Below are 112,268 nucleotides of genomic sequence, written 5' to 3'. Positions count from 1 at the left end.
TCGCCTCGGCCTTCTTGAGGGCACCACTTTCGGTAGGGGCGATCTCGCGGTCGCCGGGCAGCAGGCGTTTGCGCTTCACCACGAAGGTCTGCACCACGAACGTCGTCTTCAGAGCCATGGGATTGTTTTCGCCTCGCGCTGCCCGGCACGGGCTCCACGCCCTCGGTAAGGTCCTGCTAAGCCTTTTCGGCCAGCCTGTCCGCCATCCCTACAGTTTGACGGAGCGTCGCCTTGAGCCTGTTTCTCGGCTTCTTCTCTCTGACCGTCGCGACGACACTTGCCACGGGAGCGGCCGCGGTGCTGTGGGCGAAGTTCGTCGGCAAGGGCATGGATGAGCGGGATGGTGTCGAGCGGCGTTCGCAGACCGGGCTCGACATCAGAACGTGGTGAAGCTGCGGTTCGCGAACATCCGTCGCTTCAAGAGCGTTTCGCACGCAAAAAGGGGCGGCCCGACGGCCGCCCCTTCACTCGACATCATATGATGACAAATCAGTTCGGGCGCGAGGCGATCTGAGCCGTCTGCTTCGCCGCACCGGAGAAGATCTTGCCGGCTTCCTCGGCATGCTTCAGGGAGGTTTCGGCGATGCCCTTGCCGTCCTTGATGAAATGCTCGAGGCCTTCACGCACGACGTCGCTCTGGATTGCCGTGAATTCCTGAACTGTCTTGGCCTGGGCCAGCCGGTTCACGGCGGCGAGGTTGCGCTGGAACTGCTTCTGGCTGAACTCGATCCAGTGGCGCGAGGCCTCTTGGAAGCCTTGGCTCAGCACCGTGCCGCAACGGGTCACGGCATCGAGGTTCTGGCGGGACTGGTTGGCGAAGCGCTCCGCATCTTCCTTCGAGAGGTTGAAGCCGCGCGTAAGGCGCTCTGTCGCTTCGAAGACCTGACGCGACACGTTCTGGACGTTGTCCTGAACCGTGCGGACGACATCCTGGGTCTGGCCGACGGCGCGGTCGGCAGTGTTCTTCGCTTGGTTGTCTGTCTGCGTGGAGGCCATGATAGTTATCCTTCCTGGATTTGGAATATCGTCTCAACAAGTCGACATTTACCTGTGGGAATTCCACGCCAGTGACGGTGGCCGGATACGCTCTTACAGTGTGTCGTTGTGCCCTGCTGATAGGTCGACAGGTCGGATGTGGGCTTCCATTTTCAAGTCCCCGGAATTGCATTCAATCACATGAAAATTCCGTGACGATTCATTCCAATTGAGCTTTGCGGCGCAAGCCGTTGAGTGCGCTGCACAATAAGACATGATGCGGTGCGACTGGCGGCCTCGGTCGGCGCGCATTATTTTTGCGTGCATACGCAGGTGCGGGGTTCGAAACGCATAGTGTCTTGTGCGGATCCGCATTGCCCGCAGTCCCTCGGAACGGATCGAGCGCCGTCAGGGTTCGTCCGGATTGTCCGGGGTCGAGGCAGAGATCCAAGGGCAAGTCCGCAGGGCTCGATCGGGGAAGAGCCGACCTATCCATCAAGGAGACCAAAATCATGAAGTTCACCGGCTTGATCGTTGCGGCGTCCGCGATGCTGCTGGCTGGCGGCACGGCATGGGCCGTGCCCCTCGCGCAGGCACCGTTGGCGGCTGACCCCGCCGTGACGCTCGTGCGCGGCGGTTGTGGCTTCGGGGCCCATCGCGGCCCGTACGGCGGCTGCCGCCTCAACAACGGCCCGCGCGGCGACATCCGCCGCGCCCTCACCGGTGCCCCCGGCGGCTGCCCGCCCGGTCGCTATCGTATCCGGGGGATTTGCCGCTACCGCTAACGGACCAAGTCGGAATCGGCGCCCTGGACTGACGCCAGTTCCGTCGTTCACTTCGATCCCGATCGGATGCTGGTTCGCCGCCCTGGCCCTCGCCCGCGACGCGCGCGCGACGCCCAATGGCCGCCGGCTACTCGGCCGGAGTCGTTGGGACGCCGGAGCGGTTCGGTCTCACGGCGCCGGCATCCATTCGTCGGTGTAGCCGGCGAGCCGATAGGCGACGAGGCCGATCCATTCCTTCACGGCGAGGTCGAATTCCAGCAGCCCGTCGGATGCGAAGGTGTTGAAGCGGCGGGCGTCGCGCGGGCCGGCGGTGCGATAGTCGACGGGATAGGCCGTCACGGCATATCCCACCTTTCGGAAACAGCCGACGGCGCGCGGCATGTGCCAGGCCGAGGTCACGAGCAGCCAGCGCTCGTTCGGCTTTGGCGGGACGAGCTCGGCGCTGAACCGCGCGTTTTCGCGGGTGTTGCGCGAGCGCTCCTCCAGGATCAGCCGGTCGCGCGGTACGCCGAGGGTGTCGGCGAAACGGCCGATCGTGCCCGCCTCGGAAATCGTGCCGTCCTTGATGTTGCCGCTGCCCCCCGAGAACAGCAGCCGCGCCGTGGGATAGCGCCGGGCGAGGTCGGCGAGGGCGATCTGGCGCTCGCCGGCGTCGTTCAGCGTGAGCTGGTCGCGCTCGGCGGAGATCGTGGTCATGAGTCCGCCGCCGAGCACGAGGATCCCATCGATCGGGCGACCGTCATCGACGAAGGCGGGGAAGCGGTCCTCCAGCGGCATGATGGTCCAGGCCGCGAGCGGAGACAGGCCGGCGGTCAGGAGCCCGACGAATCCGGCGATCGCCAGGACGCGCCCGAATGCCCCGCCGGCCTGCGTGAACAGCAGCAGGCACCCGAGCAGCCCGATGAGGATGAGGAAGTTCGAGGGGGTGATCAGGAAGAAGACGATCTTCGAGAGCGGAAAGAACATGGCTTTTCCGGATTCTGGGCCTTTCGGCGCAGGTGAAGCGGTATCGCGCATCTGGGCCTCGTCCGGCGCCGCTGTCGGGCCAAGCAGGTTTCGGAAAAGGCGTCCCGCGGCTCACCACCGCGAGCCTGCTGAGAGCGGAGAGTCAGCTCATCGGCTCAGACACAACCACAACGGCGGCTCGACGTTGCGCGATCGTGCGGTACCATCGCGCAAGATTCGGACGTTCTTTCCTCGGAATCGGCAGGTGAAGCCAGCGATGGGCGGCACAGCCCACCGCGATGTCGGCGATGCCGAAGGTGTCGCCCGCCACGAAGGCCGTGCCGGCGAGGTGGGAGTCGAGCAGAGCCGCCGCCGCCTCGCTCCGGGCGCGCGAGGCTTCGATCGCCGGCCGGTCCCGCTGGTCCTCCGCCACCCGGATTAGCTGCCAGAAGCAGTCGCGCATGGCGGGGGTGAAGGTGGTGGTTTGCCAATCGAGCCACTGGTCGACGCGGGCGCAAGAGCGCGGCTCGTCAGGCAGGGCCAGCGACGAGCCGGGCAGGCGTGCGAGGTAGCGCAGGATCGCATTCGACTCCCACAGCACGAAGTCGTCCTCCTGCAGCGTCGGAACGAGCCCGTTCGGGTTGAGCGCGCGATAGGATTCCTCACCGACCACGCCATGGGCGCCCCCCGCATCGATCCGCTCGTAGGGCAGGCCGAGTTCCTCAAGTCCCCAGATCGCCTTCTGCACGTTGACGGAATTCGCCCGTCCCCACAGTCGTCGCATCAGGTCTCCTCATGTGGCTCGGGTGGATAGGCATGCTCGATGCCCTGCGGATCGGTGACGCGATGGCCCTCGCCGGCCTCGCGCAGATAGCCCGGCCCCACCGGTACCTTGCCGTGCCCGCCGGGAATGTCGAGGACGTAGGTCGGCTGGGCCAGCCCGGACAGTGTCGCCCGCAACGTCCGCATCAGGGACTGCCCCTCCGGAAGGCTCGTTCGAAAATGCCCGGTGCCTGGAGCGAGGTCGCCGTGGTGGAGGTAGTAGGGCTTGATCCGGTTCTCGACGAAGCTGCGCATCAGTGCGGTCAGCGTCTCGGGATCGTCGTTGATTCCGGCGAGCAGCACGCTCTGGCTCACCATCGGAATCCCCGCATCGACGAGCCGGGCGACGGCTTTTCGCGCGGCCGGCGTGAATTCCCGCGGGTGGTTGGCGTGAAGCGCCACGAAGACGGCGCCGCGAAAGCCCTTCAGGGCGGCGACGAGGGCGTCGGTGACGCTCGACGGATCGACCACCGGCACGCGGGTGTGGATCCGCAGCACGCGGACGTGCGGGATCGAATCGAGCGCCAGCGTGATCGCGCCGAGCCGTCGCGGCGAGAGCGCGAATGGATCGCCGCCGGTGAGCACGACCTCCCAGATGCCGGGGTCGGCGGCGATGTAAGCATAGGCCCCCGAGAGTTGCGCATCGCTGAGGGTACCGAGCCCCTCGGGTCCGACCACCTCGCGGCGGAAGCAGAACCGGCAATAGACCGGGCAAACATGTAACGGCTTGAGCAGCACGCGGTCGGGATAGCGATGGACCAGACCGGGCAAGGGCGCGTGGACGGTATCGCCGATCGGATCGGCCCGTTCGGTCGGATGCGTCTCCAGTTCGTCAGTGCTGGGCACGAACTGGCGCGCGATCGGGTCCGCCGGATCGGCCGGGTCGATCAGTTCGGCCATGTCGGCCGTGAGCGAAACGGCGTAGCGCGCCGCCACCGCCTCCAGACCGGACAGATCTTCGGGCCGCACCATCCCGGCGCGGGCCAGGTCGGCTGGGCTGCGTAGGTGCCGGGTCACGACGCGCTGCCTCGCGCGACCGGGGTCCAGATCACATCGTCGATGCGCGGTGCGCCGGTCGCCAGCATCACCAGCCGGTCGAAGCCCAGCGCTATGCCCGAGGCCTCCGGCATGATCGCGAGGGCGTCCAGGAAGTCCTCGTCGATCGGATAGCGCTCGCCGTAGACGCGGGCCTTCTCGTCCATCTCGGCCTCGAAGCGGCGGCGTTGCTCGGCGGGATCCGTCAACTCGCCGAAGGCGTTGGCGAGTTCGACGCCGCAGGCATAGAGTTCGAAACGCTCCGCGACGCGCGGGTCGTCCGGGCTCGGCCGGGCCAGCGCGGCCTCGCTGACCGGATATTCGCAGAGCAGGGTCGGGCGGCCATCGCCGAGATGCGGCTCGATCAGTCCGACCAGGATGCGGGAGTAGAGATCGGCCCAGGTGTCGTCGGCGGCGACGCGCAGGCCGCGCGTGGCGGTCGCCTCGGCAAGCGCCGTGCGGTCGGTGCTGCCATCGGGTGCCATCGTCGCGAGCAGATCGATGCCGGCATGGCGTTCGAAGGCCTCGGCCACGCTCAGCCGCTCGAAGGACGCGAACGGGTCGGCCTCGCGACCCCGATAGGTCAGGCGCGTTACGCCAGCCGTCTCGGCGGCGAGCGCCAGAACTTCGGCGCAGTCCTGCATCAAGGCCTCGTAGCCCTCCCCTGCGCGGTACCACTCGACCATGGTGAACTCGGGATGGTGCAACGGGCCGCGCTCGCGGTTGCGGAACACCCTGGCGATGCTGACGATCTTCGGCTCTCCGGCCGCAAGCAGCTTCTTGCAGGCGAATTCCGGCGAGGTGTGCAGGTAAAACGGATCGCGGCTACCGTCCGGCAGCAGCGCCTCGGTGGCGAAGGCCGAGAGATGCGCCTCGTTCCCGGGCGAGACCTGCAGGCAGGCGGCCTCGACCTCGACGAAGTCTCGGGACGCGAAATGCGCACGCAGGGCCGCCTGGATACGGTTGCGCGTCAGCAGCAGGGGGCGGCGGTCGGCGTGGATCCGCGGCTCCCACCAAGTGGATGGAGCGCTCACGCTTCGCCGGCTCGTCTTATGAAGGGGCTCGGGTGGCACGAAAGCGGCGGATGGGATAGGGGCTGCAAGATTGTCTCGCTCCGGCGTCGCCGCACCGGCCCGGCGCCCTCGTCAAAACAAGGTCTACGCTCGTGAAGGTGATCGCCTCGACGCTCCGCAAGGGCAATGTCGTCGACAAGGACGGCAAGCTCTACGTCATCCTGACGGCGGAGAACATCCACCCCGGCAAGGGCACGCCGGTGACGCAGCTCGACATGCGCCGGATCAGCGACGGCGTGAAGGTATCGGAGCGCTACCGCACCACCGAGCAGGTCGAGCGCGCCTTCGTCGAGGACCGCGAGCACACCTTCCTCTACAGCGACGGCGAGGGATTCCACTTCATGAATCCCGAGACCTACGAGCAGCTTGCGGTGCCCGAGGACGTCGTCGGCTCCTCCGCCCCCTACCTGCAGGAAGGCATGGCGGTGATGCTCTCGCAGCACAACGGCGTGCCGCTGACGATCGAGCTGCCCCAGCGCGTGACCCTGGAGATCGTCGAGACTGAGCCGGCCATGAAGGGCCAGACCGCCTCGTCGTCCTACAAGCCGGCGATCCTCTCGAACGGCGTGCGCACCTCGGTTCCGCCCCACGTTGCGACCGGAACCCGCGTCGTCATTTTGACCGCCGACGGCTCCTACGTCGAACGGGCCAAGGACTGATCATCTCAGTTTTTGCGCGATCTTACGGCGGAGGCGATGTGCCCTCCGCCGCCTCGTAGCATTGCCGCGAGAGCGCCTGCGCCCTCGCCCGCTCCTCGATGGTGAAGGTCACGCCGGTGGCCCAGAGGCCTTCGCGCCGGAGCCCGTCGGCGACGCAGCGGCTGGCGATCCGGCAGGCCTCCGGGCCGCCGCCGGTCCGGGTGCAGTTGCCCTGGAATTCCTTTCGAAACTCCGCGACGCCCGCGTTCGGGTGCGGTCCGGTCAGGCTGACGAGCCCGTAGACCAAGCCGAAAAGCACAGGCTGGTGAACGAGATACACCGCGAGGCTGTGACGCCCCGCGAAGGTCGCGGCCCGGCCCACCCGCTCCTCGGCCCGCCAGCGTGCGAGGCGCGAGCGCAGGAAAGCCGGCAGGCCGGCTCGCGTGAGGGCGATGCCCGCGAGCACGATCCCGAACCAGGGAAACAGTGGCACCCAGTCGTTCGTCTGGGGCAAACGGCTGCCAAGACCGAGGAAGAACAGCTCCGACGCTTCGAGCATCGGATGCCGCAGCACCGTGCCGCCGAGGACGAACACGGCACTGGCCAGAATGCTGGCCGGGATGCCGATCACGGCCGGCATGATCAGCAGCGGCAGCGCCAGGATGCTGGCGACGGCGATGCAATGCAGGATGCCGAAGAAGATGAACCCGTCCGGCATGAACCAGTAGGTCACCCCGGTGATCAGGATCGCGGCGCCCCCGATCCGCGCGAGGCGGATCAGGTAGGGCCGCCAGCGAAGTCCGTTCCGGGTGGCGAGAACGAGGCCGATCCCGACGAGCAGCAGGAAGCTCCCGGCGATGAGGTGGGCGGCGAGGCGGCCGGGCGGCGTCAGCGCGGCGTTGAGCGGCGTGACCTTCAGGAAGCCGAGATCCCAGGTGAGGTGATAGGCCGCCATCGCCAAGAGCGCCGTGCCGCGGGCGGCGTCGATGGCGTCGATGCGGAGGGGGCGAGAATCGTCCGAGGTCGTGTCGGCCTTCGAGGTCAGGCTGGTGTCGAGCATGGGATTTCGCCTAGCATCCTAACCGGGCGCGGGCGATGCCCGTGGGCGTCAGCAACAGTCTCTCGGAAACGTGATCGGTCACGCCGGCATTCGTGAATACCTCTCGGTCGCACGGAGAACTGCGTGTCGATCGAGGCGTGTCCGCGCTCATGACTGTGGCAAGACTGCCGAATCGCTGAAAAATGCAATGTTCGAGGGCATCCCTGCCGAGGGAACGGGCTTCCGCCGATTCCGGACTTTGTTAATTTACCGTGAGAATCGCGCTCCGTGATTCGGTTCGGTTCGGGTTGCTTTCATGTCGAACGATCACGGAATGAGCGAGATCGGGCTGCGCTCGGCCAGGCTGTCGGACGATGCCGCGCCGTCGGGCCGTGAGGCGGAGACCGAGCGTCCGGTCGACCTGATCGAGGTCGCCGGGCACATCAAGTGGTTCGACGTCTCCAAGGGCTTCGGGTTCATCGTGCCGGACGACGGCTCGCCGGACATCCTGCTGCACGTCACCTGTCTGCGTCGCGACGGCCACCAGGGTGCGAGCGAAGGCGCGCGCATCGTCGTCGAGGCCGTGGAACGGCCGCGCGGTTGGCAGGCCTTCCGGGTCATCTCGCTGGATCAGTCGAGCGCCACCCACCCCTCCGAACTGCCGATGCCGCGCACGCATGTCAGCGTGACGCCGACGAGCGGGCTGGAGACCGCGGTGGTGAAATGGTTCAACCGCCTGCGCGGCTTCGGCTTCCTCTCCTGCGGCGAGGGTACGCCCGACATTTTCGTGCACATGGAGACCCTGCGCCGCTACGGCATCGCTGAGCTGAAGCCGGGCGATACCGTCCTGGTGCGCTACGGCGACGGCTCGAAGGGTGCTATGGCGGCGGAAGTCCGCCTCGTCGACGGGGCGCTTCCCAGCTCCCACTGACGGTTTGCTTTCCGCGATGGTCTCCAAAAGTCTGCTTCGCCGCCGCGTCGTCCATGCGGTGGTCGCCGCTCTGCTGGCGGCCCCGATCTCCGTCGTCCCCGCTCGCGCCGAAGTGGCGGTGGACGACATGGCGGCAGCGCGCACCGAACCGCTCGGCATCGTCACCAGGAACGGCCGCCGCGCCTTCAAGGTCGAGGTGATGCGAAGCGACGCCGACCGCGCCCGCGGCCTGATGTTCCGCAAGGTGATGGCGCCCGACCGCGGCATGCTGTTCGATTTCGAGCAGGTCCAGCCGGTCAGCATGTGGATGAAGAACACCTACCTTCCCCTCGACATGGTGTTCATCCGGCCCGACGGTACGGTCGCGCGGGTCGCTGCCGACACCGAGCCGTTGTCCACCAAGGTCATCCCGTCGGGGGAGCCGGTGCTGGCCGTGCTCGAACTCAATGCCGGCACCGCAGAAAAGCTTGGGATCCGCACCGGCGACCGGGTCGAGCACGCGCTGTTCAAGGCACGTGGCGGGCGCTGAGGCACGCCCCGTAGAACCGACGCGACCGGATCAGTCCTCCGAGCATCAGGGCGCCGGCCCGAGTCGATAGATTCCGCGAAAATCGTCCGGATCGACCGGCTTGCCTTTGCGGAGAATCGCGATGCGGCCTTCCTTGGTGAGGCGCACCGCAACTCGACGCACCGGCTGCATCAGCGGCCCCCAGCCCTCGGAATGCGGGCCGCCGAGCGCGCGGGCGACCTCCGAGGGACAGCAGGTCTTGCCGACCCCGCGTTCCGCGACGAGGCGCAGCATGGTCGCTTCGATCTCGGCGTCATCGGCCATCGCGTTGATCCTCATCGGCGAGCAGGGCTGTGCGGATTTCCGAGGCGAACTGCCGCCGCCACATCACGCAGACGACGGCGCCGGTCGCGCCGATCAGGACCGCCGCGCTCACGAACCAGCCGAGATAGGCCAGCGCGAAGAAGAAGGCCCGCTGCCCCCGGTCGAAATGGTTGCCGGCCGCGATGTTCATGGCCGCGGCGCGGTGCGCAGCCCGCTGCATCGTCTCGTAGTCGGCACCGGATCCTTTCGGCGGAACCGCCCCGATCAGGATCGCTCCGTAATTGAACAGGCGATAGGCCCAGGAAAACTTGAAGAAGGCATAGACGAAGACGATCGCGAGCCCCGCGACCTTGATCTCCCAGATCGCCCGGCTTGCCGCGACACCGAAGGGCAGCGAACCGAACAGCGACAGCACGTCATCGCTCGAGCGCGACAGCGTCAGCACGGATCCCAGCGCAATCAGCGAGGTGGAGGCAAAGAAGGCGGTGCCGTTCTGGAGCGAGGCGTTGATGGTGGTGTCGACGACGCGGTTGTCCCGCCCGATCATCTGCTCCGCCCAGATGCGCCGTTGGGCATGCATGATCCGGCTGAGACTGAGATGCCCGCGCCGCCGCTGCACCGCCAGGCCGTAACCGAGCCACGCGGCGATGAAGAACGCGAGGCCGACGATGTCGAGCGGCGAGAAGACGCGGAAGTCAGGCATGGCGTCGGGCGCCTCGGAGGGACCAAGCGGAACAGGTCATGAGCGGCGGCTATAGAGCGGGGGGGCTCTCGGCAAGCCTCACACAGCCATGCATCCTCAGTCGGCGACCGCGAAGCCCCGGGTGGAGACCGGTTCGGCCGCTGTGATGTCGATTCCGTCCACCCGCGCGGCGGGCGGCCCGTCTCTGCACTCGGCGACGAGGGCATCGACCGCGTCGGCCGACCCGGAGAACACGCCCTCGACGGCCCCGTCCGCCCGGTTGCGGACCCAGCCGGCGACACCGTGGTGTCGGGCCCGCGCCTGCGTCCACTTCCGGTAGAATACGCCCTGAACGCGGCCGCGGATGACGACGTGGATGGCCTTGGTCTCGCTCAATGCGCTGCTCCGTCTGCCGTGCTCGGGCGATCGCCGGCGTGGCTCAAGCCCGCGCCCGCCGCAGCCAGCCCCGGATCTCCTGGACGTAGGGACCGGGCAACTGCGCAGCCTGCGCCGCCGCAAGCACGTCCTCCAGATAACCCGGCCGCGGGACTCCGGCTGCGGTGCTGCGCCCGAAATAGATCAGCGCCCGCCGGATTCCGACATCCGTCGTGACCGGCTGCGAGGCTTTCACGTAGAGCCCGCCGGCCACGCCCTCGTAGCGGTCGAGCGCCGGTACATCGGAAAGCGAGAGCTCCCAGAGCACGCCCCACACGGTGGAGCCGGGAGCCCGCACCACGGAGGCGTAGCCCTCCTTCATGATGATGAAGCGGTGACGGTTGAGGCGGCCACGACCGATCAGCCGCGAGCCCGGGCAGCGGATCGCCATTTCGGCCGCATCCATGTTGGCGCCGTAGGCGAAGTAGAGCGGCATGAGGTCCTTGCGGGAGTGCTGGGCTTGAGACGCGTGGCCGAGGCGATAAGCTCGGGCAAGCGGCGGACAAGGGATCGGGGACGTTTCGTGCGGCGGAATTCCACAGACGGGCGGCCCGCCTGATGGCCGGCCAAATCCATGTCGGCGTCGGCGGCTGGTCCTTCGAGGAGTGGCGCGGGGCGTTCTACCCGAAGGAAATCCGAAAGGCCGGAGAGCTCGCCTACATGGCCGAGCGGCTGACCGCCATCGAGATCAATGCCACCTTCTATGGCTCTCAGAAGCCTGAGGTGTTTCGCCGATGGGCGAGCGAGACGCCCGAGGGCTTCCGGTTCTCGCTGAAGGCGTCGCGCTACACGACGACCCGGCGGGTGCTCGCCGAGGGCGCCGAGTCGATCAAAAAGTTCTTCGAGACCGGACCGACGGCGATGGGCGACAAGCTCGGACCGATCCTCTGGCAACTGCCCGCCACCAAGAGGTTCGACCGCGACGACATCGCCGCGTTCCTCGAGCTGCTGCCAGTGGCGTGGAACGGGCGGCCGCTGCGCCATGTCGTCGAGGCCGGCCACGAGAGCTTCGCGGATCCCGCCTTCGTCGCGCTCCTGCGCGAGGCGAAGGCCGAGGTGGCGCAGGTGGTGCTCGACGATCCCGATCACCCGACCATCGCCGACGTTACGGCCGACTTCGTTTATCTCCGTCTGCAGCGGAGCCGGGCCGATGTCGAGACCGGCTATTCGGAGGCTGATCTCGACACGTGGGCGAAGCGGCTGAACACGTATGCTGCCGGCGGTGTGCCGGACGACCTGCCGACGATCGGTGGAGACACGTCCGAGAAGCGGAAGCGAGACGTTTTCGCGTTCTTCATCTCGGGGGCGAAAGTCCGCAACCCTGCTGCAGCGACGGCGCTGATCGAGAAGCTGTGAGGCTGAGCGCAGTTCGCGGCAGTCACTCGCCCGGCGGCTTGCGATCGAGCCGCCGGCCAGCGCGCTCGTGAGCGAGCACGGCGAGCTAGGCTGCCGTCAAGACGAAAGCCGGGATCACGAAGGTGGCGAAGATCTGGCCGGAATTCACGGCTTGAGACTCCGTAGAACGCGTCGTCCAAGCCAATGTCGGTCCGTCGCGGCGCAGAACCAAATGCCGGCGAAAATCGCCGTTTAGACGCTGATGGCCGGCGCGGACGGAACGCCGAAATTCACTGCGGTGACCGGCGTCACGACGCCGACCACGATGAACGCAACAGCCTCGTTGTCGAGCCCCGTGGCCGAAAGCTTCGCCCGCTCATCGTAGGCGAGGTCGGATAGTCCGGGCGGCCGTTGTCCTCGCGGCATACGCTCACGCGAATTCGAGGATCACCTCGTCCACCGCCAGGCTGTCGCCCTCCTTCGCCGCGATCGTGGATATCTTGCCGTCGCGCTCGGCGCGCAGCACGTTCTCCATCTTCATGGCCTCGACGATGGCGAGCGGCTCGCCGACCTTCACCTCCTGGCCTTCCTCGACCAGGATCTGCTTCACGAGGCCGGGCATCGGGCAGAGCAGCTGCTTGCCGGAATCGCCGGTCTCCTTGACGGGCATCAGTGCGGCGAGTTCGGCCTCGCGGCGCGTGTAGACGCGGGCGTTCGCGGCGGCGCCGGCATGCTGCAGGAAGACGCCGTTGAGCACGCTGCGGACCTGGATCGCGACCTGCTCCTCGCCGACGGTGCCGGTCCAGACCGGCTCGCCCGGACGCCAGTCGCTGAGCACGGGCGTCACCGTGCCGTCCGCGCTCGTGACGACGAGGTCGTTGCCGATGGTGGCGACGGTGACGTCGAAGGTCTGGTCGCCGAGGTGCACCACGCGCTCGCGCTCGAAATGCAGCAGTTCCGGATCGCGCATCTGGCCGGAGATCCCGCGCTTGCGCACGTTGAGCTTGTGGTCGATCGCCGCCGCCACGGCCGCGAGCCGCAGCGCGACCGCGCCTTCGGGAGCGGGCGCGACGAAGCCCTCCGGGAATTCCTCCTTGATGAAGCCCGTCGAGAGGTTGCCCTCGCGCCAGCGCGGATGCGCCATCAGCGTCGCCAGGAACGGAATGTTGTGGCGGATGCCGTCGATGGCGAAGGCGTCGAGGGCGGTGCCCTGCGCCTCGATGGCCTGCAGACGGGTCGGCGCCCAGGTCACCAGCTTGGCGATCATCGGATCGTAGTGGATGGCGATCTCGCCGCCTTCCTCCACGCCGGTATCGTTGCGCACGATCGCCTCGCCCGACGGCCCCTCGGCCGGGGGCCGGTAGGTGGTGAGGCGTCCGATGGAGGGCAGGAAGTTTCGGGTCGGGTCCTCGGCGTAGACGCGGCTCTCCACCGCCCAGCCGTTGAGCTTCACGTCGTCCTGGGCGAGCGGTAGCGTCTCGCCGGCCGCGACCCGGATCATCAGCTCGACGAGGTCGAGCCCGGTGATCATCTCGGTGACCGGGTGCTCGACCTGGAGCCGGGTGTTCATCTCGAGGAAGTAGAAGGACTTGTCCTGGCCGGCGACGAACTCGACGGTGCCGGCCGAGTCGTAGTCGACGGCCTTGGCGAGAGCGACGGCCTGCTCGCCCATCTTTCGGCGCGTCTCTTCGTCGAGGAGCGGGCTCGGGGCTTCCTCGATGACCTTCTGGTTGCGGCGCTGGATCGAGCACTCGCGCTCGCCGAGGTAGATCACGTTGCCGTGCTTGTCGCCGATCACCTGGATTTCGATGTGGCGCGGATCGGTGATGAACTTCTCGATGAAGACGCGATCGTCGCCGAAGGAGGACGAGGCCTCGGACTTGGCGCGATCGAAGCCTTCCTTCACCTCACCCGCGGATTCGGCGATGCGCATGCCCTTGCCGCCGCCGCCGGCCGAGGCCTTGATCATGACGGGATAGCCGATCTCGTCGGCGATCTTCACAGCATGCTCGGCGTCGGTGATCACCCCGAGGAAGCCGGGGACGGTCGAGACGTTGGCGGCGGCGGCGGCCTTCTTCGACTCGATCTTGTCGCCCATGGCGGCGATCGCGCCCGGGTTCGGCCCGATGAAGGTGATGCCGGCGGCCGCGAGCGCCTTCGGGAAGGATTCACGTTCGGACAGAAAGCCGTAGCCCGGATGCACGGCCTGTGCGCCGGTCTGCTTGCAGGCGTCGATGATCTTGTCGATGACGAGATAGGATTCCGCGGCCGATGCGGGACCGATATGAACCGCCTCGTCGGCCATGGCGACGTGGACGGCGTCACGGTCGGCGTCCGAATAGACCGCCACCGTCTTGATGCCCATCCGGCGGGCCGTCTTGATGATGCGGCAGGCGATCTCGCCCCGGTTGGCAATCAGGATCTTTTCGAACATCGCGGGCCGCAAGTGGGAGGAAGCGTCATCGGACGAGCGTCGGGGCCAAACCCCGGCTGCATTCCGATAAAGCACTTGCGCAGCCGGCGAAAGCTGTGCCGGGCGACCGGCGAAAGTGAATACGATCCTACCTGCAGGGATGTGCCTCGGTTCAGGCGGCGAGCGCGAAATGCTGGCGGCGCATGGCCACGGGCTGGCGCGTCCAGCGGTTGGCTTCCAGGGCGAAGGCCACGAGGGCTTCGTCGCTCCATTGGGCTTCGCGCACGACGTCCATCGCGATCCGCGAACCGGTCGGGGTCGGTCCCGAGCGCCCCGCGATCGAGGCGGCGAGCCACCCTGCGGCATCCCGATTGACGGCACCCGTCGAGCGCTCGCCCCAGACCGCGAAATCGACCACCAGGGCGATGAGCAGGTCGGCGAAGCTCGCGTCCTTGTCGGTCACGGCCCGATCGAGAGCGAGCAGCAGGTCGGCTTCGTCGCGATGCGTCAGGCCATCGGCAAGGTAGGTCTCGCTGAGGCTCCGCACGTCGTCCCGCGTGATGCGACCGGCCTCGGCAATACGGTTGCAGAAGAGTTGAAGTGAAACGTTGCTCATGTCCTGCTTCCTTCCGGCTTGTGTTGCGCCGGTCCCGTGTTTCTGTATGTCGTGACTGTACGATCCGGGATTGCTCTCAGAGGTTAACGGCCAAATCTGAACGGAATTTCAGGTTAAAGCGCCATCACGATTGGTGCTTTCGAAATGGTATCGGCAATCCGCCGCTTTTTGCCGATTTGCGCAGGAAGGCGCGAGCGCACGACGGTGCACGCCAAAACAATTCGGGGCGGCACCCTGTGCCGCCCCGTCGCTCCGCGTCTCATGTCCGGTGGGTCGATGCGCGAGCCTAGAGCACCACGACCTTCGTCCCGATCGGAACGCGGGTATAGAGGTCCATCGCATCCTCATTGAGCATCCGGATGCAGCCGGACGAGACCGATTGGCCGATCTTCTCGGGTTCGTTGGTGCCGTGGATGCGGAACAGCGTGTCCTTGCCGTTCTGAGCGAGGAACAGCGAGCGCGCGCCGATCGGGTTGAGCGGGCCGCCTTCGAGCCGTGTGGGCAGCTCGGGCTTGCGCGCGAGCATCTCCTTCGGCGGGTTCCAGTCCGGCCATTCCATCTTGCGGTCGACATTGGCCGTGCCGGACCAGGAGGCGCCTTCCTTGCCGACGGAGACCGGGTAGCGCATCGCCTGACCGCCCGGCATGACGAAGTACAGGCGCTTTTCCGCCGTCGACACGATGATCGTCCCGGGCTTCTCCTTCGTCGGATAATCGATGACGGTACGCCGGAGCTCGGGATCGTTGATCTGGGCGGACGGCGCGAGCTTCAGCCATTCACGGTCGCGCTCGGGACCCGGCGGAAAGAACGGCGGGGGAGGCGGGATTTCCATGGGCTTCACGCCTCCGGGGCCGACGGTGCCGGGAGGTGTCAGGGCAGCGAGCTGAACCGGTGGCAACGCAGCCCGTTCCGACATGCAGCCGGCGAGCGACGCGCCGAGCGGGGCGAGGGCGAGGAGTGCGAGATGGGAACGCATGACGTGGTTGCCCCGATAGGCGAAGGTCCCCGCCGGATCGCACGATGGGGTTTGCGCTATATTGCTGAGCTTCGTGGCCAGGACTGTGGCAAGCTGGTCTTGCCAAGCGGAACCGTTGCGCATTTGCTGCGCTTGTTGCCAAGATGAGACAGCGAGAGCTGCCCGCGGAAACGGCTCCGCGCCGGGAGGATGATCGTGACCACGCTGTACGTGAGCCATCCCTGCTCCCTCGACCACGTCATGCCGGAGGGGCACCCGGAGCGCCCTGCCCGCATCCGGGCGGTCGAACGTGCCTTGGAGCGCGAGAGCTTCTCCGCGCTCGTCCGCTGCCTCGCCCCGCGCGCCGAACTCGCGACGGCGGAGTTGGCGCACCCGGCCGAGTACGTCGAGATGATCGCCAGGGCCTCGCCGGATGAGGGCTTCGTCCAGATCGATTCGGACACGCTGATGTCGCCCGGCACCTTGAAGGCGGTGCTGCATGCCGTCGGCGGGGCGACGCACGCGGTCGACGCGGTGATGGCCGGAGAATGCGCCAACGCCTTCGTGGCGATGCGGCCGCCGGGCCATCACGCCGAGCGCGCCACGCCGATGGGCTTCTGCCTGTTCAACACCGCGGCGATCGCCGCGCGCCACGCCCGCAAGGCCCACGGCGCCACCCGCGTCGCGATCGTCGACTGGGACGTCCACCACGGCAACGGCACCCAGGACATCTTCTGGGACGACAGGGACGTGATGTACGCCTCGACCCACCAGATGCCGCTGTTTCCCGGCACCGGCGCGAAGGGGGAGCGGGGCGATCACGACACCATCGTCAACGTGCCGCTCAAGGCCGGAGACGACGGCGCTGTGTTTCGTGAGGCGTTCGAGGCCGGGATCGTGTCCCGGCTCGACGCCTTCGCCCCCGACCTCATCGTGATCTCGGCCGGGTTCGACGCGCATCACCTGGACCCGCTGGCGAACCTGCGGCTCGACGAATCCGATTTCGGGTGGGCGACGCGCCGGCTGATGGAAATCGCGCACAAGCACGGCGGAGGCCGCGTCGTCTCGGTGCTGGAGGGCGGCTACGACCTCGAAGGTTTGAGCCGCTCAGTCGCGGCCCATGTCGATGCACTGATGGGGCGGTAAGGATCCAGGCGCGTACCCGTCCGCTACGCGACCGACATCAAGGTAAGTCTGCCATCCGGCTCGAACAGAACGGCCAAGTTCTCGTAGTTCGCCCGCGCCGGGTGCCGCGATTCGACGACCTTCGTATGCGTGGCAGTGATGACGACGACAGCCGCGTCGGCGGCCTCCGCTGCCGCGATGCCGGCCGGCGCATCCTCGAACACGAGACACGCGTCGGCGGAAACTCCAAGTGTGTCCGCGGCGAGCCGGAAGCAGTCGGGCGCGGGCTTGCCGTGCGCGACATCCTCGGCGGCGATCATCAGCGGCGGCAGGGGCAGGCCGGCGGCTGCGAGCCTGCATTCCGCGAGCTTCCGGGGGGCCGAGGTCACGATCGCCCAGCACTCGGGCGGCAACGATGCGAGGAATCGGGCGGCTCCCGCGATGGGATCGACATCGGCGACGTCCACCATCTCGGCCTGCATGATCGCATCGGCTTCCGCTTGCGGATCGACGCCGGGCAGGCCGAGCCGGGCGATGGTCTCCACGGTGCGCACCCCGTGGATCGTCGGCAGGAAGGCCGCGACATCGAGGCCGTGACGCGCCGCCCAGCGCGACCAGACCCGCTCGGCAGAGGCGATCGAGGTCAGCACCGTGCCATCCATGTCGAAGAGGAACGCGGCGAAGCTCCGGCCCGGAAAGAGTAGACCTTCGGTCACTGTAAGCCTTCGGTGGTTCGAGATTGGCGACGCGGATCTCACCCCCGCCGAGGGGCTTGCGGGTGCACAAGTCGGCTTCGCACACGACAAGGGCTTTCAGCCAAAGCGCGTTTCCCTCCCCCTTGCGAGGAGGGGTCAGGGGGTGGGGGTGGTTCAGGACCGAGCGTCCCGGTCCCGTCTGCAGCACCCCCACCTCCTACCTCCTCTCCGCAAGGGGGAGGAGAGCGCCATGGAGCGGGCAATGCATCGTCGCCGTCGGCGATGTGTAAATCCGCAAGCTCGCGGCCGAGGGAGGGCTTGCGCTCGAAGGGGCCTTTACCCCTCCAGCGGCTCATCCCCTAAAAGCTCGATCCCAAAACCCGACAGCCCGACATAGGCGCGCGACGAGGTCGCGAGGTTGCGGATCGAGCTGACGCCGAGGTCGCGCAGGATCTGGGCGCCGAGGCCGACCTCGCGCCACTGCCGCACGCGTTGCGCCTCGGCGCCCTCCTCCGCATAGCGCGAGAGCGGGACGCCGGCGGTGCCGTCGCGCAGGTAGACGAGGATCCCCCTGCCCTCCTTCGCGAAGCGACGCATCACGCAGTCGATCTGCCGGCCGCCCTCGATCACGTCGGCAACCACGTTCGAGCGGTGCAGGCGTACCAGCACGTCGCGCCCGTCGCCGATCTCGCCGTGCACAAAGGCGAATTGCTGGATCGTCTCGAAGGGCGTGACGTAGGCGTAGCCCGTCATCGGGCCGTGCTCGGTCTTCACCGGGAAGCTGCCGACGCGCTCGACTAGCCGGTCGCGGGCCTGGCGGTAGGCGATCATGTCGGCGACGGAGACGCGCTTGAGGCCGTGCGTCTCGGCGAAGGCGTCGATCTGCGGCCCCTTCATCACGGTGCCGTCGTCGTTGGCGAGCTCGCAGATCACGCCGACGGGCGGCAGTTCGGCGAGCTTGCAGAGGTCGACGGCGGCTTCCGTATGGCCCGAGCGCATCAGCACGCCGCCGTCGCGGGCGATCAGCGGGAAGACATGGCCGGGGCGCACGAAATCCGTCGCGCCCATGTTGCCGTTGGCCAGCGCCCGCACCGTGTTGCAGCGCTGCTCGGCCGAGATGCCCGTGGTCAGCCCATGCTTCACGTCGACCGTCACCGTGAAAGCCGTGCCCAGCGGCGCGTCGTTCGAGGCGACCATTGGGGCGAGGTTCAGCCGGCGCGCCTCGTCGAGCGTCACCGGCGCGCAGACGATGCCGCACGTGTTGCGGATGATGAACGCCATCTTTTCCGGTGTGCAGAGCGAGGCGGCGACGACGAGGTCGCCCTCATTCTCGCGATCGTCGTCGTCGGTCACGACGACGATCTCGCCACGGGCGAAGGCCTCGACGGCCTCGGAGACGCGGGAATGCTGGGTCACTGTCCGTTCCGAATTCTTGTTCAGGCGCCGCGGGCCGGTTCGCCGACCTGCCCGCGATGGCGCAGATAGTGATCGGCGAGCACGCACGCCATCATGGCCTCAGCCACAGGGACGGCGCGGATGCCCACGCAGGGATCGTGGCGGCCCTTGGTGACGATCTCGACGTCGCGATTGTCTCGGGTGACGGTGCGGCGCGGCGTCAGGATCGAGGAGGTCGGCTTCACCGCGAAGCGCACCACCACCGGCTGCCCGGTGGAAATGCCGCCGAGGACGCCGCCGGCATGGTTGGCGAGGAAGGCGGGGCCATCGTTGCCGGAGCGCATCTCGTCGGCGTTGTCCTCGCCGCGGAGCGCAGCCGAGGCGAAGCCGTCGCCGATCTCGACACCCTTGACCGCGTTGATCGACATCATCGCCGCCGCGAGATCAGCATCGAGCTTGCCGTAGACCGGCGCGCCGAGGCCGACGGGCACGCCCTCGGCCACCACCTCGATCACCGCACCGATCGACGAGCCGGTTTTTCGGATCTCGTCGAGGAATTTTTCGTAGGTCGCGGCTGCGGCGGCATCCGGACAGAAGAAGGGATTGCGGCCGACCTCGTCCCAATCCCAGTTCGCGCGGTCGATGGCGTGCGGCCCCATCTGCACCAGCGCGGCGCGGATGCTGACGCCCGGCAGCACCTTGCGCGCAATGGCGCCTGCCGCGACCCGCGCCGCCGTCTCGCGGGCCGAGGAACGCCCACCGCCGCGATAGTCGCGAAACCCGTACTTGACGTCGTAAGCGTAGTCGGCGTGACCCGGGCGGTAGCTGTCTCGGATCTCGGAATAGTCCTTCGAGCGCTGGTCGGTGTTCTCGATCACCAGCGCGATCGGCGTCCCGGTGGTGAGCTGGCGTCCTCCGGTGCGGTCGTCGGCGAAGACGCCGGACAGGATCCTGACCTCGTCGGGCTCGCGGCGCTGCGTGGTGAAGCGTGACTGGCCGGGCTTCCTCCGGTCGAGCTCTGCCTGGATCTCCTCCACCTCCAGCGCGAGGCCGGGCGGGCAGCCGTCGACCACGCAGCCGAGGGCGACCCCGTGGCTCTCGCCGAAGGTGGTGACGCGGAACAGGTGGCCGAACGTGTTGTGGGACATCGTGAGGCCCGCTCTAGCGCGGGAGGCCGGGAGGCACAAACGCCCAGGCGCATGACGGCCATCGCTCAACGCGGCGGCAGCGGCACCTTCGACAGCGTGTTCAGCACGTCCATCGGCAGGTCGCAGTCATAGGTGCCCTTGGCGTAGGAGGCGATGGCATAGTGGGCGAAATAGACCGAGGCGGCCTTCTCCTTGATGGACCAGTTGCCGAGGTCCTTCACCACCTCCGCCACCTGCTTGGGCAGATCGGTCTGGTCGTCGTCGCCGGCGCCGCGCTCGATCTTCTCGGCCTTGATCTGCTTGAGGCAGCGTCTCTCGATCTCGGTGGCGGCCTTGGCGTCGAACAGGTCGGCGAAGGTGAGGATGCGGCCCCTACGCAAGTCGATGTGGATGCCCCGGCCGCCGGTACTGCCATGGGCGCCGCCGCTGTAATCGTAGCTCGCGGCCCAGACCGAGAGGAAGACGGGCGAGGCATAGGCGATCGTCCAGCTCTCCTCGCGGCTCCAGTCGCGGTCCTCCGGCTCCTCCTTCCTGAAGTCGGTCTTGGCGGCGGTTTCGTCGGTGCGGGCGTTCAGGAGCCGCTCGCCGGGAGAGGCCGGCTCGGCAAACTTGTAGAGTTGAAGGGCCACGTCGACCTTGGCGCGACTGCCGGCCTGACGGACGAAGAACGGCTGCGGCCGGCGTTCCAGGCCGGGGCCGGATTCCGGCTGGGCGGTGAGGATGCCGATGCGGGCGCGGTTCGCGTCCGCGATGCAGGATGCAGGAGTCTTGTTCCGCAGGCAGTCCGTGTTGCGCTGCTTGAGCCAGGCGCGCTGGTCGTCGAGCGCCGCCTGATTCTGCGGGCCGGCGAGGGCCGGGCGCAGGGTCTCGAAGGCGGCCTCCATGGCGTCGTCCGAGGCCTTGGCGGCGTGGTCGGCGCAGATCGCCGTCTCGATGGGGAGGCGGGCCTTGGCGCAGTCGAAGGCCGCGGCCGGCACGATGCCGGTCAGCAGGATTCCGATGGCGACGGCGCCCGTGCGAAGCTGCTGCTCCATTCCATCGTCTCCGGCTCGACCTTCGGCCAAGCCTAGCCGCCGCCGCGACCCGGTGCGAGATCGTCCGGAGCCAATGTGACGGACCTCCAGGTTCTGTCCTCAGGCGATGCCACAACTGGCACCTGCCACGCTCCTCATGCTGGGTGCCGCGGAGCGGCCTCGAAGCACGGTATCGGTTCCTCCAAGATCACGAGCCGCTGGTCGGCCTGCAGGAGCGTCGGCCGTGCTTCGAGGCCCGCTGGCGCGGGCGCCTCAGCATGAGGATCGTTGGGGGATGGCAGAACTGGTGCGGCGCAAGACCGCTCACCGCGGCCGCGACAGCACGCCCCCCGAAATCGGCCGGCTCACCCCGGTCGTACTTGGGAACGTGATCGGCAGGTCCTTCAGCGTGCGCATGGCGAGGTAGGCGAAGGCCTGCGCCTCAAGGAAGGCGGAGGACCAGCCGATGGCGTCGGCCATCAGGATCTCGGCGTCGAGCAGGGTGGTGAGCAGCCGCATCAGCTCGCCGTTCTTGGCGCCCCCGCCTGCGATCACCCAACGCGTCGGCCGCTCCGGGGCGTGGTCGAGGGCGAGCAGCACGGCCCGCGCCGTGAAGGCCGTGAGCGTGGCGGCGCCGTCCTCGGTGGAGAGCTGCCCGGCGAGCTTGTGGGAGAACCAGTTGCGGTCGAGGGACTTCGGCGGGGTCTTGGCGAAGAACGGGTGCTGCAGCAGCCAGGCGAGCAGCTGGTCGTCGGGCTTGCCGCGGGCGGCGGTGCGGCCGCCGTCGTCGAGGTTCTTGTTCTCGCGCTCCTGCATCCACTCGTCGATCAGCGCGTTGCCGGGGCCCGTGTCGAAGGCGACGACGCCGCCGCGTGAGTCGATCAGCGTCGCGTTGGCGACGCCGCCGATGTTGAGGATGCCGAAGGCGCCCTCGAAGCCCGCGGCTTCGGCGAGCGCCTTGTGAAAGATCGGCACCAGCGGCGCCCCCTGCCCGCCCGCGTCGATGTCGGCCCGGCGGAGGTCCGACACGACGGGAATGCCGACGCGGTCGGCCAGCGCCTGGCCGTCGCCGATCTGGATGCTGATGCGCGCCTGGGGCCGGTGGATCACGGTCTGGCCGTGGAAGCCGATCACTTCGATGTCGGCCGCGCTCAGGCCGTTGTCGGCGAGGAAGCGCTCGACCGCTTCCGCATGCGCCCGGGTGACGAAGACCTCGGCCTCCGGCAGGTGTCCGGGCCGGTCGCTCGGCAGGATCACGCTCTCGGCGTCGCGGGTCGCCCGGCGTAGCAGCGTGCGCTCCTCCTCCTCGTAGCCGCGGTAGCCGGTCGGCCCCAGCGGATCGAGGAAGTTGTTGCGGCCCTTGGTGATCTGCACCCGCTCGCCGTCGGTCTCGATCAGGGCGACGTCGACCCCGTCGAGAGAGGTGCCGCTCATCAGGCCGATCGCGCGCTTCATCGTCATGCCCCGACGCCCCGTCGTCTTTCCCAGGTGGCCCTGCTAAGAGCCGCCCGACCGTTCCTCGCGTTTCGGGGAGCTACCATGCCGGCCGCGGCCCTGTCGCGCCACCAACGCCCACCATCGAGACCGATCCGACATGACCGCCGCCGAGCCCTTCGCGCCGAAATCCGATTTCCTGCGGGTGCTGACCGAGCGCGGCTACATCCATCAGACCTCCGATCTCGAAGGCATCGACACGGCGGCGCTGGAGGGCCGGCTGACCACCTATGTCGGCTACGACTGCACGGCGGCCTCGCTCCATATCGGCCACCTGCTCTCGATCATGATGCTGCATTGGCTGCAGGCTACGAAAGCCGGCAAGCCGATCGCCCTGATGGGCGGCGGCACCACCCGGGTCGGCGACCCCTCGGGCCGCGACGAGACCCGAAAGATCCTGACGCTCGAGCAGATCGAGTCGAACAAGCTCGGCATCGGCAAGACCTTCGCCAAGTTCCTGACCTTCGGTGAGGGCACGACCGAGGCGCTGATGGTCGACAACGCCGAGTGGCTGACGAAGCTCAACTACATCGAGATGCTGCGCGATATCGGCCGCCACTTCTCGGTGAACCGGATGCTGTCGATGGACAGCGTGCGGATGCGGCTGGAGCGCGATCAGGAGCTCTCGTTCCTGGAGTTCAACTACATGATCCTCCAGTCCTACGACTTCGTCGAGCTGAACCGGCGCTACGGCTGCGTCGCCCAGATGGGCGGCTCGGACCAGTGGGGCAACATCGTCATGGGGCTCGATCTCGGCCGGCGCATGGGCACGCCCCAGCTCTATGGCCTGACCTGTCCCCTGCTCACCACGGCGTCCGGCGCCAAGATGGGCAAGACCGCCGCCGGCGCCGTCTGGCTCGATGCGGGCATGCTGAGCCCTTACGATTACTGGCAGTTCTGGCGGAACACCGAGGACGCCGATGTCGGCCGCTTCCTCAAGCTGTTCACCCTGCTTCCCATGGACGAGATCGCCCGGCTCGAAGCGCTCGGTGGCGCCGAGATCAACGAGGCCAAGAAGACGCTCGCCACGGAGGCGACGGCCCTCATGCATGGTCGCGAGGCGGCCGAGGCCGCCGCCGAAACCGCGCGCAAGACTTTCGTCGAGGGCACCGTCGCGGCGGATCTGCCCACCGTCATGGTCTCGGCCGACCTGCTCGATGCCGGCATCGGCGTGCTCACCGCCTTCGGACCCGAATACGCGCGGCTGCTACCCTCCACCAGCGAGGCGCGGCGGCAGGTGAAGAGCGGCGGCCTGCGCGTCAACGACGTCCAGGTCAGCGATGAGCGCTCCGTGCTGCGCAGCGGCGACATGAAGGACGGGGTGATCAAGCTGTCCTTCGGCAAGAAGAAGCACGTGCTGCTGCGCAAGGGGTGATGCGATTCCGGCATCGGCGTTGCGAGCCGTAGGCGAAGCAACCCAGGGCCGCGCTCGCAACGACGGAAATGATTCGGCACCGTTCGCGTCAGCGCTCCGGCTGACCGTTGGCGGAAGCCTCGCCGCCACCGCCACCTGCTCCGAAGAGCTGGCGCAGGAAGCCCGGCGCGACGGCCGAGAGGGGGTTCACGCTGACCGTCGGCTTGGCGATCGGACCCGACACGGCGAAGTTCACGCCGAACAGGCCCTCGTTGCGGTCTCCGCCGAGCAGTGGGCCGACCACGGGAATCTGCGCCACCACGTTGTTCAGGGCGTAGAGCGGCACGAAGGTGCCGTCGATCTGGGTGCGCTCCTTGGCGGTGTCGAGCCAGCCGCCCATGGTGAAGCCCATCGCCGCGTTCGAGATCGCCGCGTCGCGGAAGCTCACTCGGGCGCCGCTGCGCGAAAAATTCGCGCGCATGCGGTCGAAGCCGACGTCGTTGGCGGCGGCCACGCGGCGGCCGCGCGCATCGACGGCATCGCCCGCCGCCGGCCCGGAGGCCATGATCCGCGACAGGGCCGGCTCGTCGCGCAGGACGAAGTTCGTAATTTTCACGACGCCCGCCTGCGGCCCGTCGTTCAGGAACAGGTCGAGGTCGAGCTTGCCGCCATACATCCGCTTGTAGACGTCGAAGAAGCGCAGCGTCGCGCCGGAATCGTCGGAATCGAGGGCGAGCAGCGGCTGGCCGCGCTCCGGCCGGATCGTCGCGGTCAGGGGGGCGTTGCCGAAACGGCCCTTGATCTGCGCGCTGCGAACGTCGCCGTCGCGCATCGTCAACTTGAGGTTCGCGCCCGTCAGCGCCTCGCCGTTGAAGCCGGTGAGGATGTTGAGGGCGATGTCGGCCTCGACGTCCTTGCCGTCCTTGTCCTTGCCCTTCTTCGAGTCCGAGCTCGTCAGCGCCTTGAGGAAGGGGCGGGCATCGGCCACCGCGCCCTTCACCGAGACCTTGTAGAGGCCGCCGGTGCGGTCGACCGAGACGCGCATGTCGTCGCCCGGCGAGAGCTTGAGGCTGGTGATGTCGGCCCGGTCGAAGCCGCCCTCCGCGGTGATCGCGGCGCTGCCGCGCGCCAGCACCGGCGCGGCGTCGAGGGCGATTTCGCGCAGCTCCGAGCCGCCCGAGGCGGTCTCGACCAGGGTGAAGGCGAGCTTTCCCGGCTTTCCCGAGGCCTTCGACCAGCCGGGCAGCACGCCGTCGATGCCGGCCTTCGCGAGATCGGCCTCGATCCGGATCGGCGGCTTGCCGGGGCCGGGGCGGCCGATCGGCACCGTGATCCGCGCGGGAATCGACCCGGTCAGCTGCGGCGCCACGGGCAATCCCTTCTTGGCGCGAAAGCTCTCGTCGAGGACGAGGGTCACCAGCGCCTCGCCGGGTGCGCCGGGCTTCGGCTGCTTCAGGTCGATCGTGACGGGCGCGCCGAGCACCCGGCCATCGCCCTTCATGACGAAGCCACTGCGGTCGTAGTTCAGGGCGAAGTGTCCGGCCTCGAAGCGCTCTTTGCCGAAGGCCCTGTCGACGAAGAGGTCGGACAGGGCTCCGCTGAGCGTGATCGGGATCTCCGCAAGGTCCGGCACGTGCTTGAGGTTCAATGGAAAATCGATGCGCAGGTCCGCGTGGCCCTTCACCGTGGCCGGGTCGATCTCGGTGCCCGTGAGACCCTTGAACATCTTGGTCTGGAGCAGGGCCGCGACCGCGTCGGCACCCCCGCCGAGGCGTAGGCCGATCTGGGCGATGATCTTGCCCGGCTGGGGATCGCGGATCTGGAACGACCCGTCGCTGATACCGAGGGCTCGGTTGTCGGCCATGCGGATGTCGGCGGTGGCGCCTACGATCGTCGTGGTGCGGCCGGTAATGGTGCCGGTGACCTTGCCGTGGCTCAGCGGAGGCGCATCCTTCGATACGGTCAGACCCGCCTGCGACACGGCGAAGGCGATGTGCAGCGCCTGGTCGGGCATCGGGTCGCCCTTCGTCGCCGCCGCGACCTCGGCCCCGCTCATGTCGATGACGATGTCGGTGGTGTCGACCTTGCCGCCGCGCAGGTAGTCGACGAGGTAGTTGCGGACGCCCGGCGCGATGTGCTCCGGCCAGAGCCGCAGGGCGAGCCGTCCCTCCGTGTCGGCGGCCGTGATGCGCAGGGTCACGCCGTCATCGTCGGCGCTGGTGCCGATGGTGCCGGCGACGCGGCCGTTGAGCCCCTCGCCCTTCAGTGTGAAGCTGTCGATGCTGATGCCGCCGGCCCGGCCGGTGAGCTGGCCATCGATCTCGGCGATCTTCACGGGAGGATCGGCCGCAGTGGCGCCACGCATCACCGCGTCGCGGCCGCCGAAGCGGAAGGTCCAGTCGCTGCCCGAGCCCGTCGGGCTCTGGGCGAAGGCGCCCTCCAGGCGTGCGCTGTTTCCGGCCCCGTCATAGACCAGGGAATCGAGCTTGAGGGCGCGGCGTGCCTCGTCCCAGCTCACCGCAGCGTTCAGCGTCTCGATGGTGACCGGGTTGAAGTCCTTCTCCTCGATGAGGAGGTTGCCGGCGCTGGAGCGGATCCCGGCCTTCATGGTCTCGATCCGCCCCCGATCGATCGCGACGTCGGCGGAGGCCGAGAGCTTCAGGTCGGTCTCGACGGGCAGCTTCGAGAGGCCGCCGAGCAACAGCATGTCTGTGACCGGCAGGTCGTCGAGGGTGATGGTGCCGGTGCGCTTGCCGCCGCCCTCTTCATGCAGGTCACCGCCGAAGCGCCATTCGCCGTGCGGGCCGTCGATGCGCAGCTCGAAGATGCGGGCGTCGCGCACGGCGTCGCGCCGGAACAGGCCGTTGACGCGCTCGAACACCGCGCGCTCGCGGGCCGCGTCGTCGATGAGGGTCAGGCGGCCGTTGGTGATGCGAGCCCTGTCGAGGGCGCCGACGACGCCGGCCGAGTCGAGCACGACGCCGAAGATCGATGCGACGGCGGCCGAGAGCGGCGAGACGGTGCCGCGGGCGCCGTCGACGCTCGGCAGGGTATGGGGCTTGGCCGCGCCCTCCTGGGAGGGCGAGGAGGCGGCGAAGGCGATCGAGCCGTCGCCGTGGACGAGCGCCGTCATGCTGAGGTCGCGGAATTCGATGGAGCGCGGCTGCACCGAGAGGCGCAGCAGGCCCCAGGTGTCGATGCTGACGACTGCGAGCGGCGCCCGCACGACCAGCGCGCCCTCCGGGTTGAACACGTCGAGCCCGGCGACGCGCAAGGCCAGTGAGTTCTCGGAATCGAGCTCCAGCGCGCTGTCCCTGAGATCGACCCGCCAGCCGGGTCCGATGCTGCCGGCGAGGCCGGCGGCGACCCGCTCGGACATGCCGTCGATCCGCAACGGCCCCTGCGACAGGCGGTACACGGCGAGGCCGCCACCGAGCCCGAGCACGAGGACCAGTGCGAACGCGGTCCAGAAACAGGAACGGCGGACACGGCCGCGCACCCTGCGCGGCGGCTTCGACGGCTTACGCCGCGGCGCAGCCTCGCCGGTCACCGCCTCCTTGAGGAGCGAGTGGGCCGTTTCCTGGTCCATTCATCCTTCGCCGCTGGATCGGCCCACACGCCCGGGCTAATCGGGTGGCGGGCCTGGGTCTGTCGCGTCTGTCGGCGTGGCGCGCCACAACTGTGAGGCGCGGTTCCGAGGCACACCATCAATCAGCCGAAAGGAAGGCATGATGCCTCTCGAACAGGGTCAAACCGCCCCGGATTTCAGCTTAGCCGGCGCAGGAGGCGAGACGATCGCGCTCGATGGGCTCAAAGGCGGCAAGGTGGTACTGTATTTCTATCCGAAAGACGACACCAGCGGCTGCACTCTGGAGGCGCAGGGCTTCAACGCCCTCGCCGACGCCTTCGCGGCGGCGGGTGCCACGGTGGTCGGCGTCTCCCCCGATTCGGTGAAGAGCCACGACAAGTTCCGCGCGAAGTATGGGCTGACCTTCCCCCTCGCCTCGGACGAGGCCAAGGCGATGCTCGAAGCCTACGGCGTCTGGGTCGAGAAGAGCATGTACGGGCGCAAGTACATGGGCGTCGAGCGCACCACGATGCTGATCGACGGTGAGGGGAGGATCGCCCGGATCTGGCCGAAGGTGAAGGTGCCGGGCCATGCCGAGGAGGTGCTGGAGGCGGCCCGCGCGCTCGGCTGATGCGACGGGCGGGGCGGGCGCTTTTTCGCTTCGTTAACCTTGACGCTGTGTGGTGGGCGCACTCGGCTCTTCGGTTCGGCCTGAATGCGACCCATCCCACCATCGAACGTCCTGGCCGCCGACGCCGCGCCGCGCCGCCGCCGCGGGGATGACCGTCCGGTTCCCCCACGCCGGAGCAGGCTCGTGCCGGTGCTGGCCATGGCGCTCGCCGCGAGCACGCTCTGGTCGGGCGCGACCAGCTATTACATCGTGTTTCACGACGAGATGCTCGGCCGTTTCTTCGGCCAAGTACGGGCGGTGCAACTGGCCTACGAGGCGCAGGTCGGCGCGCTGCAGACCCAGGTCGAGCGCTCCGACAGCGAGAGGGTGCGGAACCGCGAGGGCTTCGAGGGCCGGCTCACAGCGCTCACCGAGCGGCAGGCGCTGATCGAGAAGCGCCAGGGACTGCTCGCCGGTCTCGGCGCCGGCGATCCCGAGACGACCGGCTCGATCCCGGCCGCCCCGCCGCGCGCTCAGCCGATCCCCGCGCAACCGCAAAAGCCCTTCCCGACACCCGGCGAACCCGCCGACTCCTTCGACCTGCGTATGCGCGGAGGCGATCGCGCCGAGGCGCCGGAGCGCCGGCTCGATCGTCACATCGCCGGTCTCGCAACCCGGCTCGACCGTTTGGCCGAGCGGCAGTCGCAGGTGCTCGGCGGCATCGCCGCGACGGCCGTGCGCAAAGCCGACCGCTTCCGTGGCGTGATCCTCCAGGCCGGCGTCGATCCGGCCCGCTTCTACAAGTTCGAGCGCGGCATCGGCGGCCCCCTGGTTCCGCTGAGCGGCGATACCTTCGATCTCGCGCTGGCCGAGGCGCAGCGTGCGGCCGCCGATGCGGAGCGTCTGAACCGAACCGTGGCCGCCCTGCCCTTCCGCAGGCCGCTCGCCGAAGACGCCGTCACCACCAGCGAGTTCGGCGCCCGTTTCGATCCGTTCACCCGCGGGCTCGCCATGCATACCGGGCTCGACATGCGGGCCGACCACGGCACCGCCGCCCGGGCGACGGCGGCCGGTCGGGTCACGGCGGCGGAATACGGCGGCGGCTACGGCAACATGGTCGAGATCGACCACGGCCAGGGCTTCGTCACGCGCTACGCGCATCTGGCGAGCTACACGGTCGCGCCGGGGCAGCGGGTCGAGGCCGGCGCCGTCGTCGGCCGCGTCGGTTCGACGGGGCGCTCCACCGGCAACCACCTGCACTACGAGGTCCGGATCGATGGGCAGCCCGTCGACCCGGAGCGGTTCCTGAGGGCCGGCGCCAGCCTCAGCGGAGAGGTTGCGGACACCTCGCCGGGCGTAGACGGCCTGGGAACGGGATCCTGGCTCGCGTGGTCGAAGGCTCAGCTGCAGAAGCTGGCCCTGCCGAGATAGGCCTTCGCCCGGTCTCGGCAGGGGCCGAGACCGATCAGTCGATGTCCTCGACGTTCTCCGTCGCCCCGTAGAGCCGCTGGGCCAGCGACGCCTCGATGAACGGGTCGATGGCGCCGTCGAGCACCTCGTCCGGGTCGGTCGACTGGGTGCCGGTGCGCAGGTCCTTCACGAGCTGATAGGGCTGCAGCACATAGGAACGGATCTGGTGCCCCCAGCCGATGTCGGTCTTGGAGGCCGCCTCCGCGTTCGCCTTCTCTTCCCGCTTCTTCAGCTCGGCTTCGTACATGCGGGCGCGCAGCATGTTCCAGGCGGTCGCCCGGTTCTTGTGCTGCGAGCGCTCCTGCTGGCACGCCACCACGATCCCGGTGGGGTTGTGGGTGATGCGCACCGCCGAGTCGGTGGTGTTGACGTGCTGGCCGCCCGCGCCCGACGACCGGTAAGTGTCGATGCGGCAATCGGATTCCTTGATCTCGATCTCGATCCGGTCGTCGATCACCGGATAGACCCAGACGCTGGCGAAGCTGGTGTGCCGGCGCGCGTTGGAATCATAGGGCGAGATGCGCACCAGCCGGTGCACGCCCGACTCCGTCTTGAGCCGGCCATAGGCGTTGTGGCCCTTGATCAGGAGCGTGGCGCCCTTGATCCCGGCCTCTTCGCCGTCGGTCATCTCGACGATGTCGACCTTGAACTTCTTGCGCTCGGCCCAGCGCCCGTACATGCGCTGCAGCATGTTGGCCCAGTCCTGGCTCTCGGTGCCCCCTGCTCCGGCATGGACCTCGAGATAGGTGTCGAAGGCGTCGGCCTCGCCCGAAAGCAGGGTCTCGACCTGCCGGCCGGCCGCCTCCTTCTCCACTGCCTTGATGGTGGCCTCGCCCTCGCGGATCGAGGCCTCGTCGCCCTCCGACTCGCCGAGCTCGATCAGCATCGCTCCGTCGTCGAGATCCTGCTCGAGCTTACGGATGGCGTTGACGGCCTCGTCGAGCTGCTGGCGCTCGCGCATGACTTTTTGCGCGGCTTCGGCGTCGTTCCACAGCTCTGGATCCTCCGAAGCGGCGTTCAGTTCCGCGAGGCGTTTGTCGACGGTGTCCCAGTCAAAGATGCCTCCTCAGCAGTCCTATAGACTGCTTGGCGGCATCCGAGGCCTGCTCGATCTCGGCGCGCATCTGGTGTGAAACTCGGGTGTGAGGTGTGGGCTCGGGTGTTAGCCGCGACCCCGGCCGCTGTAAACCGCGCCGTCCTCCCCGCACGCGCTCCGCGACGCAGGCGTCGATCGGGGAAGGTGTCGAGGCCTTCGTCGGCGAGCCGACGCCGGTGCGTCTCGAATCCGGCCACCCTGGCGCAGCGGGAGTCTGGTGAGAGACATGACGGCCGCCCGGCGTTCGGATCGACGAACGATTGGGACGGTTGTCCCGCCTGTCCCAGGGCGTCCCATGGACCGGCCCGACCACGAAACGTCGCGCTTCCGTACGCGCGTGACGACCCTTGACAGTGCGACGATACTATGCTTTTATTCCCTTCGACTGGGGAGTTGTGCCTGACGTGCGTTGCCGACCACCGGTACTCGTCGCAGCCGCCCTCTCTGGACCCGTTCCGCCTGGGCCACGTGCCCTGGTTCGATGCTTTCCCCCCGCCGCTGGCCGGGCCCGCTCCTGCGCGGACGGATCGTCTCGGCCCGGAACCTCGTGGCCTGTGCCGGCGGCATCCGCATGGCGCAGGTCTCGACCGGACCCCGCACCGGTCGGCTCGAATGCAGATCGCCTCCGCGTGGCCACGAGAGAATTCCCGAGATCGGCGCGCTTCATCGGCGGCTCGAATTCTAACGAAAACATTTTTCCGCGCGGCGATTGTTGCATACGCGCATTGATGTATTGATCATCGAACGTTCATTCGGTGTTCCTTGCCGTCGCGTGTCCTGCTCTCCGGAGCCTTCGATCCGATACGGCTTACGCTTGAAATCCGTCATGACCGATCGACTCGACAAGGTCGTGTTCGCGCGTGCTCCCTCGAACGCCGGAGGGAACGCCGACGGCGTTCTCGTCGATCTGGCGTCGACGCGGGGCGATCCGCGGGCCGCCGGCCTCGAGCGGGATCTTGCGGCGCTTCGGACGCGGCTTCAGGTCTCCGAACAGGCGCACGCCGTCCTCCTCGCCCGCTACACGCAGCAGCGCCTGATGGTGAACGAGTTGGCGCATCGCCTGAAGAACTCGCTCGCCCTGGTTCAGGCGATGGTCCGCCAGGTGCTGCGCGAGCCCGTCTGTGCGGAGGAGGCCCGCGAGAGCCTGACGGCACGCATCGTGGCTCTCGGACAGACCCAGGGTTTGCTGATCGAGGAACGCCATGCCGGTGCCGGCGTCGCCAGGATCGTCGAGACCGCCTTGACCCCGCATCTCGGCGGCGAGCCCGATCGCGTCCACCTGGCCGGACCGGCGGTCCGCCTCGGGCCGGGTCAGGCGCTCGCGCTTTCCATGGCGCTGCACGAACTCGCCACCAACGCGGTGAAGTATGGTGCCCTCTCGGTCGAACGCGGGCGCGTCGAGGTGGCGTGGCGGACCTATCGCGACCAGGGCCGGCGCCGGTTCGCCCTGCGCTGGAGCGAGCATGACGGGCCGAACGTCGCCCCTCCGACCCGCCGCGGCTTCGGCTCGCGGTTGATCGAGCGGTCGCTGGCCGATGCCTTCGGCGGCGAGGTCGAATGGCGGCCGGAGCCCGGTGGCATGGTCTGCCGGATAAACGCGCTGGTGCAGCCGATGGGCCGCGGACCTCAGGCCGCCTTGCGGGCTTCGAGGAAGGCCGCATGTTCGGCGGCGAGGTCGCCGTCGAGCGCCTTGCCGATCAATGCCCGCGTCTCCGGCACGCCATAGAGCGCGATGAACGAGCCGAAGCGCGGCCCCTGCGCCTCGCCGAACAGCACGGTGTAGATCGAGGCGAACCAGGTCTTCGCGACGCCGGGGCGCCCGTCCGGGCTCTTGGCCTTGCCGGACAGGTCGGGGAAATGCCGGCGACCGACCTCGTAGACCACCGCCTGTAGCGCCTCCGGATCGGCGGAGCCATCGTGGCCGTCGAGCGTATCCGAGAGATCGCGCAAGGCCGCGGCTTCCTCGGCGGTCGGCGCCCGGTATTGCTTCTGCGGCCGCACGAAGTCCCGATAATAGGCGAGCGCGCGGTCGACGAGCGCCGCGAGCCGGGGATGCGTCTGCGGGCCGACATCGGGCGCGTAGCGGCGGATGAAGCCCCAGAGCACGTCGGGCGTCTCGGCGTTGGCCACCGCCACGAGATTGAGCAGCATGGCGAAGCTGATCGTCGTGCCGGAGGCGTCGATCGCCTCCGGTTCCGGCGGCGCGCCGGCATGCAGGTGCCAGACCGGGTTGCCGAGGCGGAGCTTCGCGTCCTGCTTGGGATAGCGCCCGAGAAAGTTGTCGTACTCGTCGACGTTGCGCGGGATCACGTCGAAGAACAGGCGCTTGGCCTCGCGCGGCTTGGTGTACATAAACAGCGAGAGCGAATCCGGGGTGCCGTAGGCGAGCCATTCGTCGATGGTCAGGCCGTTGCCCTTCGACTTCGAGATCTTCTGGCCGTTTTCGTCGAGGAACAGCTCGTAGTTGAAGCCTTCCGGCGGCTCGGCGCCGAGCGCCTGGGCGATCCGCCCCGACAGCTTGACGGAATCGATCAGGTCCTTGCCGGCCATCTCGTAGTCGATGCCCAAAGCCACCCAGCGCATCGCCCAATCGGGCTTCCATTGCAGCTTGGCGTGGCCGCCGGTGACGGGCGTCTCGTAGCCCTCGCCGGTGGCGGGATCGCGCCAGACGATGGTGCCGGAGGCCGGCCGCACTTCGTCGATCGACACCTGCATGACGTGACCCGTCACCGGATGGATCGGCAGGAACGGCGAATAGGAGGCCGAGCGCTCGGCCCTGAGCGACGGCAGCATGATCGCCATCAGCGCGTCGTAGCGGTCGAGGACCAGACGCAGCGTGTCGTCGAAGATGCCGGCCTTGTAGCATTCGGTCGCCGAGCGGAACTCGTAGTCGAAGCCGAAGGCGTCGAGGAAGCGGCGCAGCTCGGCGTTGTTGTGCGCGCCGAAGCTGTCATGCGTGCCGAACGGGTCGGGCACCTGGGTCAGCGGAAGGTTCAGGGCGCCGGCCAGCAGGTTCTGGTTCGGCACGTTGGTCGGCACCTTCCGCAGGCCGTCCATGTCGTCCGAAAACGCGATCAGCCGCGTCGGCACGCTGTCGTTGGTCAGCACCCGGAAGGCGTGGCGCACCATCGAAGTCCGGGCGACTTCTCCGAACGTGCCGATATGCGGCAGGCCCGAGGGGCCGTAGCCGGTCTCGAACAGCACTTCGTGCTTCGGTCGGCGCTCCAGCCGCGCCACGAGCTTGCGCGCCTCCTCGAAGGGCCATGCGGCGGCCGTGGCGGCGGCGTCGAGGATGTCGGGATCGAGGGCGAGCGGGGCGGTCATGATCGGGAGCTTGGGCAAGGAAGGAGCTTGGGCAAGGAAGGGGCTTGGGCGAGGACGGGGCTTGGGCAAGGAAAACGGGAGCGCGCGGACGCATCGGTCGGCGGAGGGGCCGCACCCTATGGACCGGCTCCGGGCCGGTCAACGCGGGCGTTCAGAACGGGCTGACCGGGAAGAACCGCAGGTAGAGCTCGGCATACTTCCCGTCGTCCCAGACGCGTTGGAGCGCATCGTCGAGGGCGCGGGAAAGCGCGGCGTCCTCGGTACGGGTGACGAGTCCGATGCCTTCGCCGAAATAGCGGCTCTCCAGGTAATCGCCTCCGACGAATGCGCAGCAGCGCTCGGAATCCTGGCCGCCGATCCACAGGGCGAGGTTGAGGCCGTCGGCGAAGAGGTAATCGACCTCGCCCCGCTTCAGCGCGCCTTCGGCCGCCGAAAGATCGGGGAAGGGTGTCAGCGTCGCCGCGGGAAAGAACACCTTCACGTAAGCCGCGTGCGCGCTCCCCTCGATCGCGCCGACGCTCTTGCCGGTCAGCGCCTGGGCCGAGGGGGCCGGCAGCCCTTTGTCGCCGCGGGCGACGAAGCGCGCCGGCCAGCGGAAATACGGACGAGTCGACAGAAAGCGGGCACGCAACCCCGCCGTCAGCGGGATCGCGGCGGCGACCACGTCGCCCTGCTTCTCGTCGAGGGCGTCGAGCAGCGTATCGAAGCGGCGCGCCTGGACCGAGCAGGTGATCGCGAGCCGGTCGCAGACCGCGCGCGCCAGTTCCACCGAGAAGCCAGTCGGATTGCCGTCGGGACCGGCGAAATGCAGCGGCGGAAACTCGTCGTCGGTGAGGAAGCGGATGGCGCGCCCGAGCTGCGGTGCCTCGACCCGCTCGCCGCGGGCGCGCGGATTCCAGAAATTCGGGATCGCGACGCCGGGGACCGGTGCCGGAGCGGACACCTGCGACTGCGCTCGCTCGGCCACACCCGCGAGGAGGAGTGCGGAGGCCAGGGCGAGACCCACAGCAAGCCGTCTCCCGGGCCTTGACCCAGGGGCAACATTTCGTCGGCAGTGATCGTGTGAAGACGAGGTCTGGCTCACCCTCGCTTCCTAGCATGTCTGCGAGTTCCTGCGAGTGGCCGCTTGGCGAACCCAGCCGTTGGCGGACCCGCGAGCCGGGCGACCCTGCCGCCCGAGATCGGCTTCCTGCTGGGCGAGGGCGTCCCCCATGCCACCCTCGCCCAGGCGGCTGCCCTCGCCCGCATCTGCGGAACCGACGCCGCGACGGTCCTCGTCAACCGCGGTCTGATGGACGAGGAGCTGTTCTACCGCGCCCTCGCCCGCGCCCTCGGCACCGTATTTCTCGATCACGTCCCACTCGGCGAGAACGCGCGCTACCCGCAGATCCTCGAGGTGGGGGCGGCACCCCTCGCGGACGGGTCGGTGCGATCCGTCGTCGCGGCACCGCGCGGCGCGGCCATCGCGCGCCTGCTGGCGGGATATGCACGGATGGCGAGCCCGCCGGCCATCACCTCGCCGCGCCGGTTGCGGCTGGCGGCCTTCGCGTGCTTCGCGGATGCGATCGCCGACGGCGCCGCCAACGACTTGCCGCGGCATTATCCGGAATGGTCCTGCACGCCCGGGCCGGCCTGGCCGAGCCTGTGCCTGTTCGGGCTCGTCGTCCTGCTGTTCCTCGCGGCCGGATGGTTGCCCCAGGCGATCGGGCTCGCGCTGCTCGCAGTCGGGCAAGGCGCCGTCCTGGCCATGCTGACGCTGCGCCTTTCCGCCGTGATGGTCCCGGCACGCACCGAGCCGGAAAGCGGCGGCCGCCGGGTCCCCGAGCGCGCGCTGCCGACCTACACGATCCTGGTCGCCCTCTACCGCGAGGCGGTGATCCTGCCGCGGCTGATCCACACCCTGGGGCGGCTCGACTACCCGGTATTATGCAGCAAGCTCACCCAAAAGCGTTGAGGTGAGTGGTGAAGCGATGCCAAGTGACCTTATTAGGTTCGAACCTTCGGATGCCCGTATCTCCTAACCTCCTGTCTTCATCCCTGTCGCTATTGCGGGGTAAAGGGATATCGGCGATAAGACCGGGGTTGGAGTCGTGCGCGTGTCCGAATCATCCTCTTGGAACTTTAGCTTGACGCGCGAAGAGATCCTTCGTCGAAGGGTCGAACGCGACGAGATCGCAGCTGAGATTGGTCGGCTTCAAAGTAAGCTTGAGCAGGAAGACCGCTGGTTTGAGGCGATCTCGCTCATTTTGCCTGCACAGTTCAAAGCCACTCTGTTTTCTATAATGCCGGCCTCAGACGGAGGAGAAGCCACTCGCTCCGTTTGGCGTCGCGCGATTGAGCCTGTGATAAGCGCCGCTACCCGAGGATTGCTTCCAAAGGAGATTGCTCAAGGCATACGAGATGGCGACAACGAAGAGGTAAAAGAGCGTTTAGCTCGCAACCCTAACGGTCTTTACGCTGCTTTAGAGCGTATGGAGGATGATGGGCAAGTCGTCAGGCACGCGGACAAAGTCTATTCGGCTGCACTCTATGACGCCTTAAGTCAATCTGGCGATCTCGATGATGATGCCGACGAAAGTGGCTTGACTGGCGTCGGACTATTCATTGCCAAATTCATATTAGAGAATGGTCCGATTAGGCCCAAGACCCTAATGGAAGCTTTGCGCAACAACGATGAGTTCGTTGAACGAGTTACCAAGAACCCGCAATACGGCTACAGCGCCTTATCACGCTTAGTTAGGCAGGGTCGCCTTGTAAAGGATGGGGCTCTTTACGCAGTACCATCCCAAAAGAATGGGCCGTCCGGCGTCTCACCGCCGAACGGCCCAGATGCCGGCTCGTCCAAAGGTTTCTTTGAGTGAGCTACCTGTTCCACCCCGCGTCCTGACCGGCGCTAACCGGAGGAGAACATCATGGTCGGCTGCCATGGGCTCAGAAGAGCCTGATGGCCTGAGGTCGGTGCGCTAACACCGACCTCAGGCCGAACCCTGCAACTCAATCACCGTCCGGTTTGGACAAGCGACCAAAAAGCGAGGCCCGCAGCCGTAAAATCGCATTTTTGGGCGTTTCGTTCAAGCCGGATCCTAGAACTCGCCTGTGTGGCGACGAGGACCAGCTATGATTCCCGAGTTTCCTTGCGACCATCTCACCGCCTGCCACATCCTCCACGCCGTTTTGGTACTTGAGTGGAGTCAGTCGAAGGCTTCGCATTACTTCTGCGTTAACGGCGGCACGGTCTCCAAGATCGTGCGCGGCCTCTCGCATCACGGCGCATCTCCGCTGCCGTTCTGAGTCTCCGTGCCGGGGTTGCCAACGAAGGTGATCCCGGCCGGATCTGTCATCAGCACGATACCAGCCTCCTCCAACGCCCGTCTCAGCGCCGACAGGTTGTTGGCGATGGGGTTACGGAGGCCGCTCTCAAACTGGCGTATTGTGCTTAGGCCCACGTTCGATCGCTTGGCCAGCTCTTGCTGCGGCCAACCGAGCCAACTACGGGCAGCGCGGCATTGCTCAGGCGTCATCACGCAAATTCGGTAACATGGACGTTTTTAACGGTCAAGGGCGATTAAAAGCGTTGACCTGATATCTTATTGACAATATAACTCACCTCAACGCAAAACGTTCAGGTGACGCTGTGGCCCAGCACTTCCTTCTCTCCCGCGCCGCTCGCTCCCTCTCCCTCGCCAAAGTCGCGCGGCTGTCGGACGACGGGGCCTGGACGACGTTCAAGCTGATCCGCTGGTGCGATACGAACGGCGAACCCTTCTGCCCGCGCTGCGGCTGCCTCAAGCACTCCTTCATCGCCACCCGCAAGCTCTTCAAGTGCGCCGGCTGCCGCCATCAATACAGCGTCACGTCGGGCACCATCTTCGCTAGCCGCAAGCTGCCGATCCGCGACCACCTTCTCGCCATCGCCATCTTCGCCAACGGTGCCAAGGGTCACTCTGCCCTCCAACTCTCCCGCGACCTCGATTGCCAGTACCGGACGGCGTTTGTGATGGCGCACAAGCTCCGCGAGGCCGTCGCCGCCGAGTCCGCCGAAGCCACCGTTTCCGGCACGGTCGAAGTGGACGGAGCGTACTTTGGCGGCCACGTCCGTCCTGAGAACCGCAAGGAGGATCGCCGCGACCGTCGCCTCGCCGAGAACCAAACCGGCAAGCGTCGGGTCGTGGTCGTTATCCGCGAGCGCAAGGGCAAGGCTCTCACCTTCGCCTTCCGCGCCGAGGCCGAGTCAATTGAGACAATTAAGGCTCGTGTCGCCCCCGGCAGCGTCGTTCACGCTGACGAGGCAGCCGGTTGGAATAAACTGCACGAGACGTTCCTGACCCACCGCATCAACCATCAGCAGGCCTACAGCGACGGCGAGGCCTGCACGAACCAAGCGGAGTCGTTCTTCTCCCGCCTTCGCCGTTCTGAGATGGGCATCCATCACCACGTCGCTGGCCCCTACCTCGCCGCCTATGCCGGTGAGATGGCTTGGCGTGAGAACTACCGTCGCGTCAGCAACGGTGAGCAGTATCTGATGATGACGGGAGCCAGCCTGCGCCACGCGCCGTCTCAGGTGTGGAAGGGCTACTGGCAGCGTCACCAGAAGGCCGCCTGAGATGGCGCTTCCCCAGGTCGTCACCACGCTCCGCGCCAAGCGGGATCAGGTTGAGGCACACATTGCGGAACTACGCCGGCAGCTCGACGCGGCCGAGCGCGACCTGTCGAGCCTCACTGCCGTTCTGTCGCTCTATGACTTGTCTCCGGGCACACAGACGCGTTTCCCGGCATACGCCCATCTCAACCGGCTGTTCGCCTACGGGGAGATGTTCAAGCTCTGCAAGCGAGCCCTAGAGGAAGCGGGGAAGCCCCTCACCACGCGAGAGATTGCGCTGGCCGTCATCCGCATGAAGGGGTGGGACGACAGGGACATGATGCTGCGCAAGGCCGTAGCATATCGGCTTATTCAGAACCTCTCACGGGCTTGTCAGCAGGGACGGATTTCCGACGCTGGCTGGCGCTCGAACGTCCGGTTGTGGAAACTGCGGGATTAGCTTGGGATAGCGGTTTAGGGTCAAGAATATCAGGGGGAAGGTTTTTCAGTCTCATATAAGTAGCAATTACGTCCGCAAATATTTTTGTCTCGTCTTGACTATAGTATGGCGTTGTAATACTTAGATTTGGGCGCGGAGGATTAAAGATCCATTCCTTGAAGGACCCGTCTGCATTTTTTCTGCTACCCCGCTCAAACAGTTCTCTGTATCTGCGGGGAGATATTCCAAAAAAATGTTCAAATTCCGCAGAAGGAAAATCTTTATATTTTCCTCTATCGCTACCTTCTACCAAGATAGAGTCACTATGTAATTTTGTTACAAGACTTTTTGGATATGGCTCTAAAAATATTACCTTTTTTATACCGGCGGCTACAATATGTTTAGCACACATGTGGCAAGGGAAGGTTGTGCAATACAATGAGCTGCCTTTCGTCGGATGCCCGAGTCGAGCTGCATCAGATATTGCGGACATTTCAGCATGAACAATTCGCCCATACTCCAGAGCATCCATAAATTGTGAGTCTTGTATTTTTTGGGACGAAAGTATGTCTTCTAATTTCTGGTCAAAGATATTTGCTATTTCTGAAAGTATTTCTTTTTTTCTCTTGTCATTGGAATCCTGTTTTCTAAGATACTCGCGGTCGTCAAAATCATCGTCACACCAATATGTGCCGCCCGTTCCTTTCGGCACCTCATTGGAACCGATAGATACGATTTCGCCTTCGCAAGAAAATATGGCAGCCCCAACCTGCCTTGACAAATCAAGCGTCCTGAGAGCAGCCGCCTTTGCTATAAACATGCCGTATTCGTTTTTGTTTGGAGATATAAAATTTGCTCCAAACAGTAGTTCACAAAAGCGTTTTGCTTGAGTGTATGTGGATGGCGTTTGGACGTCGTCACTAATAATTAAATCTCCGTCACTAAAAACTTTAGATACGCGCTGACCGTGATCAGTATTTTTCTCGTCTTCATCGATCTGTATAATGCTTTCTGCTTGGGCTTTAAATTCATTTATATTCGCGGATCCCTCGTCGCTGGCAAAAATCGTTGCGAGATTGTCAACTCGTGCTCCGCGTCGAGAGTAAAGCGACACCTGATAGAATAAGCGTCCATAAACGGATCTTAGTAGGCTAATTTCTTCTTTGCGCTTAAACTGATGTATGAGATATACGGTTTTTTCAAAAGGCGTGCATTTACCGATACTGATATTTTGCTGCCGAAGTTTTATAATTTTGCCTATAGCGATAGCGGCGAGAAAGGCATTGTCTCCAAACTCGGCTCTTAGCTTGTTTCCATATTTAATATATGAATTGTATCTTTTATATTGACTCGTTTTATCGAGGGCAATGTCAGGCGTTATAATATCTTTCAAACTATCAAATACATCTGTCGCCTTGATTTCTTCAACATTATACTTGAGTTCCTCAAAGCACTTTCGGAAGTCGGCGATGCACCCTTTTACGTCCGCGCCAATTGGGGCAACAAATCCGATGAACAGCTCGGGGGTCCGGATTAACGGAATTTTTGCAACCATCGACTTCACGGTTCGTTCTTGTTTTGCTATCAAGCGATGGCCTGAGGATGGACCATGCATAGCCGCGACACGCAACACAGAGGTGCATTGGTTGCAATCGAGGAGTCAATCCGCGAAACGCTCGCAGCCCAGGATCAGCACATGGCTGCGTGGGATCTCCTTTGGAAAGAACGGGTTGCTAACAGTTTTGCCGGCGTAGACGAAGACGAGACCGAGCCCGCACTCTTCGTTCAATATGGCCCTGAACAACCGGAGGTTGTCCAGGTCTGATTGGCATTTACATCCTCCTCAACGCTTTTAGGGACGGTTCCCGAGCCGGGTAGAAGCTCGGCAGGTCCCCGCTCAACTCTCAGCCCTGCCGGCCTAGGCGCGAGGGCGCCCCGCCGCGTCCCGTATCCGCCCTACAACTTCGTCTGTGTCGGCTTGGTTCGGAAACGTCAGGCCATCTTGGGTAGGCGCGGTCGGATAGACCCGAGCGATCTCGACGCCATCGCAGGCCCAGTCTGCGCCATCGCCAAAGGCGATTGCGAGGATCTTGGCGTCGCCGAACAACCGTGTCGCGTTCGCCCGAAGCCTCTGTAGCTCGCCATTGAGAATAGCAGGCGCATCACCCATCACAACGAGAAGGGTTGAGGCGTCCAGGCCGAGAAACCGATTCGAGCGCCTGACAAACTTCGAACGATTTTCTTCGGTGCGCATATCGTGATGCGCATAGACCGGCCCAGCATTGTATCGTTGCCTGAAGACTTCGGGCGTCCAACTGTTGTCGTTCATACAGGGCAGCAAGCGGTCGAAATCTAAGAAATCAGCAAAATTGTCTTCCAAGCAGTGGTTTACGATTGGCAACGTTGTGAAGGCATCATCGAACGGATAGCGTTCTGGCGGAACGCCAACGGCATCGATCATTCGACGGGCTAGGCAGAACAGGCCAAGGCTGACGATCTTCATGGCAGACTGCTGCCACCGCACAACCCGAAGCGCAAGCGGGCGCCCCATCTCGCTCACGGGGCGACGTCGTTCGTGTTTTTCGTCATGCTTTCCAGCGCTCAGTAGCCTGATCGCTTTGGTTTAGTTGCCTCATAAGGCCAATAGCCCTAGCGTTCACGTCAACGCTTTTGGGTGAGATTGCTGCATAATACCGCGACTACCCGGAGGCCAAGCTCGACATCAAGATCCTGATCGAAGCCGACGACGACGCGACCGCCGCAGCGCTCGATGCGGCGGCGTTGCCGGCCCGCTTCGAAGTCGTCGTCGTGCCGCCGGGATCGCCGCGAACGAAGCCGCGGGCGCTCAACGTCGGCTTGCCGCTGGCGCGCGGAGACCTCCTCGTCGTCTACGACGCGGAGGATCAGGTCGATCCCGGCCAGCTCCGCGAGGCGGCGTACCGGTTTGCGCGCGAACCGGCTTCGACCGCCTGCCTGCAGGGCCGCCTCGTCATCGACAACTGCGCCGAGAGCTGGCTGACCCGGCTGTTCGCGATCGAGTATGCCGGCCTCTTCGACGTGCTGCTGCCCGCCTTGGCGGCGTGGCGGATGCCGATGCCGCTGGGCGGAACCTCGACGCATTTCCGCACGCGGGTGCTGCGGGAGCTTCACGGCTGGGATTCGTGGAACGTCACCGAGGATGCCGATCTCGGCATCCGGCTGGCGCTGGCCGGCTATCGCGTCGGCGACCTGCCGAGCCCGACCTTCGAGGCGGCTCCCAAGACCCTGCGGGCCTGGCTGCGGCAGCGGACCCGCTGGCTCAAGGGCTTCCTGCAGACGAGCTTCACCCACGGCCGACGTCCGCGCGAAGCGGTCCGGAGGCTCGGGCTCGCCGAGGCGTTGTGCGCCGTCGTCCTGTTGCCCGGCACCGTCGTCTCGGCCCTGCTCTACCCGCTCCTGACGATCTGGCTCGGAATCGCGTGGGCCTTGCCGGCCTCGAAGCCCGATGCCGGATTGATCGGGCATCTCACGAATGCCGGCGCGCTCGTCGTCCTGGCCGCGGGCTTCGCCGCCATGTGGCTTCCGGCGGCCGTCGGCTGCCTTCGGCGCGGCTGGACCGACCTCCTGGTCTTCACCGCCCTGATGCCGTTCTATTTCGCGCTCGTCAGCATCGCCGCCTGGATGGCGGTGTTCGAACTCGCCCGGCATCCCCACCGCTGGAACAAGACCGAGCACGGCCTGTCGCGCACCTCCCGCAGCGGGGCGCTGCACCTGAAGCGGCGACGGCCGCCCGACGTCAGATCCGATTAGCCAGTTCCTTGGCCGTGTCCTGCGGCGGCCGCTGCAGGTTGAGCGCGCTGACGAAGTCGTTGCGGCCGTCCACCACGTAGACCAGCGCCGTGTGCTCCATGACGTAGTCGCCGTCCTTGCCTTCGACCTTGCGGGCATAGCCGCGATAGGCCTTCACCGTCGCCGCGACCTGTTCCGGCGTGCCGGTCAGACCCGTGATGCGCGAATCGAAGCTCGACAGGTAGGTCTTGAGCACCTCCGGCGTGTCGCGCTCCGGATCGACGGTGACGAAGGCGACCTTGAGCCTGTCCGCCTTCGGGCCGAGCGCGGCGAGCACATCGGTGATCTGCTGCAGCGTCGTCGGGCAGACGTCCGGGCAATGGGTGAAGCCGAAGAAGACGAGATGCGTCGCACCGGCGAAATCGCGTTCGGTGACCGTCTTGCCGTCCTGGTTCACCAGCGTGAACGGGCCGCCGACGGCGCTCCTCACGGCCTGATCGTTCTTCGGTGCCAGATACATCATCGCCGCGGCCGAAAGCGCCACCAGGCCGGCGGCGAAGGCGAGCAGGATCAGGAAGGCGCGGGGCTTGGCGATCATGGCGGGTCCGGATGCGGGGACGCACCTCTACCCGGCGCGGCGCCGGGACGCCAAGGCCTGCCCCATGCGTCCGGTCGCCCCCTCGCCTGGACGAGCTCAGATCGCCAGCCGGTCCTGCCCGCTCTCGACGCTCACCCCGGCCTCGCGGCGCCCGAGGGCCTCGCCCACCATCAGGATCGCCGGTCCTTCGAGCCCGGCCGCCTCGATCCGTGCGGCGAGATCCGACGCCGTGCCGGTGACGGTGGCCTGTTCGGGCCGGGTCGCGTTGAACACCACGAGTGCGGGCGTCGCCGGTGCGAGCCCTTCGGCGATGGCGCGCTCCAGCAGCACGCCGAGGGTGCGCTTGGGCATATAGACCACGGTGGTGACGCTCGGATCGGCGAGCGCGCCCCAGTTCAGGTCCTCCGGCAACGCCCCGCGGCGGTCGTGGCCGGTGACGTATTGCAGGCGCCGCGCCGCGTCGCGGTGGGTCAGCGAGACGCCGAGCGAGGCGGCCGCGCCTTGCGCTGCGGTGACGCCGGGAACCACGGCGCAGGGGATCCCGGCGAGCCGGCAGGCCTCGATCTCCTCGCCGGCCCGGCCGAAGACGAGCGGGTCGCCGGATTTCAGCCGCACCACCTGCTTGCCGGACTTGGCGAGCGAGACCATCAGCGCGTTGATGTCGTCCTGGCGGCAGGACGGGCCGTGCCCGGTCTTGCCCACCAGCATGGTCCGGGCCTCGCGGCGCGCGTAGTCGAGGATCTCGGGGGCGACGAGGTCGTCGTAGAGGATGACGTCGGCGTTGCGCAGCGCCCGGAGCGCCTTGAGGGTCAGCAGCTCGGCGTCGCCCGGCCCGGCGCCGACGAGGGTCACCGCGCCGCCCTTCGGTGCCGCCTCGGCCTGTCCGAGAAGTTCTTCGAGGTCTCTCTCGGTCGGTGCCCGATCCGGCTCCGCGAAAGCACGGTCCGTAAAGCGCTCCCAGAAGCCGCGGCGCTCGGAGAAGCCGTGGAAGCGGCCGGTCACGGCCTCGCGCCAGTCGCGCGCCGCGCCGACCCAGCGGGCGAACCCGCGCGGCAGCATCGCCTCGATGCGGGCGCGCACGGTCTGGCCGAAGACGGGGGCGGCGCCCTCGGTCGAGATGCCCACCACCAGGGGCGAACGGTTGACGATGGCGCCGAACTTCACGTCGCAGAGATGCGGCCGGTCGACGGCGTTGACGATGGCCCCTGCCTTTCGCGCCTCGGAGACGAAACGGACGCAGTCGTCCTCGTCCTCCATTGCGCCGATGGCGAAGGCGGCACCCGTCAGGTCGGCCGGCGTCCATTCGCGGTGATGCAGGGTGACGGAGCCGGCGGCGATGTCGCCCGGCACGGCGAGCAGTTCCTCGCTCGGCTCGGGGGCGTAGACGTCGACGTTGGCCCCGGCGGCGGCGAGGAGCTTCACCTTCCAGGGCGCGCCGCCGTTCGAGCCGGCGAGCACCGCGCGCTTGCCCTGCAGCGGCACGAACACGGGCAGCACCGCCAGCGGCTCGAGGCCGGCGGAGCGGGTTTCGCGGGGTTGGCGGGGCGTGCTCATGGCCTGTGACACACGATCGAGTTCCGGCGGTCGAACGAATTCGGTCTATCCCCTTCTCGCCCTCACCCTGAGGTACCGGCGCGAAGCGGCGGCCTGGAAGGGCCTCCAGTTCGCGCATGGCTTCTGGAAGACCCTCCGAGGCCCGCTGGCGCGGGCACCTCAGGGTGAGGGCGAGACTTGGATAGATCTCGCGACGAAACCTGACCTCACGCGGCGTCGCGCGCAAGCGCCGGGGCGAGCAGCTTGCGGATCTCTGGGATGCACGAGCCGCAATTCGTTCCGGCCTTGCAGGCCGCGCCGACCTGTTCGACCGAGCCGGCGCCGGCGGCGATCGTCGCGGTGATGACGTCGAGGCCGACGCCGTGGCAGGCGCAGATCACGGGCCCAACCGAGGCCGTCTGGGTCCGGCCCGAGAGCAGGCTGCGCCGGTCGGCCACCTCGATCTCCGGCGCGGCGAAGACCTGCTTGGCGAGTTCCCAATCCGGGCGCCGCTCGCCGGTCTCCACGGCGAGGCAGGCCATGAGCCGGCCCTCGCGATAGGCCGCGAGCCGGTAGAGGCCCCGCGCATGGTCGGAATATTCGGCGAGTTCGTGCGCGGGAAACAGGCCGCGCAGCGCGAGCGCCACCTCTCGCGAACCGTCCTGGGTGGCGAAGATCAGCCCGGAGCCGCCCTGGACGGTCGCGCGGGTCCACCACCAGCCCGTGGGGGCCGGCAGCGCCGAGCGGGTCAGCAGGTAGCCGCGGGAGCGATAGGCGACGGGCTCGACCGCGGCCGGCGTCGCCTTCAACTCGGGTTGGCCGGAGACGGGATCCGGAACGCCGCGCACGAGGGCCACCACGCGGCCGTTCGAGGCGGTCATGTCGCTCCAGTGCATCGGCGCGAAGATGTTGCCCGGCCGCACGCCGTCGCTGACCGCGACTTCCAGGATCGCGTCGGCATGCGCCGTCGTCACCCGAGCGAACCCGCCTTCGGTCAGCCCGTAGCACGCGGCGTCGTCGGGATGGATTTCCACGAACGGCACGGCGCGGTGGGCCGAGAGGCGCTGGCTCTTTCCGGTCCGCGTCATGGTGTGCCAGTGGTCGCGCACCCGGCCGGTGTTGAGGATCAGCGGATGCTCCGCGGTCGCTGGCCGGGCCAGGGCCGGCGGCTGCACCGCGACGAAGCGGGCCCGTCTGTCGAAGGTGTAGAACCGCCCGTCCGCGAACATCCGCGCCCGGCCTTTTCGCGGATCCGGCCCGCGCTTCGTCAGCGGCCATTGCACCGGAGCCGCCGCGTCGTAGGCGCGGTCGCTGAGGTCGGCGAGGCCGCCGATGTCGAAGTCGCGGGTGCCCTCGTTCTCGAAGGCCGAGAGCGCGGCGTGCTCGCGAAAGATCTGCGCGGCGGAGGTGTAGGCGAAGGATCGGCCGTGCCCGAGGCGCTTGGCGACGTCGCTCATGATCGCCCAGTCGGCCCGGGCCTCGCCGGGGGCCTTCAGGAACCGGCGCTGGCGCGAGATGCGGCGCTCGGAATTGGTGACGGTTCCGTCCTTCTCGCCCCAGGCCAGCGCCGGCAGCAGCACGGTTTTTCTGGCCGTCGCGCGGGCGGTGTCGCTCGTGGCGAGCACCTCGGAGACGACGTAGAGGTCGAGCCCGGCGATCGCCTCGCGGATCGCGTCGGCGCGCGGCATCGACACGAGGGGGTTGGTGCCCATCACCCAGAGCGCCTTGATCTTGCCGCGGGCGATGGCCTCGAACATCGCCACCGCCTTCATGCCCTCGCCGGTGATGATGTTCGGCGCGTTCCAGAAGCGGCGGACCTTGTCGACCTCGTGGTTGTCGAAATGCATGTGCGCGGCGAGCATGTTGGCCAAGCCGCCGACCTCGCGGCCGCCCATGGCGTTGGGCTGGCCGGTGAGCGAGAACGGACCCATGCCCGGCTGCCCGATCCGCCCCGTCGCGAGGTGGCAGTTGATGATGGCGTTGCCCTTGTCGGTGCCCTGGGCCGACTGGTTCACGCCCTGGCTGAAGCAGGTCACGACCCGGCGCGTGCGGGTGAACAGCGCGAAGAACCGGCCGATATCGGCCTCGCTCAGGCCCGTCGCTGCGGCGGTGGCGGCGATGGTCGGGGCGATCGTGTGGGCGCGTTCCAGCGCGGCATCGAAGCCGGCGGTGTGCTCGGCGACGTAGGCCCGGTCGACCGCGCCCTGCCCGGCCAGATGCACGAGGAGACCGGAGAACAGGGCGGTATCGCTGCCGGGCTTCAGCCCGAGATGCAGGTCGGCCTCCTCGCCGGTCTGGGTGCGGCGGGGATCGATCGTGACGATCGTGGTGCCGCGCTTCGCCTTCGCGTCGGCCATGCGGCGGTAGAGGATCGGATGGCACCAGGCGGTGTTCGAGCCGACGAGCACCAACAGGTCGGCCTCGTCGAGATCCTCGTAGCAGCCGGGCACCGTGTCCGAGCCGAAGGCGCGGCGATGGGCGGCCACCGCGCTCGACATGCAGAGCCGCGAATTGGTGTCGACATGGGGCGTGCCCAGGAAACCCTTCGCGAGCTTGTTGGCGACGTAATAGTCTTCCGTCAGCAACTGGCCTGAGAGGTAGAACGCGACTGAATCCGGCCCATGCTGCTCCGCGATCCTCTTGAGGCCGCCGGCGACGGCGCCGAGGGCGCCTTCCCAGGTCACGCGCGCCCCGTCGACGATCGGGTGCAGCAGCCGGTCCTCGAACCCGAGCGTCTCGCCGAGCGCCGAGCCCTTGGAGCAGAGACGGCCGAAATTTGCCGGATGTTCCGTGTCGCCCGCGATCCCGGCCCCCCCCTGCCCGTCCGGGCTGGCCAGCACGCCGCAGCCCACGCCGCAATACGGGCAGGTGGTTTTTACGGTGGCGTCGGACACGGGCACGGTCATGGCGTGAGCCTCGGCGGGTTTTTTGTTTGAGGCAGCAAAAGTCGGGCCGCGCTGCCCGCGAAACCCTCTTCCCTCCGCGGGAGAGGGTGGCCCGCGAAGCGGGCCGGGAGAGGGGAGCGACAGTTCCGGAGAGGGCGCTCCCCTCTCCCGCCTGCTCCGCAGGCACCCTCCCCCGCAGAGGGGGGAGGGTTTCGCGTGTGTCAGTACACGTCCGCCTGATACCGCCCGGCCTTCTTCAGACCCGCGAGATAGGCGACCGCCTCGTCCGGCGACTTGCCGCCATGCTGGGCGGCGACGTCGATGATGGCGCGCTCGACGTCCTTGGCCATGCGCTTGGCATCGCCGCAGACGTAGAAGTGCGCGCCGCCCTCGAACCACTTCCAGAGATCGGCGCCGTTCTCGCGCATGCGGTCCTGGACGTAGGTCTTCTCGCTGCCGTCGCGCGACCAGGCGAGCGAGAGGCGGTTGAGCACCTTCTGGTCCTTCAGGGCGTTGAGCTCGTCCTTGTAGAAGAAGTCCGAGGCCTGCCGCTGGTGGCCGTAGAACAGCCAGTTGCGGCCCGGCGCCTGGGTCGCGGCGCGCTCGCGCAGGAAAGCGCGGAACGGCGCGATGCCGGTGCCCGGCCCGCACATGATCACGTCCTTCGACAAATCCTCCGGCAGCGCGAAGCCGTGCGCCTTCTGCAGGTAGATTTTCACTTTTGTCTTCTCGGGGATGCGCTCTCCGAGATGGGTGGAGGCGACGCCGAGCCGCAGGCGCGAGCGATGGTTGTAGCGGACCGCATCCACGGTCAGCGAAACCTTGCCGACATCGGCCTTCGGGCTCGACGAGATCGAATAGAGCCGCGGCTGCAGCTCATCGAGGGACTCCAGAAAGACCTCGGCGTCGGGGCGGGCGCCGGGGAACTTGTGGAGTGCGCCGAGGACGTCGAGATAGGCAGCGTCGCCGTCCGGGTCCTCGCCGGCCGAGAGCGCCTGCGCCTTTTTGCGGGCCGGTCCCGAGGTCAGCAGCGAGAGCAGCTGGTAGAGCCCGTCCGGGGCCGCGCCGAGGGAATAGTCGGTGAGCAGGCGGTCGCGCAGGGTCTTGCCGCCGATCATGCGCTCGGGCCGCGCGCCGAGTTCGGCGATGACCGCGTCGGCCAGAGCCGGGGCGTTGGCGGGAAACAGCCCGAGGCTGTCGCCGACGACGTACTCGATCGGCGTGTCCGTGAGGTCGATCTCGACGTGCCAGGTCTCCTTCTCGCCGCCCGGATCGTTGAGGCGGCGGCGGGACAGGAACAGCGCTTCGACCGGGTTCTCGCGGCAGAAGCCGAGGGGGCCGAGATCAGCCGCCGCCTTCGGCGCATCGCCGTCATCCGCCTTCGCGGGCACCGCGCTGCCCGAGGCGCCGAACTCCTCGTCGAGCTTCTTCAGCATCCGGAGCGTTTCCTTGCCGCCGGGCTGACAGAGGTTCAGGCGCTCCTCCTTCTTCAGGAAGATCGCGTTGGCATAGTCGGCGCAGTTGTAGCCGCACTGCCCGCAATCCTGCTGGGCCATGGCCGCCATGAGCTTCTGGGGCTCGGGCCGCTCCTTGGCCATGTCCATGCGGTCGGTGATCGGCATGGATGGGTCGTGCCAGGGGGCGTCGTCGTTGTCCGCCAGCCGCGGACCGGTTGCCGGCCCCTCCCCCGGCGCGAGGGCGGTGGCGCCCTCCACCGCGGGTCCGAGCAGCGCCGCGAAGTAACCCGACAGCCAGGAGCGCTGGTCCGCGTTGAACGGCGCGGTCTCGGGGATCAGGACGAGGGGCGGGGAAACGTGCTGGGTCATGCTGCGCTCCGGCCGCAGGCCGTGAAATGAGAGAGTGAATTCCTAGAGGTTACGATGCCCCCACCTCCCCCGTCATTCCGGGGCGCCGCAGGCGAACCCGGAATCCACCACTGGGCTCCGGGCTTCCGTTGGGCAGCGCGCCGCGTCGAGGATGTGCGGACGGGATGTGTCCAGTCGTGGATTCCGGGTTCCGCTGCGCGGCCCCGGAATGACGGTGGGTGTTGGACCGAAGCCATCACGCCGCGGCCTTCAGCGCAGGCTGCTCTTCGGCGGCGTCGCGCAGGGCGTCCGGCCCCTTGCGGGCCGTGAAGGCCTGGAAGCTCTCGTCCTTGCCGTCGCGGAGGGCGAGGTAGGTCTTGAGCAGGGCCTCGACGCGGCCCGGGCACTCCGCGGCCTTCACGGCCTTCCAGATCTCGGTGCCGATCTTCGGATTCTCGGCGAAGCCGCCGCCGACGACGATGTCGTAGCCCTCGACGGTGTCGCCCTCCTCGCCGACGGGGACCTTGGCCCCGATCAGGCCGATATCGCCGATGTAGTGCTGGGCGCAGGAATGGTGGCAGCCGGTGAGGTGGACGTTCACCGGCACGTCGAGGGCCGGCACGGCCTGCTCGACGTGGGCGGCGATGATCATCGCGTCGCCCTTGGTGTCGGCGGCGGCGAACTTGCAGCCGTTCATGCCCGTGCAGGCGACGAGGCCGGCGCGGATGCTGGAGGCCGCGGTGGTGAGGCCGAGCGCGACGACCCGGCTCTCGACCTCGGCGACCTTCGCGTCCGGCACCCCTGAGAAGATGAAGTTCTGCCAGACCGTCATGCGGATCTGGCCGTCGCCGCACTCGGACGAGATCTTGGCGAGCGCCCGCATCTGGTCGGTGGTCATCTTGCCGACGGGCAGGACGACGCCGATCCAGTTCAGGCCCTGTTGGACTTGGGCATGCACGCCGACATGGGCGAAGCGGTTCGTGACCTTGCGCGGCGCGACATGGGCCGGATCGACCCGGTCGAGCTTGCGCCCGAGCTTCTCCTCGACGGCGGCGAGGTACTTCTCGAAGCCCCAGGCGTCGAGGACGTACTTCATCCGGCTCTTGTTGCGGTTGGTCCGGTCGCCGTGCTCGATGAAGACGCGCAGGATCGCGTCGGCCACCGCGTTGCACTCCTCCGGCTTCAGCACCACGCCGGTGTCGCGGGCGAGGTCCTTGTGGCCGGAGATGCCGCCGAGCACGAGGCGCATCCAGACGCCGGCTGCGACGCCCGCGCCCTCGAGCACCTCGATCGCCTGGAAGCCGATGTCGTTGGTCTCCTCCAGCACCGGCATGACGCCGCCGCCATCGAAGGCGACGTTGAACTTGCGGGGCAGGCCGTAGAGCGAGCGGTCGTTCAGGATCCAGTTGTGCCAGGACTTGGCGAGCGGGCGCGTGTCCAGGATCTCCTGTGCGTCGATGCCGGCGGTGGGCGAGCCGGTGACGTTGCGGATGTTGTCGGCACCCGAGCCGCGGGCCGTCAGTCCGAGATCGGTCAACCCGTCGAGGAAGGGCTGGCCGTGCTCGGGCGCGATCTCGCGGACCTGCAGGTTCGCGCGGGTGGTGACATGGGCGTAGGGGCTTCCGTGAGCGTCGGCGAGATCGGCGATGCCGGCGAACTGCCAGTGGTGCAGGATGCCGTTCGGGATGCGCAGCCGGCACATGTAGTGGGTCTTGTTCGGCGCGAGCCAGAACAGGCCGTGGTAGCGCCAGCGGAAATTGTCCTCGGGCTTCGGCGCCTTGCCCGTCGCGGCCTCGGCGATCAGGCGGTTATGGCCCTCGAACGGGTTCTCGGCGCGCTTCCACTTCTCCTGGTCGCAGAGCTTGCCGCCGTCCTTGATCGTGCGGTCCTGCGCCTTGAGATGGATCGCGTCCGGCCCGGTCGGCTCGGCCGGGGGCCCCGAGGCCGCGCCGCCCAGAGCGAGGCCGCCGGTCATGCGGGCGGCGGCGATGCCCGAGGCGAAGCCTTCGAGGTAGCGCTTCTGCTCGGCGTCGAAGTCCAGAGCGGCGAGGTCGTCAGCCATTCCTTGCGTCCTTCACGCTGCGAGGGATGTCTTGGCGGGGGATGGAGCGGGCGTCCCGAACATCAGGTCGTCCCGGTCGTCGGCAGTGAGTGCGGCGCCGGTGCGGATGAGCTCCTTGCACCGGGCCTGCTCGGAGATGTCGCCGACGAAGACCGCGCCGGCGAGGCGGCCGTCCTGGATCGTCAGCTTGCGGTAGAGGCCGGCGGCGGCATCGTGCAGCACGATCGCCTCGGCCCCGTCCGGCGTGTCGACGATGCCGGCGGAGAACACCGGCAGGCCCGAGACCTTCAGGCTCGTCGCCAGCAAGGTGCCGGCATAGGCGGCGTCCTCGCCGAGCAGGCAGCGGCTCAGCACCTCGGCCTGCTCGTAGGCGGGCTCGACGAGGCCGTAGGCCATGCCGCGATGCTCCGCGCATTCGCCGAGCGCGAAGATGCGCGGATCGGAGGTCGTCATGCGGTCGTCGACCTTGATACCGCGGCCGATCGCCAGGCCGCAGGCCGCGGCGAGTGCGGTCGAGGGCTTGATGCCCACCGACATCACGACGAGGTCGGCGGTGAGCACGGTGCCGTCCTTGAGGCACAGGCGCTCGACGCGGGTCTCGCCCTCGATGCAGGCGGTGTCGGCCGAGAGCAGCATCCTGACGCCGCGTGCTTCCATCGCCGCCTTCACGAGGCGGGCGGCGCTGTGGTCGAGCTGACGCTCCATCACCCGGTCCATGACGTGGAGCAGGGTGGTGTCGACGCCGAGCCGGGCGAGCCCGACGGCGGCTTCGAGCCCGAGCAGGCCGCCACCGATGACGATGGCCCTGGCATGCTCGACGGCCGCCTTGCGGATGGCGGCGACGTCGGCGAAGTCGCGAAACGTGACGACGCCGGGCAGGTCGCCGCCGGGCAGCGGCAAGCGGATCGGCAGGGAGCCGACTGCCAGCACGAGGTGGTCGTAGCCGGTGACGAAGGTGTCTCCGACATGGACCGTGGCCTTGGCCCGGTCGATGGCGGTGACCGGCGCGCCGGTGATCAGGCGGATGCCGTGCTCGGCGTACCAGTCGAGCCCGCGGAAGCCGCAGGCGGCCTCGTCGACCTCGCCGCCCAGCAGCGAGGACAGCAGCACCCGGTTGTAGGCGGCCACCGGCTCGGCACCGACGACGGTGATGTCGAACCGGCCCGGCGCACGCTCCGTCAGCCGCTCCAGGAAGCGGAGCGAGGCCATGCCGTTTCCGACGACGACGAGCTTTTCTTGTGTACTCATGCCGCTTCCCGGACTCACGCGGCGAGGACGGCGGGCTGGGCGTGGCGGGCGTAGAGGAACTCCAGCACGGCGGCGCGGGCATGCACGTAGGTGGCGTCCTCGACGAGGTCGAGCCGGCGGCGCGGGCGCTTCAGAGGCACGGTCAGGATCTCGCCGATGGTGGCGGAGGGTCCGTTCGTCATCATCACGATGCGGTCGGAGAGCAGCACCGCCTCGTCCACGTCGTGGGTGATCATGATGACGGTGTTCTTCAGCCGCATCTGGATCTCCATGATCGAGTCCTGGAGATGGGCGCGGGTGAGCGCGTCGAGGGCGCCGAAGGGCTCGTCCATCAAGAGCACCTTCGGCTCCATGGCGAGCGCACGGGCGATGCCGACGCGCTGCTTCATGCCGCCGGAGATCTCCGGCGGGCGCTTGTCGGCGGCGTGCATCATGTTCACGAGGGCAAGGTTGTGCTCGATCCACTCCGTGCGCTCGGCACGGCTCTTCCGGCCGCGAAAAACCTTGTCGACGGCGAGCGCGACGTTTTCGCGGACCGTGAGCCACGGCAGCAGCGAGTGGTTCTGGAAGACCACGGCGCGGTCTGGGCCGGGGGCGTTGACCTCCTTGCCGTCGAGCAGCACGCCGCCGGTTGAGGCCTTGAGCAGGCCGGCGACGATGTTGAGCACCGTCGACTTGCCGCAGCCCGAATGGCCGATGATCGAGACGAACTCGCCCTTGGCGATGGTGAGGTCGACCTCGCGCAGCACTTCCGACGTCTTGCCGCCGCGGGTGAAGCTGATGCCGACCTGGGAGAGGGTGAGATGGGCCATGCTGATGTCCCTCAGGCTGCGCTGGTGCCGCGGGTCACGAGCGAGCCGACGCCGGCCACCAGCCGGTCGAGGACGAAGCCGATGAGCCCGACATAGACGAGGGCGACGATGATCTCGCTGATGTGCGAGGAGTTCCACGCGTCCCAGATGAAGAAGCCGATCCCGACGCCGCCGATCAGCATCTCGGCCGCGACGATGGCGAGCCAAGACAGGCCGACGCCGATGCGAAGGCCGGTGAAGATGTACGGTGCCGCCGAGGGCAGCATGATCTTCCAGAAGAACTCGATCGGGTTCAGCCGGATCACGGCCGAGACGTTGCGATAGTCCTGCGGAATGTTGCGGATGCCGACGGCGGTGTTGATGATGATCGGCCAGATCGAGGTGATGAAGATCACGAAGATGGCCGAGGGCTGGCCGTCGCGGAACGCCGCGAGGGAGAGGGGCAGCCAGGCCAAAGGCGGGATGGTCCGCAGCACCTGGAAGATCGGGTCGAGCCCGCGCATCGCCCATTCGGACTGGCCGACGAGGGTGCCGAGCATCACGCCGGCGATCACGGCCAGCGAGAAGCCCAGCGCCACGCGCTGGAGGCTCGCGGCGAGGTGCCAGAAGAGCCCTTTGTCGGTGCCGCCATTGTCGTAGAACGGGTGGGCGATGACGTCCCAGGCCTCGGTGACGACGCGCGAGGGCGGCGGCAGGCCGGCCGTCGGGGAGGAGCACAGCATCTCCCAGAGCAGCATGAAGACGGCGAGCACCACGAGCGGCGGGATCACGCGGGCGGCGACGCCCTTGATGCCCTTCATCGTGATGATCGGACCGCGCGACTTCACTGAGGCCGTGTCGCGGCCGGCAGTGCCGAGGGCGAGAGCGGAGGAGGATGCCATCACGCCACCTTCTTGATGCCGAGGCTGGCCAGGTAGGCGGCCGGATCGGCCGGGTCGAAGACCTTGCCGTCGAAGAAGGTCTCCTTGCCGCGCGACGTGGAGGTCGGGATCGCGCTGACGCCGAGCGCCTTGGCCGCCTCGCGCCAGATGTCCTCGCGGTTCACCTTGGCGATCAGCGCCTTGGTGTCGGTCTGCGCGTCGAACTTGCCCCAGCGGATGTCCTCGGTGAGGAACCAGAGGCCGTGGCTCTGGTAGGGATAGGAGGCGTCGTCGGCGAAGAACTTCATCACGAAGGGGCTGTTCTCGACGACGCGGCCGTCGCCGTAATCGATGGTGCCCTTCATCCGGCCGGCGACGTCGGCGACGGGGATGTTGATCCACTGGCGCTTGGCGACGATCGCCGCGAACTCGTCGCGGTTCTCCGGCTTGTCGCACCAGATCTGCGCTTCGAGCACGGCCATGGTCAGGGCCTTGGCGGCGTTCGGGTACTTCTCGACCCAGGAGGCCCGCATGGCGAAGGCCTTCTCCGGGTGGTCCTTCCAGATCTCGCCGGTGGTCAGCGCCGAGTAGCCGAGGCCCTGCTGCACGAGCTGTGCGTTCCACGGCTCGCCGACGCAGAAGCAGTCCATGGTGCCGACCTTCATGTTCGCCACCATCTGCGGGGGCGGGACCACGATGGTCTCGATGTCCTTGTCGGGGTCGATGCCGCCGGCGGCGAGCCAGTAGCGGATCCAGAGGTCGTGGGTGCCGCCGGGGAAGGTCATCGCCGCCTTCACCGACTTGCCGGCGGCCTTCTTCTTCTCGATCGCCGCCTTGAACACCTTGGAGTCGAGGGCGACCTTCTGGTCGAGGTACTCCTTGGCCACCGAGATGCACTGGCCGTTGGTGTTGAGCCGCGCCAGGATCTGCATCGGGACGGGGACGTTGTTCTGCGTCACCCGGCCGGCGGTGATCAGGTAGGGCATCGGCGTCAGGATGTGCGCGCCGTCGATGCCGTTGCCCTCGGAGCCGAGGACGAGGTTGTCGCGGGTGGTGCCCCAGGACGCCTGCTTCAGCACCTCGACGTCGGGCATGCCGTGCTTGGCGAAGAAGCCCTTCTCCTTGGCCACGAAGAGCGGCCCGGCATCGGTCAGCGCGATGAAGCCGAGCTTGGCTCCCTTCACCTCCGGCCCGGCCCCCTGCGCGAAGGCCCCGCCCGGGAGCGCCGCGCGGGCGGCGGCGGTCAATGCCAGCGTGGCGGCGGCTCCCTTGAGGAGCCCGCGACGCGTGTTGCCTCGATCGAAATTCATTCCGTTGCCAAGCCCCTGCCGCGTCGAGACGCGGAAAAAGAACGAAAAAAGCCGCTGGTCGAGATCGTCCGCGCGATGGTGCATCGCGGGTGGAAGATCCGGATCAGCGGCCTTGCTGACGGCGAGTACCCGTCGCCGTTGACAGGATGCGGGGTGGTTTGCACGAACCGTGCCAGCAGGCCGGAACGCCTCCAAGCCGTTGGTGCGGCGACCTGATTTCCGGATTTTCCAGGGAGCGGCCGATGCGGCCGCGCGCTCCGTTGCGCTGCACAAAAATGAGGCGTCTGGCGCATTGGTCCGCACGGCGCGGGGCAGGCGCCGCCGAATGGCTAAGCTTTGAGCAGATCCGGGCGGTAGAAGCCGCGCGCCGCAGCCGCGGCTTCGGCCGGGTTCGCGATCTGGCCCGAGGCCGCCATCTGCTCGGCGAGCCAGAGCCCGTGCTCGGGCCGCGGCCGGTGCACCTCGGCGCCGAGCCGCAGGTAGTCGGGATCGGTATGGCGCAGGCCGGCGGAATCCACGACGAGATGGCCGGTGAGGGAGCGCCGGATCAGGTCGGTGTCGGGGCCGAGGCCGCCCCTCTCCGAGAGCAGTTCGGCGAGTTCGCCGACATTGGCCGGGTCGGCGCACCAGATCCCGGCGCGATTCACCGCCTCGACCAGCGGCGCCAGCGCCTCGGCCTGCGAGGCGTGCACGGCCAGCACCTTTTCCGGGCAGTCGGGCACGATGGCGCAGCCGAGCGCGGCGATGCGGCCGAGCCCGGCGGCGACGGCGATGCTGTTCCAGGGCGCACCGACGCAGACTCCGTCGATCTCGCCGCGGCCCAGCGCCTCGACGGTCTGGGGCGGGGGCACCACGACGATGCGCACGGACTGCGCGAGGTCGAGGCCGCCGCGCGCGGCGAAGAGCCTGAGCTGGTAGCTGTGGCAGGAGAACGGATGGACCGTGGCGAGGGTCAGCGGCCGGCCCTCCCCCGCCCGGTCGCGGGCGACCCGGGCGAAGGCGGTGGCCACCGTATCGAGGTCGTCGCTCTCCGGCGCCATCGCCGCCCAGAGCGCCGGCGACAGGGTGATGGCGTTGCCGTTGAGGTTCAGCGCCATCGGCGCCACCAGATCCGCCTGCGGGCCGGACAGGCCGAGCCGCGTCGCCAGCGCCAGCGGCGCCAGCATGTGCGCCGCGTCGAGGTGCCCGAGCGCCAGCCGGTCGCGCAGCGTCGCCCAGGACGGCTCGGGCGAGAGCACGAGGTCGATCCCCTCCTCCCGCGCGAAGCCGAGCTCGGCCGCGGCGAGGACCGGGGCGGCGTCGGTCAGGGGGACGTATCCGAGATCGACCCTCATCCGAGCAGGTCCGCCGCGGTGACGATGGCCTTGGCGATGTCGATGATCTTGCGCTTCTCGTTCATCGCCTGCTTGCGCAGCAGCTTGTAGGATTCTTCCTCCGACAGCCCCTTGCGGCTCATCAGGATGCCCTTGGCGCGGTCGATGACCTTGCGGTCGGCGAGTTCGCTCTTCGCCTCCAACAACTCGCGCTGGAGCCGGGCGAAGGCGTTGAAGCGCAGGATCGCGATGTCGAGGATCGGCCGGATCCGTTCCGTGCGCAGGCCGTCGACGACGTAGGCCGAGATGCCGGCATCCACCGCCGCCTGCATCATGGTGGCGTCCGAGCGGTCGACGAACATCGCCACCGGGCGCTCCACGTGCCGGGCGATGCCCGACATTTGCTCCAGGATGTCCCGGCTCGGGCTCTCGAGATGCACCACCACCACGTCGGGCTTCAGCGCCGCGACCCGCGCCTGCAGGTCGGGGCCGTCCGCCACGACGACGACCGTGCCGACGCCGGCCGCGCGCAGTCCCTCCTCGAGGATCGCGGCGCGCACGCGGCTCGGATCGATCACGGCGACGGTGAGGCTGGTCTCGGTCATCGAGGCCGGTTGGTTCGCATGGAGGTGTTGGGAAGCGGGGCAGGCGGTAGCGTGGCGACGACCGGGTTTGCAAGCCGCATGCCCGCATGGGCCGGTCTCCGCAGCTGCTGCCCTTACGGGTCCGGCACTACGGTTCCGGAACGGTGAAGCGCGTGGCCCCTTCCCTCGGCGTCCCAACGGGGCAAATCACGACACATTGTTACGCGCCCGAGACGAAAAGGCCCAGGTTCCGCCGCAAACGAACCAGCTAATGCCCTCACGCGGCGAACCGGGAGGCTTTCAGTCGATGAGCGCAGGTGGCCCTCACGATCCCGGTATGGAGTCGCTCACGACGTCCCGCGGCTCGGCTCCGCCGTTCCTTCCGACGCTGGCGACCGCGCTCGCCGTCGGCCTTCTTTCGCTGGTCTGCCGTGGACCATCCGCGCCCGAGGCCCCCGCTGCCCCCGTCGCCATGGTCCAGGCCGCGCCCGCCGGCGCCGACGGTTTCCATGCGGCGACGAGCGCAGCCGAATCCGCTCCGACCATTCCGGCGGCCCTCGCCTTCGCGCGCCTGCATCCGCTGACGCTGCAGATCCCGCACCTCGCCGCTGCCGACGAGAGCGCCAAGGCTTCCGCTGTGCGCACCACCCGCTCGGCCGCCGCCACGCGCCGCCCCTGCCCCGCGTCGCGTTGCGGCGAGACACGCCGTGTCGACACGGCCGTCCGTGCCGCACCGGCGCCGATCAAGTCCGCCTCCGAACCGGCTGCGATCCCGGAGCCGATGCGCGGACAGGCGGATGCGGATGAGGGCCTGCTGCCCTTGGACGTTCTGCCCTTCGCCGCGACGGCCGCGTCCTGGGTCGAGAGCGCCCGCAAGCTCGGCAGGGGGGTCGGCGGCGACGCGGCCTCGCTGGGCGGCACGGTGGTCGCTCTCATCGCCTGCGCCCGCTGATTTCTCCGGATCTTCTGCCGCGAAACATACCGGCGGCCGCAACCGGCGACCCTTCGAGCGATCGGCCGCCGGCAAACGCGAAGGCGCGCCGCCGCTCATGCGGCGTCCGGCCCTGGAGGCGTCGGCCGTCATGGCCGCCGGTCGTAGATACGGCTTGGGGCGCTGGCTGAGCGCACCGCAACACAGCCCCGCTTCAGGAAGCTGCGACCGGGCTGGATCGGTTCGGGCGCGGCCCTAACTCAGATTTGACGGTCGAGGGCGCGCCGTCGTCTGAGGATTCATGGCAGGTCGGATCGAAGATTACGCGCTGATCGGCGACGGCCGGACCGCGGCGCTGGTGGGACGCGACGGCAGCATCGACTGGCTGTGCTGGCCGCGCTTCGACGCCTCGGCCCTGTTCGCCAAACTGCTCGGCACTGAGGAACACGGCTTCTGGAAGCTCGCGCCGGTGGCGGAGCACGCCCATCATTCCTGGCGCTATCGCACCGGCTCGCTGGTGCTCGACACCTATCACACGACCCACGAGGGCGAGGTCCGCGTCACCGACTACATGCCCGCCGCCGACGGCTCGCACCTGATCCGCCTCGTCGAGGGTCGCAAGGGCAAAGTCGCGATGCGCATGGATCTCGCCGTGCGCTTCGATTACGGCTCGGCGACGCCCTGGGTCTCGCGCAACGAGCTCGGGGACCTGCGGGCGATCTCAGGCCCGCACAAGGTCGTCCTGCGGACGCGGGCGCCGCTCAGGGGTTCGGGCCAGACCACCGTCTCTGAATTCACGATCCACGAGGGCGAGACGCAGTGGTTCGTGATGAGCTACGGCCCGTCGCATCTCGACGACCCGCCGCCGATCGAGCCGCGCAAGGTCTTGGCCGAGACCAACCGGTTCTGGCGCGAATGGTCGGACCATTGCGCCACGGGCACGCCCTGGGACGCGATGCTCAAGCGCTCGCTGCTGACCCTGAAGGCGCTGATCTACCGGCCGACCGGCGGGATCGTGGCCGCACCGACCACCTCCCTGCCGGAGGATCTCGGCGGGGTGCGCAACTGGGACTACCGCTTCTGCTGGCTTCGCGATTCGAGCTTCACCCTGCTCGCGCTGATGGATTCGGGCTTCATCGAGGAGGCGCGGGCCTGGCGCGACTGGCTGCTGCGGGCGGTCGCCGGCAGCCCGGAGCAGGCCCACATCCTCTACGGCATCGCCGGCGAGCGCCTGCTGCCCGAGATCGAGCTCGACTGGCTGCCCGGCTACGAGGGCTCGAAGCCGGTGCGGATCGGCAACGCGGCGATCTCGCAGTTCCAGCTCGACGTCTACGGCGAGCTCTTCGATGCGCTCTACCAGGCCCGCCAGCGCGGCATGCGCGGCGACAAGGACGGCTGGCGCGTCGGCCGCGCGATCATGAAGCACCTCGAGACGGCGTGGCGGGAGCCCGACGAGGGCATCTGGGAGGTCCGCGGCGGGCGCCGGCACTTCGTGCATTCCAAGGTGATGGCCTGGGTCGCCTTCGACCGGGCCATCCGCGGCCATAGCGAGGAGGAGACGCCGCAGGCGCCGATCGGCCTGTGGCGCCGTATCCGCGACGAGATCCACGCCGAGGTCTGCGAGAAGGGCTTCGACCCTGAGCTCAACAGCTTCGTGCAGTCCTACGGCTCGAAGGCGCTCGACGCGAGCCTGCTCCTGATCGGCCATATGGGCTTCCTGCCCCAGGACGATCCCCGCGTGGTCGGCACGGTCGAGGCGGTGGAGAAGCACCTGATGCGCGAGGGCTTCATCCTGCGCTACGAGACCGAGGGCTCCACCACCGACGGGCTGCCCGGCAACGAAGGTGCCTTCCTGCCCTGCACCTTCTGGTACGCCGACAACCTGATCGGCCTTGGCCGCTGCGAGGAGGCCCGCGCAATCATCGAGCGCCTGATCGGCGTCTGCAACGACCTCGGGCTCGTGGCCGAGGAATACGACGTGAAGCGAAAGCGACTGGTGGGCAACTTCCCGCAGGCCTTCACGCACGTTGCACTCGTGAACACGATCCTCAATTACAGCCGCGCGGTTTCGCCGAGCGCGAAGCGCGGAACGGCCCGGGCGGAAGACGACGTGAGCGAGGCGGAGGAGACTTCCGCCGTCTCGCCGGCCACCGCCCTGCCGCTCTGACGATGACGAATTTGGGAAGACACACGGTATGAGCGGAGCAGACACCGTCGCCAAGAGCGGCTTCAGCGAGAGCGAGCAGCGCGCGATCGACACGATCCGGACGCTCGCGATCGATGCGGTCCAGAAAGCGAATTCGGGACATGCCGGGGCGCCGATGGGCCTCGCGCCGGTCGCCTACACCCTGTGGAACCGCTACCTCCGCTACGACCCGGCCAACCCGCACTGGCCGAACCGCGACCGCTTCGTGCTGTCCTGCGGACATGCCTCGATGCTGCTCTACGGCCTCCTCCACCTCGCCCGGGTGGCCGAGAAGGACGGCGGCAACAGCCCGGCCGTCGGGCTCGACGACATCAAGAACTTCCGCCAGCTCGACAGCCGCACGCCGGGCCACCCGGAGTACCACTTCACCACCGGCGTCGAGACCACCACCGGCCCCCTCGGACAGGGCGTGGCCAATTCCGTCGGGATGGCGATCGGCGGCCGCTTCCTCGAGAAGCGCCTGAACAAGCCCGACCTGCCGCTCTACGATTTCGACGTCTACGCCCTATGCTCGGACGGCGACCTGATGGAGGGCGTCGCCGCAGAGGCCGCCTCGATCGCCGGCCACCTGCGCCTGTCGAACCTGTGCTGGATCTACGACGACAACACCGTCACCATCGAGGGACATACCGAGCTCGCCTTCTCCGAAGAGGTCGCCACCCGCTTCCTCGCCTACGGCTGGCAGGTCCTGCGCGTGGCCGACGCCAACGATGCCCACGCCATCGCCTCGGCCCTCGACACCTTCAAGGTCTCGCACGACCGCCCGACCCTGATCGTGGTCAAGAGCGTGATCGGCTACGGCGCGCCGACCAAGCAGAACACCTCGAAGGCCCACTCGGACGCCCTCGGCGAGGAGGAGGTCCGGGGCACCAAGCGCTTCTACGGCTGGCCCGAGGACGCGCAGTTCCTGGTGCCGGACGGCGTCTACGACACCTTCGCAGACGGCATCGGCAAGCGCGGCGCCGCGCTGTTCGCCGAATGGCAGCGCCTGCTTGCGAAGGCGAAGGCAGCCGACGCGACCCACGCCGAGGAACTCGAAGCCTTCCTCGAAGGCCGCCTGCCCGAGGGTTGGGACAAGGACATCCCGGTGTTTCCGGCCGACGCCAAGGGCCTCGCTACCCGCGAGTCGTCCGGCAAGGTGCTCAACGCCATCGCCCCGCACGTGCCGTTCATGCTCGGCGGCTCGGCCGATCTCGCGCCGTCGAACAAGACCGCCCTCACCTTCGAGGGCGCCGGCTCGCTCACCCCGCTGAACCCCGGCGGCCGCAACGTGCATTTCGGCGTGCGCGAGCACGCCATGGGTTCGATCGTGAACGGCCTCGGCCTCGTCGGTCTGCGGGCCTACGGCGCGACCTTCCTCGTCTTCGCCGACTACATGCGCCCGCCGATCCGGCTCGCCTCGCTGATGGAGCTGCCGGTCTTCCACGTCTTCACGCACGATTCGATCGGGGTCGGCGAGGACGGGCCGACCCACCAGCCGGTGGAGCAGCTCCTGTCGCTGCGCTGCATTCCCGGCCTCGTCACGCTGCGCCCGGCCGACGCGAACGAGGTCGCGGAAGCCTACCGCGTCATCTTCTCGCTCAAGAACCAGCCCGCCGTGCTCGCCCTCTCCCGCCAGCCCCTGCCGACCTTCGACCGCACGGTCTTCGCGAGCGCCTCCGGCGTCGCCAAGGGCGGCTACGTGCTCGCCGGCGGCGAGGACACGCCTGAGGTGATCCTGATCGCTTCGGGCAGCGAGGTACAGCTCTGCGTCGACGCCTACGAGGCCCTGAAAGCCGAGGGCGTGAAGGCCCGTGTCGTCTCGATGCCGTCCTGGGACCTGTTCGAGCGCCAGACGGAAGCCTACCGCCACACGGTGCTGCCGCCGGACGTGCTGGCCCGCGTCGCCGTCGAGCAGGGCTCGGTGATCGGTTGGGACCGCTACGCCGGATCCTCCGGCGCGATCATCGGCATGAGCACCTTCGGCGCCTCCGCGCCGATCAAGGACCTGCAGAAGAAGTTCGGTTTTTCCGCTGAGAAGGTGTTGGAAGCGGCGCGCGACCAGATCGAGCGGCATAAGAAGTAGAGCTCGCGGGTTCTGCCCGAGTGCCATCGAGGAACCGGATGTGGCGATCCCCTCCCCCCTGCGGGGAGGGGTCAGGGGTGGGGGTTGGTGCCGAATGAGGCAACAGAGCCTCGTCCCGACCCCCACCTCCAACTCCTCCCCGCAAGGGGTAGGAGAGCGAGTGCGCCCCGCCCTATCTCCTGGGTAGCGACCGAACGACAGTCTGAGGATCGACCGACATGAGTGCCCTGAACGCCCTCTTCACCGACTACGAACAGGCGGTCTGGCTCGACTTCGTGGCCCGCGGCTTCATCGCCAAGGGCGAGCTGGAGGCCCTGGTCGTCAAGGACGACCTGCGCGGCGTCACCTCGAACCCGTCGATCTTCGAGAAGGCGATCGGGCATTCCTCCGAATACGACGACAGCCTCAAGGCCGTGCTCGATCAGGGCGATGCCCGCGTCATCGATCTCTACGAGGGCCTCGCCATCGCCGACGTCCAGGCCGCCGCCGACGTCCTGCGGCGGGTCTACGAGACGAGCGACGGCGCCGACGGCTATGTCAGCCTCGAAGTCTCGCCCTACCTCGCCCTCGACACCGAGGAGACGCTGATCGAGGCGCGCCGCCTGCACAAGGCGGTCGCCCGCGACAACCTCATGGTGAAGGTGCCGGCGACCCCGGAGGGCTTGCCCGCGATCCGCCAGCTCACCGCCGAGGGCATCTCGGTCAACGTCACGCTGCTCTTTTCGAAATCCACGTACGAAGCCGTCGCGAAAGCCTTCATCGACGGTCTGACCGAGTTCGGGGCGAAGGGCGGCGACGTCTCGAAGGTCGCGAGCGTGGCGAGTTTCTTCATCAGCCGCATCGACGTCCTCGTCGACAAGCAACTGGACGAGAAGGGCGAGTTCGAGGACCTCAAGGGCAAGGTCGCGATCGCGAACGCGAAGCTCGCCTACCAGTCCTACAAGCGCATCTTTTCGGGACCGGCCTGGGAGGCCCTCGACGCCAAGGGTGCCAAGGCGCAGCGCCTGCTCTGGGCCTCCACCGGCACCAAGAACAAGGCCTATCCCGACACGCTCTACGTCTCCGAGCTGATCGGCCGGAACACCGTCAACACCATGCCGCCCGCCACCATGGACGCCTTTCGCGATCACGGGCAGGCGCGGGCCTCGCTGGAGGAGAACGTCGGCGAGGCCGAGGCCGTTATGGCGCGCCTCGCCAAGGCCGGCATCGACATCGAGGCGGTCGCCAAGCAACTCGTCGCGGAGGGCGTGCAGCTCTTCGTCGATGCGGCCGACGCGGTGCTCGGCGCCGTGGCCTCGAAGCGCGCGGCGCTGCTCGGCGCCCGGCTCAACGGCCATGCCTGCAAGCTCGGCGACGTCCTGCAGGGCGCCACCGACAAGACCATCGAATCCTGGCGCGCCGGCGGCGCCATCCGCCGCCTCTGGGCGCACGACAAGACGGTCTGGACTGGCACCGACGAGGACAAGTGGCTCGGCTGGCTGCGGATCGTCGAGGACGGCCTCGCGAAGGTCGGCGAGTATCAGGCCTTCGCCGAGGAGATCCGGTCCGAAGGCTTCACCGACGCCGTGGTGCTCGGCATGGGCGGTTCGAGCCTCGGCCCCGAGGTGATCGCCGCCACCTATGGCGAGCGCGAGGGCTGGCCGCGGCTGCGCATCCTCGACTCGACCGATCCGGACGAGGTGCGCACGGTCGAAGCGGCGGTGAACCTCGAAAAGACGCTCTTCATCGTCGCCTCGAAATCCGGCTCGACCCTCGAACCCAACGTGTTTCGCGACTACTTCCTCGGCCGCATGAAGGAGGTCGTCGGCGACAGGGCCGGCCGTCACTTCGTCGCCGTGACCGATCCCGGTTCGGCCATGGAGAAGGCTGCGCAGGCCGACGGTTTCCGCAAGATCTTTTACGGCGTCCCGCGGATCGGCGGCCGCTACTCCGTCCTGTCCGCATTCGGGCTTGTGCCGGCGGCGGCGGCCGGCGTCGAGATCGACGAGTTTCTGGAGAGCGCGCACATCATGGTGCGCTCCTGCGGACCCATGGTGCCGCCCGCAAACAATCCGGGCGTGCGTCTCGGCGCGGCGATCGGCTCGGCTGCGCTCGAACACGGGCGTGACAAGGTGACGATCATCTGCTCGCCCGGAGTCGGCACCTTCGGCACCTGGGCCGAGCAGCTCATCGCGGAATCCACCGGCAAGGAGGGCAAGGGCGTCATCCCGATCGAGGGTGAGCCCGTCGGCGTGCCGGCCGTCTACGGCCGCGACCGCTTCTTCATCTACCTGCGCCTCGACGGCCGCGCCGACGCGCAGCAGGACGAGGCGGTGAAGGGCCTGGAGTCCGAGGGGCACCCGCTGGTGCGCATCGATCTCGAAAAGGTCGAGCAGCTCGCCCAGGAGTTCTTCCGCTTCGAGATCGCCACCGCGGTCGCCGGCGCCGTGCTCGGCATCAACCCGTTCGACCAGCCCGACGTCGAGGCGAGCAAGATCGAGACGAAGAAGCTGTTCTCGGCCGCCGAGGAGACCGGCGCCCTCCCGGCCGAGACGCCGCTCTTCGAGGACGACACCATTGCCCTCTACGCCGACACGGCCAATGCCGAGGCGCTGGCGCAGGGCGAAGGCGGCGTCGAGGCGACCATCGCCCGGCATCTCGCCCGGGTGAAGGAGGACGATTACGTCGCGCTGCTGGGCTACATCGAGCGGAACGCGGCCCATCATGCCGCCCTGCAGGACGCGCGGCTCGCCGTCCGCGACGCCCGCAAGGTCGCGACCTGCCTGGAGTTCGGCCCGCGCTTCCTCCACTCCACGGGGCAGGCCTACAAGGGCGGTCCGTCGAGCGGCGTCTTCCTTCAGATCACCGCCGACCCGTCGCAGGACCTGCCGATCCCAGGGCGCAGGCTCGGCTTCGGCACGGTGATTGCGGCGCAGGCCCGTGGCGATTTTTCCGTACTCGCCGAGCGCGGGCGGCGGGCGTTGCGCGTCCACGTCAAGGGCGGCGACGTCGAAGCCGGCGTCAAGCGCATCGCCGCGGCGGTCAAGGCGGCGGTGGGGTAATCTGTTCTCGGGTCGCTCATGAGGGACTTGGAACCCGCCCCGTCATTCCGGGGCTCGCCGAAGGCGAAAACCCGGAACCCACCCGATACGCTGCGCTGGCCTTCGCGCCCGGTCGTGGGTTCCGGGTTCCGCTGCGCGGCCCCGGAATGACGACGGAAGGTTTCGGGCGTCAGGTGATGCCCGAATAGCAATGCAAACGATCCGCCCAAACGGGAGAGGATCGTTGATCTTCGAACGCCTCGGCGTGTTGCCCGGGTGCCGCCAGACGGGAGTCAGCAAGCCATGCAACTCGGCATGATCGGCCTCGGCCGGATGGGCGGCAACATCGTCCGGCGGATCCTGCGTAACGGGCACACGGCAGTCGTCTTCGACAAGGACGCGAAGGCCGTCGACACGCTCGCCGGCGAGGGCGCGACCGGCGCCTCCAGCCTCGAAGACCTCGTCGCCAAGCTCGAAAAGCCGCGCGCCCTCTGGGTCATGCTGCCGGCCGGCCGCATCACCAACGAGACCATCACCGCTCTGCACGGCCTGATGGAGGCCGACGACATCATCATCGACGGCGGCAACTCGTTCTACCAGGACGACATCCGCCACGCCTCGGAACTGAAGGACAAGGGCATCCACTTCGTCGATGTCGGCACCTCCGGCGGCGTCTGGGGGCTGGAGCGCGGCTACTGCATGATGGTCGGCGGCGACACGAGCGCCGTCGACCGGCTCGACCCGATCCTCAAGACCCTCGCGCCGGGCCGGGGCGACATCCCGAAGACGCCCGGCCGGGAGGATCGCGATCCGCGCGCCGAGGAGGGTTACATCCATGCCGGCCCGACCGGCGCCGGCCACTTCGTGAAGATGATCCACAACGGCATCGAATATGGCCTGATGCAGGCCTATGCCGAGGGCTTCGACATCCTCAGGCACGCCAATTCCGATCAGGTGCCGGCGCACCGCCGCTACGACCTCAACCTCGGCGACATAGCCGAGGTCTGGCGGCGCGGCAGCGTGGTCTCGTCCTGGCTCCTCGACCTCACCGCGTCGGCCCTCGCAGGCAACGAATCCCTCGAAGGGTTTTCGGGCTTCGTCGAGGATTCGGGCGAGGGGCGCTGGACCATCAACGCCGCCGTCGAGGAGGCCGTGCCGGCCACCGTGCTCTCGAACGCCCTCTACCGGCGCTTCCGCTCGCGCGAGCACGACAGCTACGCCGACAAGTTGCTGTCGGCGATGCGCAAGGGGTTCGGCGGGCATATCGAGGGCGCGCCGGCACCGGCGATGGGGTCCTCCGGCGATCGCAAATAGGCGGCTGCGATGATCGCCCTCCCCCCGAATTCCCGGGTCCTCGCCGATGCCGAGGCGACGGCGCGCGCCGCTGCCGATCACCTGCTCGACATCGCCGGGACGGCGACGGGCGAGCGCCTCGCGGTCTGCCTCTCCGGCGGTTCGACGCCGAAGCGGCTCTATCAGTTGCTCGCCGGGGCAGACTATGTCGGCCGCGTGCCCTGGTCGCGCATCCATTGGTTCTTCGGTGACGACCGGGTCGTGCCCTGGGACGATGCCTCGAGCAACGTCCGCATGGTCCGCGAGGCCTTCGGGCATGAAGGGCCGGTACCGGCGGGGCATTTCCACTTCATTCCGTCCGACGAAGGCGCCGAGATCGGCGCGCGCGCCTATCAGCGTACGCTCCAGGACTTCTACGGCAGCGATACGTTCGACCCGGGTCGGCCGCTCTTCGACCTCGTCCTGCTCGGCCTCGGCAGCGACGGCCACACCGCCTCGCTGTTTCCGAGCAAGCCGGCGTTGGACGAGCATGAGGCTTGGGTCGTCCCCGTGCCGGAGGCGGGCATGGAACCCTACGTTCCGCGCATCAGCCTGACTTTCCCGACGCTGGCCTCCTCGCGCTCAGTGCTCTTTCTGGTGAACGGTACGGGCAAGCGCGATCCGCTCGCGCGCCTCGATGCCGGCGAAGACCTGCCCGCCGGCCGTGTCGTGAGCCGAGGCGTCGTGACCTGGTTCATCGACGAGGCCGCCGCCGGCGCCTGAGCTGTGGCCGCGCGGCATCGGTCCACGAAATCTCCTGCCGGATGGATGCTTGCCGCTGCGTCCCCGTGCCGTTGCGCACCTGCCGCCACATTTTCGCCAAAGCTGCTGAAGGTGAGTGCAGGCGAAGTCCGGCGCCCGCAGGAGATCGCGTCATGTCGAGATTTTTCACGCCGCGCGGGCGCATTCTGCCCGGTCCGCTGAAGATCCAGCAGCAGGCCGAGCGTCGTAGCCCCGTGCCGGTGACGCCTCTTGCCTTGACCTCGGCCGCGATCGCTGCCGGTCTCCTGCTGATGCCGCAGCTCTCGCCCCGGCTCTCGGTCGATCCGACGCCGATGGTGGAACATGCCGATACCGTCCCGGCCGAACCGGAAGGCCGCCTCTACGCTCGCGCTGAACCCGTCGATGTCGTGGCAACGCCGGTATCGGCCGAGCCGGCTCGCGCAGGCGCCGCCCCGGCCCGTCCCGCCCCGATCGTGAGCAACGCCTCCGAGTCCGCTCCGGTTTCCTCGACACGGGCCGCTCCATCCTCGACGCCGGCCGCCGACGCATCCCCGTTCCAACTCGGCCTGCTGCCGGTGCTTCAGGCCGACGGTGGCGACCTCGACAGCGCGCCGACACCGGCCGGCGGTCCCCAGAGGACTGCGCCGAAGTCGACGTCGCGCAGGGCGGCAGCGGCGACCCGAGGCGATGGAGTCGTCGCGACCGGTGGGCCGGTCCAGCCCTGACGGCCGCGCCGCGCCGGATGGCGCTGCGTGATACCGGCGGCCGCGAACATCGACCCTTCGGGCGATCGGCCGCTGGCAAGCGCGAAGGCGCGCCGCCGTACATGCGGCGTACGGCCCTGGAGGCGTCGGCCGTAAGGGCCACCGGTATGAACGTCCACGCCCGTCCAAAGTCCTCTATCCTTCCGCATCGTCCGCACGCACCCTGTCCGCCCGGGACGGCCCTCGTCCGTGCTCACTCTCGAAAGTCCTGTCGATGCTGTTCGGGTTGGGTCGGGCCATCGGCGCAGGCGCGCTCCTCGGCGCGAGCGCCCTCGCGTCTCCGGCATGGGCCGATGACGGCGTCGCGACGGCTCTCGTGGTGTCGGTCGACGTGTCGGGCTCGGTCGACGAGCGCCGCTACACCCTGCAGATGGAGGGCATCGCCGAGGCGCTGGAGGATCCGGCGGTGCTCGCCGCGATCACGGCCAATCGCGGCGGCATCTACTTCTCGCTGGTGACCTGGGCCGACAGCGCGCGCATGTCCGTCCCATGGCGGCGCATCGCCTCGAAGGCCGATGCCGCCGCCGCCGCCGCCCTCGTGCGCGTGGTGCCGCGGATGCCCGGCAACTTCACCTGCCTCGGCGGCATGATGGGCATGGTGACGGCGAGCGTGGTGCCGGCCGTTCCGGTCCAGGCCGACCGCGTGGTCGTCGACGTCTCCGGCGACGGCATCGACAATTGCGTGGACCCCGACGAGCTGCATGCCCAGCGCGACGGCCTGCTCGCCACCGGCAGCACCATCAACGGCCTGCCGATCCTGGTGCCGGGCGAGAACGACGTCGTCGGCGTCGGCGCCTACCGCGCGCCCGGCTATGGCCTGCGCGCCTTGCCGGAGGGCACCTATCGCGAGGGCACGACCCTCGACCGCTGGTTCCGCGAGCACGTCGTCGGCGGACCGGGCTCGTTCCTGATGACAGCCCACGGCTACGGCGATTTCGCCCGCGCCCTGCGCCAGAAATTCGTGAGCGAGATCAGCGGGCTTCCGGCCGAGACCGGCAGCCCGACACTGGCGAGCCGTTGAGGCAGAGGACGGCAAGCCTCTTAATAAAAGTGCTTCGAGAGCTTCAGCCCCTGGGCCTGATAGTTCGAGCCCGCCCCGGCGCCGTAGAGCGTCTCCGGCGTCTCGGCCATGCGCTCGTAGACGAGGCGGCCGACGATCTGGCCGTCCTCCAGCAGGAACGGCACGTCGCGCGAGCGCACCTCCAGCACGGCGCGCGCTCCGGAGCCCCCTGCCCCGGCATACCCGAAGCCCGGATCGAAGAAGCCCGCGTAGTGGACGCGGAATTCGCCCACCAGCGGATCGAACGGCACCATCTCGGCGGCGTGGTCGGGGGGCACCTGCACCGCCTCCTTCGAGGCCAGGATGTAGAACTGGCCCGGATCGAGGATCAGCGTGCCGCTGCCGTCCGCCGGCAGCGGCTCCCAGAACTCGGAGCTCTTGTGGGCACCGGGCTTGTCCACGTGGATCAGGCCGGTATGCCGCTTGGCCCGATAGCCGATCAGCCCATCGAATCCGGCGAGGTCCACCGAGACGGCGACACCGCCGGTGAAGGACGGCGCGGCGACGCTCACCAGCGGCGAGCGCCCGTGCAGCGCGGCCAACTCCGTGTCGCTCAACCGCGGCGTGCCGCGGCGGAACCGGATCTGCGAGAGGCGCGAGCCGGTCCGGACCAGGACCGGGAACGTGCGCGGCGAGATCTCGGCGTAGAGCGGCCCGGTATAGCCCGCCTCGACCTGGTCGAAGGCGGCGGCCTGATCGGTGATGACGCGGGTGAACACGTCGATCCGTCCGGTCGAGCTCTTCGGGTTGGCGCTGGCGCTGAGGTCGGCCGGAAGCGCGAGGTGCTCTTGCAATTCGGCGATGTAGACGCAGCCCGTCTCCAGCACCGCGCCGACCGTGAGGTCGATCGGATGCAGCGCCAGCCCGTCGACGCAGGTGCCGACGGTGCGCGATTTGCCCGGCAGGAAGCTGGTGCGGACGCGGTAGGCGCGGGCGCCGAGCCGCAGATCGAGGCTCGCCGGCTGGATCTGGTCGGGCGCGTAGGGGCGCTCCGGGCGGATCGCGCCGGCCTCGGTCAGGGCCGCGATCCCGCGCGCCGAGAGGATGCCGTCCTGCTTGGCCGTGTCGTGTGTCATGTGACGACTTTGTCTGGGCCGGCGAGATCCGGGCCGCTTCGGTCTCCGTCATTGCGAGCCGCAGGCGAAGCAATCCAGGGCCGACGCGCCGACGTTCCGGGTGTGGCCCTGGATTGCTTCGCTGCGCTCGCAATGACGGCGGAGGTGGGGGACGACATCGGACGAAACATGCCCGGCCTATGCCTGCGCCGGCGGAGCAGGCGGCTCCGCCTTGGCGAGGACGAGCACGCTACGGGTCAGCGAGAAGCGGGCGAGCGCGCCCATCGCGATCATGCCGGCGAGCAGGGTTGCCACGACCGGAAAGCGGCCGGGGCCGAGCAGCGGCAGCAGCGCGAGCACGAGGACGGCGAGGCCCGGCATCGCGCCGAGGGGAAGCACCAGCGAGGGCAGTCCGCGCATCGCCAGTTCGACGCCGGAGCGGCGGGACACCGCCTCGGCCGCGAGCCGCGACGCCGCTTCGAGGGCGATCGCGATGGCGAGGGCCATGGCTGCGGGACCGTTGCGGACCGGAGCTTGCCAGACGAACAGGGCGGTCGACGCGAGCAGGAGTCCGGAGCCCAGCAGATAGGGCAGCGAGGCGTCGGCAACCCGTGTTGGCAGGGCCTGAAACGGGACGTTGCCCAAGAGAACTCCGACGTACTTCGCCGCGATTGACGGGAATCCGGGCGCCACGTACCACGAGGCAAAGCGGTTGTCGCGTCGCGGCCTGCCCGACCTGCCAGGGAGAGTTTTCCGGCGATGTACAAGGCCGAGACCCGCGGCATCAGCGTGACCGTCGAGCCTCGCTTCGTCGAGGAAGAATCGTCACCCGGCGAGAGCCGCTACTTCTTTGCCTATACGGTCGAGATCGTGAACAACGGCAGCGAGAAGGTACAGCTGCGCTCGCGCCACTGGCGCATCATCGACGGGCACGGTTCCTGCCAGGAGGTGCGCGGGGCCGGCGTCGTCGGCAAGCAGCCCTTCCTCGGACCAGGTGAATCGTTCAGCTATACCAGCGGCTGCCCGCTCACGACGCCGGACGGCCTGATGGCCGGCAGCTACACGATGACGGTGATCGGCGGCGACAGTTTCGAGGCGGAAATCCCGGCCTTCTCGCTCGACTCGCCGCATGTCCGCCGCAGCGTCCACTGAGGTCATGACGACTGAGGGACGCCGCTACACCACGCTCGAACTGCTCGAACGCCTGGTGGCCTTCGACACCGAGAGTTCGAAGTCCAACATCGCCCTGATCGACTTCGTCGCCGACTATCTCGACGGCTGGGGCGCGCCTTATGTCCGCGTGCCGAACGCGGCCGGCGACAAGCAGGCGCTGTTCGCGACCCTCGGGCCGACGGTCGACGGCGGCGTCGTGCTCTCGGGCCATACCGACGTGGTGCCGGTGACGGGGCAGGCCTGGACCTCCGACCCGTTCGCCCTCCGCGTCGATGACGGGCGCGCCTATGGCCGCGGCTCCGTCGACATGAAGGGTTTCGATGCGCTGGCCCTCGGGCTGGTGCCCGACGCCATGGCGACCGCGCTGAAGCGGCCGATCCACATCCTGCTCTCCTACGACGAGGAGATCAGCTGCCTCGGCGTGCTCGACACCATCGCCCGTTTCGGGATCGACCTTCCACGGCCCGGCGCGGTGATCGTCGGCGAGCCGACCGGACTGGAGGTGGCGGACGCCCACAAGAGCGTCGTCACCTACGACACGGTGGTGCACGGCCACGAGGCGCATTCCTCGAAGCCCATGCTCGGCGCGAACGCCGTCGCGGCCGCGGCCGATCTCGTATCCGAGCTCAACTGGATCGCCGACGCGATGATCGCCCGGGGCGACGCCTCCGGCCGGTTCGACCCGCCGGCCACGACGGTCCATGTCGGCACCATCGCGGGCGGCACCGCCCGCAACATCCTGGCGAAAAGCTGCAGCTTCCACTGGGAGTTTCGTGGCCTGCCCGACCTCGACATGGCCGAGATCCCCCGCCTGTTCGCGGAGGCGACCGAGCGGGTGACGGCCAACCGGCTCAACCGCTACGGCGATTTCGGGCGCGTCGAGACGGTAGAGGAGGTCGCCGTGCCGGGGCTCGCGCCGGATCCCGGCTCGGAGGCCGAGACGCTGGCGCTGCGCCTCGCCGGGCGCAACCGGACCATCTCCGTGTCCTACGCCACCGAGGCCGGACGCTTCCAAGGCGCGGGGCTGCCGACGGTGGTGTGCGGGCCGGGCTCGATCGACCAGGCCCACCAGCCGGACGAGTTCATCACCCTCGCCGAACTGGAGCGCGGCGAGGCCTTCATGAAACGGCTGCTGGCGGAGTGCGCGGCATGAGTGCGCGGCGTTCGGCTGGGGCGGTGAAGCTGCGGCCGCTGGAGCGCGAGGACCTGCGCTTCGTGCATCAGCTCAACAACAACGACAGCATCATGCGCTACTGGTTCGAAGAGGCCTACGAGTCCTTCGCCGAACTCCAGCAGCTCTACGAGCGCAACATCCACAATCAGACCGAGCGGCGCTTCATCATCGCCACCGACGCCGACGAGCCGGCCGGCCTGATCGAGCTCGTCGAGATCAACCACCTGCACCGGCGCTGTGAGTTCCAGATCGCGATCCATCCCGGATTCGAGGGGCGCGGCTATGCCTGGAAGGCGACCCGGATCGCCATGGACTACGCCTTCAGCGTGCTCAACATCCACAAGCTCTACCTGCATGTCGACAAGGACAACGCCCGCGCCGTGGGGATCTACGAGCGTTGCGGCTTCAAGCCGGAGGGCGTGCTGCGCGACGAGTTCTTCGTCAACGGCCGCTATCGTGACGCCGTACGCATGTGCCTGTTCCAGCCGGACTATCTGGCCCAGCGCGGCAGTGGCGACGTCAACGAGCCGGTGCTGAAGGTGTGAGGGACGAGTTCGCTTTCGGCGCATAACGCGCCGTGACGGCCATGGCGCAGCGCCTGTCCGACAGCGACGCTTTTGCCATTCCCAACAGTCCTCACGCTGAGGTGCCGCGCAGCGGCCTCGAAGCACGATCGTCGCTGTAGCTTGGATGAGCCGCGGCCGTGCTTCGAGGCTCGCTACGCTCGCACCTCAGCATGAGGGGCTGGGTGTCTGCCAGACCCGCCGTGCCCACGTACAAAAAGAGAGGGGCCGTCTCCGGCCCCTCCCCTTTGTCCATATGCCTGAGCGGCAGGCTCAGTTGCGGCCGCCTGCACCGGCGCCCGCGCCGCCACCGGCGTTGCCGCCGGCACCGCTCTTGCCCATCGAGCCGCCGCTGCCGGCGCCCATGGAACCGCCGCGGCCGCCACCAGCCTCGCCGGCACCGGCGTTACCGCCGCCGGCATTGCGCATGCCGCCACCGGTGTCGCCCTTGTCGGAGGCATTGCGCATGCCGCCGCCGGACTTGGCGTCGTTGCCGGCGTTCTTCATGCCGGTGTCGTTGCCGCCGCGGGTCATGCCCTTACCGGTCTCGTTGCGGTCGGCGCGTGCGCCGCGGCCGCCATTGTCGTCACGACCGCCGCGAAACCCGTCGCGCTCGCGGGTGGTGACGCTGGTCCGGCTGGAGACGCTGGTGCGATCGTAGCCGCCTCGGCCGCCGACACCGACATTCACCGACAGACGGCGATATTCGGGCGAGCCATAGAGCACACGCTGGCCGCGGACCGTCACGTAGCGCTCACGGGTGCCGCCGCTGCGCTCGGTCACGATCAGACGGCGATACTCCGGCGAACCGTAGATCACGCGCTGGCCGCGGATGGTGACGTAGCGCTTGCCGCGGATGCCGCCGCCACTGCGCTCGGTCACGACGAGGCGGCGATATTCCGGCGAGCCGTAGACCACGCGTTGTCCACCGATCACCACGAAGCGTCCACCACGGCCCCCGCGGTCGAAACGGTCGGTCCGCGACGAGGTGCGGATGTCGACCCGGCTGTTGCTGCGGCCCTCGAAGCGGTCGCCCCGGCCGCCGCGCTCGGCGCGATCGCCACGACCGGAGCGGTCGCCCCGTGCTCCGGCGTCGCTGCGCTCGCTCGCCGCCGGCTTGCCGCCGCCTTTGGCATCGCCGGTTTCGCCGCCGTCGCGTCCGGCGCTCTGACGGCCCATCGCGCCGCCGCTGTCGGCCTTGTCGCCGCCGCGTGCGCCCTGCGATGCGCCCCCACCGTCACCACGGGAGGCCGCCGCACCACCGGCACCGCCACCGCTGCGACCGCCACCCATGGCGGACTTGTCGGCACCACCGCCCGCGCCACCGCCTGCACCGGCCGCGCCACCACCCTGCTGGGCGTAGACGGACGTGCTCAGCAGCAATGCTGCCAAGCCAACAGCAAGTCTCTTCATCAAACGTTCCTCCGAGTTCACAACGCGGTTCGAAACGTCGGACATACGAAAAGGGTTTCGTTGTTTTTTGAAGATTGGTTTCAATCGATACAACAGATGCAAGCTTGGCCGCATCGACAGCAGAACTCTTGTAAATATGAACGTATTTTCAGCTTTACTCGTCTTCGCAGTGCAGCACGGTTACCGCAACCGGCTCGCGGCCTCCGCCGCCCTGCGGATCGCGGCCCCATCCGGCACGCCGGCCGGCACGACCCAGCTCCCGCCGACGCAGAGCACGGCTTCGTGCGCGAGCCATTCGGGTGCCGTCGCCTCGGTGATGCCGCCGGTGGGGCAGAAGCGGACGCGGCCGAACACGGCGGCCAGCGCTTTCAACGCCTTGAGGCCGCCGGAGGCCTCGGCCGGGAAGAACTTGAAGCGGTCGAGGCCATGGTCGAGCCCGCGCATGATGTCGGCGGCGTTGGCGACGCCCGGCAGGTAGGGCACGCCGCTCTTCTGGGCGGCCTCCGTCAGCGGCGCCGTGAGGCCGGGGCTGACGATGTACTTGGCTCCCGCCGAGAGCGCCGCGTCGAGATCCTTCGGGTTCAGCACCGTGCCGGCGCCGACCACCGCACCCGCGACCCGCGACATCTCGCGGATCACGTCGAGGGCGGCGGGCGTCCTGAGCGTGACCTCCAGCGCGGTCAGGCCGCCGGCCACGAGCGCCTCGGCGATCGGCGCGGCATGGGCCACGTCCTCGATCACGAGAACGGGGATCACGGGGACTGAGCGCATCAGCGCGTCGATGTCGTTGGCCATGAAGCGTCTCCTCGTCAGATCCATCTTGGCGTCATTGCGAGCGCTGCGAAGCGATCCGGGGCCAACGCGCTGCCGTTGCGTGTGCGACCCTGGATTGCTTCGCTGCGCTCGCAATGACGGGCTTGCGCCCTCACAGCCCAGCCGCCGCCAGCATCGCGGACGCGCCCTGCTCCGCCCCGTCGGCGCCGTGGCGCATGAAGGCGAACAGCTCGCGGCCGGTGCCGAGGCCGGCAGCGGGCGGATGCGCCTCTTCGCGCGAGTTCCACTCGGCGGGATCGACCAGCGCTTCGAGAACGCCGTCCTCGGCCGAGAGCCGGATGACGTCGCCGTCGCGGATGCGGCCGATCGGGCCGCCGCCGACGCCCTCGGGGCTGAGATGGATCGCCGCCGGCACCTTGCCCGAGGCGCCGGACATGCGGCCGTCCGTGACGAGCGCAACCTTGAAGCCGCGATCCTGCAATACGCCCAGAGGCGGGGTGAGCTTGTGCAGTTCCGGCATGCCGTTGGCGCGCGGACCCTGGAAGCGGACCACGACCACGACGTCCTTTTCCAGCTCGCCCGCCTTGAAGGCGGCGATGACGTCGTCCTGGTCGGAGAAGACGCGGGCCGGGGCTTCGATCGTGCGGCGCTCGGGGGTCACGGCGCTGGTCTTGAAGGTGGCCCGGCCGAGGTTGCCCTTGACCAGCCGCATGCCCCCGTCCGGCTGGAACGGGTTGGCGGGCTTGCGGAGCATGGTGTCGTCGAGGCTGTCGGCGACGGCGTCCTCGTAGACGAGGTCGTCACCGGACAGCTTCGGATCGCGGGCGTGATCGCGCAGGCTGGCGCCGGAGACCGTCAGGATGTCGTCGTGCAGCATGCCGGCATCGATCAGCGACGCGATAACGTAGGACATCCCGCCCGCCGCGTGAAAATGGTTCACGTCGCCCGAACCGTTCGGGTAGACGCGGGCGATCAGCGGCACCGCGCCCGAGAGCTGGTCGAAATCCTCCCAGTCGACGACGATGCCGGCGGCGCGCGCCATGGCCGGGATATGGATCGCGTGGTTCGTCGAGCCGCCCGTGGCGAGCAGGCCGACGATGGCGTTGACGATCGCCTTCTCGTCGACGCAGCGGCCGAGCGGGCGATAGTCGTTTCCACCCCAGCCGATCTCGGTGAGCCGGTGGACGGCGGCACGCGTCACCGCCTGACGCAGCTTCGTGCCGGGATTGATGAACGAGGCGCCGGGCATGTGCAGGCCCATCACGTCCATCATCATCTGGTTGGAATTGGCGGTGCCGTAGAAGGTGCAGGTGCCGGCCCCGTGATAGGAGGCCGACTCGCTCTCCAGGAGCTCAGCGCGGCCGACCTTGCCCTCCGCATAGAGCTGGCGGATGCGCTGCTTCTCCTTGTTGGCGAGGCCCGAGGGCATCGGGCCCGCCGGGATCAGGATCATCGGCAGATGGCCGAAGCGCAGGGCGCCGATCATCAGGCCGGGCACGATCTTGTCGCAGATGCCGAGCAGCGTCGCGCCCTCGAACATGCCGTGGCTCAGGCCCACTGCCGTCGAGAGGGCGATGGCGTCGCGCGAGAACAGCGACAGCTCCATGCCGCGCTGGCCCTGGGTGACGCCGTCGCACATGGCCGGGGTGCCCCCCGCGACCTGCGCCGTCGCCCCCACTTCGCGGGCGAACAGCTTGATCTGCTCGGGGTAGCGTCCGTAGGGCTGATGGGCCGAGAGCATGTCGTTGTAGGCGGTGACGATGCCGATGTTCATCGCCCGGCCGGCGATGATCGCCTTCTTGTCCTCGCCGGACGCCGCGAAGCCGTGGGCGAGGTTGCCGCAGGCGAGCATCGGGCGGTGGACGCCGGCCTCGCGTTCGCGGTCGATCAGGTCGAGATAGGCGCGCCTCGTGTCGCGGGAGCGCGTGACCACCCGCTCGGTGACGGCTGCAATCACAGGGTGAAGGTCGGTCATGCGATCCAAGCCTCGCTCGCGGATCCGGCACGGAGGCCCTCTTGCAAGATCGAGGCGAGCAAGATCGGGGCGAGGGCCGGTGCGTCGGCCGATGATCCGTTCCGTAGCATGGAACGAATCCAGGTAGGATCACACCCCCGTCAGTGCAGGCGCTCCGGGGATTCCGGCGCCGCCTCGGCCTCGGCCGGATCGACGACGTAGCGTTGCGAGCAGAACTCGCAGGTGATGCCGATCTTGCCGTCGTCGGCGACCATGTCGCGGCGCTCGGCTTCCGAGAACGACCGGATCATGCCGAGCACCCGCTCGCGCGAGCAGCGGCATTGCTCGACGAGGGGCTGCGCATCGAACACCCGCACGCCCCGCTCGTGGAAGAGGCGATAGAGCAGCCGCTCGCTCGACACCGCGGGATCGACGAGTTCGTGGTCCTCTACCGTTCCCGCGAGCGAGCGCGCCTCGGTCCAGGCATCGTCCTCGGGCAGGTTCGTTTCGTCGAGCAGGGCGTGGCCCTCCGGGGCGTCCCCCGGCGGCAGGTCGGCCTGCCGCATCCGCTCGGGCGAGGACGGCAGGAACTGCATCAGCAGGCCGCCGGCGCGCCAGCGGCTCCCGCCGCCCTCGACCTGCTCCGCCACCGCGAGCCGCACCCGCGTCGGGATCTGCTCGGACTGCCGGAAGTACTGGTGCGCGGCCTCTTCCAGGCCTTGGCCCTCCATGGCGACGACGCCCTGGTATCGGCTCTGGCTCGGCCCCTGGTCGATGGTCATGGCGAGATGCCCGTGGCCGATCAGGTCCGCGGCCTTGGCCTTCGCGCCGAGTGCGGTGACGCGGGCCTCGTCGAAGCGGGCCGTGGCGCGCAGGCGGTCGGGTGCCTCGAAATCGACGACGATCATCTCGACCGGCCCGTCGGTCTTGGTCTGGAGCTGGAAGCGCCCCTGCGATTTCAGGGAGGCGCCGAGGAGCGCCGTCAGTGCCGCCGCCTCGCCGAGCAGCCGCGCCACCGGATCGGGATAGCCGTGACGGCGCAGAATCGTGTCGATCGACGGCCCGAGCCGCACGGCGCTGCCGCGCAGGTCGAGCGCCTCCACCGTGAACGGCAGGAGCGCATCGTCATTGCCTTCCATGGCGGCAGCCGAGGTGACGGGGGCCTGTCCTGAACTCATGATGTCTCCGTGGGCCGGCTCGAACCGGATCGTGCATGGCACACAGCCCTACGCGCGGGCGGGCGGCGAATCGCGGCGTGCATAGCGGGGGGCGGGCGGCGCGCGCAAATCCGGCGCGCGTCGAGGATATGGGTGGAGGCGCAGGGCTTTGCGAGCCGATTGAGACGGCGCGTCAATGACAGGCGTGCCGCGCCGTGCTTCTTCGGGCGCCGGATCGCGAACGACGCGGCCCTCGCATCACGCTCTGCCCGGAGTTCCCCCGCGATGAAGATCGCCGTTGTCGCCACAGCCGTCGCGGTGCTCGCCGCCAGCCCCTTCGCGGCCCGCGCCGAATCGTGCCAGGCCGAGATCGGACGCAGGGAAGCGGCACGCCTCGTCGAGCGCTGCCTCGAGGTCTCCCCGGCGACGCGCCCGCCCTGCAACGCCGCGAATGCCTGCTCGCTCATCGAGAGCGAGATCGTGCGCGGCTGCCGAATCACGGCCGAGGACGCCCCCCGCTGGTGCCAGGAGTACTGACGGGCGGACCCGTCCGGCCCTTAGCCACGAGGGAGGGGAGTGCGCCGCGTCTCCGGAACAGCCTCATCCGATCGGCGATGTGGGAACGCGCGCCGGCCGAACGCACGCGGCCTCAGACGAGGCTCGCGGGCTCCGCCAGCATGGCGTCGACGAAGCTGCTGAGCCCCGTGCGCCGCACGCGCTTCAGCCGTTCGGCGGCGAGGATCGATTCCAACGCGTGGAAGGACTCATCGAGGTCGTCGTTGACGATGACGTAGTCGTACTCCTCCCAGCGCTGCATCTCGTTGCGGGCGTTGGCGAGGCGCTTCTCGATGGTAGCCGGCGAATCCTCGGCCCGGCGTTCGAGGCGGTGACGCAACTCCGAAAAGCTCGGCGGCAGGATGAAGACGGTGACGACGTCGGCCTGCAGGCGCTCCCGGACCTGACGGGTGCCCTGGTAGTCGATGTCGAAAATCATGTCCCGGCCGCTTGCCAGGGCCTTCTCCACGGCGCGGCGCGGCGTGCCGTAGCAATTGCCGTGAACCTCGGCCCATTCGAGAAGGTCGTCGCGGGCGCGCAGGTCGTCGAAGGCTTCGCGATCGATGAAGTGATAGTGCTGGCCGTCGATCTCGGATTGTCGCCGCTCCCGGGTCGTCACCGAGATCGAGAGCTCCAGGTTCCAGCCGCCGGCATTGGCGATGTTGCGCGTCAGCGTGGTCTTGCCCGCGCCTGAGGGCGAGGACAGGATCAGCACCAGCCCGCGCCGCTCGATCCGGTGGGGTGTCCCTGCGGTCTTCTGCTTCATCGGTCTCTTGCCGCGAACATCGTCTCGCAAAAAAATTCACTCGACGTTCTGCACCTGCTCGCGGAATTGCTCCACCACGGCCTTCAAGTCGAGTCCGATCCGCGAGAGGGCGATGTCGTTCGCCTTGGCCGAGAGCGTGTTGGCCTCGCGGCCGAGCTCCTGCGCCAGGAAATCGAGCCTCCGGCCGATGGCGCCGCCCTTCGCCAGAAGCTCGCGTGCCGCAGCGAGATGCGCGCGCAGCCGGTCGAGTTCCTCGCGGACATCGGCCTTGGCCGCCAGCAGCACCGCTTCCTGATGCAAGCGGTCCGGGTCGAGGCTGCCGTTCTCCATCAGAGCCGAGACGGCGGCGGCAAGCCGGGCGCGCACCGCTTCCGGCCTGCGGGCGGGGCAGGCGTCGGCGGCCTCGGTGAGGCGCTGGATCTCGGCGAGCTGGCCTTCGACGATCGTCGCGAGCTGTCGTCCCTCGGCGCGGCGCGCCTCGACGAGGTCGGCGACGAGTTTCTGCGCAGCTGCCGCCAAATCGCGGTCGAGCACGTCCCTGTCGGTGCCCGCCTCCTCCTCCGCCTCGATCACGCCGCGGATGCCGAGCAGCCCGTCGAGCGTCGCCGGCCCGAGGCCGGGTGAGAGCGGCACGCGGGCGACGGCGGCGGCGAGGTCGGCGAGCAACGCCTCGTTGATCCGCACTCGCGGCGTCGCTTCCGGCCTCGTGAGATTGAGCGAGAGCTGGCACTGCCCGCGCGCGAGTCCCTTCTGGAGCGCCGCGCGGGCGGCCTCGCCCGGTCCGTCGAAGCCGTTCGGCACACGCACGCGCACGTCGAGGCCGCGTCCGTTGACGGCGCGGACCTCCCAGACCCACTGCACCGGACCCGTGGTTCCGGCGGCACGGGCGAAGCCGGTCATGCTGGCGATCATGATGTCGGGCGAAGCCTCGGTTCGTAGCGGCATTCGTTGCGAGCGCCCAGGAAGGGCCGGCTCATAGCAGTCGCGCAGGCCTCGCTGAAGGCGAAGCTGGATACGCTTCGTCCGGGCCGACCGTCGAGAGGCGACTGCCGCCGCCGATCGCGACCGATCACGGGTTCTTCATCTGCGGAACGGTCTTCGGCGAACTCAGATCGTAGCTGCGGTTCTTGAGGGGATCGAGCTTGGTGCCCTCGGAGGCGTCGAAGGCCTTCGAGCGGCGGCCGTTGGCGTCCACGCCGCCGCCGTCCGCGGCGAAGGTCGCGTTTGAGCCCGGGGCGTAGGCCGAGGCCCGGCCCGGTTGCGCCGCATTCGGCTCCCCTGCGGCCGGGTCGACCTTGTCGACGCCGCCGGCATCGGGCTGCGGCGATTGCTGGCGGGCACGCTCGACCTGCCGCCAGCGGGTGACGTTGCGCTGGTGGCCTTCCAGGCTCTCGGCGAAGGCGTGGCCGCCGGTGCCGTCGGCGACGAAGAACAGGTCCTTGGTGCGTGACGGGTTGGCAACGGCTTCAAGCGCGGCACGGCCGGGATTGGCGATCGGGCCGGGTGGCAGGCCCTCGATCACGTAGGTGTTGTAGGGCGTGGCCCGCTCGATCTCCGAGCGCTGGATGCCGCGCCCCAGCGTCCCGCGTCCGCCGACGAGACCGTAGACGATGGTCGGATCGGATTGCAGCTTCATGCGCTTGTTGAGCCGGTTGACGAAGACGCCGGCCACGCGCGGCCGCTCGTCGGCCCGGCCGGTTTCCTTCTCGACGATGGAGGCGAGCGTCACCATCTCGGCGGGCGTGCGCACCGGAACCTCGGGGCTGCGGCGCTGCCAGATCTGGTTCAGGACCTCGCGCTGCTTGGCGCGCATCAGGTTGACGATCTGCTGGCGCGTGGCGCCGCGCTCGAACTTGTAGGTGTCGGGCAGCAGCGCGCCCTCGGGCGGGATCTCGTTGATCTCGCCGGCGAGGATGTCGTTCTCGTTGAGGCGGCCGACGATCTGCTCGCTGGTCAGGCCCTCGGGGAAGGTGATGGCGTGCTGCACCTGCCGGCCCGAGGTCAGGGTGTCGATGGTCTCGTCGATGCTGGCATGCGCCTTGAAGACGTATTCGCCGTGCTTGAGCGGACCCTTGCCGCGGAAGCGGGCGGCGAGTTCGAACAGCGTGGTGTGGTTGATCACGCCCTCGCGGCTCAAGGTCTCGGCGATCTCGCTGGTGCCGCTGCGGTTCGGGATCACCACGACCTTGTCGTTGGCGAGCGGCCCCGGCTCGCGGAATTCGCGGTTGACCAGGGTCAGGCCGATCATGGCGCCGATCGCCAGCACGACGGATAGGGTGAGCAGGCCGCTGATCAGTCCGAGCAGGCCGCCGCGTTCGCGGCCGGGTTCGTCCGGCGGCGGAGGAGCGGCGGTGGGCTTGAGCGCCTCGCTCGGGCTGCGCGGCGAGAGCCGCTGCGGCAGCGCCGGGCCGCCCTCGTCCTCGGAACCCGCCGGCACGGGCGGGGTCGTCTTGCTTCTGCGGAACATGAAGAATCCTGCTCTCGACTCGCGCCGTCGGCCCCTGGTCCCGGCTGGCCGGATCCTGTCGGATCAACGCGGGCGCGAAGGCACACTCTGACGCGATTTTGTGGCGAAAATCGAGTTCGGGCGCCTGCGTAACCTCGGGGCAACAGCGACGCCCGAACCGAGGCGAAGGCCGTTCAGCGAATCCGCCACGCCTTGAGGGCCGAGCCGTCGAGGGGAATCGGATCGAGCCAGTCCGCCGCCGCCTCACCGCGCGCGAGCCGCGCCGCAAAACCCGTCTGGTCCTTGTCGGGACACAGGGCGAGGTACGTCGCGCCGGTCGCCGTGGCCTGCCGGTGGATCTCGTCCTCGCTGCCCCCGGCGACCGCGAGCCCAGCGATCAGACCGGCGGCGGCGCGGTGATAGGGGGCGGCGACGATGGCGTGGGAGGTGTGCACGAGGAGGTAGGGGCCGAGGTCGATCGGCGCCAGCACGGTGCCGGTCGTCAGCCCGGCGAGCGCGCGGAACGCAGGCGGCTCCGAGCAGGCCTCCGTCTGGTTCGCCGCGGCCGCGTCATCCTTTCGGACGTTCGCCATCTGCTCGACGAGGCGCCCGCCGAGGAGCCAGACCTGGGCGTTGAGTGCGATCACGGCGACCAGCAGCGCGACCCGCGTGCCCGTCCCCTCCGTCGGCCGGCCGCAGACGGTGAGGGCGCGGTCGAGGCAGATGCCGGCGATGACCGGGACGAAGGCGGAGGCGACGTAGAGCCCGCGGAGTTGGAAGCAGGTCTGGATCGCGCCGATCGCGAGGAAGAGGCTTGCGACGACGAAGGGGCGCCGATCGGTTTTCTCCCGGAATGCCAGGATGATGGCGACCAGCGTCGCCACGACGAGCGAGGCGGCGAAACCGAGGCCTTCCGCCGGATGGTCGCGCAGCATCGCCGCCATCGGCTGCATTTCCCGGACCTTGTCGAGCCAGTTCGTGCGGACCGCATCCGGCATCCCGGTGAACGGGCCGTGTAGGCAGGACGGGAACAGGGCGGCGAAGCCGGCAGCCCCCAGGGCGCCGATCGCGATGGCGAGGGCGGCGCGTGACCGGGGTGCCTTCGGCTGGAGGACGAGAGCGCCCAATGCCAGGGCCGAACCGGTGCCGGCGAGCCAGAGCCAGGGCGGCGAGAGGGCGTCGCAGGCATCGGTCGCCCAGAGCGCGGGCGATGTCTGCAGGCCGAAGAGCAGGGTCGCGCCGAACCCGAGGCTCAGGCCGAATCCGAGCAGGGCCGGCAAGGCCGGGCGGCCCGCACGCATCCAGTCGACTGCGACGATCGCACCGGCAAGCGCGATCAACGGCATCGCCTCGAGCCCCACCGCCATCGAGCCGGCACAGCACAACCCGGCGAGCGTGCCCGTCCGCCATGTGCGCAGGGGCTGCATCAAGCAGAGTCCCGCGCCGAGCAGGAAGACGATCTGCAGGTTGTGGTGGTCGATCCGCCCTGGGGCGAATTGCAGTCTCAGCACGATGGTTTGTGTCGCCGCGAAGATCGCGAGGATCGCCGCCCTGCCGTTGGCGAGGGTGCGCAGGCCACGGACGAGCACCAGGGCATAGGCGAGGAACAGCAGCGGCGGCCAGAACGCCGTCGCGATCCGCTCGGCCAGCGATGTCCCGACGAGCGGCGTCAGCCCGGCAATGGCCGCGGCCAGCGGCGCGTCCACCAGCCGCGACCAGTGGCTCGCGACGCCGGCAGGCGGCAGGAAGCGGTGCTGCACCATGTCGAACCAGGATTGGCCGCCGACGAGGTCGCGCACCTCGGCCAGCCGCATGGCGTCGTCGGTGTCGGGCAGGCGCAGGGCGTGCAGAGCCGCGGTGAGGTCTCCGGACCCGAGATAGGACAGGACGCCGACCGCCACGAGCAGCCATGGCACGGCGCGGGAGTCGAGGAGCGAAGGGCCGGCGACCTGCGAAGACAGCGCTGGTGTCGACATGACGGGGCTCCGTTCGAACCCGCGGCGGCACGGCCGATCCGGATTCCAGACGGATATCGCGCGCGCATCCTTAACAGGGCCTCAAGGCCGGTGGTCGCGGGCTCCCTGCGGCGCGGGCGGCCCCCGCAACCGCGCCTTAACCATTTCGCATCCCTGCCGTCGTAATCTTGCCGCGAGCGGAGCTTCGACACGATGCCATCGACCCACGTGAGCACCCGTCAGCGGATCGTCATCGGCGGCGGTCTCGTGCTCTCGCTCGTCAGCTGGCTCGTCGTCAAACCCTGGAACACCATCGGCTGGATGATCGGCGCCCCATTCGGGCGCGACTACGTCAACTTCTGGCTGGCGCCGCGTCTCGTCATGTCCGGAGAGGGATGGCAGCTCGTCAACCTCACGGCCTATAACGACTCGGCGCGGGCGGCCTTCGGCCTGGGGCACGATCCCGGCCTGGTCTTCGTCTACCCGCCGCACGCCTTGCTGTTCCTGGCGCCGCTCGCGCTGCTGCCCTTCCTGCCGGCGGTGTGCCTCTGGACGGCCGTCAATCTCGCGGCGCTCGGCGCGACCCTCCGGTTCTGTGGCGACCGCAGCCCGATACCCCGCGCGACGCTCGCATGGGTCGTGTGCCTGTCGCCGGCCGCAGTGGCGATGATCATCTACGGCCATTTCGGCGGCCTTCTCGCGCTCGCCAGCACCCTGGTCATCGTGGAGGGAGAGCGCCGCCCCTGGCTCGCGGGCTTCTGCCTCGCCTGCCTGACGGTGAAGCCGCAATTCGCCGGCATGCTCGGCTTCGTCCTTCTGTGCGGCGGTCGCTGGCGTTGCCTTCTCCCGGCCGCCCTCTGCACGCTCGCCCTCGTCGGCCTGTCCTTTGCGGCGTTCGGGTTCGAGCCGTGGCGGCGCTTCGTCACCCTGACGGTCCCATTCCAGAGCGCGGTCGTGAGCGAGTTCCATGCGAACTGGATCATGACGTCGGTCACGCCCTACTTCACCGCTCGATTCTTCGAAGTGCCGGCCGCGCTGGCCTGGGCGATCCAGGGCGTCGTCGCCGCGCTCGGTCTCGGCGCGGCAATCCTGGCCCTGCGCAGTCGCACCGAGCGGCCGGTCGTGCTGACGGTGGTGCTGCTCGCGGTGATCGTCAGCCAGCCCTATGCGAGCCACTACGATCTGGCGGCCGTCGCCCCCGCCCTGTCTCTGCTCGTGCTCGACGACGAGGCCGCGTCCGAGCGGCCGCCCTTCGCGCTCCTCGCCTGGCTGCTGGTTCCGCTGGCCCGGATTCTCGCCATGGCCGGAGCACCGGTGATCTCGGTGATCCTAGTCGCCACCCTCTGGGTCGAGAGCCGCCGCCTGCTCGCCGGTTGGCGGTCTCCGCTCCGCGCCGCAGCGTCGGTGCCGGCGGCAGGCTAGCGCGCACACCATCGCGGCCGGCAGGCCCGCCGTCGTCGCACCGACTCCGCACTCTACGCCGCACGCCGCTGCAGCCAGCGCGCGCGTCCACAGGAAGACATGGCATGGCACAGGTTCTGGTCACGGGCGGCTCGGGCTTTCTCGGCTCGCTGCTCGTCCGCGAACTCCTCGATCGCGGTCACGCGGTCACGAACATCGACCTGCTGCCGTGCGGGCAGCGACATCCCAACCTCGATTCCATCGTCGGCGACATTCGCGACCGGGCGCTGCTCGACCGGCTCATGGCCGGGCGCCGCCACCAGGTCGTGTTCCACTGCGCCGCTCTGCTCGCGCACGGCTCGCTGAAGGAGCGCGAACTCTGGTCCGCCAATGTCGAGGGCACGCGCACGCTCGCCGCGGCGGTGGCCGGGGCAGGGATCCCGAGCCTCGTCTACATCTCCAGCAACTGCCTGTGGGGGCAGGGCTTCGACCGTCCCGTGCGCGAGGACGACGCGCCAGCGCCCTGCGAGATCTACGGAGCCAGCAAGTGGGAGGGCGAAAAGATCCTCGCCGACCATGCCGGCAATTTCCGCTCGACCATCATCCGCTCGCCGACGATCATGGACGAGGGCCGGCTCGGCCTGCTCGCGATCCTGTTCGAGTTCATCGCCGAAGGCCGCCGGGTCTGGGTGGTGGGCGACGGCTCGCACCGCTACCAGTTCATCTACGCACGCGACATGATCGCGGCGATGCTGCTGGCCTGGGAGCGGGGGACGCACGGCGTGTTCGGCATCGGCTCGGACAACGTCGACACCATGCGCGGCACCTTCGCCCACGTCATCGCGCAATCCGGCAGCGGGGCGCGCATCGGCTGCCTGCCGAAGGCGCCGACCATCCTGGCGATGAAGGCGGCGCACGCGCTCCGGGTCTCGCCGCTCGGCCCCTACCATTACCGCATGATCGCCGCGGACTTCGTCTTCGACACCACGCGCATCAAGGCCGAACTCGGTTGGCGCCCGACGCTGACCAACAGCGAGATGCTGCTGCGGGCCTATCGCTACTACGCCGCGAACCGGGCCGAGATCGCCGCCCGGCAGGACGTTTCGGCCCATCGCCGCTCGGCCGACATGGGCGTGATCCGCCTCCTGAAATGGGTGTCTTGAACGCGCCCTCGGCCGGAGCGTAAGCCGCACCGGCTTCGGGCGTGGTCGGCTGCGGCCGGCGGTGGTGAATCGTTAGCGTAAGCACTTCCTTAACAGCCGGCATGACAGTCTTTCCTCACGCGGCAGGCCCGAGGAAGAGGCCGCCATACGATCGTCAGCCGGAGCCACGGATGAGCCACCACACCGAGACGCTCGTGATCGGCGCCGGACCGGCCGGGCTGACGGCAGCCTATCTGCTGGCGAAGGAGGGCCGCGAGGTCACGGTGCTGGAGCGCGACCCGGCCCAGGTCGGCGGTATCAGCCGCACCGTCTCGCATGACGGCTACCTGTTCGACATCGGCGGCCATCGCTTCTTCTCGAAGTCGAAGGCCGTGGTCGACCTCTGGGACGAGATCCTGCCGAACGACTTCATCGACCGCCCCCGCCTCTCGCGCATCTTCTACAAGGGCAAGTACTACGCCTATCCGCTCAAGGCCTTCGAGGCGCTGAGGAACCTCGGCGTCATCGAGAGCGCGGCCTGCGTTCTCTCCTACGCCTATGCGCGCGTCCGGCCCGTCAAGCAGCCGAAGACGTTCCACGAGTGGGTGCGCAACCAGTTCGGCGAACGACTGTTCTCGATCTTCTTCAAGACCTACACCGAGAAGGTCTGGGGCATGTCCTGCGACGCGATCTCGGCCGATTGGGCCGCGCAGCGCATCAAGGGCCTCGACCTCGCCTCCGCCGTCATCGACGGAGTCTCCCGTTCGCTGGGCCTGCGCCGCAGACAGAAGGCCGGCGGCCCGGTCATCAAGACCCTGATCGAATCCTTCCGCTATCCCCGCCGCGGCCCCGGCATGATGTGGGAGGCGGCCGCAGAGAAGACCCAGGCGAACGGTGGCAAGGTGCTGCTCGACCGCGGCGTCGAGCACCTGAGCTGGGACGCCCGACTCGGACTCTGGACCGTGACCGCGCGGCGCGGCGACGGCAGCCTCGAGACGCACACCGCCCGCAACCTCGTCTCGTCCGCCCCGATCCGCGAACTGGTCGACGCGATCCGGCCGACGCCGATCTCGATCTTCAACGCCCGTGCCCTGAAGTACCGCGACTTCGTCACCGTCGCCCTCATCGCCAAGGCGCGCGAAGACTTTCCGGATAACTGGATCTACATCCACGACCCGTCGGTAAAGGTCGGCCGCGTCCAGAACTTCCGCTCGTGGTCGCCGGAGATGGTGCCGGATGCCTCCCGTACCTGCCTCGGCCTCGAATACTTCTGCTTCGAGGGCGACGGGCTCTGGAACGCGCCGGATTCCGAGCTCGTGGACCTCGCCAAGCGCGAGATCGCCCAGATCGGCCTGCTCACCGAGGACGACGTAATCGACGCCTGCGTCGTGCGTCAGCCCAAGGCCTACCCGGTCTACGACGAGGACTACAAATCCCACGTCGCCACGATCCGGCGCGACCTGGAACGTGCATTTCCCAGCCTGCACCTGGTCGGCCGCAACGGCATGCACAAGTACAACAACCAGGACCACGCGATGATGACCGCGATGCTCACGGTCAAGAACATCATCGCCGGCGAGCGGCTGTTCGATACCTGGTGCGTGAACGAGGACGCCGAGTATACCGAGGCCGGGGTGTCGGGCGCGCAGGAAGCGCTCGTGAGCGAGCGGCTGGTGCCGCGGAAGGCCGCGTAGGAAGAGACGGTTTTTCCCGCTCTCGGCAGGGACGCGCGCCAGAAGTATCCGCAGTCGAAACGGCACAGGTCCACTTCAGCGTGTCGGCCGATGTCGAATTGTAGTGTCGCGATATCGGGCGTGATGATCGCTGGCCCGCTTCACCACGGTCTGAGGGATGGCAAGTGGCGCGCTTGACGGCAAGCGCGCCCAGATGTTGCGTGGGCCTTTACTGGCCGCCGCCGCCCGAGCTGTTCGACTTCGGCTTGTTGTTCTCTTCGGCGTTCCCCGAGGCTGCCGACGAGCTGTTCGGATCGCGGCCCTGTGCGAGCGCCGGTCCGGCCAGTGTAAGCGCCAGAACGGTCAGTGCAGCAAGCTTACGCATCGGTTTTTTTCCCTCTGCCGGTCATGTCGGCGAGGAACTGAAACCATTCGACGTGGGGTTGGTTGCCTGATCGCGCACCAAGTGTACGGGAACGTACTGATCCCGCCGGGCATTTTTCCGAGAATGCACCCATGGACCGCGTGGCCACGGGCCGCGATCTCAGGGGTCTAGCGTTCGGCGAGCAGCGCTCAATCCACCCGCCGCATCACCAGCGACGCGTTCGTCCCGCCAAATCCGAACGAATTCGACAGTACCACGTCGACCTTCTTACGCTTGGCCTCGTGCGGCACGAGGTCGATCTCGGTCTCGACGCTCGGGTTGTCGAGGTTGAGCGTCGGCGGCATCACACCGTCGCGGATGGTGAGCACCGAGAAGATCGCCTCCACCGCGCCGGCGGCGCCGAGAAGGTGCCCCACGGCCGATTTCGTCGAGGACATCGCGACCTTCGAGGCGGAGTCTCCGAGCATGCGCTCGACGGCCTTCAGTTCCAGTTCGTCGCCGGCCGGCGTCGAGGTGCCGTGGGCGTTGATGTAGTCGATCTCGGACGGCGCGATGCCGGCGCGCTTGAGCGCGGCGACCATGCAGCGGTAGCCGCCGTCGCCGTCGGGCGAGGGCGAGGTGATGTGGTAGGCGTCGCCGGAGAGGCCGTAGCCGACGACCTCGGCGTACATCTTGGCGCCGCGCGCCTTGGCGTGCTCGTACTCCTCCAGCACCACGATGCCGGCGCCCTCGCCCATCACGAAGCCGTCGCGGTCCTTGTCGTAGGGCCGGGAGGCGCGAGTGGGATCGTCGTTGAAGCCGGTGGAGAGTGCCCGGCAGGCGGCGAAGCCGGCGAGCGCGAGGCGGTTCACCGGCGATTCGGTGCCGCCGGCAACCATCACGTCGGCATCGCCCAGTGCGATCAGCCGGGCGGCGTCGCCGATGGCGTGCGCGCCGGTGGAGCAGGCCGTGACGACGGCGTGGTTCGGGCCCTTCAGGCCATGCGCGATCGAGACCTGGCCCGAGGCGAGGTTGATGATGCGTCCGGGAATGAAGAACGGGGAGATCTTGCGCGGACCCTTCTCGTGGAGGGTGATCGACGCTTCGTAGATGGTGCCGATGCCGCCGATGCCGGAGCCGATCAGAACGCCGGAGGCATACTGGTCCTCGTCGGTCTTGGGGTGCCAGTCGGCGTCGTCGAGGGCCTGGCCGGCGGCGGCCATGGCGTAGACGATGAAGGGGTCGACCTTCCGCTGCTCCTTCGGCTCCATCCAGCGATCCGGATTGAAGGTGCCGTCGGAGCCGTCGCCGAGGGGGATGGTGCAGGCGATCCTGCAGGCGAGATCGTCGACCTCGAAGGCGGTGACCTTCGAGGCGCCGCTGTCGCCGGCCACCAGACGGCTCCAGGCATGCTCGACGCCGCTCCCCAACGGCGAAACGATTCCCAGCCCCGTCACGACCACCCGACGCATCATGCTATCCCGAACCGATCCCCGTCATCACCGGAAACGCCCGGAGCGGGAGACCGGTTCGACCCGCCCGGGCGTCGTGTGTTGGAACTCGGCCTTATGCCGAGTTCTTCTCGAGGAACTTGATCGCATCGCCGACCGTCTGGATGGTCTCGGCGGCGTCGTCCGGGATCTCGACGTTGAACTCTTCTTCGAACGCCATCACCAGCTCGACCGTGTCGAGACTGTCGGCGCCGAGATCGTCGATGAAGTTCGCGCCTTCGGTCACCTTCTCGGGCTCGACGCCCAGGTGCTCGACGACGATCTTCTTCACGCGCTCAGCGATATCGCTCATCGTTTTTTGTCCTCGTCTTCTCGGATCGATGGTGAAGGCGCCGTGGCCACCCGTCCCGCTCAGGGGATCTTCTTCAGGTAGCCGGTGTCCGATCGCGCGTGTTCTCGCAAGCCGTAACCCGCTGAACCGTCAACTCCCCTCGCACGGCTGAGCCGGGTGTTAACACAGGGCTTTGGCTCTGGCGAGAGCCGGTTCAGAAACCGTTCATCGCCGTGGTTTTCGGGTCATTCGCGACCTAATTTCGATGCTGCGGGGCATTGAAATCCGCACGCTCGCGCTTCGCCCCTGACGCTGCGTACCTGTTCGCGAGACCAGCAGCAAAAGGTCTTCATACTGGCGGATACGCGTGACCCTGCGAACCGGCGCTGGTGCCCTCATGTCGTATTGAAATCGTTGTATGGGGAGCCGCATACCACGCTTACATAAATTTCAAGGAGGCACTGTCGCGTCGGATCCAACTCCTCGACAAAACGAAACTCCATCCGCCGCACCCGCTCAATTGCGTCTGCGAAAGCCTTGGCGAATGTCGGATCTTGGAGCATCCCGGCTCGTGATGTCGGACCAGCTTTATAAGTCGCCTTAACGAAGCCGGTCGCATGACGCGCGAGCTTGTAGGCAAATGGCGCACCGTTGTGGCCGCTGTAGACACGTGTGTGCTGTCTGTAACGCTTACGTACGTCGCGTGTCCGGCCAACATATAAGCTTTTCGCATTTTCACTGAAAAGATAGATGCCAGACCCCCGGTAATGGGCGGGCAAAACACCGTCCGACATATGCGCCTGAGTCATCAGAGCCTCGAACTTCGGGTGCAGGTCTTCAGTGAAAGCGCGAAAAGTCTCGTGCATAATTGAGCCGACGCGCTCCCATCATCGCAGCCAGAAAGATGTGGAAACTTTCTATCGTCGAAAATCCATTTGATTTCAACGATTAGTACATCGCCATGCCGCCGTTGACGTGGAGCGTCTGGCCGGTGACGTAGCCGGATTCGTCGGCCGCCAGATAGACCGCCGCCGCGCCGATCTCGGCGCCCGTGCCGAGACGGTTCATGGGCACGCGGCCGAGAATACCCTCGCGCTGCTTCTCGTTGAGCGCGTCGGTCATGGCGGAACCGATGAAGCCCGGCGCGATGCAGTTCACGGTGATGCCGCGGGTGGCGACTTCGGCCGCGAGCGCCTTGGTCAGGCCGACGAGGCCGGCCTTGGCGGCGGCGTAGTTGATCTGGCCCGCATTGCCGGTGGCGCCGACCACCGAGCCGATGTTCACGATGCGCCCGTGGCGGCGTTTCATCATGCCCCGCGTGGCGGCCCGCGACAGCCGGAAGGCCGCGGTGAGGTTGACCGCGATCACCGCGTCCCATTCCTCGTCCTTCATTCGCATGGAGAGGTTGTCGCGGGTGATGCCGGCATTGTTGACGAGGATGTCGAGCCCGCCGAGCGCGGCCTCGGCCGCCGGCACCAGTGCCTCGACGGAGTCCTTGTCGGACAGGTTCGCCTCGACGACGGCCACCCGCTCCCCGCCGAGTTCCGCCGCGAGTTCGTCGAGCACGGTGCGGCGTGTACCGGAGAGTGCCACATGCGCGCCCTGCGCGTGAAACGCTCGGGCGATGGCGCCGCCAAGACCGCCGGTGGCGCCGGTGACGAGGGCCTTGCGGCCGGTCAGGTCGAACATGGGTGCAGTCCTCAAGCGTAAGCCGCGACGTCGTCGGCCGAGCCGACGGCGCTGGCGGTGGTGGCAGGCGCGATCCGCTTGACCAGGCCTGTCAGCACCTTCCCGGCGCCCAACTCGTAAAAGCGGTCGACGCCCGAGGCCGCCATCGCGGCGACGCTCTCGGCCCAGCGCACGGTGCCGGTGACCTGCGCCACCAGTGCTCCGCGGATCGCCTCCGGATCGCTCAGCGGGCCGGCGGTGACGTTGGCGTAGACCGGCACGGAGGGGGGGCGCATCGAGACGGCCGCCAGGGCCTCGCGCATCGCGTCGGCGGCCGGCCCCATCAAAGCGCAGTGGAAGGGGGCGGAGACGTTGAGCAGGATCGCGCGCTTGACGCCGCGCTTCTGCGCGATCGTCACGGCCCGCTCGATCGCGTCCCTGTGGCCCGACAGCACGACCTGCCCCGCGCCGTTGTCGTTGGCGACGCCGCAGACCTGGTCCTCCGCGGCCTCTTCGGCGATGGCATGGGCGGTCGCGAGATCGGGGCCGATCAGCGCCGCCATGGCGCCCTCCCCCGGCGCCACCGCGCGCTGCATGGCTTCGCCGCGGATGCGCAGCAGGCGGGCCGTGTCGGCGACCGAGAAGGTGCCGGCGGCTGCGAGCGCCGAATACTCGCCGAGCGAGTGGCCGGCGACGCAGGCCGCATCGCGGGCGAGATCGAGCCCGCGCTCGAATTCCAGCGCTCGCACCACCGCGAGACTCGCTGCCATCAATGCCGGCTGCGCGTTGGCCGTCAGCGTCAGTTCTTCGACCGGACCCTCGAACATGATGCGCGAGAGGTTTTCGCCGAGCGCGTCGTCGACCTCGGCGAAGACGTGGCGCGCGGGCTGGGAGATCTCGGCCAGAGCCTTGCCCATGCCGACGACCTGGCTGCCCTGGCCGGGGAAGATGAAGGCTCGCGTCATGACGTCGGGTCCCGTCTCGTGCAGCGTTGCCGCGCCCTTGGCCGACGGGGCGGTGGGCGCGGCCTCAAGGCGCGGCGCACTCGCATCGACGGAGGCGGGTGTCAACGATGCAACGCACAAGCGGACGTCGACCGGGATGCCCATCTCGAATGCCGGCGCAAACGATCGCCGCCGCCATCCGACGCTTCCTTCCGCCACAGGTTGCGATTGCGCGCTATCTAAATCGCCGGCGCCCACCTAGAACGGCGTGATCGTCAGCAACTGCAGTGAGGCGCTGATGCCTGAGAGCGGATCGTGCTCCCGCCTTGACGATGCGGGAGCCGGCATGCCTCGGTTTTTTTTCGATATCGATGACAGCGTTTCCATTCACGACGACATCGGGCAGGATCTCGCCGATCCCACCGCCGCGCAGGCGGAAGCATTCCGGCGTGCCGCCGACTATGGCAGCGACCCCGCCAACCTCAAGACGAGCGGCGTCATCGTCGTGACGGTTCGTGACGGTCCTGTTTCGGAGGTGCTGAAAGTCCGTTTGATCTGCCAGGTCGACGATCGCCGATCCACGCCCGGTGCGAATTCGATGGAAGCGGGATCGATGCCGTATGTCGGATAGTTTGTGATGTGACGCCGCGGGCGTCTTCGCTCCCGGCACGCCACGACACTTCGGTATGGCCCGCTATTTCTTCGACATCAGTGGCAGCATCCGTGTCGACGACCAGACGGGACGCCATATCCCCGATTCGCTCGATCTGCGCATCCAGGCTCTGGCGGAGGCCGCGGGCGTCGCCGCACGGGAATCGCGGCACGGCAAGGAGACGGAGGTCGTGGTGACCGTTCGCGACGCGACCGGGGCTGAATGCCTCAAGGTTCGTCTATTGTCGCAGGTGGACGTTCCCTAGGGGTCAGCATCGGCCGTTCCAGCTCGATCAGCAGCATCTCGACGAGCGTCCGCACCCGCAGCGGCGCGCCCGCACCGACCAGCGTCTCGAGCTCCTGGCAGAGCTTGATCACGTCGGTCATGTCTCTGGGCTCATCCGACATCCTGCCTCGCAAGCTGCGACGGGCATGGACCCGTGCGCCGGGATCAACTTCACGATGGGGCGTAAAGTTACAAGCTGCCATGCCGGCTTTCAACGTCGGCCACCACGGTCGATGTCGCGTGCGGGATCGGATGCTTTCGGTCGAAACCCCGATGTCGCTCGCCGAATCCGCCTCCAAGCGCAGCGGGTCTCGGCTCCGTCGTCTTGAGGCGAGCCGCAATCGGGCGACGAAGCGGCCGCCACGCCGACGGAAAGCGTGCAGATACGTCGAGTATACGACAAGGTGGGACGCCGAGAGCCGTGGCCGATCGCCCTGCAATCGGTCACCGCACCAAGCATCCGGCGAACCGGTTTCGGGTCGGTGGAACCGCTCCGGCGTCGTCTTCATCGCGTCCGGCGGTCAGGCTTCGTCGAAGAAGTCCACACCGCCGGTGTCGAGGCTGTAGGAGGCGCCGACGACGCGCAGTGCCTTGTTCTCCAACGGGTCGATCAGGGCCGGCTCCGAAGCCGTGCGCAGGCGCGAGACGATGCGGGAGACGTTGGCCCGGACGGCGTTCTCGACTAGGTCGCCGGGCTTGTCTTTGATCGAGAGCACGGCGGGGATGATCGGCTCGATCATGCGGCCGATGGCGCCGGGATAGACGGTGTTGTTCTTCACGACGTCGACGGCGGCGAGCACTGCGCCACAGCGGCCGTGTCCCATCACCAGGATCAGCGGTACGCCGAGCTGCGAGATCGCGTATTCGATCGAGCCCAAAGCCGCCGTGTCGACGGTGTTGCCGGCATTGCGCACGATGAACAGTTCCCCGAGCCCGCGCCCGAACAGGATCTCGGGCGAGACGCGGGAATCGGAGCAGCTCACCAGCACGCAGAAGGGCGTCTGGCCGAGCGCGATCTCGATGCGGCGTTCGCGGCCCTGGACGGCCCGCACCGGGCTGTCCGTCGAGAACGATTGGTTGCCGTCCTTCAGCGCCTGGAGAGCCTGATCGGGCGTCATGTCGGTCTTCTTGTGGGACAGGGTCGCGGCGAAGGCGGGGGACGGAACCGAGGTCGCGGCGAAGCAGGCCATGCCGACCGCGCAGCCGCAGCCGAGAAAATGACGACGCGTGAGCGGACGGGTCATGGGAGGCTCCCTGGGGCGGCGCGAGCGGCGCGCCGCGAGATCACTATTCCGCCCCGCGTAGTCCGTGTCCAATGCTCCGTGATGACGATCCCGGGCCAAACCCCCGATCGCGACAGGGTCACGGCGGACCCGAGGCGCTGGCTTCGAAGCGCCGGTGGGAGCGCGTCAGGCGCCAGCTTGTTGCAGGGCGGCATCGGGTGTAAGGAGCCCGTTCAACCCGCAACACTCCGTATGCCCTTGGGAAGGAGCCGCTCCGCATGGCTCGCGTCACCGTCGAAGACTGCATCGAGAAGGTCGAGAACCGGTTCGAGCTGGTGCTGCTCGCCAGCCACCGCGCGCGCCTGCTCGCCTCCGGCGCCCCACTCACGGTCGATCGCGACCGCGACAAGAACCCGGTCGTGGCTTTGCGCGAGATCGGCGATGCCACCATCACCGCCGACGACCTCAAGGAGCAGCTGATCCATTCGCTGCAGAAATACGTCGAGGTCGACGAGCCCGAGGCCGAGACGGTGCCGCTGCTGTCGAGCTCGCCCGCCGCCGCCTCCGTGGCTCCTCAATCGGCCAACAGCGACGACAGCGCCCCGAACTTCGACCGCATGAGCGAGGAGGACCTCCTCCGCGGCCTCGAGAACCTCGCGCCGCCGACCGAGACCGACGACGAGGGCGACTGAGCCGTCGTTCCTCGCATCGATCCTCGTCGAAGCCCGGTCGCAAGGCCGGGCTTTTTCGTTTGACGCGGTACGCGACCCCATATCCACACCAACGTGTCTGGTGCGGGGCGCGCCGATGCGGGAATACTCTCGGGCCCGGTCGTCGGGCTGCGTTTCTCGGAAGGTGATGTCGGCGGATGATGCGCCAATACGAACTCGTCGAGCGGGTGAAGCGCTACAACCCCGCCACCGACGAAGCGCTGCTCAACCGCGCCTACGTCTATGCCATGCGTGCCCACGGCACACAGAAGCGGGCCTCGGGCGACCCGTTCTTCGCGCATCCGCTGGAGGTCGCCGCGATCCTGACGGACCTCCGGCTCGACGACGCCACCATCGTCGCCGCGGTTCTGCACGACACCGTCGAGGACACGGCGGCGACCCTCGAAGAGATCGGCCGGCTGTTCAGCCCGGAGATCCGGGCGCTCGTCGACGGCCTGACCAAGCTCAAGCGCCTCGACCTCGTCTCGAAGCGCGCGGTCCAGGGCGAGAATTTTCGCAAGCTCCTGCTGGCCGTGGCCGAGGACGTGCGCGTGCTTCTCGTGAAGCTCGCCGACCGCCTGCACAACATGCGCACCCTCGGCTTCATGAAGCCGGAGAAGCGCACCCGCATCGCGGAGGAGACGCTGGACATCTACGCGCCGCTCGCCGGCCGCATGGGCATGCAGGAGCTGCGCGACGAACTCGAGGATCTCTCCCTCCAGAACCTCAAGCCGGAGGTCTACGCCACCCTCGCCAAGCGGCTGGAGGCCTTTTCGGAAACCTCCAAGAGCCTGATCAAGACCATCGAGAAGGACCTGACCGCGCGGCTGGCCGCCCAGGGCATCCCCGCCGAGGTCAAGGGGCGGCTGAAGAAACCCTACTCGATCTGGTCGAAGATGGAGCGCAAGTCCGTCGCCTTCGAACAGCTCTCCGACATCGTCGGCTTCCGCATCGTCGTCGGCACCACGCCGCAATGCTACGGGGCGCTCGGCGTCGTCCACACCAGCTGGCCGACGGTGCCCGGCCGCTACAAGGACTACATCTCGACGCCGAAGCAGAACGATTACCGCTCGATCCACACGACGGTGATCGGGCCGAAGCGCCAGCGCGTCGAACTGCAGATCCGCACCCACGCCATGGACGAGATCGCCGAATACGGCATCGCCGCGCATGCGCTCTACAAGGAAGAGGGCGAGCGGGAGGATGGCGAGAGCCATCCGCGTCTCGCCACCGAGAGCGGCGCCTACCAATGGCTGCGGCGCACCATCGAGCTCCTGGCCGAGGGCGATTCCCCGGAAGAGTTCCTGGAGCACACCAAGCTCGAACTCTTCCAGGACCAGGTCTTCTGCTTCACCCCGAAGGGCCGGCTCATCGCCCTGCCCCGCGGCGCGACGCCGATCGACTTCGCCTATGCGGTGCATACCGACGTCGGCAACTCGGCGGTGGGCGCCAAGATCAACGGCCGCATGTCGCCGCTGCTGCACGAGCTCGCCAACGGCGACGAGGTCGAGATCGCCCGCTCCGACGGCGCCTCGCCGCCGGCCGCCTGGGAATCCCTCGTCGTTACCGGCAAGGCCCGCGCCGCGATCCGCCGCGCCACCCGCACCGCCGTGCGCCGGCAATATGCCGGCCTCGGCCGGCAGATCCTCGACCGGGCCTTCGAGCGCGCGGGAAAGAGCTTCTCGGACGAGAAGCTGCGCGGCGCCCTGCCCCGCCTCGCCCGTGCCACGCCCGACGACGTCTTCGCGGCGGTGGGACGCGGCGAGATGTTCTCGGGCGACGTGGTCAAGGCGGTCTATCCCGACTTCAAGGACAACCGCAGCGCCGGTTCGCCGGGCTCCGCCCAGGGCGGCCCCGACGGCGCCGGCCGGCTCAGCCGCAAGGACCAGACGATCCGCCTGACCTTCCCCGAGGGCTCGCCCGAGCGCGCCGACGGCGGAGCGCCGGACGAGGGCATCCCGATCCGCGGCGTCGCGGGCGACCTGCCGGTAAGCTTCGCGCCGAACGGGGGCGCCGTGCCGGGCGACCGCATCGTCGGCATCCTGACGCCGGGCGTCGGCGTGACGATCTACCCGATCCAGTCGACGGCTCTGGCCGATTTCGACAACGAGCCCGAGCGCTGGCTCGACGTGCGCTGGGACGTGGAGGCCGGCTCGAACGAGCGCTTCCCCGCCCGCCTCATGGTCGAGTCGATCAACGAGCCGGGCGTGCTCGCCCAGATCGCCCAGGTCATCGCCGACCACGACGGGAACATCGACAACGTCAGGATGACCCGCCGCACCCAGGACTTCACCGACATCGTCATCGACCTCGCCGTCTGGGACCTGAAGCACCTCAACGCCATCGTGATGGAATTGCGGGCGAAGCGGTCGGTGAGCCGGGCGGAGCGGATGAACGGGTGAGGTGGTCGTGATTTGACGCCCGTGCGAAGGGTGCCTTCGCTGGCCCTTGTCGTAGCTACATAAATTGCTCCATTGTCGCGCAGTCGTAGCGACCGATTCTCATGGACGTGATCTGGGACGAGCCGAAGCGGCAGACGAACATCGCGACGTATGGCTTTGATTTCGCCGACGTTCGGGACAGGTTCGAATGAGAGACGGCGCAGATTGCGCCATCCTATCCGAGTCGCCGTGGCGGCCCTCGCTGCATCGCCGTCGGCTATCTCGACGACGATCTGGTGGCGCTCGTGTTCTCGCCGCTCGGGACCGAGGCCATCTCGGCGATCTCTCTGCGTCCTGCCAGCCGCAAGGAAAGGAGACGCTATGAAGACCAAGACTAAGCGAATCTTGCCGCCCATCAGCGACGAGGAGGAAGCGCGTATTCAAGCCTGTATCGCGGCCGATCCCGACAACCCCGAACTGACCGACGAGCAGCTCGCGCAGATGCGACCGGCGCGCGAGGTTCTGCCACCAGCCTTGTATGAGGCTTTGACGAAGCGCGGTCGTCCGAAATCGGAGAGCCCGAAGATGCTTCTGACGCTGCGGCTCGACCCGCACGTCGTCGACGCCTTCAAGGCCACCGGGCCGGGCTGGCAGACGCGCATGAACGAGGCCCTCGCGAAGGTCGCAGCCGATCTTCCTCGGGCGTGATCGCCGAAGGCGGGGCCGGCGCACCGCATAGTCCCGACTCTTGCCTCCACCGCCCCCGCTTGCGAAAAGCCGCGCATCCGCCGCTCCGCCCGAAAGCCCCGCCCGCATGACCCCTGAGGCTGTCCTCGACGAGTTCCGCGATGCCGGCGCGCTGCTGCAGGGGCACTTCATCCTGAGTTCCGGACTGCGCTCGCCGATCTTCCTGCAGAAGATGACGATCTTTTCCGATCCCGCGCGCACCGAGCGGCTCTGCCGGGCGCTGGCCGCTGCGATCACCGAGCGGTTCGGGCGGATCGATATCGTGGTCTCGCCGGCGATCGGCGGCATCATCCCCGGCTACGAGACGGCGCGGCATCTCGGCGCCCGGGCGATCTTCGTCGAGCGCGATCCAGGCAAGCCGTTCCAGCTGCGGCGCGGCTTCAGCATCCCCGCCGGCACCCGCGCCGTCATCGTCGAGGACATCGTCAGCACCGGCCTGTCGGCGCGCGAATGCCTCGCGTCGCTCAAGGACGAGGCCGGCGAGATCGTCGGCGCGGCCTGCCTGATCGACCGCTCGGGCGGCCGCGGCGAGATCGGCCTGCCGTTGCTCTCGCTCGCCGCCCTCGACATTCCCGCCTATCCTGCCGATGCCCTCCCGCCCGAGCTCGCTGCGCTCCCAGCCGTGAAGCCCGGCAGCCGGGCCATCCCGGTCGCTTGAACGCGGCAGTTGTCGTTGTCTCGACTTGAGGTTGTTCGGCAATGCTTTGTGCACGGATCGCAAAGATTACGAGCGCGGCGCCAAGCAGAACTTCGCATTCGCTTGACAGAACGGCCGGCTTTCAGCAGGAATAGTCCGTATCGACCGCGTCTGTTATTCGACGCAGGAAAGCTGATTTTCGTCGCAGGCGGTCACGCCGCATACATTTGAAAGGTTTTAGAACGCATCACACGCGTATCATCGTGGTCACGTGTGGTCCTATCAAAGTCGTCAAGACCCATTCGTCACCCGGCTGGAGCCAGCCGGGCCATTGCCTTTCCAGTTCAACGGATTTTTCATGTCTGCACAGCAGCGCAGTGCGCTCTTCATCGATGGCGCCAATCTCTACGCGACGACCAAGGCGCTCGGATTCGACATCGACTACAAGCGGCTTTTGAAGGAATTTCAGGGTCGCGACAATCTCATCAGGGCCTTCTACTATACGGCCATGATCGAAGACCAGGAATACTCGTCGATCCGTCCGCTTATCGACTGGCTCGACTACAACGGCTACCGCGTCGTCACCAAGCCGGTGAAGGAATTCACGGATTCCGCCGGCCGCCGCAAGATCAAGGGCAACATGGACATCGAGCTCGCGATCGACGCGCTCGAGCTCGCGCCGCATATCGACCAGATGTATCTGTTCTCCGGCGATGGCGATTTCCGCTCTCTAGTGGAAGCCATGCAGCGCCGCGGGGTTCGCGTGACGGTCGTCTCGACGATCCAGACCCAGCCCGCGATGATCGCAGACGACCTGCGTCGGCAATGCGACGAGTTCGTCGACCTCACGCAGCTCATCGCCCGCGTCGGCCGCGACCCCGGCGATCGCCCGGCCCGCCCCGCTGGCGACAACGGCCGCCGCGAATTCGCCGAGCGCGGCGGCTCGCGTGCCGCCAGCCCGGCCCTGGAGAGCCGCTACGGCATCCGCCAGCCGGGCGATCCCGAGGACGCCGCCGAGGCTTGAAGTGATGTGCGAATGATCTGATCGCGGGATCATCTGCATCTGCCGTAAGCCGAGTCTTCAACCGTCATTGCGAGGCGAAGCCGAAGCAATCCAGGGCCAACGCACCACCATTGCGATCCCGGCCCTGGATCGCTTCGCTGCGCTCGCAATGACGAAATGGGATCCGGGGCGAACGGTCGGAACCGGTTTCACGCCGCCCCATCGAGCCAGGCGATGACCTGCTCGGCGCTGCGGTCCGGTGGAAACACCGGGTAGAACACCTTGGTCACGACGCCGTCGTCGATGACCAGCGTGAGCCGCTTCAGCAGCACCGTGCCGCCGGCCTCGAAGGTCGGCAGCCGCGCGCCCAGCGCCAGGGTGCGGTGTCTGTCCGACAGCAGCGTGTAGGGCAGGTGCAGCCGCTCGGCGGCTTCGCGCTGGTAGTCGCTCGACTGCGTCGACAGCCCATGGACCTGCGCGACGCCGCGTTTGATCAGCTCTGCATGCCGATCGCGAAAGTCGCAGGCCTGCGGCGTGCAGCCCCGCGCGCCGGGAATCGCATCCCAGTCCGCGACGAGGTTCGGCTGACCCGGCTCGCCGGTGCGCGGATAGGCGAAGACCACGGTGCGCCCCGGGAGCCGCGCGAGCGAGACGGTCCGCCCGTCGGTTGCGGTCAGCGCCACGTCCGGAAGCCTCTTGCCCCTCAGATGATCGGCGGCGCCGTCATCGACGGGTGCCGGCAGATCGGGTGGCAGGGTGGAATAATCCTGGGTCACGCGCGCCTCCGACGGAATCGAGCACACGAGATGATGCGTGGGGGCTGCCGGTGCAAGCGATGGTGGAGACGGCGACTTCGTGCTCGTGTCGCGGATCCGGCGACCGTCGCAGCCCCCGGTTGCCTACGTTCATCCCATGAGCGGCAATTAATATATGCCCATCTATAGGAATAATATCAGAGAAGCGTCACGCCGTCAATGATTTTCGAACGCCCGTGACCAAGCGGAGCCGTTCGGAGGGCAATCGTGCCCGCGGGACGGCATGGGACAGGCGGGACGTTCGTCCCGAAAATCCGTTTTGCCGAACGCGCCGCGTTACCCCTTGTCCCGCATCAACCGCGCCTTGTCGCGCTGCCAGTCGCGTTGCTTGGTCGTCTCGCGCTTGTCGTGGAGCTGCTTGCCCTTGCCGAGACCGAGCTCGACCTTCGCGCGGCCGTCCTCGTTGAAGTAGATCTTCAGCGGCACCACGGTCATGCCCTGGCGCTGGGTGGCGCCGATGAGCTTGTCGATCTGGCGGCGGTGCAGCAGCAGGCGGCGCGGACGCTTGGGCTGGTGGTTGAAGCGGTTGGCTTCGAGATATTCTGGAATGTTGCAGTTGAACAGCATCAGGTCGTTGCCCGACGGCCCGGCATAGGACTCGCCGATCGTCGCCTTGCCGTTACGCAGGCTCTTCACCTCGGTGCCCGACAGCGCGATGCCGGCCTCGATCACGTCCTCGATCGCATAGTGGTAACGCGCCGAGCGGTTGTCCGCGACGACCTTGCGGTTGGGATCGGTCTTCGGAGCCATGTTCTTCGGGATGCAATCGTGTCTGGGCCAAGCTGCCGGATATGGGGTCGAATGGCCCGTCCGGCGAGCCTTGCCGTCTCATGTCAGTGACCCTTACGGCTCACGCCTTCAGGGCCGTCCGCCGCACGCGCAGCGACGCGCAGTCGCGCTTGCCGATGGCCGGTCGCAGCTTTCGGCCATTGGTCTCAGTCCGCGATCAGCCCCGCGAAGCGCAGAGCCGCGTCGACGGCCTGCCTGCAGCCCTCGGTGGGCGGCACCATCGGCAGGCGCACCTCGTCCGACATCAGGCCGAGGCGGCTGAGCGCATATTTCGTCGGCACCGGATTCGACTCGTAGAAGAGCGCGGCGTGAAGCGGCGTCAGCTGGTCCTGGATCCGGAGCGCCTTGGCGTAGTCGCCGGCCAGCGTCGCCTCCTGCAGGTCGGCGCTGAGCCGCGGTGCGACGTTGGAGGCCACCGAGATGCAGCCATGGCCGCCATGGGCGTTGTAGGCGAGGGCCGTCGCATCTTCGCCTGAAAGCTGGATGAAGCTCTCGCCCATGGCATGGCGCTGGAGGCTGACGCGGTCGATCTTGGCGGTGGCATCCTTCACGCCGGCGATATTCTTCAGTTCGAACAGGCGCGCCATCGTGTCGACGTTCATGTCGACGATGGACCGGCCGGGGATGTTGTAGATGATGATCGGGATGCCGATGGCGTCGTTCACGGCCTTGAAGTGAGCGTACATGCCCGCCTGCGTCGGCTTGTTGTAATAGGGCGTCACGGTCAGCACCGCGTCTGCGCCGACGGCCTCTGCATGGCGGGCGCGCTTCACGGCCTCGGCGGTGGCATTCGAGCCGGCACCGGCGATGACGGGCACGCGTCCCGCCGCCTGCTCCACGCAGATCTCGACGACCTTGTCGTGCTCGTCGTGGCTCAGTGTCGGGCTCTCGCCGGTGGTGCCGGTCGGCACCAGCACGTGGGTCCCCTGGTCGATCTGCCAGTCAACGAACTTTCGGAACGCGGCCTCGTCGAAGGCGCCGTCGCGGAACGGCGTCACCAGCGCGGTCATCGAGCCTCTCAGGCGCGAACGGGTGTCGGTCATCCTGCTGGTCCCAGCCGTCTCGTGAAATGCCGCTCTGCCGCCGCCGTGCGGCGATGCCCGCAAATCGGGGCGGGCAGACATAGGCGTTCGATTGCTGCCGCGCAAACCCTTCGCAGACGCAGTTAATGCCTTCTTAACGGACGCGGGGCCAGCTTGACGTTTGGCCTCCCGACTCGGGGTGAACCATGGCGGTCTACAATCGACCTCGCCTTCTCGCGGCGCTTCTGCTCGGCGGCGTCGCTGTCGCCGGCCCGGTCAGCGCGGTCGACGCGACCGGACCCGCCACGACGGCGGCCCTGCCGGCAAGCGATGCCGACGTCTCATCCGCCCGGCTCAAGGACACCACCCCCTCCGATCCCGTCGCCGCCGACGCCCTGAAGACCGAGCCCTCGAAAAGCGAGGCGTCCAAGGGCGAGGCCTCGTCCGACGCACCGCTGCCGGCAGCCGCCTCGTCCTACGCCTCGACCGACACGGACACCCCGGTCGCCTTCCCGCTCCCCGATGCCGTCGCCTCCCCGGCCGCCCCCGTGCCCGAGGTCCCGGACCCGGCCCGCGCGCTGTTTGCCGGCGACACCGACCTCGCCCAGCTCCGCCAGGCGATCGACCTCTACCGCAGGGGCAAGTTCGCCGACGGAGATCGCCTGCGCGACGGCTTCAAGGATCCGGCGGCCCGCGCGCTCTGCGAATGGGTCGCGATCCGCGCCGGTACGGGCGTGGACCTGCGCCGCATCACCGCCTTCCTGCGCGACAATGCCGGATGGCCGGCGGGACCGCTGGTGCGCCGCCGTGCCGAGGAGCGGTTGCTCGCCGAGAAGAAGGATCCGGCCCAGGTCCGCGCTTATTTCGCCACCGCCAAGCCCGAGACGGCGCCCGGCAAGCTCGCTTTGGCCCTCGCCTTCAAGGCAGACGGGCTCGATGCGGACGCCGCCGACCTCGTGCGCGACCTGTGGCGCACCGAGAGTTTCGGGCGTGCCTTCGAGGCGCGGGTGATGGACGCGATGCCCGGTATCCTCGGCACCATCGACCACCGCACCCGCATGGAGCGGGCGCTCCTGAAGGAAGACTGGGAGATGGCGGGCCGCGCGGCTGGCTATGCCGGCGGCTCCTATGCCAGTCTCGTACGGGCGCGCCGCGTGGTGGAGGCCAAGGGCTCCGGAGCCCCCTCGGCGCTCAACGCCGTGCCGCCGAGCCTGCGCAACGACTCTTCGTTCATGCTGTCGCGCGCCCAGTATTACCGCCGCGCCGAAAAATTCGAGGAAGCCGCAAAAATTCTGGCTGCGGCGCCGACCAATCCCGATGTTCTGGTCGACGGCGACGAGTGGTGGGTCGAGCGGCGCATCGTCGCCCGCAAGCTGATCGACCAGGGCGACGCGAAGACCGCCTACGCGATCACCAGCGGCCACAGCGCCCGCACCACCGAGAAGCGCATCGAGGCCGAGTTCCATGCCGGCTGGATCGCGCTGCGCTTCTCCGGAGACGCCAAGGGCGCGCAGGCGCATTTCGCCAAGGCCGCGGAGATCGCGGAGACGCCGATCTCGGTCGCGCGTGCCGCCTACTGGCAGGGCCGCGCCGCCGACCAGCTCGGCAATGCGAGCGAGGCCAGGGCCTTCTACGAGCGCGCCGCCGGTCAGCCGATCGCCTATTACGGCCAGCTCGCCCGCGCCCGGCTCGGGCAGTCGACCTTCGACCTGCGCCGTGCCGCCGATCTCGACGGCGATGCCCGCAAGGCCTTCGACGATCGGCTGTTCGTGCGCGCGCTGAAGCTGCTCTCGGCCGCGGTGATGAAGGATCTGGCGCTGCCGCTCTACATCGACGCGGCGAAGCTCCTGACCAGCGAGGCCGAGGTCAACGCCCTCGGCGACGTCGCTCTGCAGGCGCGGGACGCCCGGGCCCTCGTCGCCATCGGCAAGCTCGCCACGCAACGCGGCCTGGCCCTCGACACCCACGCCTATCCGACCATCGGCATCCCCGATTACGAAGCGTTCGTGGCGGTGCCCCAGGTGGAACGGGCCATGGTCTTCGCCATCGCCCGGCAGGAGAGCCAGTTCGATCCGCGTGCCCAGTCCGGCGTCGGCGCGCGCGGCCTGATGCAGATGATGCCGGCCACCGCCTCCCGCACGGCCAAGCGCGTCAGCACCGCCTACGAGCAGGGCCGCCTCACCAGCGATCCGGCCTATTGCGCGCGGCTCGGCCAGGCCCATCTCGGCGAGCTGATGGAGGATTGGCGCGGCTCCTACATCCTCGCTTTCGCCTCCTACAATGCCGGCGGCGGCAACGTGAAGAAGTGGATCGATGCCTACGGCGACCCGCGCAAGCCGGGCATCGACCCGATCGACTGGGTCGAGCGCATCCCCTTCACCGAGACGCGCAACTACGTGCAGCGCGTGATGGAGAACCTGCAGGTCTACCGCAACCGCCTCGGCGTTAAGGCGGATGGCAAAAACGCGCTGCTGATCGAGCAGGATTTCGCCCGTGGGGCGAAGACCGGCGCGAGCGCGGAGGCGACACCGACCGCACAGTAGAGCGCGTGTGCGGAGGGCCGCTCCTGGCGGCCTGTCTCCGCCAAAAAGCTTGGCTTATCGTACCCGCATGATCGCCAGAGTCGATTCTCGCTCGCTACGCCGGTTTGCGGCCTGCCTGACCCTCGGCGGCGGCCTGCTCTGGGCAGACCTCGCAGCCGCGCAGGGTATCGCGCCGTTCCTCGGCTTCACCTCGCTTCCGTCCTTCGCGTGGCCGGATGTGCCTCAGGCCGACGAGACCCGCTGGGCAGCATCCTATGCCGGCGTATCGACGGGATACGCGTTCTCATCCTCGAAGCGGTTCGGCAGCTATGGCGGCCCGACCGTCGGGTTCGAGGGCGGCCGGATGTGGCAGGAGGGCCGGTTCGTCTACGGCGTCGTCGGCGGCTTCGACTACCTGTCCGCCATGGGCGGCAGCGCCGTACCTGGTTTCGGGCGCCTCGCCTATTCGCGGGACTTTGCCGGTGCGCTGCAGGTGAAGGCCGGGGCGCTCCTGACGCCAGACGTGCTGGTCTATGGAAAGCTGGGCGCTTGGGCCGTGCACGACCAGCTGCGCCTCGGGGCGACATCCACGTCGCAGTCCTTTTCGCGCGACGGAATTGCCATCCAGCCGGATGCGCGCGTCGGTGTCGAATGGGCCGTCACCGATCGCCTTTCGATCGCAGTCGAGGCAGGCGTGACCGGGGGCGGCCTGAACCGCTGGTAGGACCGCTCAGGGCGACATCCGGCCGGACGTCGATCGTCGCTGCAGGCGCGAGATTGACCCTTCCGAACTGCCCGGCGTCCCGGCACGTTGTTCGCTTCTAGCTGGGTCAGCCACAGAAGGACTGGCGCCGATGGCTCGGATAAGCGGCGTTCTGCTCGACCTGAGCGGCGTGGTGTTCAGCGGCGGCGCGGCGATCGGCGATGCGGTGGCCGCCATCGCGGATCTGCGAGCGGCCGACCTCCCCCTTCGCTTCGTCACCAACACCACCTCCGAGCCGCTGCGGGTGCTGCGGGAAAAGCTCCGGGGCCTCGGGATCGAAGCATCGGACGAGCACGTCTTCACCCCGGCAACCGCCGCGCGCCGGCTGCTGCAAGAGCGCGGTCTGTCACCCCACTTCCTGATGCATCCGAACCTGCTCGAGGATTTCGAGGATCCCTCCGGGAACCCGCCGGACGCCGTCGTCGTCGGCGATGCCGGCCGTGCCTTCACGTTCGATGCGCTCAACGCCGCGTTTCGGCTGATCGACGGTGGGGCCGCCTTCATAGCGCTGGCGCGCAACCGGACCTTCCGGGACGGAACCGGTGCCTTGAGCCTCGATGCCGGGCCGTTCGTGGCGGCGCTCGAATATGCGACCCGCCGCGAGGCCCTGCTCATCGGCAAGCCCTCGGCCGCCTTCTACGAGGCGGCCGTCTCGCATCTCGGCACGCCGGCCGGCGAGACCGTGATGATCGGCGATGACGCCGAGTCGGACGTTCAGGGTGCCATGGAGGCAGGAATGGCCGGCATCCTGGTCCGGACCGGCAAGTATCGAGAGGGCGACGAGACGCGGATCGGACCAGCGCCGACCGCGACCCTCGCCGACCTTCGCCAGGCGGTGGATTGGGTGCTCGAGCGGACATGACGACGGGTTCGCCCCGCCTTGCAGGAGGGCTGGCCTGCGGATCGCAGGGCGTCAGCCCCGCTTCGCCACCATTTGTCCGGCGCCGCCGACGAGGCAGCCGAGTAGGTAGGCGCCGAGCATCAGCGACGCGGTCTCGACCCAGAGGCCGGCCAGTCCCGGTACGGTTTGAAGCAGGGCGATCCCGGCGAGAATCGCCAGCATCGCGAATGAGATGCCGGCTGAAATGAACCCGAAGCGCTCGCGCGGCAGGCCCATGATTGCGCCGATGCAGGCGCCGAGCAGCAGGGCCCCCGCGAGGCCGGGCCACAGTCCGGAGACGAGGATCATCATGAGCGCAGCGCCAGTCCGATGCCCTGGCGGTCGCTGAGCGGCGCGCTTCCCGGCGCCGCGAGCGCCCGGTCGGACGCGACGCCCGCCTTCAGGAGATAGTCGACGATCGCCGCGGCCCGCGCTGTGGCGAGGTCCGGGGCCGCCTCGGTCTCTGCGGGCGTCTTCTCCGTAGGGGCCGATCCCGGCTTCTTATCCGCCGCCTTGCCCGGCTTCTGAGCCTTGTCCGCCTTCGCCTTGTCGGCCTTGTCTTTTTCCGCTTTGGCCTCCGGCAGGATCGCCGGTTTCGGCACCGGCGCGCCCGGCGGATCGAGATGGCCGGTCACCTCGACGCGCTCGGCCCGGCAGGCCTTGGCGAGGTCGGCGAGGGCGTCGAGCACGGGATAGAAGTTCGGCCTCAGCTCGCTGCTGCCCGGCGCGAAGCGCAGCGTGTGTCCGGCGAGTTTTTCCGAAAACAACCGGGCGCAGGTCGGTGTGTCGTAGGCCGGCGCTGCGTCGCGGGTGGTGATCGAGACCGTGGATTCCCAGGCCGGTGGCATCGCACGGCGCAGGTCCTCGCCGGCGCGGCGGGCACTCTCGGCATAGAGGCTCTCGCCAGACAACTGCATCGTCCGGTCGGTCGTGGAGACTTCGCCGCTCGCCAATGCCGAGAGCGGCCCGATGGTGGCAGTCAGCGCGGCTACGAGCTGGGGCGGCGCACCGGAAGAAATGCGCGACCGGTCGACGATCGCTTCGCGGAGGAATCGCGGTCGCAGGGCGGCGTTCAGCGCCTCACGGGCGGCGCGATCGGGCAGATACCCCGTCACCGTCACGGTGCCGCTCTCCCGGCGGATGCGGATCGCGTAGGGCGATACCGGACGCACGCCGAGCGAAACCGAGCCCGCAGACACGCCGGCGGGGCGGCCGTCGCGCAAGGCGGCTTCCGCCTCGCCGACTGCCTCCTCGTCCAACGCCGTGCCCGAGACCGACAGGCTGCCGCGCTCGAATCGGACGGTGCCCTCGCGGATCAGGCCCGCGAGCCGGAGCGCGGCGCCGGCCAGCGCGGCCGGATCGACGGTGTCGTCGAGCCCGCGCGCCGTGCGCAGCGCGTCCGCGACGGTGGCAGGCTCGCCGGCGCCCGTTGCGGCATTAGCCACAACGATTCCTGCCAGCTTGAGGGTCTCCGCCCGAGCCGCTTCCGAGACGATGTTGCCGCCGAGCGTCAGGCCTCCGTCCGGACGCCGCTCCACGACGAAGCGGAAATCGTCCACCCGCGGTGGCAGGACAGCGAGGGAGCCGAGGGCGAAGCCTTCCGGGGGTGTGCTGCGTGCCGCCTCGTAGGCGGCTGAGTCCAGGGCTTCGCCGTTGATGGAGAGGGTCGTGTCGCTCAGGGTCGCGACGGCACCGGGGGCGAAGCCGCCGAGACGTTCGACGAGATAGGCGGCGGCCAGCGCGAAGCCGGCCGGGCCGCCGCGGGCCGCCCTCGCCCGGTCACGCAGGGTCGCATCGGGCGGCAGCGCGGGGGAGAGGCGTGCCGCGAGCGCCGCAGCGCCGATCTCGGCCGGGCGGTTGCCGCCGATCTCGATGCGGTCGGCGGATACGCGGGTCGCGGTCCAGACGAAGGGAGACGCGGATCCGATTAGGCCGGTGCGGTCGCTGAGTCGGCGCAGGCCGGGAATGGCGGAGAGGCGCGTCAGCGTCGCGTCGCGGGCGGCCGAATCCGGCGCTTCTCCGAGAGCGAGCAGGTCGCGGCCCTCCGCCTCGATGCGGAGCCAGGGCTCCGGCTCGCCCAGGCCGGTGTCGCGCACGATCGGCGTGCTCTCGGCCCGCAGCGCGTCGGCGACGATCGGCGCGGTCACGCCCGTCGTCCCCGCCCAGAGCAGCGCGAGCACCGGCAGACCGGCGAGCCATCCGACACGGCGCCGGAGGGAGGATGAAGAAATTTGGGACGTCACGGGCCTCGGGAACCCTCGATCGCCGTCGCGCCGGGGACGGCGAGGATGATCCACACAGTGTCCGCCCGCTTCACGGCATCATGAAGGCTGCCGCGGGGGCCATGCCCCCTGCGTAGGCACGACGGCACAAAAAAACCCCGACCGGTGAAGGTCGGGGCTCGGAGGTGTGGGCTCGAAGTCGTGTGCGCGAACTAGAAGTCGCGCTGCACGCGGAAGCGGGCCTGGTAGGTGTCTTCGCTGCTCTTGGCATAGAGCGGCAGGCCGCCGACCGTGGTGGTCTTGTCGGCATTGGTGGTGCGGCCGTTCGCCAGGCTGGTGCGGATGTACTGGCCCTCGACGCCGATATCGAGGTCCTTGACGGGCGACCAGATCAGGCTTGCGCCGGTGACGATCTGGTCGGTGTCGCGGATGGCCGGGCTGAGGGCATAGCCGACGGCGTTGGTGACCGGCGACGGCGGCGAGATCGCCGTACCGGCGCCGACGAGGGCGTTGGCGAGGCCGACGCCGGCGCGGGCGCTCTCGCTGAAGTTCATCTGGCCGTAGCTGCCGTAGAAGGCCGAGCGCCATTCCGGCGACCAGTAGTGCAGGTACGAGGCGACGACCGTGAAGCTCTTCGACAGTTCGAGCTTGCCCGTGACCGGGTTCACGATGGCGTCGGAGAGGTACTGGTTGAACGGGTTGCCGGTGAAGACGGCGGCGTTGCTGAGGTAGCCGGCGGTGAAGCGGTTGATGCCGGTGTAGAACGAGGCACCCTCGCCGTAGGCACCCTGAAGGTAGAGGCCGTCGCCCGGAGCGATGAAGGGCAGGTTGAACTTCAGGCCGCCCTGGACCGCCCAACCGTACTCCGTCTGAGAGCCGGAGGTGACGCCGCGTGCCGCGAGGAGGGCGGCGACGGCGTTCGGCGCGGTCACGGCGCCGATCGCGGAACCGGAGATGAAGCCGCCGGTGTTCACGTCCTTGACGGCGGCCGAGAGCTGAGCCGAACCCCAGGGAGCGTCGTAGCGCAGCGAGCCGACGAAGTCGGGCAGGCGCGAGCGCTGCACGGCATCGACGAAGGCTACCGAGGTGGCGTTGCCGTTCGCGGCCGAGGTGATGATGATCGGCGTCGGGGCGGTGGTGAACACGTTGTTCACACCGGCCGTTCCCGCAGCGGCGGCAGCGGCGGTGACCGAGTCGGAGTAGAGCGGGTTCTTGCGGAAGGTCGGGTCTTCCATCGAGATCGTGGCCGAGAAGCCGCCCTCGAAGGTCTTGGTGTAGGCGAGCAGGTTCGTGGAGGCCAGATCGGAGCCGAGCGACGAGCCGATGATCTCGTAGTCGTGGGCGTAGAAGTCGAAGAACGACGAGGCGCGGCCGGCGGTCAGGCCGGCGAACTGCACGAAGGCCTTGTCGACGTTGATGAAGTTCTCGACGCGACCCAGGGTGTCCTGGCCGGTGCCGGAGAAGGCCTGGGCGCCGCGCACGATCGTGCCCGAGGAAATCTTGGTGTTGCCGGTGCGGCTGGCGGCATCGAGACGGATGAAGGCGCGCAGCGTGCCGTAGCTGGTCTGCGTGCGTGCATCGACGTTGAGGCGCATCAGGCCGGTGAAGCCGGAAAGGTCGCCGCCACCGGACAGGTTACGGCTGTTGCTGTTGATGTAGCCGGTCTCGAACCGCGCGCGGCCTGAGACGCGCATGCAGGTGTCGGTGCCGGGGATGTAGAAGAAGCCTGCGCCGTAGGCGCCGCAGACGCGGACGTATTCGATCGGTGCGGCCTTCTTGACCGGAAGATCGGCTGCCTGTGCCCCTGCGACCGCGGTCAGCCCCGCTGCCGATCCCAGGAGAAGGCTCTTGATGAGCTTCATTGTGGAAACCTCCGAAGTTTCGAGACCCTTGGGAGCGGACTTGTTTCGGTCCGCGGCATTCCCCCAGCGGGATGCCGCGATCCTTCGTCCTTTTCC

At 68.1% G+C, this 112,268-nt stretch carries 105 protein-coding genes and 1 pseudogene (1 of these 106 cut by a window edge); 44 read left to right on the top strand and 62 right to left on the bottom strand.

Annotated features, from left to right (window positions below; all coding sequences use genetic code 11):
- Positions 1-118, bottom strand: partial view of a hypothetical protein gene (locus tag MHA02_RS03475; RefSeq protein ID WP_147076566.1) — the beginning only. The gene continues 137 nt to the left of window position 1, outside the view; 118 of the gene's 255 nt are visible here — the first part of the coding sequence; its start codon is at positions 116-118; its stop codon lies off the left edge, out of view.
- A 113-nt stretch (positions 119-231) separates the two neighbouring features.
- Here MHA02_RS03475 and MHA02_RS21985 point away from each other — a divergent pair, with 113 nt between their 5' ends.
- Positions 232-390, top strand: coding sequence for a hypothetical protein (locus tag MHA02_RS21985; protein WP_170248997.1), 159 nt, complete (start codon positions 232-234; stop codon positions 388-390).
- A 99-nt stretch (positions 391-489) separates the two neighbouring features.
- On the opposite strand, the gene MHA02_RS03470 is transcribed toward MHA02_RS21985, so the two are convergent.
- On the bottom strand, positions 490-996 hold the full coding sequence (locus MHA02_RS03470) for a phasin family protein (protein ID WP_147076565.1): 507 nt from the start codon (positions 994-996) through the stop codon (positions 490-492).
- 491 nt (positions 997-1,487) lie between these two features.
- Here MHA02_RS03470 and MHA02_RS03465 point away from each other — a divergent pair, with 491 nt between their 5' ends.
- Complete coding sequence (locus tag MHA02_RS03465; RefSeq protein WP_147076564.1) at positions 1,488-1,760, top strand: GCG_CRPN prefix-to-repeats domain-containing protein; 273 nt, start codon at positions 1,488-1,490, stop codon at positions 1,758-1,760.
- Positions 1,761-1,928: 168 nt separating this feature from the next.
- On the opposite strand, the gene MHA02_RS03460 is transcribed toward MHA02_RS03465, so the two are convergent.
- From MHA02_RS03460 to epmA, 4 genes are all read right to left on the bottom strand, one after another.
- Positions 1,929-2,726, bottom strand: a complete 798-nt coding sequence (locus tag MHA02_RS03460) for a YdcF family protein (protein ID WP_147076563.1) — start codon at positions 2,724-2,726, stop codon at positions 1,929-1,931.
- Positions 2,727-2,868: 142 nt separating this feature from the next.
- Positions 2,869-3,489 carry a glutathione S-transferase family protein gene (locus MHA02_RS03455; RefSeq protein ID WP_147076562.1) on the bottom strand — a complete coding sequence of 207 codons (621 nt, stop codon included), beginning with the start codon at positions 3,487-3,489 and terminating at the stop codon, positions 2,869-2,871.
- Entirely contained in the window at positions 3,489-4,544 is a 1,056-nt protein-coding gene (locus tag MHA02_RS03450; RefSeq protein ID WP_147076561.1) for a lysine-2,3-aminomutase-like protein, read from the bottom strand. Before MHA02_RS03450 ends, MHA02_RS03455 begins: the two co-directional genes overlap by 1 nt.
- Positions 4,541-5,596 (bottom strand): EF-P lysine aminoacylase EpmA, encoded by a 1,056-nt coding sequence (gene epmA, locus MHA02_RS03445; RefSeq protein WP_147076560.1) that lies wholly within the window; start codon positions 5,594-5,596, stop codon positions 4,541-4,543. Before epmA ends, MHA02_RS03450 begins: the two co-directional genes overlap by 4 nt.
- 131 nt (positions 5,597-5,727) lie before the next feature.
- Here epmA and efp point away from each other — a divergent pair, with 131 nt between their 5' ends.
- The gene (gene efp, locus MHA02_RS03440) at positions 5,728-6,294 is read left to right on the top strand and encodes an elongation factor P (RefSeq protein WP_147076559.1); all 567 of its coding nucleotides are present in this window, start codon (positions 5,728-5,730) and stop codon (positions 6,292-6,294) included.
- 22 nt (positions 6,295-6,316) lie between these two features.
- On the opposite strand, the gene MHA02_RS03435 is transcribed toward efp, so the two are convergent.
- Positions 6,317-7,333, bottom strand: a complete 1,017-nt coding sequence (locus MHA02_RS03435; RefSeq protein ID WP_147076558.1) for an acetyltransferase domain-containing protein — start codon at positions 7,331-7,333, stop codon at positions 6,317-6,319.
- A gap of 313 nt (positions 7,334-7,646) precedes the next feature.
- Here MHA02_RS03435 and MHA02_RS03430 point away from each other — a divergent pair, with 313 nt between their 5' ends.
- Both MHA02_RS03430 and MHA02_RS03425 read left to right on the top strand, forming a co-directional pair.
- On the top strand, positions 7,647-8,243 hold the full coding sequence (locus MHA02_RS03430) for a cold-shock protein (protein ID WP_238180327.1): 597 nt from the start codon (positions 7,647-7,649) through the stop codon (positions 8,241-8,243).
- 16 nt (positions 8,244-8,259) lie between these two features.
- The gene (locus tag MHA02_RS03425; protein ID WP_147076556.1) at positions 8,260-8,772 is read left to right on the top strand and encodes a DUF192 domain-containing protein; all 513 of its coding nucleotides are present in this window, start codon (positions 8,260-8,262) and stop codon (positions 8,770-8,772) included.
- 45 nt (positions 8,773-8,817) lie between these two features.
- Here the strand turns inward: MHA02_RS03425 and MHA02_RS03420 are convergent, their stop codons facing one another.
- The 4 genes from MHA02_RS03420 to MHA02_RS03405 all read right to left on the bottom strand — a co-directional run bounded on the left by MHA02_RS03420 (position 8,818) and on the right by MHA02_RS03405 (position 10,628).
- Positions 8,818-9,075, bottom strand: a complete 258-nt coding sequence (locus MHA02_RS03420) for a DUF3253 domain-containing protein (RefSeq protein WP_147076555.1) — start codon at positions 9,073-9,075, stop codon at positions 8,818-8,820.
- Positions 9,065-9,778, bottom strand: coding sequence for a DUF599 domain-containing protein (locus tag MHA02_RS03415; RefSeq protein ID WP_147076554.1), 714 nt, complete (start codon positions 9,776-9,778; stop codon positions 9,065-9,067). The genes MHA02_RS03420 and MHA02_RS03415 overlap by 11 nt, the downstream gene beginning before the upstream one ends.
- 96 nt (positions 9,779-9,874) lie before the next feature.
- Entirely contained in the window at positions 9,875-10,153 is a 279-nt protein-coding gene (locus tag MHA02_RS03410) for an acylphosphatase (protein WP_147076553.1), read from the bottom strand.
- A gap of 43 nt (positions 10,154-10,196) precedes the next feature.
- Positions 10,197-10,628: a gamma-glutamylcyclotransferase family protein gene (locus tag MHA02_RS03405; RefSeq protein ID WP_147076552.1), complete on the bottom strand. Its 432-nt coding sequence runs from the start codon at positions 10,626-10,628 to the stop codon at positions 10,197-10,199.
- Between the two features lie 122 nt (positions 10,629-10,750).
- Between MHA02_RS03405 and MHA02_RS03400 the strand changes: the two genes are divergently transcribed.
- A complete protein-coding gene (locus tag MHA02_RS03400) occupies positions 10,751-11,548 on the top strand; it encodes a DUF72 domain-containing protein (protein ID WP_147076551.1) in 798 nt (265 codons plus the stop codon).
- Positions 11,549-11,779: 231 nt separating this feature from the next.
- Here the strand turns inward: MHA02_RS03400 and MHA02_RS03395 are convergent, their stop codons facing one another.
- From MHA02_RS03395 to MHA02_RS03380, 4 genes are all read right to left on the bottom strand, one after another.
- Positions 11,780-11,953, bottom strand: a complete 174-nt coding sequence (locus tag MHA02_RS03395) for a hypothetical protein (protein WP_238180328.1) — start codon at positions 11,951-11,953, stop codon at positions 11,780-11,782.
- A gap of 4 nt (positions 11,954-11,957) precedes the next feature.
- Entirely contained in the window at positions 11,958-13,961 is a 2,004-nt protein-coding gene (locus MHA02_RS03390; RefSeq protein WP_147076550.1) for an acetyl-CoA carboxylase biotin carboxylase subunit, read from the bottom strand.
- 151 nt (positions 13,962-14,112) lie between these two features.
- Positions 14,113-14,556 (bottom strand): hypothetical protein, encoded by a 444-nt coding sequence (locus MHA02_RS03385; RefSeq protein ID WP_147076549.1) that lies wholly within the window; start codon positions 14,554-14,556, stop codon positions 14,113-14,115.
- A gap of 286 nt (positions 14,557-14,842) precedes the next feature.
- Positions 14,843-15,532 (bottom strand): L,D-transpeptidase, encoded by a 690-nt coding sequence (locus tag MHA02_RS03380; protein ID WP_238180329.1) that lies wholly within the window; start codon positions 15,530-15,532, stop codon positions 14,843-14,845.
- 195 nt (positions 15,533-15,727) lie between these two features.
- Here MHA02_RS03380 and MHA02_RS03375 point away from each other — a divergent pair, with 195 nt between their 5' ends.
- Positions 15,728-16,657: a histone deacetylase family protein gene (locus MHA02_RS03375; RefSeq protein WP_147076548.1), complete on the top strand. Its 930-nt coding sequence runs from the start codon at positions 15,728-15,730 to the stop codon at positions 16,655-16,657.
- Between the two features lie 23 nt (positions 16,658-16,680).
- Here MHA02_RS03375 and MHA02_RS03370 read toward each other — a convergent pair whose 3' ends face one another.
- The 5 genes from MHA02_RS03370 to MHA02_RS03350 form a co-directional block, all read right to left on the bottom strand.
- A complete protein-coding gene (locus tag MHA02_RS03370; RefSeq protein WP_147076593.1) occupies positions 16,681-17,298 on the bottom strand; it encodes an HAD-IA family hydrolase in 618 nt (205 codons plus the stop codon).
- Positions 17,299-17,667: 369 nt separating this feature from the next.
- Entirely contained in the window at positions 17,668-18,747 is a 1,080-nt protein-coding gene (gene ribB / locus MHA02_RS03365; RefSeq protein ID WP_147076547.1) for a 3,4-dihydroxy-2-butanone-4-phosphate synthase, read from the bottom strand.
- 20 nt (positions 18,748-18,767) lie between these two features.
- Positions 18,768-19,874 (bottom strand): chorismate synthase, encoded by a 1,107-nt coding sequence (gene aroC, locus MHA02_RS03360; protein ID WP_147076546.1) that lies wholly within the window; start codon positions 19,872-19,874, stop codon positions 18,768-18,770.
- Positions 19,875-19,939: 65 nt separating this feature from the next.
- Complete coding sequence (locus tag MHA02_RS03355) at positions 19,940-20,908, bottom strand: lysozyme inhibitor LprI family protein (RefSeq protein WP_147076545.1); 969 nt, start codon at positions 20,906-20,908, stop codon at positions 19,940-19,942.
- A 303-nt stretch (positions 20,909-21,211) separates the two neighbouring features.
- A complete protein-coding gene (locus MHA02_RS03350) occupies positions 21,212-22,348 on the bottom strand; it encodes an anhydro-N-acetylmuramic acid kinase (RefSeq protein WP_147076544.1) in 1,137 nt (378 codons plus the stop codon).
- 133 nt (positions 22,349-22,481) lie between these two features.
- On the opposite strand from MHA02_RS03350, the gene tyrS reads away from it, so the two are divergent.
- Positions 22,482-23,756 (top strand): tyrosine--tRNA ligase, encoded by a 1,275-nt coding sequence (gene tyrS, locus MHA02_RS03345; RefSeq protein ID WP_147076543.1) that lies wholly within the window; start codon positions 22,482-22,484, stop codon positions 23,754-23,756.
- A gap of 88 nt (positions 23,757-23,844) precedes the next feature.
- Here the strand turns inward: tyrS and MHA02_RS03340 are convergent, their stop codons facing one another.
- Positions 23,845-27,324, bottom strand: a complete 3,480-nt coding sequence (locus MHA02_RS03340) for an AsmA-like C-terminal region-containing protein (protein WP_147076542.1) — start codon at positions 27,322-27,324, stop codon at positions 23,845-23,847.
- Positions 27,325-27,466: 142 nt separating this feature from the next.
- Between MHA02_RS03340 and MHA02_RS03335 the strand changes: the two genes are divergently transcribed.
- On the top strand, positions 27,467-27,934 hold the full coding sequence (locus MHA02_RS03335; protein WP_147076592.1) for a peroxiredoxin: 468 nt from the start codon (positions 27,467-27,469) through the stop codon (positions 27,932-27,934).
- A gap of 183 nt (positions 27,935-28,117) precedes the next feature.
- Entirely contained in the window at positions 28,118-29,344 is a 1,227-nt protein-coding gene (locus MHA02_RS03330; protein WP_238180330.1) for a M23 family metallopeptidase, read from the top strand.
- A 34-nt stretch (positions 29,345-29,378) separates the two neighbouring features.
- Here MHA02_RS03330 and prfB read toward each other — a convergent pair.
- A protein-coding gene (gene prfB / locus MHA02_RS03325; RefSeq protein ID WP_147076540.1) for a peptide chain release factor 2 occupies positions 29,379-30,507 on the bottom strand; the annotation gives its coding sequence in 2 pieces (ribosomal slippage) (positions 29,379-30,437 and positions 30,439-30,507; 1,128 coding nt in all).
- 453 nt (positions 30,508-30,960) lie between these two features.
- On the opposite strand from prfB, the gene MHA02_RS21980 reads away from it, so the two are divergent.
- Positions 30,961-31,164: a hypothetical protein gene (locus MHA02_RS21980; RefSeq protein WP_170248996.1), complete on the top strand. Its 204-nt coding sequence runs from the start codon at positions 30,961-30,963 to the stop codon at positions 31,162-31,164.
- Between the two features lie 141 nt (positions 31,165-31,305).
- Entirely contained in the window at positions 31,306-32,205 is a 900-nt protein-coding gene (locus tag MHA02_RS03320) for a sensor histidine kinase (RefSeq protein WP_147076539.1), read from the top strand.
- On the opposite strand, the gene MHA02_RS03315 is transcribed toward MHA02_RS03320, so the two are convergent.
- Both MHA02_RS03315 and MHA02_RS03310 read right to left on the bottom strand, forming a co-directional pair.
- Positions 32,106-33,803 (bottom strand): lysine--tRNA ligase, encoded by a 1,698-nt coding sequence (locus MHA02_RS03315; RefSeq protein ID WP_147076538.1) that lies wholly within the window; start codon positions 33,801-33,803, stop codon positions 32,106-32,108. The genes MHA02_RS03320 and MHA02_RS03315 overlap by 100 nt on opposite strands.
- Positions 33,804-33,954: 151 nt before the next feature.
- Complete coding sequence (locus MHA02_RS03310; protein ID WP_373318370.1) at positions 33,955-34,887, bottom strand: transporter substrate-binding domain-containing protein; 933 nt, start codon at positions 34,885-34,887, stop codon at positions 33,955-33,957.
- 42 nt (positions 34,888-34,929) lie between these two features.
- Here MHA02_RS03310 and MHA02_RS03305 point away from each other — a divergent pair, with 42 nt between their 5' ends.
- The 3 genes from MHA02_RS03305 (at position 34,930) to MHA02_RS21975 (ending at position 37,094) form a co-directional block, all read left to right on the top strand.
- The gene (locus MHA02_RS03305; protein ID WP_147076536.1) at positions 34,930-35,757 is read left to right on the top strand and encodes a hypothetical protein; all 828 of its coding nucleotides are present in this window, start codon (positions 34,930-34,932) and stop codon (positions 35,755-35,757) included.
- A 172-nt stretch (positions 35,758-35,929) separates the two neighbouring features.
- Entirely contained in the window at positions 35,930-36,664 is a 735-nt protein-coding gene (locus MHA02_RS03300; protein WP_147076535.1) for a hypothetical protein, read from the top strand.
- Positions 36,665-36,920: 256 nt separating this feature from the next.
- Positions 36,921-37,094: a hypothetical protein gene (locus tag MHA02_RS21975; protein WP_170248979.1), complete on the top strand. Its 174-nt coding sequence runs from the start codon at positions 36,921-36,923 to the stop codon at positions 37,092-37,094.
- On the opposite strand, the gene MHA02_RS03295 is transcribed toward MHA02_RS21975, so the two are convergent.
- A complete protein-coding gene (locus MHA02_RS03295; protein WP_147076534.1) occupies positions 37,067-37,324 on the bottom strand; it encodes a helix-turn-helix domain-containing protein in 258 nt (85 codons plus the stop codon). The two genes, MHA02_RS21975 and MHA02_RS03295, sit on opposite strands and share 28 nt — an antisense overlap.
- Positions 37,325-37,437: 113 nt before the next feature.
- On the opposite strand from MHA02_RS03295, the gene MHA02_RS03290 reads away from it, so the two are divergent.
- Positions 37,438-38,406 carry an IS1595 family transposase gene (locus MHA02_RS03290; RefSeq protein ID WP_147076533.1) on the top strand — a complete coding sequence of 323 codons (969 nt, stop codon included), beginning with the start codon at positions 37,438-37,440 and terminating at the stop codon, positions 38,404-38,406.
- Between the two features lies 1 nt (position 38,407).
- A complete protein-coding gene (locus MHA02_RS03285) occupies positions 38,408-38,842 on the top strand; it encodes a hypothetical protein (protein WP_147076532.1) in 435 nt (144 codons plus the stop codon).
- Here the strand turns inward: MHA02_RS03285 and MHA02_RS03280 are convergent.
- Positions 38,751-40,376, bottom strand: coding sequence for an anti-phage dCTP deaminase (locus tag MHA02_RS03280; RefSeq protein WP_238180336.1), 1,626 nt, complete (start codon positions 40,374-40,376; stop codon positions 38,751-38,753). The genes MHA02_RS03285 and MHA02_RS03280 overlap by 92 nt on opposite strands.
- 54 nt (positions 40,377-40,430) lie before the next feature.
- Between MHA02_RS03280 and MHA02_RS03275 the strand changes: the two genes are divergently transcribed.
- The gene (locus MHA02_RS03275; RefSeq protein ID WP_147076530.1) at positions 40,431-40,646 is read left to right on the top strand and encodes a hypothetical protein; all 216 of its coding nucleotides are present in this window, start codon (positions 40,431-40,433) and stop codon (positions 40,644-40,646) included.
- A gap of 93 nt (positions 40,647-40,739) precedes the next feature.
- On the opposite strand, the gene MHA02_RS03270 is transcribed toward MHA02_RS03275, so the two are convergent.
- Complete coding sequence (locus MHA02_RS03270) at positions 40,740-41,324, bottom strand: DUF1796 family putative cysteine peptidase (RefSeq protein ID WP_170248994.1); 585 nt, start codon at positions 41,322-41,324, stop codon at positions 40,740-40,742.
- A 194-nt stretch (positions 41,325-41,518) separates the two neighbouring features.
- On the opposite strand from MHA02_RS03270, the pseudogene MHA02_RS03265 reads away from it, so the two are divergent.
- A pseudogene (locus tag MHA02_RS03265) lies at positions 41,519-42,610 on the top strand (glycosyltransferase family 2 protein); the annotation flags it as partial.
- On the opposite strand, the gene MHA02_RS03260 reads toward MHA02_RS03265, so the two are convergent.
- The 11 genes from MHA02_RS03260 to MHA02_RS03210 all read right to left on the bottom strand — a co-directional run bounded on the left by MHA02_RS03260 (position 42,597) and on the right by MHA02_RS03210 (position 57,620).
- Entirely contained in the window at positions 42,597-43,187 is a 591-nt protein-coding gene (locus tag MHA02_RS03260) for an SCO family protein (RefSeq protein ID WP_147076527.1), read from the bottom strand. The pseudogene MHA02_RS03265 and the gene MHA02_RS03260 sit on opposite strands and share 14 nt — an antisense overlap.
- Positions 43,188-43,283: 96 nt before the next feature.
- Positions 43,284-44,741, bottom strand: a complete 1,458-nt coding sequence (gene cysG, locus MHA02_RS03255) for a siroheme synthase CysG (protein ID WP_147076526.1) — start codon at positions 44,739-44,741, stop codon at positions 43,284-43,286.
- Positions 44,742-44,947: 206 nt separating this feature from the next.
- On the bottom strand, positions 44,948-47,626 hold the full coding sequence (locus MHA02_RS03250; RefSeq protein ID WP_147076525.1) for a nitrate reductase: 2,679 nt from the start codon (positions 47,624-47,626) through the stop codon (positions 44,948-44,950).
- A 200-nt stretch (positions 47,627-47,826) separates the two neighbouring features.
- Entirely contained in the window at positions 47,827-49,431 is a 1,605-nt protein-coding gene (locus MHA02_RS03245) for a sulfite reductase subunit alpha (protein WP_147076524.1), read from the bottom strand.
- 235 nt (positions 49,432-49,666) lie between these two features.
- Positions 49,667-51,472, bottom strand: coding sequence for a NirA family protein (locus MHA02_RS03240; RefSeq protein ID WP_147076523.1), 1,806 nt, complete (start codon positions 51,470-51,472; stop codon positions 49,667-49,669).
- A 12-nt stretch (positions 51,473-51,484) separates the two neighbouring features.
- Entirely contained in the window at positions 51,485-52,720 is a 1,236-nt protein-coding gene (locus MHA02_RS03235; protein ID WP_147076522.1) for an NAD(P)/FAD-dependent oxidoreductase, read from the bottom strand.
- A gap of 14 nt (positions 52,721-52,734) precedes the next feature.
- Positions 52,735-53,532 carry an ABC transporter ATP-binding protein gene (locus MHA02_RS03230; RefSeq protein WP_147076521.1) on the bottom strand — a complete coding sequence of 266 codons (798 nt, stop codon included), beginning with the start codon at positions 53,530-53,532 and terminating at the stop codon, positions 52,735-52,737.
- 11 nt (positions 53,533-53,543) lie between these two features.
- On the bottom strand, positions 53,544-54,413 hold the full coding sequence (ntrB, locus tag MHA02_RS03225) for a nitrate ABC transporter permease (RefSeq protein ID WP_147076520.1): 870 nt from the start codon (positions 54,411-54,413) through the stop codon (positions 53,544-53,546).
- Positions 54,413-55,702, bottom strand: coding sequence for a CmpA/NrtA family ABC transporter substrate-binding protein (locus tag MHA02_RS03220; RefSeq protein WP_147076591.1), 1,290 nt, complete (start codon positions 55,700-55,702; stop codon positions 54,413-54,415). The genes ntrB and MHA02_RS03220 overlap by 1 nt, the downstream gene beginning before the upstream one ends.
- Before the next feature lie 329 nt (positions 55,703-56,031).
- Entirely contained in the window at positions 56,032-57,036 is a 1,005-nt protein-coding gene (locus MHA02_RS03215) for a CmpA/NrtA family ABC transporter substrate-binding protein (protein WP_147076519.1), read from the bottom strand.
- Complete coding sequence (locus MHA02_RS03210; protein ID WP_147076518.1) at positions 57,033-57,620, bottom strand: ANTAR domain-containing response regulator; 588 nt, start codon at positions 57,618-57,620, stop codon at positions 57,033-57,035. Before MHA02_RS03210 ends, MHA02_RS03215 begins: the two co-directional genes overlap by 4 nt.
- A gap of 286 nt (positions 57,621-57,906) precedes the next feature.
- On the opposite strand from MHA02_RS03210, the gene MHA02_RS03205 reads away from it, so the two are divergent.
- The 8 genes from MHA02_RS03205 to MHA02_RS03170 all read left to right on the top strand — a co-directional run bounded on the left by MHA02_RS03205 (position 57,907) and on the right by MHA02_RS03170 (position 69,661).
- Positions 57,907-58,551, top strand: coding sequence for a hypothetical protein (locus tag MHA02_RS03205; RefSeq protein WP_170248992.1), 645 nt, complete (start codon positions 57,907-57,909; stop codon positions 58,549-58,551).
- Between the two features lie 280 nt (positions 58,552-58,831).
- Complete coding sequence (locus tag MHA02_RS03200; protein WP_147076516.1) at positions 58,832-60,697, top strand: glycoside hydrolase family 15 protein; 1,866 nt, start codon at positions 58,832-58,834, stop codon at positions 60,695-60,697.
- Between the two features lie 28 nt (positions 60,698-60,725).
- Complete coding sequence (tkt, locus tag MHA02_RS03195) at positions 60,726-62,801, top strand: transketolase (RefSeq protein WP_147076515.1); 2,076 nt, start codon at positions 60,726-60,728, stop codon at positions 62,799-62,801.
- A 218-nt stretch (positions 62,802-63,019) separates the two neighbouring features.
- Positions 63,020-65,842 carry a bifunctional transaldolase/phosoglucose isomerase gene (locus MHA02_RS03190; RefSeq protein ID WP_147076514.1) on the top strand — a complete coding sequence of 941 codons (2,823 nt, stop codon included), beginning with the start codon at positions 63,020-63,022 and terminating at the stop codon, positions 65,840-65,842.
- 282 nt (positions 65,843-66,124) lie between these two features.
- Complete coding sequence (gene gnd / locus MHA02_RS03185; RefSeq protein WP_147076513.1) at positions 66,125-67,135, top strand: phosphogluconate dehydrogenase (NAD(+)-dependent, decarboxylating); 1,011 nt, start codon at positions 66,125-66,127, stop codon at positions 67,133-67,135.
- Between the two features lie 9 nt (positions 67,136-67,144).
- A complete protein-coding gene (gene pgl / locus MHA02_RS03180) occupies positions 67,145-67,876 on the top strand; it encodes a 6-phosphogluconolactonase (RefSeq protein WP_147076512.1) in 732 nt (243 codons plus the stop codon).
- Between the two features lie 152 nt (positions 67,877-68,028).
- A complete protein-coding gene (locus tag MHA02_RS03175) occupies positions 68,029-68,601 on the top strand; it encodes a hypothetical protein (protein WP_147076511.1) in 573 nt (190 codons plus the stop codon).
- A gap of 253 nt (positions 68,602-68,854) precedes the next feature.
- Entirely contained in the window at positions 68,855-69,661 is an 807-nt protein-coding gene (locus tag MHA02_RS03170) for a DUF1194 domain-containing protein (protein ID WP_147076510.1), read from the top strand.
- Between the two features lie 20 nt (positions 69,662-69,681).
- Here the strand turns inward: MHA02_RS03170 and MHA02_RS03165 are convergent, their stop codons facing one another.
- Positions 69,682-70,776: a 2'-deoxycytidine 5'-triphosphate deaminase gene (locus MHA02_RS03165; protein ID WP_147076509.1), complete on the bottom strand. Its 1,095-nt coding sequence runs from the start codon at positions 70,774-70,776 to the stop codon at positions 69,682-69,684.
- Positions 70,777-70,953: 177 nt separating this feature from the next.
- Positions 70,954-71,400 carry a hypothetical protein gene (locus MHA02_RS03160; RefSeq protein WP_147076508.1) on the bottom strand — a complete coding sequence of 149 codons (447 nt, stop codon included), beginning with the start codon at positions 71,398-71,400 and terminating at the stop codon, positions 70,954-70,956.
- A 114-nt stretch (positions 71,401-71,514) separates the two neighbouring features.
- Between MHA02_RS03160 and apaG the strand changes: the two genes are divergently transcribed.
- From apaG to speG, 3 genes are read left to right on the top strand one after another with little or no spacing between them, the layout of a single operon-like run.
- Positions 71,515-71,907, top strand: coding sequence for a Co2+/Mg2+ efflux facilitator ApaG/CorD (gene apaG, locus MHA02_RS03155; RefSeq protein WP_147076507.1), 393 nt, complete (start codon positions 71,515-71,517; stop codon positions 71,905-71,907).
- A gap of 4 nt (positions 71,908-71,911) precedes the next feature.
- Entirely contained in the window at positions 71,912-73,081 is a 1,170-nt protein-coding gene (gene argE, locus MHA02_RS03150; protein WP_147076506.1) for an acetylornithine deacetylase, read from the top strand.
- Positions 73,078-73,647, top strand: a complete 570-nt coding sequence (gene speG, locus MHA02_RS03145) for a spermidine N1-acetyltransferase (protein ID WP_147076505.1) — start codon at positions 73,078-73,080, stop codon at positions 73,645-73,647. The genes argE and speG overlap by 4 nt, the downstream gene beginning before the upstream one ends.
- A gap of 291 nt (positions 73,648-73,938) precedes the next feature.
- Here speG and MHA02_RS03140 read toward each other — a convergent pair whose 3' ends face one another.
- From MHA02_RS03140 to MHA02_RS03125, 4 genes are all read right to left on the bottom strand, one after another.
- Entirely contained in the window at positions 73,939-75,078 is a 1,140-nt protein-coding gene (locus MHA02_RS03140; RefSeq protein WP_147076504.1) for a hypothetical protein, read from the bottom strand.
- 180 nt (positions 75,079-75,258) lie between these two features.
- Complete coding sequence (gene eda / locus MHA02_RS03135) at positions 75,259-75,873, bottom strand: bifunctional 4-hydroxy-2-oxoglutarate aldolase/2-dehydro-3-deoxy-phosphogluconate aldolase (protein ID WP_147076503.1); 615 nt, start codon at positions 75,871-75,873, stop codon at positions 75,259-75,261.
- Positions 75,874-76,003: 130 nt separating this feature from the next.
- Positions 76,004-77,827: a phosphogluconate dehydratase gene (gene edd, locus MHA02_RS03130; RefSeq protein ID WP_147076502.1), complete on the bottom strand. Its 1,824-nt coding sequence runs from the start codon at positions 77,825-77,827 to the stop codon at positions 76,004-76,006.
- Positions 77,828-77,967: 140 nt separating this feature from the next.
- Positions 77,968-78,984, bottom strand: a complete 1,017-nt coding sequence (locus tag MHA02_RS03125) for an Hsp33 family molecular chaperone (protein ID WP_147076501.1) — start codon at positions 78,982-78,984, stop codon at positions 77,968-77,970.
- A gap of 264 nt (positions 78,985-79,248) precedes the next feature.
- On the opposite strand from MHA02_RS03125, the gene MHA02_RS03120 reads away from it, so the two are divergent.
- Positions 79,249-79,500 (top strand): hypothetical protein, encoded by a 252-nt coding sequence (locus tag MHA02_RS03120; RefSeq protein WP_147076500.1) that lies wholly within the window; start codon positions 79,249-79,251, stop codon positions 79,498-79,500.
- 112 nt (positions 79,501-79,612) lie between these two features.
- Here MHA02_RS03120 and gmk read toward each other — a convergent pair whose 3' ends face one another.
- The 4 genes from gmk to MHA02_RS03100 all read right to left on the bottom strand — a co-directional run bounded on the left by gmk (position 79,613) and on the right by MHA02_RS03100 (position 84,706).
- A complete protein-coding gene (gene gmk / locus MHA02_RS03115) occupies positions 79,613-80,284 on the bottom strand; it encodes a guanylate kinase (protein ID WP_147076499.1) in 672 nt (223 codons plus the stop codon).
- A 36-nt stretch (positions 80,285-80,320) separates the two neighbouring features.
- Entirely contained in the window at positions 80,321-81,196 is an 876-nt protein-coding gene (locus tag MHA02_RS03110) for a YicC/YloC family endoribonuclease (RefSeq protein ID WP_238180331.1), read from the bottom strand.
- A gap of 157 nt (positions 81,197-81,353) precedes the next feature.
- Positions 81,354-82,751: an endolytic transglycosylase MltG gene (gene mltG, locus MHA02_RS03105; protein ID WP_147076498.1), complete on the bottom strand. Its 1,398-nt coding sequence runs from the start codon at positions 82,749-82,751 to the stop codon at positions 81,354-81,356.
- 173 nt (positions 82,752-82,924) lie between these two features.
- Complete coding sequence (locus tag MHA02_RS03100) at positions 82,925-84,706, bottom strand: hypothetical protein (protein WP_147076497.1); 1,782 nt, start codon at positions 84,704-84,706, stop codon at positions 82,925-82,927.
- 192 nt (positions 84,707-84,898) lie between these two features.
- Between MHA02_RS03100 and MHA02_RS03095 the strand changes: the two genes are divergently transcribed.
- The 3 genes from MHA02_RS03095 (at position 84,899) to MHA02_RS03085 (ending at position 88,922) form a co-directional block, all read left to right on the top strand.
- On the top strand, positions 84,899-86,107 hold the full coding sequence (locus MHA02_RS03095) for a glycosyltransferase family 87 protein (protein WP_147076496.1): 1,209 nt from the start codon (positions 84,899-84,901) through the stop codon (positions 86,105-86,107).
- Between the two features lie 104 nt (positions 86,108-86,211).
- A complete protein-coding gene (locus MHA02_RS03090) occupies positions 86,212-87,249 on the top strand; it encodes an NAD-dependent epimerase/dehydratase family protein (RefSeq protein ID WP_147076495.1) in 1,038 nt (345 codons plus the stop codon).
- Between the two features lie 170 nt (positions 87,250-87,419).
- On the top strand, positions 87,420-88,922 hold the full coding sequence (locus MHA02_RS03085) for an NAD(P)/FAD-dependent oxidoreductase (RefSeq protein WP_147076494.1): 1,503 nt from the start codon (positions 87,420-87,422) through the stop codon (positions 88,920-88,922).
- Between the two features lie 208 nt (positions 88,923-89,130).
- Here MHA02_RS03085 and MHA02_RS21970 read toward each other — a convergent pair whose 3' ends face one another.
- The 6 genes from MHA02_RS21970 to fabD form a co-directional block, all read right to left on the bottom strand.
- A complete protein-coding gene (locus tag MHA02_RS21970; RefSeq protein ID WP_170248990.1) occupies positions 89,131-89,286 on the bottom strand; it encodes a hypothetical protein in 156 nt (51 codons plus the stop codon).
- Positions 89,287-89,474: 188 nt separating this feature from the next.
- The gene (gene fabF / locus MHA02_RS03080; protein ID WP_147076589.1) at positions 89,475-90,737 is read right to left on the bottom strand and encodes a beta-ketoacyl-ACP synthase II; all 1,263 of its coding nucleotides are present in this window, start codon (positions 90,735-90,737) and stop codon (positions 89,475-89,477) included.
- Positions 90,738-90,831: 94 nt separating this feature from the next.
- A complete protein-coding gene (locus tag MHA02_RS03075; RefSeq protein ID WP_147045707.1) occupies positions 90,832-91,068 on the bottom strand; it encodes an acyl carrier protein in 237 nt (78 codons plus the stop codon).
- A 374-nt stretch (positions 91,069-91,442) separates the two neighbouring features.
- A complete protein-coding gene (locus tag MHA02_RS03070) occupies positions 91,443-91,856 on the bottom strand; it encodes a GIY-YIG nuclease family protein (protein WP_170248988.1) in 414 nt (137 codons plus the stop codon).
- Between the two features lie 139 nt (positions 91,857-91,995).
- Positions 91,996-92,736 carry a 3-oxoacyl-[acyl-carrier-protein] reductase gene (gene fabG, locus MHA02_RS03065; protein WP_147076492.1) on the bottom strand — a complete coding sequence of 247 codons (741 nt, stop codon included), beginning with the start codon at positions 92,734-92,736 and terminating at the stop codon, positions 91,996-91,998.
- A gap of 11 nt (positions 92,737-92,747) precedes the next feature.
- Complete coding sequence (gene fabD, locus MHA02_RS03060; protein WP_147076491.1) at positions 92,748-93,680, bottom strand: ACP S-malonyltransferase; 933 nt, start codon at positions 93,678-93,680, stop codon at positions 92,748-92,750.
- A gap of 247 nt (positions 93,681-93,927) precedes the next feature.
- Here fabD and MHA02_RS03055 point away from each other — a divergent pair, with 247 nt between their 5' ends.
- Together MHA02_RS03055 and MHA02_RS03050 are read left to right on the top strand one after the other, a co-directional pair.
- On the top strand, positions 93,928-94,290 hold the full coding sequence (locus tag MHA02_RS03055) for a DUF6894 family protein (RefSeq protein ID WP_147076490.1): 363 nt from the start codon (positions 93,928-93,930) through the stop codon (positions 94,288-94,290).
- Positions 94,291-94,345: 55 nt separating this feature from the next.
- Positions 94,346-94,576: a DUF6894 family protein gene (locus MHA02_RS03050; protein ID WP_147076489.1), complete on the top strand. Its 231-nt coding sequence runs from the start codon at positions 94,346-94,348 to the stop codon at positions 94,574-94,576.
- On the opposite strand, the gene MHA02_RS21965 is transcribed toward MHA02_RS03050, so the two are convergent.
- Positions 94,539-94,697 (bottom strand): hypothetical protein, encoded by a 159-nt coding sequence (locus MHA02_RS21965; protein WP_170248986.1) that lies wholly within the window; start codon positions 94,695-94,697, stop codon positions 94,539-94,541. The genes MHA02_RS03050 and MHA02_RS21965 overlap by 38 nt on opposite strands.
- A 420-nt stretch (positions 94,698-95,117) precedes the next feature.
- Positions 95,118-95,840, bottom strand: coding sequence for a carbonic anhydrase (locus tag MHA02_RS03045; RefSeq protein ID WP_147076488.1), 723 nt, complete (start codon positions 95,838-95,840; stop codon positions 95,118-95,120).
- Positions 95,841-96,097: 257 nt separating this feature from the next.
- Between MHA02_RS03045 and rpoZ the strand changes: the two genes are divergently transcribed.
- The 5 genes from rpoZ (at position 96,098) to MHA02_RS03015 (ending at position 101,318) form a co-directional block, all read left to right on the top strand.
- Positions 96,098-96,511, top strand: a complete 414-nt coding sequence (gene rpoZ, locus MHA02_RS03040) for a DNA-directed RNA polymerase subunit omega (RefSeq protein WP_147076487.1) — start codon at positions 96,098-96,100, stop codon at positions 96,509-96,511.
- A 176-nt stretch (positions 96,512-96,687) separates the two neighbouring features.
- Positions 96,688-98,931 carry a RelA/SpoT family protein gene (locus MHA02_RS03035; protein ID WP_147076486.1) on the top strand — a complete coding sequence of 748 codons (2,244 nt, stop codon included), beginning with the start codon at positions 96,688-96,690 and terminating at the stop codon, positions 98,929-98,931.
- A 360-nt stretch (positions 98,932-99,291) separates the two neighbouring features.
- Complete coding sequence (locus MHA02_RS03025; RefSeq protein ID WP_147076485.1) at positions 99,292-99,618, top strand: BrnA antitoxin family protein; 327 nt, start codon at positions 99,292-99,294, stop codon at positions 99,616-99,618.
- Positions 99,619-99,724: 106 nt separating this feature from the next.
- Positions 99,725-100,315 carry an orotate phosphoribosyltransferase gene (gene pyrE / locus MHA02_RS03020; RefSeq protein WP_147076484.1) on the top strand — a complete coding sequence of 197 codons (591 nt, stop codon included), beginning with the start codon at positions 99,725-99,727 and terminating at the stop codon, positions 100,313-100,315.
- Between the two features lie 337 nt (positions 100,316-100,652).
- Positions 100,653-101,318, top strand: a complete 666-nt coding sequence (locus MHA02_RS03015) for a LabA-like NYN domain-containing protein (RefSeq protein WP_147076483.1) — start codon at positions 100,653-100,655, stop codon at positions 101,316-101,318.
- Positions 101,319-101,506: 188 nt separating this feature from the next.
- On the opposite strand, the gene MHA02_RS03010 is transcribed toward MHA02_RS03015, so the two are convergent.
- The 3 genes from MHA02_RS03010 to dapA all read right to left on the bottom strand — a co-directional run bounded on the left by MHA02_RS03010 (position 101,507) and on the right by dapA (position 103,944).
- Positions 101,507-102,073 carry a peroxiredoxin gene (locus MHA02_RS03010; protein ID WP_147076482.1) on the bottom strand — a complete coding sequence of 189 codons (567 nt, stop codon included), beginning with the start codon at positions 102,071-102,073 and terminating at the stop codon, positions 101,507-101,509.
- A gap of 315 nt (positions 102,074-102,388) precedes the next feature.
- Positions 102,389-102,862: an SsrA-binding protein SmpB gene (gene smpB, locus MHA02_RS03005; RefSeq protein WP_147076481.1), complete on the bottom strand. Its 474-nt coding sequence runs from the start codon at positions 102,860-102,862 to the stop codon at positions 102,389-102,391.
- Positions 102,863-103,047: 185 nt separating this feature from the next.
- Positions 103,048-103,944, bottom strand: a complete 897-nt coding sequence (dapA, locus tag MHA02_RS03000; protein WP_147076480.1) for a 4-hydroxy-tetrahydrodipicolinate synthase — start codon at positions 103,942-103,944, stop codon at positions 103,048-103,050.
- Between the two features lie 185 nt (positions 103,945-104,129).
- Between dapA and MHA02_RS02995 the strand changes: the two genes are divergently transcribed.
- The 3 genes from MHA02_RS02995 (at position 104,130) to MHA02_RS02985 (ending at position 108,070) form a co-directional block, all read left to right on the top strand.
- Complete coding sequence (locus tag MHA02_RS02995) at positions 104,130-106,466, top strand: lytic transglycosylase domain-containing protein (protein WP_147076479.1); 2,337 nt, start codon at positions 104,130-104,132, stop codon at positions 106,464-106,466.
- A gap of 67 nt (positions 106,467-106,533) precedes the next feature.
- Entirely contained in the window at positions 106,534-107,169 is a 636-nt protein-coding gene (locus MHA02_RS02990) for an outer membrane protein (protein ID WP_147076478.1), read from the top strand.
- A gap of 130 nt (positions 107,170-107,299) precedes the next feature.
- Entirely contained in the window at positions 107,300-108,070 is a 771-nt protein-coding gene (locus MHA02_RS02985) for a TIGR01458 family HAD-type hydrolase (protein WP_147076477.1), read from the top strand.
- 51 nt (positions 108,071-108,121) lie between these two features.
- Here the strand turns inward: MHA02_RS02985 and MHA02_RS02980 are convergent, their stop codons facing one another.
- The 3 genes from MHA02_RS02980 to MHA02_RS02970 all read right to left on the bottom strand — a co-directional run bounded on the left by MHA02_RS02980 (position 108,122) and on the right by MHA02_RS02970 (position 112,172).
- Positions 108,122-108,397, bottom strand: coding sequence for a hypothetical protein (locus tag MHA02_RS02980; RefSeq protein ID WP_244612396.1), 276 nt, complete (start codon positions 108,395-108,397; stop codon positions 108,122-108,124).
- Complete coding sequence (locus tag MHA02_RS02975) at positions 108,397-110,331, bottom strand: OmpA family protein (RefSeq protein ID WP_147076475.1); 1,935 nt, start codon at positions 110,329-110,331, stop codon at positions 108,397-108,399. Before MHA02_RS02975 ends, MHA02_RS02980 begins: the two co-directional genes overlap by 1 nt.
- Before the next feature lie 191 nt (positions 110,332-110,522).
- Positions 110,523-112,172 carry a porin gene (locus MHA02_RS02970; RefSeq protein WP_147076474.1) on the bottom strand — a complete coding sequence of 550 codons (1,650 nt, stop codon included), beginning with the start codon at positions 112,170-112,172 and terminating at the stop codon, positions 110,523-110,525.
- Positions 112,173-112,268 lie beyond the last annotated feature (96 nt).

The sequence above is a fragment of the Methylobacterium haplocladii genome (assembly GCF_007992175.1).
Classification (GTDB): domain Bacteria; phylum Pseudomonadota; class Alphaproteobacteria; order Rhizobiales; family Beijerinckiaceae; genus Methylobacterium; species Methylobacterium haplocladii.
Note: the sequence above shows the minus strand (reverse complement) of the source record. Positions and strands in the feature narration are given on the sequence as shown.

Bases quoted from the DNA above. Each gene is read 5' to 3' on its own strand.
- MHA02_RS03350 (WP_147076544.1), bottom strand. From the start codon at position 22,348: ATGACGATGAAGCGCGCGATCGGCCTGATGAGCGGCACCTCTCTCGAC.
- MHA02_RS03460 (WP_147076563.1), bottom strand. From the start codon at position 2,726: ATGTTCTTTCCGCTCTCGAAGATCGTCTTCTTCCTGATCACCCCCTCG.
- MHA02_RS03245 (WP_147076524.1), bottom strand. From the start codon at position 49,431: ATGACCCAGCACGTTTCCCCGCCCCTCGTCCTGATCCCCGAGACCGCG.
- aroC (WP_147076546.1), bottom strand. From the start codon at position 19,874: ATGTCCCACAACACGTTCGGCCACCTGTTCCGCGTCACCACCTTCGGC.
- MHA02_RS03175 (WP_147076511.1), top strand. From the start codon at position 68,029: ATGTCGAGATTTTTCACGCCGCGCGGGCGCATTCTGCCCGGTCCGCTG.
- MHA02_RS03295 (WP_147076534.1), bottom strand. From the start codon at position 37,324: ATGACGCCTGAGCAATGCCGCGCTGCCCGTAGTTGGCTCGGTTGGCCG.
- fabD (WP_147076491.1), bottom strand. From the start codon at position 93,680: ATGACGCGAGCCTTCATCTTCCCCGGCCAGGGCAGCCAGGTCGTCGGC.
- pyrE (WP_147076484.1), top strand. From the start codon at position 99,725: ATGACCCCTGAGGCTGTCCTCGACGAGTTCCGCGATGCCGGCGCGCTG.
- MHA02_RS03120 (WP_147076500.1), top strand. From the start codon at position 79,249: ATGAAGATCGCCGTTGTCGCCACAGCCGTCGCGGTGCTCGCCGCCAGC.
- MHA02_RS03200 (WP_147076516.1), top strand. From the start codon at position 58,832: ATGGCAGGTCGGATCGAAGATTACGCGCTGATCGGCGACGGCCGGACC.
- dapA (WP_147076480.1), bottom strand. From the start codon at position 103,944: ATGACCGACACCCGTTCGCGCCTGAGAGGCTCGATGACCGCGCTGGTG.
- gnd (WP_147076513.1), top strand. From the start codon at position 66,125: ATGCAACTCGGCATGATCGGCCTCGGCCGGATGGGCGGCAACATCGTC.
- MHA02_RS03215 (WP_147076519.1), bottom strand. From the start codon at position 57,036: ATGAGGGTCGATCTCGGATACGTCCCCCTGACCGACGCCGCCCCGGTC.
- MHA02_RS03355 (WP_147076545.1), bottom strand. From the start codon at position 20,908: ATGGAGCAGCAGCTTCGCACGGGCGCCGTCGCCATCGGAATCCTGCTG.
- MHA02_RS03210 (WP_147076518.1), bottom strand. From the start codon at position 57,620: ATGACCGAGACCAGCCTCACCGTCGCCGTGATCGATCCGAGCCGCGTG.
- MHA02_RS03100 (WP_147076497.1), bottom strand. From the start codon at position 84,706: ATGTCGACACCAGCGCTGTCTTCGCAGGTCGCCGGCCCTTCGCTCCTC.
- MHA02_RS03380 (WP_238180329.1), bottom strand. From the start codon at position 15,532: ATGCGTTCCCATCTCGCACTCCTCGCCCTCGCCCCGCTCGGCGCGTCG.
- MHA02_RS21965 (WP_170248986.1), bottom strand. From the start codon at position 94,697: ATGACCGACGTGATCAAGCTCTGCCAGGAGCTCGAGACGCTGGTCGGT.
- MHA02_RS03390 (WP_147076550.1), bottom strand. From the start codon at position 13,961: ATGTTCGAAAAGATCCTGATTGCCAACCGGGGCGAGATCGCCTGCCGC.
- MHA02_RS03165 (WP_147076509.1), bottom strand. From the start codon at position 70,776: ATGACACACGACACGGCCAAGCAGGACGGCATCCTCTCGGCGCGCGGG.
- MHA02_RS02970 (WP_147076474.1), bottom strand. From the start codon at position 112,172: ATGAAGCTCATCAAGAGCCTTCTCCTGGGATCGGCAGCGGGGCTGACC.
- MHA02_RS03455 (WP_147076562.1), bottom strand. From the start codon at position 3,489: ATGCGACGACTGTGGGGACGGGCGAATTCCGTCAACGTGCAGAAGGCG.
- MHA02_RS03230 (WP_147076521.1), bottom strand. From the start codon at position 53,532: ATGGCCCATCTCACCCTCTCCCAGGTCGGCATCAGCTTCACCCGCGGC.
- edd (WP_147076502.1), bottom strand. From the start codon at position 77,827: ATGACCGACCTTCACCCTGTGATTGCAGCCGTCACCGAGCGGGTGGTC.
- MHA02_RS03405 (WP_147076552.1), bottom strand. From the start codon at position 10,628: ATGCCGCTCTACTTCGCCTACGGCGCCAACATGGATGCGGCCGAAATG.
- MHA02_RS03125 (WP_147076501.1), bottom strand. From the start codon at position 78,984: ATGAGTTCAGGACAGGCCCCCGTCACCTCGGCTGCCGCCATGGAAGGC.
- MHA02_RS03035 (WP_147076486.1), top strand. From the start codon at position 96,688: ATGATGCGCCAATACGAACTCGTCGAGCGGGTGAAGCGCTACAACCCC.
- MHA02_RS03260 (WP_147076527.1), bottom strand. From the start codon at position 43,187: ATGATCGCCAAGCCCCGCGCCTTCCTGATCCTGCTCGCCTTCGCCGCC.
- MHA02_RS03285 (WP_147076532.1), top strand. From the start codon at position 38,408: ATGGCGCTTCCCCAGGTCGTCACCACGCTCCGCGCCAAGCGGGATCAG.
- MHA02_RS21980 (WP_170248996.1), top strand. From the start codon at position 30,961: ATGCTTTCCCCCCGCCGCTGGCCGGGCCCGCTCCTGCGCGGACGGATC.
- MHA02_RS03400 (WP_147076551.1), top strand. From the start codon at position 10,751: ATGGCCGGCCAAATCCATGTCGGCGTCGGCGGCTGGTCCTTCGAGGAG.
- cysG (WP_147076526.1), bottom strand. From the start codon at position 44,741: ATGAGCACGCCCCGCCAACCCCGCGAAACCCGCTCCGCCGGCCTCGAG.
- MHA02_RS03025 (WP_147076485.1), top strand. From the start codon at position 99,292: ATGAAGACCAAGACTAAGCGAATCTTGCCGCCCATCAGCGACGAGGAG.
- MHA02_RS03075 (WP_147045707.1), bottom strand. From the start codon at position 91,068: ATGAGCGATATCGCTGAGCGCGTGAAGAAGATCGTCGTCGAGCACCTG.
- apaG (WP_147076507.1), top strand. From the start codon at position 71,515: ATGTACAAGGCCGAGACCCGCGGCATCAGCGTGACCGTCGAGCCTCGC.
- MHA02_RS03335 (WP_147076592.1), top strand. From the start codon at position 27,467: ATGCCTCTCGAACAGGGTCAAACCGCCCCGGATTTCAGCTTAGCCGGC.
- fabG (WP_147076492.1), bottom strand. From the start codon at position 92,736: ATGTTCGACCTGACCGGCCGCAAGGCCCTCGTCACCGGCGCCACCGGC.
- MHA02_RS03415 (WP_147076554.1), bottom strand. From the start codon at position 9,778: ATGCCTGACTTCCGCGTCTTCTCGCCGCTCGACATCGTCGGCCTCGCG.
- MHA02_RS02985 (WP_147076477.1), top strand. From the start codon at position 107,300: ATGGCTCGGATAAGCGGCGTTCTGCTCGACCTGAGCGGCGTGGTGTTC.
- MHA02_RS03140 (WP_147076504.1), bottom strand. From the start codon at position 75,078: ATGAAGAGACTTGCTGTTGGCTTGGCAGCATTGCTGCTGAGCACGTCC.
- MHA02_RS02995 (WP_147076479.1), top strand. From the start codon at position 104,130: ATGGCGGTCTACAATCGACCTCGCCTTCTCGCGGCGCTTCTGCTCGGC.
- tkt (WP_147076515.1), top strand. From the start codon at position 60,726: ATGAGCGGAGCAGACACCGTCGCCAAGAGCGGCTTCAGCGAGAGCGAG.
- ntrB (WP_147076520.1), bottom strand. From the start codon at position 54,413: ATGGCATCCTCCTCCGCTCTCGCCCTCGGCACTGCCGGCCGCGACACG.
- MHA02_RS03340 (WP_147076542.1), bottom strand. From the start codon at position 27,324: ATGGACCAGGAAACGGCCCACTCGCTCCTCAAGGAGGCGGTGACCGGC.
- MHA02_RS03235 (WP_147076522.1), bottom strand. From the start codon at position 52,720: ATGAGTACACAAGAAAAGCTCGTCGTCGTCGGAAACGGCATGGCCTCG.
- MHA02_RS03435 (WP_147076558.1), bottom strand. From the start codon at position 7,333: ATGCTCGACACCAGCCTGACCTCGAAGGCCGACACGACCTCGGACGAT.
- fabF (WP_147076589.1), bottom strand. From the start codon at position 90,737: ATGCGTCGGGTGGTCGTGACGGGGCTGGGAATCGTTTCGCCGTTGGGG.
- MHA02_RS03420 (WP_147076555.1), bottom strand. From the start codon at position 9,075: ATGGCCGATGACGCCGAGATCGAAGCGACCATGCTGCGCCTCGTCGCG.
- MHA02_RS03465 (WP_147076564.1), top strand. From the start codon at position 1,488: ATGAAGTTCACCGGCTTGATCGTTGCGGCGTCCGCGATGCTGCTGGCT.
- MHA02_RS02990 (WP_147076478.1), top strand. From the start codon at position 106,534: ATGATCGCCAGAGTCGATTCTCGCTCGCTACGCCGGTTTGCGGCCTGC.
- MHA02_RS03050 (WP_147076489.1), top strand. From the start codon at position 94,346: ATGGCCCGCTATTTCTTCGACATCAGTGGCAGCATCCGTGTCGACGAC.
- MHA02_RS03425 (WP_147076556.1), top strand. From the start codon at position 8,260: ATGGTCTCCAAAAGTCTGCTTCGCCGCCGCGTCGTCCATGCGGTGGTC.
- MHA02_RS03095 (WP_147076496.1), top strand. From the start codon at position 84,899: ATGCCATCGACCCACGTGAGCACCCGTCAGCGGATCGTCATCGGCGGC.
- smpB (WP_147076481.1), bottom strand. From the start codon at position 102,862: ATGGCTCCGAAGACCGATCCCAACCGCAAGGTCGTCGCGGACAACCGC.
- MHA02_RS03070 (WP_170248988.1), bottom strand. From the start codon at position 91,856: ATGACTCAGGCGCATATGTCGGACGGTGTTTTGCCCGCCCATTACCGG.
- MHA02_RS03015 (WP_147076483.1), top strand. From the start codon at position 100,653: ATGTCTGCACAGCAGCGCAGTGCGCTCTTCATCGATGGCGCCAATCTC.
- MHA02_RS03190 (WP_147076514.1), top strand. From the start codon at position 63,020: ATGAGTGCCCTGAACGCCCTCTTCACCGACTACGAACAGGCGGTCTGG.
- MHA02_RS21975 (WP_170248979.1), top strand. From the start codon at position 36,921: ATGATTCCCGAGTTTCCTTGCGACCATCTCACCGCCTGCCACATCCTC.
- MHA02_RS03085 (WP_147076494.1), top strand. From the start codon at position 87,420: ATGAGCCACCACACCGAGACGCTCGTGATCGGCGCCGGACCGGCCGGG.
- MHA02_RS03240 (WP_147076523.1), bottom strand. From the start codon at position 51,472: ATGGCTGACGACCTCGCCGCTCTGGACTTCGACGCCGAGCAGAAGCGC.
- gmk (WP_147076499.1), bottom strand. From the start codon at position 80,284: ATGAAGCAGAAGACCGCAGGGACACCCCACCGGATCGAGCGGCGCGGG.
- MHA02_RS03205 (WP_170248992.1), top strand. From the start codon at position 57,907: ATGAGCGCAGGTGGCCCTCACGATCCCGGTATGGAGTCGCTCACGACG.
- MHA02_RS03090 (WP_147076495.1), top strand. From the start codon at position 86,212: ATGGCACAGGTTCTGGTCACGGGCGGCTCGGGCTTTCTCGGCTCGCTG.
- MHA02_RS03395 (WP_238180328.1), bottom strand. From the start codon at position 11,953: ATGCCGCGAGGACAACGGCCGCCCGGACTATCCGACCTCGCCTACGAT.
- MHA02_RS03270 (WP_170248994.1), bottom strand. From the start codon at position 41,324: ATGAAGATCGTCAGCCTTGGCCTGTTCTGCCTAGCCCGTCGAATGATC.
- tyrS (WP_147076543.1), top strand. From the start codon at position 22,482: ATGACCGCCGCCGAGCCCTTCGCGCCGAAATCCGATTTCCTGCGGGTG.
- MHA02_RS03220 (WP_147076591.1), bottom strand. From the start codon at position 55,702: ATGAATTTCGATCGAGGCAACACGCGTCGCGGGCTCCTCAAGGGAGCC.
- MHA02_RS03385 (WP_147076549.1), bottom strand. From the start codon at position 14,556: ATGAGCAACGTTTCACTTCAACTCTTCTGCAACCGTATTGCCGAGGCC.
- MHA02_RS03370 (WP_147076593.1), bottom strand. From the start codon at position 17,298: ATGGATGGCACGGTGCTGACCTCGATCGCCTCTGCCGAGCGGGTCTGG.
- speG (WP_147076505.1), top strand. From the start codon at position 73,078: ATGAGTGCGCGGCGTTCGGCTGGGGCGGTGAAGCTGCGGCCGCTGGAG.
- MHA02_RS21970 (WP_170248990.1), bottom strand. From the start codon at position 89,286: ATGCGTAAGCTTGCTGCACTGACCGTTCTGGCGCTTACACTGGCCGGA.
- MHA02_RS03275 (WP_147076530.1), top strand. From the start codon at position 40,431: ATGCATAGCCGCGACACGCAACACAGAGGTGCATTGGTTGCAATCGAG.
- MHA02_RS02980 (WP_244612396.1), bottom strand. From the start codon at position 108,397: ATGATCCTCGTCTCCGGACTGTGGCCCGGCCTCGCGGGGGCCCTGCTG.
- MHA02_RS03315 (WP_147076538.1), bottom strand. From the start codon at position 33,803: ATGACCGCCCCGCTCGCCCTCGATCCCGACATCCTCGACGCCGCCGCC.
- eda (WP_147076503.1), bottom strand. From the start codon at position 75,873: ATGGCCAACGACATCGACGCGCTGATGCGCTCAGTCCCCGTGATCCCC.
- MHA02_RS03430 (WP_238180327.1), top strand. From the start codon at position 7,647: ATGAGCGAGATCGGGCTGCGCTCGGCCAGGCTGTCGGACGATGCCGCG.
- pgl (WP_147076512.1), top strand. From the start codon at position 67,145: ATGATCGCCCTCCCCCCGAATTCCCGGGTCCTCGCCGATGCCGAGGCG.
- MHA02_RS03110 (WP_238180331.1), bottom strand. From the start codon at position 81,196: ATGATCGCCAGCATGACCGGCTTCGCCCGTGCCGCCGGAACCACGGGT.
- rpoZ (WP_147076487.1), top strand. From the start codon at position 96,098: ATGGCTCGCGTCACCGTCGAAGACTGCATCGAGAAGGTCGAGAACCGG.
- mltG (WP_147076498.1), bottom strand. From the start codon at position 82,751: ATGTTCCGCAGAAGCAAGACGACCCCGCCCGTGCCGGCGGGTTCCGAG.
- MHA02_RS03045 (WP_147076488.1), bottom strand. From the start codon at position 95,840: ATGACCCGTCCGCTCACGCGTCGTCATTTTCTCGGCTGCGGCTGCGCG.
- MHA02_RS03170 (WP_147076510.1), top strand. From the start codon at position 68,855: ATGCTGTTCGGGTTGGGTCGGGCCATCGGCGCAGGCGCGCTCCTCGGC.
- MHA02_RS03470 (WP_147076565.1), bottom strand. From the start codon at position 996: ATGGCCTCCACGCAGACAGACAACCAAGCGAAGAACACTGCCGACCGC.
- MHA02_RS03320 (WP_147076539.1), top strand. From the start codon at position 31,306: ATGACCGATCGACTCGACAAGGTCGTGTTCGCGCGTGCTCCCTCGAAC.
- argE (WP_147076506.1), top strand. From the start codon at position 71,912: ATGACGACTGAGGGACGCCGCTACACCACGCTCGAACTGCTCGAACGC.
- MHA02_RS03250 (WP_147076525.1), bottom strand. From the start codon at position 47,626: ATGACCGTGCCCGTGTCCGACGCCACCGTAAAAACCACCTGCCCGTAT.
- MHA02_RS03280 (WP_238180336.1), bottom strand. From the start codon at position 40,376: ATGGTTGCAAAAATTCCGTTAATCCGGACCCCCGAGCTGTTCATCGGA.